Here is a 110,740-nt window from a genome sequence, read left to right on the forward strand (position 1 = left end):
CTCCCTCCCGCCCGACCGGATCGGCGACATCGTCGTCCTCGGCGAGGCCGGCACCGCCATCGGACGCTACGCCGCCTGGCACGACCTCACCGGCCTGGACGCCCCCTTGCGCTCCCACGGCGCACTCGGCGAGCTGCAGATCCCCTTCATCATCAACCGCGCCCTGCCCCGACCCGACCTCCTGGACGAGCCCTACGGCCAACCCGCCTACCTACACAACTACGACGCCTTCTGGGTAGGAACCACCCTCACCAGCCAGCACGAGCTCAGCTCGGCGAACTCTGACTCGATCGCCTAGCCATCCACACCACTCGCTAGACGCACTCATCATCGATCTCCTCAGGAGCCGCTGGCATGCGCATACACATCGCCTTAACACTGTCCCTCGTGGCGGCTCTCGCCCTGGCCACAGCTGGGATCGTGTCGCCGGGTCCGGCGGCTGCTAGGCCGCGGACGGTCTACGTGGACTGCTCGGGTGGTTCGCCGGGCCTCCATTCGCTGGCGGAGGTGAATGCCCTCACTCTGCGGCCGGGCACGCAGGTGTTGTTCAAGCGTGGGACTCGTTGTGTGGGGACGTTCGCGCCGAGGGGTGCGGGGGCGCCGGGTGCTCCGATCCGGATCGGGGCGTACGGCTCCGGAGCGCGGCCAGTGATCGATGGCAACGGTGCACCGGATGCGGTGCTGCTGCAGAACACTCAGTGGATCGAGGTGCGTGACCTGGAGGTCACCAACGCCGCGAACCCGGGTGGCAACCGACGCGGCGTGCACGTCCGGTTGAGTGACTACGGGACGGGTCGGCACTACGTGCTGCAGAACCTGTACATCCACGACATCTGGGGCGATGACACCAAGAGCACCTCGGGCAGCGACGGGATCTTGTTCTCCGTCGTCGGTGACGTCCGGGCGAGCGCGTTCGATGACGTACGCGTGACCGGCAACACAGTCAAGGGCGTGAACCGCGGCGGCATCCGGTTGGTGACCTCGGAGTGGGAGCAGCGTCCTGAGGTCGGCTCCACCGGGCCGGTCACCAAGCCGTGGACGGCCAATACCCGGATCGTGGTGAGCGGCAACCAGGTGTCCGACGTGGGCGGCGACGGCATCGTCATCCTGACCGCACGGAACGCTCTGGTCGAGCACAACCGGATCGATGGCTTCCAGCGCCGGTCCGCGGGCTACAACGCGGGGATGTGGCCGTGGAACTCCGACGGGACGACGTTCCGCTACAACGAGGTCTCCGGTGGTGAGACGACCCGTGACGGGATGGCGTTCGACGTCGACCAGGGCACGGACAGAACGGTTTTCGAGTACAACTACAGCCACGACAACGCCGGCGGCTTCGTGCTGCTGTGCAACGCGACCGGCCGTGTCGCGAACGCGGTGGTGCGCTACAACGTCAGCCAGAACGACGTGTTCCGTGGTGTCGAGATGTGCTCGGGTGGGATCGAGAGCGCGCACGTGTACAACAACACGATCTACGTCGGCCCGGGCCGCTCGATGACGGTGATCAACGAGAACACGACCGCACCGCACCATGTCCGGTTCGACAACAACATCGTGGTCAAGACCGGCGACGGGACCGCCAACCTGCGCCTGCAGCCCGGCACCGCGGTCAGTCCGACGCACAACACGTTCGTCAACGTCGCCGGTGTCGAGTCCAACCCGGGCGGCTCGACCGCTGACCCGCTGCTGGTCGCGCCAGGCATCGGCCCGGCCGGATACCGTCTGCGGGCCGGCTCACCGGCGACCGACGCCGGAACCGTCATCGCGGACAACGGCGGACGCGACTTCTACGGCAACCGCGTGCCCCGGGACCACGCGCCGAACATCGGCGCCTACGAAGGTCGTGGCGTCAGCTGAGGAGGCAGCCACACCAGACGCACGCCCATTGCGCGACGCAACGGAGGACCGCTATGGCTTCGCCCGCGACTCTCGACGGCCGGGCCGTCGCAGCGTTGGACGGGCTGCCGGTCGACTGGCGGCACAAGGCGATGCCCCCACGCACCTGGGGACAGCGGGCCGCCGATGTCGTCGCACTGGGCCTGCGGCTGTCCGATCTTCCGACGCCGTTGCTGACTCTCAGCCGCGACGCCATGGCGCACAACGAGCAGGTCATGACGTCCTGGCGTCGCGCCCACGCGCTGGACCTGGCTCCGCATGGCAAGACCACCATGGCGCCGCAGCTGTGGCGCACCCAGCTGGAGTCGGGCGCCTGGGCGATCACGCTGGCGAACACCGCCCAGCTGGCCGTTGCTCGAGCGTTCGGCTTGAGCAGGGCGATCGTCGCCAACGCGGTGATTTCCCCGCTGGCTCTTCGCTGGATCGCCGAACAGCTCGCTGCCGACCCCGACTTCGAGCTGTTCGTCTGGGGCTGACGACGTACGCACGGTCGAGCTCATGGGCGCCGCCCTGCGCGACACCCCGATCGCCGACGCGGGTCGTCTCCAGGTGCTCGTCGAGCTGGGTGCGCCCGGTGGTCGCACCGGTGCGCGCGATCTGGAGACGGGGCTGGCGGTCGCCGCAGCGGTGCGAAACACACGTTCGCTACGACTCGCGGGCGTCGCCGGATATGAAGGTGCGTTGTCCCACAGCCGTGAGCACGACGGCCTCCAGGTCGTGGCTCACTACCTGAGCGAGCTGGGCGCCCTGCACCACCTGATCCTCGAGCGCGGGTGGTACGACGAGCAGCAGCGCCCGATCGTCACGGCCGGTGGCAGCGCCTACTTCGACGTCGTCGCGGCCGTGCTCTCCTCTTGGGCGCCACGGGCCCGCGTGGTCCTGCGATCCGGCGCCTACCTCGTCCACGACGACGGGTTCTACCGGCACATCTCGCCGCTCGGCGAGCTCCGCCGTACAGACGCACCGACACTCCGGTCGGCCATGCACGGCTGGGTACGTGTCACCTCGGTGCCCGAGCGCGGCCTGGCACTGTTTGACGCCGGCAAGCGGGACCTGCCGTACGACGAGGGCCTGCCCGTCCCGCAGCTGCGGCGCGCACCGGTGGCCGGCCAGGCGTCGACGGCACTCGACGGGGCACGCATCACCGCTCTCAATGACCAGCACGGCTTCCTGTCCTTCGACCCCGAGGTCGACCCGGTCGTGGTGGGCGATGAGCTGAGGCTCGGACTCTCGCACCCGTGCACGGCGTTCGACAAGTGGTCCCTGATCCCGGTGGTGGACGACGCAGACGCCGCGGACCCTCTCGTCGTGGACCTCGTCCGGACCTGGTTCTGAGAGAGGGCATCTCTCATGCGTGCCGACCTCCTGATCCGCAACGCTTCGGTCATCGACGGCACCGGTGCGGCGGCCTATGACGCCCACGTGGCCGTCACGGGCGGGCGCATCACCGGGGTGCATCGCACCGCTGGTGACGTGCCCTCCGCACATCGCACGATCGATGCCGCCGGACGGGTGCTCTGCCCAGGCTTCATCGACATGCACGCGCACTCCGACCTGCAGATCTTGGTCAGCCCGGAGCACACCAGCAAGGTCAGCCAAGGAGTGACCCTCGAGATCCTCGGCCAGGACGGCCTGTCGTTCGCGCCGTGCGACGACGCCTCGCGCACCGTGCTGCGCCGACAGGTCGCCGGCTGGAACGGCGAACCCGACGACTTCGACTTCGACTGGGACAGCGTGGCAGGCTACCTCGACCGGCTGGACCGCGGAATCGCTTGCCACGCAGGCTATCTCGTCCCTCAGGGCACGCTACGACTCATGGTTGTCGGCACGGACGACAGGCGCGCCAGCCCAGCAGAGATCGACCTGATGGTCGGTCTGCTCGCCGACGGCCTGACCCAGGGCGCACTCGGGATGAGCAGTGGTCTCACCTATCCCCCGGGCATGTTCGCCGACAACGAGGAGCTCGTGCGTCTGTGCCGGACCGTGGCACAGCACCACGGCTACTACAGCCCACACCATCGTTCGTACGGAGCCGGGGCGATCGCGGCGTACGACGAGATGATCGACGTGGCGCGACGTTCGGGATGCGACCTGCACCTGACCCACGCCGTGATGAACTTCGCTCCGAACCGCGGTCGCGCCGACGAGCTGCTCGCTCACATCGACGCAGCGATCGAGGACGGCGTGAACGTCACGCTCGACACCTATCCCTACCTGCCGGGCTCGACCACGCTCAGCGCGCTGCAGCCGAGCTGGTCCCAGTCCGCAGGACCGGACGCGTTCCTCGCACGGCTGGACGACCCCGACCTACGAGCACAGATCGCCCATGAGCTGACCCAGGTCGGTACCGACGGGTGCCACGGGTGCGTCACCGAGTGGTCGACGATCCAGATCAGCGGCGTCCGCAACCCCTCGCTCGCGTCGTACGTCGGCCGCACGATCGAGGACATCGCGACCGAGCAGCGGCGTCCCGGGGCGGACGTGTTCTTCGACGTGCTCGGCGAGGACCAGCTGGCGACCACGATCCTGCAGCACGTCGGACACGAGGAGAACGTGCAGACGATCATGCAGCACCGGACCCACTGCGGCGGCTCGGACTCGATCCTCGTCGGCGACCGTCCGCACCCGCGAGCCTGGGGCACGTTCCCGCGCTACCTGGCGCGCTACGTGCGTGAGCTCGGGGTGCTGGACCTCGCCGACTGCGTTCACCACCTCACCGGCCGGCCGGCACGTCGCCTCCGGCTGACCGAGCGCGGGCTGGTGCGTGAGGGGTACGCCGCCGATCTGGTCGTCTTCGACCCCGAGACCGTGCAGGACACCGCGACGTTCGAGGAGCCGAAGCAGCAGGCGACCGGCATCGACTGGGTCCTGGTCGCCGGAGAGCCGGTCATCGACGGCGGACAGCGCACCGACGCGCTCCCCGGACGCGCGATCCGGCGCAACAGCACGGGCGCGGACGTCCGATGAGCCGCAACTCCGACCTACTCCACCATGAACGTCGACCGCCTCACCAAACTCGGCGGCACGGACCCGTCAACACGCCGTCGGCATCACGGACGCCTTCTTGACCTACACCCGAATACCGTTCGGACAGTGGGGCTTTCGCCGTCCGAGCGTCGCCAGTCACTGATGCGGGAGGCGGTCGAGGGCGCGAAGGTAACGGGACGTCACCAGCCGCTGAACACCATGCGTGATCGGTCCGCCGACGCGGGCAAGTATCGAGCTCGGCCGCGACGACGCGGCCACCGTGAAAGTGACGCCCCGCTCCGTCCGCTCCGGCAGGAAGAGCTCCTCACCCGATTCCGGATGACCGACAAGCGTGCCGCGATGGCTCGACGCGTAGCCCGGCCGCTTCGTGCACGCGCCACGACATCAGTGCCTCAGCCGCCGCCGTCAGGTCGCCGGACCCGATCGGACGTGGCCTGCGAAACGTGCGCCGATCAGGAAGGCCGGGCCACTCTCCGACCACACGTTCGTACGACAGAGGCAGCGACCTCAACCGGTCAGCATCAACAGAGGTCAGCGGGCGGATCACAGATGGGTGTAGTGCAGTCAGGCTTGAGCAGCCTTAGCCGCGGCCTTGGCGGCCTTCTTGAAGTTGCGGACCTTCTGCAACGACTCCTCATCGACCACATCAGCGACGGAGCGGAAGCTGCCGTCCTCGGCGTACGGCCCAATGGCCTCACGCCAGCCGTCGTGCTGCACACCCAGCTGCTTGGCCAGCAACGACGCGAAGATCTTCGCTTTCTGCTCACCAAAACCGGGCAGCGCCTTGAGCCGCTTGAGCAGCTCCGCTGTCGCGGAGGCGGTGGACCAGATCCGCGAGGCATCACCGTCGTACTCATCGCGCACGACCGTGGCTAGCTGCTGCACGCGGCCGCCCATCGACCGGCCATACCGGTGCACCGCAGGCGGCATCGCACACAGATCGGCGAACGCCTCCGGATCCGCCGCCGCGATCTTGCCCGGATCGATCGAGCCGAACCGTTCGACGATCTTGGCCGGACCACGGAACGCGTGCTCCATCGGGAACTGCTGGTCCAGCAGCATCCCGACGAGCAGCCCGAACGGGTCGGTCGAGAGGATGTCGTCTGCCGCGGGATCCTGGGCGATCTTCAACCTGGCCATGACGGCAGCGTACGACGGCCCGCGGGCGTAACGTCGGCAGATGAGCTTCGAGGTGCCGGCGGATGCGTACGGGCGGTTCATGGGTCGCTACTCCGAGCCGCTCGCGGTCGAGTTCGCGCGGTGGGCCGACATCCAGCCCGGCCAGACGGCGGTGGACGTCGGCGCCGGGACCGGTGCGTTGACGGCCGTGCTGGTCGATCGGCTCGGTGTCGATGCCGTGGCCGCGATCGATCCGTCTCCCCCGTTCCGAACCGCGCTCCAGGAGCGCTTTCCGGCTCTCGAGGTCCGAGAAGGCGGCGCCGAGCAGCTGCCCTTCGCGGACGATTCCTTCGACCATGCGGTCGCCCAGCTGGTCGTGCAGTTCATGGACGACCCGACGGCCGGTCTGACCGAGATGGCGCGCGTCACCCGCCCCGGCGGCTGGGTCACGACCTGTGTCTGGGACCTCGGCACTCCCCGCAGCCCGCTCACTGTGATCTGGCAGGCCGCGCACGACATCGACCCCAGCGCCTCGGACGAGACGGGCCGGGTGGGCGTGCACGACGGCGATCTCGTCACGGTGTCGGTCGCGGCCGGCCTGGCGGACGTCCAGCAGGCCGAGCTGTCGGTCACGGTCACGCACCCGGACTTCGAGGAGTGGTGGGAGCCCTACACATTCGGCGTCGGGCCGGCCGGCGCGTACGTCGCGTCGCTGTCTGCCGAGCACCGCGACGCGCTGCGCGACCGGTGCCGCGAGCTGCTGCCCTCGGGATCGTTCCCGATCACGGCGGTCGCCTGGTCGGCACGCGGCCGAGCCTGACGGACCAGACGAGTCATGGTCAGTGATGACCGGCGTACTCCTCGCGCCGCCAGAGCATCACCGCGAGCATCAGCGGGACCATCGCGATGTGTCCGACCATCATCAGGCCGTGACCGCTCAGGACACCCGCCCAGATCAACGGGAAGAGCAGCACAGGCGCGAACATCGCCGCGCACATCTCGGCCGTGCTGCGCCAGCTGTGGCCGCGCCACCGCATCAGCACTGCCATGCCGACGGACATGTCGAACGCCATGAGCAGGTACGCGAGCTCGGGCTGGGTGTCGTACGACGCACGCAGGCCGACTGCCGCCCGCGCCATCCCGAGCACCGCCATCCCGACGAACATCGCAACGACCATCTCGAGGAGGTGCCGGGCGAGATGACGCCACCCGGCGTGCAGGTGCGCCTGATCTGAAGAGGTGATGGTGGAAGTCATGTCTCGAGCGTCCAGCGTGGCCGCCCTCCCGCCAACGCTCCAGGACCATCAGGTCGGGAAACTTGGGATACGTGTCTGACGGACACGCGGCGCAAAGCCGCCGACGGTCGTACGTTGGGCTCATGAGCGAGATCAGGCAGGTCATCGTCGTCGGCTATCCCGCTGCCGAGCTGCTCGACATCGCCTGCATCACCTCCGCGTTGCAGATCGCCAACTGGCTGCACGGATCAGCGCTGTACGACATCAAGCTCGCCACCCGCGGCGGCCGCGCGATCGAGTGCGCCTCCGGCCTCACGGTGCAGGCGCAGGCCCGGCTGGAGAGCGTGCGCGGACCGCTGGACACCGTGATCATCTCCGGTGGCATCGGGCACGAGGACGCGGCGGACGACCGTCATCTCGTCGCGCACGTACGCCGCCTGGCCCGTGAGAGCCGGCGCGTCGCCTCGGTGTGCACGGGGGCGGCCGTGCTGGCGGCGACCGGTCTGGTGGACGGACGCCGCGTCGCGACGCACTGGCACCACGTGCCCACGATCGCGGCGGACTACCCCGCCGTGAACTTCGATCCCGGCCCGATCTACATCCGCGACGACCAGTTCGCCACGTCCGCGGGGGTCACGGCCGCGCTCGACCTGACCCTGGCGTTCATCGAGGAGGACGCCGGCGCCGATCTTGCCCGGAGCGTGGCGCGGCAGCTGGTCACCTATCTCCAGCGCCCCGGCAACCAGGCGCAGATGAGCATGTTCACCGCGCCTCCGGCAGCGCTGCACACGCTGGTGCAGCGGACCGTCGACCACATCGCCGCACACCTCGACGCGGACCTGTCAGCCGCGGCGCTCGCCGCCCGAGCGGGCATCAGCGAACGCCACCTGACGCGGCTGTTCTTGCGCGAGGTCGAACACACACCAGGCCGGTTCGTCCGTCGCGCGCGCACCGAGGCGGCCGCCCAGCTGCTGGTGACGACATCGCTGACGATGGGCGCGATCGCGAGCCGTTGTGGCTTCGGCACGGCAGAGACCCTGCGCCAGGCGTTCCTGGCGCACTACGGGGTCTCGCCCTCGCACTACCGCCTGACCCAGTCGCTGGCCGTCGGCTCAGGCGTCGATGCGCTCCCGGTCCAGGTCTCCGGCTGAGGAGATGATGAAGTCCTTGCGAGGCGCCACGTCACTGCCCATGAGCAGGTCGAAGACTCCCTCGGAGGCTTCCGCGTCGGCCATGGTGACCCGGCGCAGCGTGCGGTGCCGTGGATCCATCGTGGTCTCGGCCAGCTGGTGGGCATCCATCTCACCGAGGCCCTTGTAGCGCTGCATCGGCTGCTTGATCGTGCGCCCCTTCTTTTGCAGGGCCGTCACTGTCTTGCGCATCTCCTGCTCGGAGTAGGTGTAGATCCGCTCCCCCTTGGCCCGTCCGCTGGCGCTCGTCTCGATGCGGTGCAGCGGCGGGACAGCGGCGTAGACCCGCCCGGCCTCGACGAGCGGACGCATGTAGCGGAAGAACAGCGTGAGCAGGAGGGTGCGGATATGCGCGCCGTCGACATCGGCGTCCGTCATCAGGATGACCTTGCCGTAGCGGGCCATGTCGAGGTCGAACGACCGGCCCGAGCCGGCGCCGACGACCTGGATGATCGCGGCGCACTCGGCGTTCTTGAGCATGTCGCCGACGGAAGCCTTCTGGACATTGAGAATCTTGCCGCGAATCGGCAGCAGCGCCTGGAAGTCGGAGCTGCGGGCGTCCTTGGCCGTGCCGAGGGCGCTGTCGCCCTCGACGATGAACAGCTCGGTGCGGTCGGTCTCGGTGCTGCGGCAGTCCTTGAGCTTGCCCGGCAGCGAAGAGGACTCCAGCGCGGTCTTGCGGCGCTGCGTCTCCTTGTGCTGACGTGCCGAGATCCGCGACTTCATCTCGGCGACGACCTTTTCGAGCAGCTGGGCCGACTGCGCCTTGTCATCGCGCTTGGTCGAGGTCAGCCGCGTGTTGAGCTCGCCCTCGACCACTTTGGCGACGATCGCGCGTACGGCAGCGGTGCCGAGCACCTCCTTGGTCTGGCCCTCGAACTGAGGCTCCGCGAGCCGCACCGTTACGACCGCGGTCAGTCCGGCGAGGATGTCGTCCTTCTCGACCTTGTCACCGCCGACCTTGAGTCGCCGGGAGTTGACCTCCAGCTGCTTGCGGAAGACCTTCATCAGGGCCTGCTCGAAGCCGCTCAGGTGGGTGCCGCCCTTGGGCGTGGAGATGATGTTGACGAAGGACCGCACGTGGGTGTCGTAGCCGTTGCCCCAGCGCACGGCGATGTCGACGTCGCACTCCCGCTCGACATCCGTCGGCGTCATGTGCCCCTTGCTGTCCAGCACGGGCACCGTCTCGGTGAAGGTGCCGGAGCCCTGCAGCCGCCACACATCGGTCAGCGCCGGGTCGGCGGCCAGGAACTCGGCGAACTCGCTGATGCCGCCGTCGTGCTCGAAGACCTCTTCGTGGGGACCGTCGGCCGCCGGCGTGTCCGGCAGTCCGCGCTCATCACGGATGACCAGCGTCAGACCCGGGATCAAGAACGAGGTCTGGCGGGCGCGGCCAACGAGTCCTTCGTAGTCGAAGCCGGCGCCCTTGAGGAAGATCTGGTGGTCAGCCCAGTAACGGATCCGGGTGCCCGTGACACCGCGCTTCGCCTTGCCGACGACCCGCAGCTCGCTGGTGTTGGTGAACGGCTCGAACGGGTTGTCAGGACTCGGCTCACCCTTGCCGTCGTCGAAGAGGCCGGGCTCGCCACGCCGGAAGCTCATGGCGTAGGTCTTGCCGGCGCGGTCGACCTCGACGTCCAACCGCGAGGAGAGCGCGTTGACGACCGACGCGCCCACTCCATGCAGGCCGCCCGAGGCGGTGTAGGAGCCGCCGCCGAACTTGCCACCCGCGTGCAGCTTGGTGAAGACCACCTCGACGCCGGTCAGACCGGTGCGCGGCTCGATGTCGACCGGGATGCCGGCGCCACGGTCAGCCACCGCGACGGATCCGTCGGCGTGGAGCGTGACGCCCACATGGTCACCACGGCCCTGAAGTGCCTCATCGACCGCGTTGTCGATGATCTCCCAGACGCAGTGCATGAGACCGCGCGTGTCGGTCGTACCGATGTACATGCCCGGCCGCTTGCGGACCGCCTCCAGCCCTTCGAGGACCTGGAGATGCCGCGCGGTGTAGTCGGCCGGTCGCGTCGTGGTGGTGATGGCCACAGATGGTGCTCCTGCAGAGGGTGAGCCAGCGAGCTGGCCGGCGCGGGTACGCCGCTTCGCAGGCTATCTGCTGCCCACGACGGGCCGTCGCAGGCGCTCCGTACGCCCCCGTGGCGTTCCGCTGGCAGCGAACGTGACCCGCGGAGCAACGCCCAGATCTGCCCACCGGAAACAGGATGACGTACGCCACACCCTGAGAATGTCAAGCACGGGAATCCCGTGCCGTGCTTCACTGTTGGCACTTCCGAGACGACAAAGACCGGCTCGATGCAACGCATCGGACTTCTGATTCGTCTAGGAAGTACGGCCCCTCCGGGGGGCTTTGACCGCGTTGGTGCTTCGGCACCAGGACGAGAGGATGGCAGACATGACGACCGCTCTTGCCCCCACCACCCTGACCCTGACCGATCGCTGCGACCGTTGTGGCGCTCAGGCTTTCATTCGGGCACGCCTCACCGGTGGCAGCGAGCTGCTCTTCTGCGCCCATCACGGGCGTGAGCACCTCGACAAGCTGCGCGCCATCGCCGAAGAGGTCGTCGACGAGACTGACCGCCTGCACGAGACCCGTGAGGCTGCCCCTCAGGAGGCCTGACCCGCGGCCCGGTCCCCGCCATCGTCCAGAACCCCCACGCGCTTGTCGCGTGGGGGTTCTGTCATGGGTGCTGCTGACCGCTAGGTTTCGTGCCCATGGAGCTTGTCACCGTCGTCGCTGCCCTGATGATCGCGACCGGGATCGTCGGACTGGTCGTCCCCGTCCTCCCCGGACTGCTCGTCACGGTCGCCGGCGTCCTGCTGTGGACCCTCGACCGCGGCGACCGCACCGCTTGGATCGTCTTCGCGATCTGTGCCGTCATCGCCCTCGCGGGGTGGACGGTGCAGTACGTCGTGCCCTCACGGCGGATGCGAGCGGCAGGGGTGCCGACCACGACCTTGCTGTTCGGCGCGGTCTGCGGCATCGCAGGATTCTTCGTGATCCCGGTGGTCGGGTTGTTCGTCGGGTTCCCGCTCGGCGTCTATCTTGCGGAGCACCTGCGGCTGCGCAACGCGACCGCCGCATGGGGCGCCACCAAGGTGGCGCTCAAGGGGGTGCTGCTCAGCATCGGGATCGAGCTGGCCGCCGCGTGCCTGGTGGCCGCGACCTGGGTCGTCGGCCTGCTCATCACGCGCTGAGCCGAGCTGCTACCAGCCGTCCTGGCCGCGTCTGCGGTCCCAACGCTGCTCGATGCGCTCCATGAAGGTGCCGCTCGAGCTGCGCTTCTTGGGCTTGCTCTGCTCCTGGTGGAGGGTGACCTGACCGTCGTCACCCACTGAGCCGAGCGTCCGCTTGTGCCCTGGCGTCACGGCGTATCCCCCGCCCGCAACCATGACTGCGAAGCCGATGCCACCAAGCCAGATCTGCTGGCTGACGACGCCGAGCACCACCAGTCCGAGACCCACGACCAGCACCAGGCCGCCGATGATCATCCGACGTCGAGTGCGTTGCCGGGATGGATCACCCACCATGTGGGAGGCGAACTTGGGGTCCTCGTCGTAGAGGGCCTGCTCCATCTGGTCGAGCAAATGCTGCTCGTGCTCGGAGAGCGGCAACTTTGACACCTCCCACGGTCCGCGCGCTGTCGCGACGGTGTGCTCCTCTGGCCAGGCTCTGGCTGAAGGGCCTGGCCGCGTGATGGTCAGGATAGGTCTCCAGAATACGCCGCGGTAGCCAGCGGTGGGAAACACTCCGGTCTCTTCTGCAGATCGACATGTTTCTCCGGGTCGCTCACGTGCGGCATGAACACAGACCCGCCCTGTCAACGTGCGACGTGACGTGAAGGTGCCAATACTTCTCATGGACGCAGCAACGGCGTCATTCCGGTGGAAACCGGCGCCTGCACCGGGAGTCCGAGGATGGCCAGCACCAGTTCGAGGAAGGTCTCCGCCTGTCGGACGAGGTCATCGGCGTCTCGGCTGCTGACCTCGAGGCTGCCGCGTTCGATCGCCTGACGACGCCGCCCCGAGTCGGCGAAGAAGGCGGCCCACTCGGTCAGCTCGGGCGCCACGCGGGGCACGGTCTCCCAGACGCTGCGCGGCCGTGACCGGCTCCCGGCCTGGCCCCGTGCGGCGAGCAACGCCGCAGCAGCGCGCAGCGCACCGAGATGGGCCAGCATGAATCGTTCGCCGGCGCCCTGGGCGTGGCAGGCGGAGCGAAGACCGGTGCGGGCCCGGTCGACCAGGTCCAGAACGGCTCCGGCGACCGGCGCCGGCAAAGGCGCTGCAGAGTCGCGCTCGCGTCGGCGTGTCGTGGTGGTGCGGGTGGGCGAGGTGCTCATGAGTCCTCCGGGTGTCGCGGTCGAGGTGTCTAGTCGGCGACGCGGATGAGCGTCCAGGTCGGGCGCAGATGTCCGGCCAACGGCGGCGGCGGGACGCAAGCGAGGTCGTAGGTGGCCGTGCCGAGCGCCCGACCGGGGCTGGCCTCGACTCGCCACACCCGGTGGTCTCCCCGCTCCGGCACGGCCCCGACCGGCGGGTCCGGTTGAACGGTCGAACGCCACCAGGGCACGCGCTCGGACCAGCTGTTGAGCACTTGGCGGACCACATAGAGACGTCCGTGCCAGACGAACATCGACGGCGCTGCACGATCGCCGGTGCTCACGTCGCCTCGATCAGGAAGCCGCACCTCGATCTCGTCCTGACAGCACATCATCGCCAGTCCCCTCTCCGTCGTCGGAGCTCGTCATATTCGAACACGTGTTCGAACCATTGAAGAGTACCTCCCCCTGCTGACGCCACGTCAACCACAGAGGCCGCAAATCCCGACATCCAGGCGGTCCTGCCGCTACCGTCCTGCCATGTCAGAGCAGCCGCCCCTCGCGGCGGACCCTTCGTCTGGCCCGACCCTGCCGCCGACCACCGACAGCCGCCTGCTCACCCGGCACCCGGGCGTGCTCCGGGTCCGCGCCGCTCTGCAGGAACAAGGCGCGACGGGACGGATGCTGGCCTTCGACCAGCCCGTGCGGACCGCAGCCGCCGCAGCAGAGGCGCTCGGAGTCCAGGTCGGACAGATCGCGAGCTCGTTGTTGTTCGAGGCGCACCATCTGGACGGCACGTCCCGTCCTCTTCTCGTCCTCACCTCGGGCGCGCACCGTGTCGACCTGGTCAAGCTGAGTGAGGTGCTCGACCTCGACCACGTCGCACTGCTGGACGCCGAAGCTGTCCGCGCGTGCACCGGCTTCGCCATCGGCGGGGTCGCACCGGTCGGTCATGGGACGGTGCTCGACACGGTCGTCGACGTCGCGCTGAGTCGGTACGACGAGGTGTGGGCCGCCGGTGGCCATCCGCGCACGGTGTTCGCCACGACCTACGAGGAGCTGCTGCGGATCACGGCCGGGCAGGCCGCCGAGGTGGCCTGAGCCCAGGCTCAGTGCAGGTTGTCGAAGACCTCGAGCGTCGCCGTCGAGCGGTTCATGGTGATGAAGTGGATCCCCGGGGCACCCTCGTCGCGCAGCCGTGCCGCGTGCTCGGTCGCAATGGCGATGCCTTCCGCGCGGACAGCGTCCACGTCGTCCTTGACGGCCTCGAGCCGGCGGGTGACCTCATCCGCGAGCGGCTGACCGTTGAGCGCTGTCATCCGCTGCAGCTGGCCATAGCGGGTGACCGGCATCAGCCCCGGCACGATCGGCAGCTCACGTCCACGCGCCACGACCATGTCCCGCAACCGCAGGTAAGCGTCGACATCGGTGACCATCTGGGTGATGGCGAACTCCGCGCCGGCGTCCGCCTTGCGCACCAGGGCCTCCGCGTCCTCCTCCAGCGTCTTGGACTCGGGGTGCTTGTCCGGGAAGGCAGCCACGCCCACGGTGAAGCGGCCCAGCGATCGCACCAGCGACACCAGGGCATCGGCGTGGTCCAGGCCCTCGGGGTGGGCAACCCACTCCGCATCCAGTCCGCCTGCCGGGTCGCCCCGCAGGGCGAGGACGTTGGAGATGCCAGCAGCGGCGTACTCCCCGATGATCTGTCGCAGCTCGCTGACCGACGATCCGACGCAGGTGAGATGGGCCATCGGGACCAGAGTCGTCTCGCGGGCGATCCGGCCGGTGATCCGCACGGTCCGGTCGCGGGTCGAGCCGCCCGCACCGTAGGTCACCGACACGAAGGACGGCCGGATCCGCTCGATCCGTCGGATCGACTCCCAGAGCACCGCCTCGGAGGCGTCATCCTTGGGAGGGAAGAACTCGAAGCTGTACGCCGTGCCCTCATGAGCCAGCATCTGCGGGATCGAGGTGGCAGCAGACTGAACCTGGCGACCTGCACTAACAGACATGCCGAGATCGTAGACATAATTCGGGCACGTACGCTCGACTCGACACCTGACGGAAGGACCTTCGTTGCCCAGCCCCCTGGACGTCGACTCACTGCGCCCGCGCGTGCAGGCTGCCGTCGACACCCAGCTGAAGGCCCAGCAGCAGGTGCTGGCCCCTGTCGGCCCCGCCACCGACCATCTGCTGGCCGCGGCGATCGACCTGCTCAGCGGCGGCAAGCGGTTGCGCGCTGCCTTCTTCTACTGGGGATACCGCGCGGTCGGCGGCCCCGACAGCGAGGCGCTGGTCCGCGCCGCAGCGGCCATGGAGATGTTCCAGGCCGCCGCCCTCATCCATGACGACGTGATGGACGACAGTGACACCCGTCGCGGCCGTCCCGCCGTGCACCGCCGGATGGCGATGCTCCACGAGGAACGCGGCTGGCAGGGCAGCGCAGACCGTTTCGGTGCGGCCGGCGCGATCCTCGCCGGCGACCTGTGCCTGACCTGGACCGATGAGATGTACGCCACAAGTGGGCTCCCCGCCCACGAGCTGGCGCGCGGCCGGTCCACCTTCGACAGCATGCGCATCCAGCTGATGGGCGGCCAGTTCCTCGATGTTCTCGAGGCGGCCCTGGGCTGGGACGGCGCGACCACCCAGGAGCGCATCGAACGTGCCCGCCACGTTGCCCGCGTCAAGAGCGCCCGCTACACCGTCGAGCAGCCCCTGCTCATCGGTGCGCTCTGCGCAGGAGCCGAGGACGACGTCGTCGCAGCGCTGTCGGACTACGGCGTGGCGCTCGGTGAGGCGTTCCAGCTGCGCGACGACCTGCTCGGCGTCTTCGGCGATCCGGAGGCCACCGGCAAGCCCGCCGGCGACGACCTGCGCGAGGGCAAGCGGACCGTGCTGATCGCGTACGCGCTCGACGGGCTCTCGCCCGCGGACACCGACCGCTTCGAGGACGCCTTCGGGCAACCGGACCTGTCCGACCAGGACATCATCTGGCTGCGCGAGACGATCGTCGCTCAGGGCGCGGTCGACCAGGTCGAAGAGCTGATCACCGATCTCGCGGACTCCGCACGAGAGGCCCTGTCCCGGGCCCCTGGGCTCGACCCGCACGCCCGTGCCGTGCTCCAGGACCTCGTCGAGATCTCCACTGCCCGCTCCTCGTGAGCTCGGGACCGGCCGCACCGGTCGGCTCGGTCGCCGTGATCGGCGCTGGGCTGGCCGGGCTTTCGGCGGCCATGCACCTGCGCGCCGCAGGTGTCCACGTGACCGTGCTGGAAGCGGCTGCCGCGCCGGGCGGCCGGGCGGCGCGTACGAACCGGGCCGGGTTCTCCCTCGACGTCGGCCCGACCGTCATCACGCTGCCCGACGTCCTCGCTGACTGCTTCGCCGCGCTGGGCGAAGAGCTCTCCGACCACCTGCGGCTGCTGCCGGTCGACCCCGCCTACGTCGCACGGATGCACGACGGCTCAACTCTCGCGCTGACCACGGATGTCGAGGTGATGGCCGAGCGGGTTCGCGCGTTCTCCGGGCCACGCGACGCCGACGGCTACCTGCGCCTGGTGGCGCACCTGCGCGCGATCTACCGTGCCGAGCTCCCTCACTTCATCGACCGCAACCTCGACTCCCCGCTGTCACTCGTGAACCGACCGCTGCTGGACATCGTTCGGCTACGGGGGTTCTCGCGTCTCGCGAAGGTCATGGCGAGCTTCTTCGAGGACGAGCGGCTGCGGCGTGCGTTCGGCTTCCAAGCGATGTACGCCGGAGTCGCGCCCTCGTCCGCGCTGGGTCTGTTCGCCGTCATCACCGCGATGGATCTCATCGAGGGCGTGGTCTATCCGGTCGGTGGCATCAACGCGGTGCCGACGGCGATGGCCACCGCCCTCGAGAGTCATGGCGTCGAGATCCGTTATGGCACAACCGTTTCGTCGGTGCGCGAGGACACACGAGACGTGCTGGTGACCGACGCCGACGGCCGCTCCGACCGCTACGACTCGGTCGTGCTGACGTGCGAACCCGAAGCAGCAGCAACGCTTCTCGGCGACCACACCAGTCGGACGCTGAGGCGCCGACGACAGATGTCGCCCAGCTGCGTGGTGCTCGCCGCCGGCGTCGACCATCGCCTGCCGGTCGAGGCGCATCACACGATCCACCTCGGCCGCGCCTGGGACGAAGTGTTCGTCGATCTCGCCGAAGGTCGCCCGATGCGGGACCCTTCGTTCCTCGTCTCGGTGCCTACGCGTACGGACCCGTCGATCGCACCGGCCGGCGGAGATGTCCTCTATGCGCTGTTCCCCACGCCGCACCTGCGCCACCAGCACCCCCTCGACTGGCGACGGCTCCGCGCGCCTTATCGCGAGCACATGCTTCATCACCTGGCCGCAGCCGGCATGGGTGATCTGAGCGGGTCGTTCGAGGTCGAGGAGCTGATCACACCTGACGACTGGCGCCGTCGTGGATTCGCTGACGGGACACCGCTGTCCGCGGCTCACACGTTCATGCAGACCGGGCCGTTCCGCACCCCCAACCGCCTCAGCTCACGGCTCGTGCTGGCCGGCTCGGGCACGACTCCAGGCATCGGGGTGCCCATGGTGCTGATCAGTGGTCGCCTCGCGGCCGAGCGTCTCGTCGGCCGTGACCCTTCCTATCGCTCACGCGCCTGGCGCTGAACCCGACATGTCCGCACCAGGTCTCGAGGCGGCGTACGCCTGCTGCCGTGCGATCCATCGCCGATACGGCCGGACGTTCTACCTGGCGACCCGACTGCTGCCCCGCGACCGCCGACCGCATGTCCACGCGCTGTACGCCTTCGCGAGGGTCGCCGACGAGATGGTCGACTCCCCTGCCGCACAAAGGGATTCGGGTGCAACGTTCCTCGTGTGGAGTGCCACGGCAACCGAGACCTTGCGCGCGTCCAGCCCTCCGGATGCCGCTGACGAGCCCGTCCTCGCCGCCACGTGGCACACCCTGCGCACCTTCGATCTCGACCCGAGACTGATCGAGGAGTTCCTCCGCTCGATGGCGATGGACCTGAGCGTCGCGCGCTACGCCACGTGGGACGACCTGCGCGACTACATGCGCGGAAGTGCAGCCGTCATCGGCGAGATGATGGCGCCCGTCCTCGGCGCGCACACCGATGCGGCGCGTCTGCACGCCGGACTCCTCGGAGAGGCGTTCCAGCTCACCAACTTCGTGCGGGACGTGGCCGAGGATCACGAGCGGGGCCGGATCTACCTGCCCCAGGCCGACCTGACTCGACACGGCGTCACCGACCTCGACATCGCCGAAGCCGCGCGCACCACGGTGCCGAGCGACGGCGTACGACGTCTGATCGCCTTCGAGATCGCCCGCGCCCGGTCGCTCTACGAGCTGGCCTCCCCGGGTGTGGCTGAGGTCGACTGGTGGGCGCGACCGTGCCTGCGCGTCGCGACCCGGCTCTACGCCGGCATTCTCGACGAGGTCGAGGCTCTGGACCTCAACGTGTTCGCCGACCGCGCGGTCGTCCCTCGCTCGCGTCGCCTGCGGGCTGTGGCGACGGCGTGGCGTCACCTGCCCCACGAGAACGACCCAGCCGAACCCAGACCGCACAGCTGAGGAGTACGAGCGCGAAGCCGAAGCCGAGGTCCTCGACGGGTGCGTAGACGATGCGTCCATGACCGAGCAGCACCGGCGTGCTGTCGCCCACGATCCGGCCCGGGTCGTACTGCACGATGCGTCGCCCGGTCAGCCAGCCGTTGGTGAGCAGCTGAAAGACCACGATCACGGCGTAGGCGAGCCACCACGCCCTGCTCCTGACGAGCTGGGTGCGCAGAACCCAGAGGTCCACGGCCACGGCCACCGGTACGGCGATCGCGGCCAGCAGCGTGTAGGTCATAGCCGTCGGCGGTCCCGAGCCCGTACGAGCACCGTCTGCACGGCCTCGTAGGTGAGGATCGCGGCCAGCGGGATCACGACGAAGAACCCGACCTCCTCGAGAGGGATGCCGAGCACGCGCGCGGGCAACGTCTGAGCGGAGTCGAACCGCCAGTGTCCGGCGTGAGTCGCGAGCAGGTCCCAGACCAGGAACGGCCCGGCTGCGAGGACGAGGGTCAGGAGCAGCCGTCGCCACCGGCGCAGGACACCGAGGTGGAACCAGCGATCCAACGGCAGCGTTCCGAGCAGGCAGAACGCCAGCATCCCGGCGTAGGTCAGGTGGCGCACGTCAGAACGCCAGCTCCTGGGCGCGCTTGCGCACCTCGGCCCGACGGCCGGCGCGCAGCATGTCGACCGGCGAGCCGTCGATGGGAAGGGTGTCGTCCGGCGTGAACAGCCACGTCAACGACTCTTCCTTGGTCAGACCTGCGTCGCGCAGCACGGTGATCGTGCCCGGCAGCGTGGGCAGCACCGCCCCGTCCTGGACGAACGCCGCCGGCACCGCGATCACGAGCCGCTCGCCCACCCGATGCGCGAGTACCTGCCGGTCGTCGATCAGCTGCCGTGTCGCCTTCAGCGGCAGGCCGAGCGCCTCCGCCAGATCGGGTACGGGAAGCCAGTCCCCCACCAAGTTCTCAAGGGTCCGGTCCACAGGCTCGCTCGCGTCACTCACGCAGGTCAGCCTGCCAGAGATCCCAACACGCTCTGGGCGCGCCTGCGTGCTGGACGAACCGTTCCCCATTAGCGTTCACACAGGCCACACCTGTCACATCCGTACCACGGTACGACGGTCGGGCCCCCGCAGGCACGACTGACCCGGTCGCTCGAGATCACCCTCTCGAACCGATGGGAGCCCGTACCAGCGACGGCGAGCCGAGCACCGGCGAAAGGACGCGACCGATGGCACCCGTGGACTACACCCCTCCGGCCAACCCGCATGCCCTGCACAACCCGGCCCAGCAGGCTCAAGCCGACGGGCGCGCGTGGACGACCTATACCGTCCGTCCCGGCGATTCGCTCGCCAAGCTCGCCGTCAAGCACCAGACCTCCATCGCGGCGCTGGTCTCCAAGAACCAGATCACCAACCCCCGCCACATCGAGGTCGGCCGCACCCTCAAGGTGCCGGGTCCGCCGCCCAAGCGGTCGACGGCGACCAAGCCGCGACCCACGCCGGCGCCCTCCGCCCGCGGACCCAGGACCGGCGTCCCGGTGAAAGCTCCGGTCCGTCAGGTCCGGACCCACCGCGTCCAGCCGGGCGACAACCTGATCACCCTCGGCATCCGCTACGGGTGCGGCTGGTCGGCGTTGATGAAGGCCAACGGCATCAGCGATCCCAACCACATCGCGGTCGGTCGAGTCCTGCGCATCCCGGTCAAGCCGGGCATGGATGGCGGCGTCCCGACGCAACCGGTGAGTCGCTCGCGTCCGGCGCCCGAGCAGGCGAAGCCCACGCGGGCCACACCGAAGCAGGCGGCCCCCGTGCGTACGCACCGCATCCGCCCCGGACAGACCCTCACCCAGCTCGGGGTCTTGTACGGCTGTGGTTGGCGTGCCATCGCCAACGCGAACGGCATCAGCAACCCCGACCAGGTCGCTGCAGGAACCGTGCTGAGGCTTCCGGCGAACGCCAGGTACAACCCTGCCAAAGCCTCGCGCGGCTCCTCCCGTAAGGCCACCAAGGACAACACCTTCGCGGGCCGCACGTACTCCGACAAGGTCGTCGCGGCTGCCCGTGCGAACCGAGAGGCGCTGCGCCACGCCGACGTGCCGTCCCGCAGCCAGACCCGCGACCTCATCGTCAAGACCGCTCGTCGTTACGGCGTCAGCCCCAAGCTGGCGCTCGCCATCGGCTGGCAGGAGTCCGGCTGGAACCAGCGCGCCGTCTCCGTGGCCAACGCGGTCGGCGTCATGCAGGTGATGCCTGGCACCGGTCAGTGGTGCAGTGACATCGCTGGGCGCAAGCTCAACCTGCTGAACACCCGCGACAACGTCACGGCCGGCGTGGTGCTGCTGCGTTGGCTGACCACTCACGCGAGCAGCACCGACCAGGCGATCGCCGGCTACTACCAAGGTCTGGGCGGCGTTCGCGAGAAGGGCATGTACCCCGACACGAAGATCTATGTGCGCAGCGTGAAGGCGCACATGGCCCGGTTCTAGGCAGCGCCGGCCCGTACGCCGCTCGCGACTGTCTCGAACTGGTCGCGCCTGAGTGAGCGGACGGGCCGGTGTTCGTACACTCGGGTCGTGTCCAAGGTCGCTTCTACCTCCCTCGTCGGTCGCGTGATCGACGGGCGATACCGCGTTCAGTCCCACCTCGCTGATGGGGGTATGGGCACCGTCTTCATCGCCATGGACGAGCGGCTCGACCGCGAGGTCGCCCTCAAGGTCATGCGCCCGGACCTCGCGCGGGACGACGCGTTCGTCGCGCGCTTCCGCCGTGAGGCCCGATCGGCGGCTCGGCTGTCCCACCCGCACGTGGTCAGCGTCTTCGACCAGGGCCAGGACGACTCGTACGTCTTCCTCGCGATGGAGCTCGTGCGCGGCCGGACGCTGCGCGACGTCATCCGCGCCGAGGCACCCCTGACCACGCGCGCCGCGCTGGACATCTTCGAGGCGATCCTCCAGGCGCTGGCAGCCGCTCACCAGGCCGGCCTGATCCACCGCGACGTCAAGCCCGAGAACGTTCTCATCAGCGAGGACGGCCGCATCAAGGTCGCCGACTTCGGTCTGGCGCGCGCCGTCACGACGGACACGCTCACCACCAACAGTGATGTGCTCCTGGGCACAGCCGCCTACCTCGCGCCTGAGCAGGTCGAGCACGGTGCTGTCGATCAGCGCAGCGACGTCTACTCGGCCGGGCTGCTGCTGTTCGAGATGCTGACCGGCGAGAAGGCCTATCCCGGCGACAGCCCGATCCACGTGGCCTACCAGCACGTCCACGGGGCCGTCCCCATGCCGTCGGACGCGGTGCCAGGCATCGCGCCCGAGCTGGACGCCCTGATCGCTCTCGGGTCGGCGAAGGCTCCCGAGGACCGACCGGCCGACGCGGGCGCGATGCTCGTCGAGGTGCGTCGGGCGCGCGGCGCGCTCGGGCAGGACCAGCTGGACGGTCGTCCCCAGCCCGGTGCGAATGGCAGCGCCGCAACCGGCAGCTCCACGATGGCGCTGAGCGGCGACTCCACCAGCCAGCTCCGCCGGCCCCCGCCTCCCCAGCAGCACCGAGCAGGGCAGGTCGGCCCAGGTGGGCCGACCGGTGGACCGCCTGGTGGTCAGCCGCCCGGAGGCCCACTGCAAGGGCCCGCGAAGCCCCCGCACTCCGGTCCGCCGGCAGGCGCACGGCGCGCTGTCGCCACCGCACCCGACGAACGGCGTACAGGCTGGTGGATCGCGGCGGCCGTCGCGGTGCTGCTGGCGGTCTGCGGCGGAGGCGCCGCCTGGTGGTTCACCGCCGGACCTGGCGGCACGGTGACCGTGCCCAACGTGGCCGGTCAGGGCCGAGGTGTGGCGGTGCGCACCATCGACGACGCAGGACTGTCGGTGCAGGTGCGCGAGGTCTTCAACGAGAGCGTCGGTCGCAACACGGTCGTCCGTACGATCCCGGGCGGCGGAGCCGACCAGCGCAAGTCCGACGCGGTCGTCGTCGAGGTGTCCAAGGGACCCGAGCGGTTCATCGTGCCGCAGGTCGTCAACGTCGACCAGCAGGCGGCGCAGACCAGGATCACGCAGGCGCATCTCAAGGTGGCCGGCGTGACCGAGGCGTTCGACGAGACCGTCCCGGCCGGGCGCGTCGTCAGCGCCGACCCGACCGTCGGCAGCCAGCTCAAGAAGGACGCCGCGGTGCGTCTGGTGGTCAGCAAGGGCCGTCAGCCGATCACCGTGCCGGTGGTGACGGGCAAGCCCCAGGCTGAGGCCGAGTCCGCCGTGACCGGCGCCGGCCTCAAGGTCACGCTCGCGCCGCAGGCGTTCGACGACACGATCCCGGCCGGCTCGGTGATCAGCCAGACGCCGGCCAACGGCACGCTCTTCAAGGGTCAAGAGGTCACGCTGGTGATCTCCAAGGGACCGGAGATGGTGACCGTGCCGCGCGTCATCGACATGAACGCCAAAGACGCTCGGCGCACCCTCGAGGACGCCGGTCTGAAGGTGAAGGTCTCGCGAGTCTTCGGCGGCATCTTCGACACCGTGCGCGATCAGGATCCGCAGCCGGGCACGAGCACTCCGAAGGGCACCGAGGTCAAGATCTCCGTGGTCTGACCGAGCCGGAAGCTGACGAAGCCGAGCGGTCGCGGTTTGCGATCGCAAGGTGACTCGCTACCTCGCAGATGACTCCCCTCGACGCGAGGCATCTGCGAGTTGGGGAGTCACTTTGCAGCAGCGAACGCGCGTCACACAGTGCGGCAGTGAGTGAATGAGACCCGCGCGCTGCGACGCCGAACGGCCCGGTTCCCTTGCGGGACCGGGCCGTTCGCGTGTGCTGTGTCAGGCCAGGCGCTGACTGAGCATCTCGGCCACGAGGAACGACAGCTCCAGGCTCTGCTGGTGGTTGAGCCGCGGGTCGCACGCGGTCTCGTAGCGCTTCTCGAGGTCGGCGTCCAGGATCTTCTCCGACCCTCCGAGGCACTCGGTCACGTCGTTGCCCGTGAGCTCGACATGGATGCCGCCGGGGATCGTCCCCAGCGACTGGTGCACCTCGAAGAAGCCGCGCACCTCCTCGACCACGTCATCGAACTCGCGGGTCTTGTAACCCGTCGAGGACTCGAACGTGTTGCCGTGCATCGGGTCGCTCACCCAGACGACCTTGGCACCGCTCGCGGTGACCTTCTCGACCACCGGTGGCAGGGCGTCGCGGACCGTCTGCGCGCCCATGCGTGTGATGAACGTCAGGCGCCCCGGCTCGCGGTCGGGGTCGACCTTGTCGATGATGCGCAGCACCTCGTCGGGGTCGACGTTCGGGCCGAGCTTGACGCCCACCGGGTTGTGGATGCGCGAGACGTAGTCCAGGTGTGCGCCGTCGAGCTGACGCGTGCGCTCGCCGACCCACACGAAGTGGCCCGACGTGGCGTACGGGTTGCCCGTGCGCGAGTCGATCCTGGTCAGCGGCTGCTCGTAGTCCAGCAGCAAAGCCTCGTGGCTCGCGAAGAACTCGACCGTCCGCATCGCGTCGAAGTCAGCGCCACAGGCGTCCATGAAGCGCATCGCACGGTCGATGTCACGAGCAGTCGTCTCGTAGCGCGCGTAAGCGGAGTTGGCGATGAAGCCACGGTTCCACTCGTGCACGTGCCGCAGGTCGGCGAAGCCACCGGTGGTGAACGCGCGCACGAGGTTCAGCGTCGCCGAGGACGTGTGGTACGCCCGTGCCAGGCGGTCCGGGTCGGGGCGCCGAGCCTCGGGCGAGAACGCGAAGTCGTTGACCATGTCGCCGCGGTACGCCGGCAGGGTCACGTCTCCCCGCGTCTCGGTGTCCTTGCTGCGGGGCTTGGCGTACTGACCCGCGATCCGGCCCATCTTGATGACCGGGGTACTGGCGCCGTAGGTGAGGACGGCCGCCATCTGCAGGATCGTCTTGACCCGGTCGCGGATGTTGTCGGCCGTTGCCGAGTCGAACATCTCGGCGCAGTCGCCGCCCTGCAGGAGGAACGCCTCACCACGCGCCGCGTCGGCCAGTCGGCTGCGCAGCACGTCGCACTCCCCCGCGAACACCAACGGCGGATACGACGCCAGCGTCTCGCGGACACGCTCCAAGGAGCCGTCCTGCGGCCAGCTCGGACGCTGGGCGGTCGGCAGGTCCGGCCACTGCAGGCCGGGCGTGCTGGAGGGAACGACAGGGGCGGTCGGGGCCGTGGTGCTCACCGCCCCAGGGTAGTTGCCTCGCGCGCGAGTGTCCGTGCTGCCCAGGTCGCGGACTCGTCGCGCAGTTAGGTTGGCGGGATGACCTTCTCGATCGTCGCTCGCAGCGGCGCCGCCCATGGTGTGGCAGTCGCCAGCAAGTTCCTCGCAGTGGGGTCGGTCGTGCCCGCAGTCGACGCCCGTGGGGCGGTCGCAACACAAGCCTGGGCGCGGACGGCGTACAAGCAAGAGCTCCTCGAGCTCTTGGCCAAGGGCGTCGAGACGTCCACGGCTCTCGACCAGGCCACCAGTGCGGACGAGGGCCGCGAGGCCCGCCAGGTCGGCGTCGTCGGCCCGAGTGGTCCGGCCACGTTCACCGGGGCCGACGCGACCCCATGGTGCGGCGGGCGGACCGGTGAGGACGGAGCGGACGCGTACGCCATCCAGGGCAACATCCTGGTCGGCGAGGAGGTCGTCCTCGAGATGGAGCAGCAGTGGCTGCGCGGGGCGCACCTGCCGTTCGCGGACCGGCTGGCCCAGGTGCTGCTCGCCGGAGATCGTGCCGGCGGCGACCGTCGCGGTCGGCAGTCAGCGGCTCTGCTGGCCTACTCGCCCGGCACGGGTTACGACGACAGCGGTGTGCTGGCGGACCTGCGGGTCGACGACCACGACGACCCGGTGCCGGAGCTGATCCGGCTGCTGGACCTGCAGGACCTCTACCTCGGCCGCCCCACCACGGTGCTCCGCCTGCAGGGCAACCTGGCCGAGGAAGTGGCCGCGAGGCTGCAGGCGACCGGCCGGCGTACCGAGGACGTCAGCGCTGCTTTGGCCGACTGGGCAGGCGTCGAGAACCTCGAGATGCGCCTGACCGACGACGGGATCGATGCGCGGGTGCTGCAGGTCCTGCGCGAACGGACCGGCGAGCTGCCGACCTAGGCCGTCGCGCGGGTGCTGCCCCCGGTCGGGCTGCTGTCGCCCTGCTCCTGCTCGGTGGTCTCGACCGGTGCCTCGGCGCCATCGAGATCCGACTCGTCCGCCGGCTCGACCTCGCCGTCGGCGTTGGTACGACGCTGCTGCACCTGCTCGATGCGCGCGACTGCGCCCTCCTGGATCTGGTGGGCAATCGCTGCGGCGCCGCCGCCGATCTCCTTGGCCTTGGCCGTGACTCGGTCCTTGACGGACGACGCATAGACGTCGACGTATTCCTGGCCGGAGAGCAGCATCAGCTCGTACATGATCTCGTCGGTGATCGAGCGAAGCACGAACCGGTCGTCGTGCATGCCCTGGTAACGCGAGAAGTCCATCGGCCGGCCGATCCGGACGCCGATGCGCATGATGCGCGGGATGACCTTGCCGGTGGGCTGTGCCTTGTCCGTGTCGATCATCGCGACCGGCAGCACCGGGACGCGAGCCTCGAGGGCCATCCGGGCGACGCCGGTCTTGCCCTTGTAGAGGCGACCATCGGGAGAACGCGTGCCCTCGGGGTAGATGCCGAACAGCTCACCCTTGCCCAGGACCTTCAGGCCTGCCTGAATGGCACCCTCGCTGGCGCTGCCGCCGGCCCGGTCGATCGGGATCTGTCCGGCGCCGCGGAAGAACGCTGCCGTCAGTCGCCCTTTGATCCCCGTGCCCGTGAAGTACTCGATCTTCGCGGGAAAAGTGATGCGCCGCTCCAGCACGAGGGGTAGGAAGAAGGAGTCCGAGAAGGACAGGTGGTTGCTCGCGAGAATCGCCGCACCCTCCTCGGGCACGTGCTTGTCGCCCTCGACCCACGGTCGGAACAGCAGATTGAGAAGAGGACCGAGCACGATCTTCTTCAACACCCAGTAGAACACTGTGCCTCCCGTCTGATGAACGGCCTGAACTCTACGGCACCCTCGCGCACCGATGGCGTCGATGGAAGGATGCACCCATGCAGATCCTCCCCGGTGCCGAGCCGCTGTCCCACGACGGCTCGCAGGTAGGTGTCCTGGTCTGTCACGGATTCACCGGGACCACCCAGAGCATGCGTCCGATCGCCGAGCGCTGCGTCGCCGAGGGATGGACCGTACGCATGCCTCGGCTGCCCGGTCACGGCACGACCTGGCAGGACCTCAACAAGACGGTCTGGACCGACTGGTACGCCGAGGTCGAGGCGGCCTACGCCGAGCTGCAGGAGCGGTGCACGCACGTGGCCGTCGTCGGCCTGTCGCTGGGCGGCAGCCTCGTGACCCTCCTCGCGGAGGAGCACGATGACGTTGCCGGCCTCGTCCTGATCAACCCGGCCTATGAGCCCAAGGACCCGCGGCTGAAGGCGCTGCCGATCGTCAAGCGCTTGGTGCCCTCACTTGCGGCCATCGGCAACGACATCAAGAAGCCCGGCGTCACCGAGCTGGCCTACGACCGCACACCTCTCAAGGCGCTCCACTCGGCGGTGGCGATGTGGCGGCAGGTCACCCGAGACCTGCCCCAGATCACCCAGCCGATCCTGCTGATGCACTCGCCGGAGGATCACGTGGTGGAGCCGAGCAACTCCGAGCTCCTCCTGTCGCGGGTCTCCAGCGCTGATGTCACGGAGATCCTCCTCGAGGACTCCTTCCACGTGGCCACGCTCGACAACGACGCCGAACGCATCCTCGATGAGACCGTCGACTTCGTCCGCAAGGTGTGTGCCTGATGTCCACGGACCCACGCGACAACGAGCGCACTGATTTCGACGCGAGGTTCGCTGAGATCATCGCGCAGTTCGACGAGGACCCACTGGACTCATCGGACCTGGCCGACCAGCCGGACGAGGTGGACGACGAGCCCGATCGGCCGTCGGCCGAGGTTCTGCCTCCTGAGCCCACGGCGTCGATGGACCCTCTTGCCTCGCTGCCGGTCCAGTGGCGGATGCCGTCGACCGATGAGCCTCCGGCCCTCATGGAGGACGACGGCACCTACGAACCCCCGCCGCCGATGCCGCTGCCGACCGGCGACCTGCACTTCTGGGGCATCCTCGCCGCCATGATCGGCGGCCCGTTGTGGCTGCTCTACCTGTTCATGTTCGACCGCTACGCCCGGCCCATGTGGTGGGTGCTCGCCTGCGCGGTGAGTGCCCTCGGCGTCGTCCTGCTCATCCTGCGCCAGCCGGTCAACCGCGACGATCAGGATGAGGACGACGACGGCGCAGTGCTCTGAGTCTTCTGAACCTGCTGGGCTCATCTCCTCCTCCGGCCGAGGTCGCAGGCTCCCCCGGTCCGGCATCGTCGACGAGCCGAGTGCTTACACCTTGAGCGGTGTGAGATCCAGATCGAGGTAGAGCGGGCGGTGGTCGGTCGCCGCAACCAGATCAGCCTCGTCCAGCTCCAGGCTCGGTCGCACGGGCTTGAGCGTGGGCGAGGCGAAGATCGCGTCGATGCGCTTGACCGGCTTGCTGCTCGGGAACGTCAGCACATCCCCGTTCGCATCCTCCAGCTCGCGTGACAGCTCGGCCCACGCCTTGCCGTCGTGGGTCTCGTTGATGTCCCCGGCCACTACCAGCGGGACGTCGTCGCCCAGCTCGGCGGCCCGGCGCAGCAGTGCCGCGTGGGCCGGTCGCTCTGCCGACCGCAGGCTGAGGTGCACGCTCACCGCGGTCAACGGCCGATGGCCCGGCAGCTGCAGCTGGGCGAAGGCGTAGCCGCGCGGCTCGTCCGGCCGGCGTACGGGAAGGAGCCGATGACCGCTGGAGAGCACGTCCACCCGCAGCGCCGTGAACAGCGTCGTGCTCATCCGGCCCCGATGACCGCCCGCCCAGTAGAGCCCGCAGCTGGCCGCGAAGTCGGCGATCCGGTGACCCGAAAGCGGGTGTCGCGGGACCTCCTGCAGGCACAGCACGTCCGGATTGAGAGCTCGGACCACGCGCCGCAGCGCATCGGTGTCGTCCTTGAAGGCGCGCACGTTGTAGGACACCACCCGAAGCATGCTCGTGCCTGTGCCCGCTCCGAGAGCGTCCGGGACGTTGTCGCTGGCGTTCGCGTTCATGCGGGTACGACCGCCGCCCGGGCCAGGTCGGCGGCACCGACGAGGCCGGCCTCATTGCGGAGCTTGGCCGCCTTGATCCGCGCCTCAGGTCGATAACCGCGACCGGCGAGGTGGCGGCGGAACGACTCGCGGGCGGGGTTGAGGAGCAGGTCACCAGCCGCGCTCACGCCGCCGCCGATCACGAACGAGCCGGGGTCGAACGCGTTGGCGAGGTTGGCCAGGCCGATCCCGAGCCAGCCGCCGATCTCCGCCAGCAGCTCGGCGGCGATCGGATCACCCTGCTCGGCCGCCTCGGTGACGATCGGTCCGGTGATCGCCGAGATGTCTCCACCGACCCGTGCGATCAGATCGGCGGCCAGCGGCGACTGTGCCATGACCAGCGAACGCGCCTCGCGCACCAAGGCGTTGCCACTGGCGTACTGCTCCCAGCACCCTCGGTTGCCGCACTCGCAGCGGTGCCCGCCAGGCATCACCTGCATGTGACCGAACTCGCCGGCGATGCCGAAGCGTCCGCGCTGGATCCGTCCGTCGTTCATGACCGCACCGCCGATGCCGGTGCCCAGGTTGACCATCACCAGGTGGGTCTCGCCCTGGCCGGCGCCGAAGCGCCACTCTGCCCAGCAGGCCGCGTTGGCATCGTTGTCGACGAAGACCGGCAGCTCGACGCGCCGAGCGAGCGCCTCACGCAACGGTTCGTGCCGCCATGACAGGTGGGGTGCGAAGACCACGGTCGCACGGTCAGCGGCGACGAACCCGGCCGCTCCAATCCCGATCGCGACCACCGGGTCCTCCGTGCCGCCGAGCAGCTCCTCGACCACGTCGACGATGAGGTCCTCGACCACGCGCGGGGCGGTCGAGCGGTGCGGGGTGTCGCGCCGTGCGCGCAGGATCACCTGACCGTGCTCGTCGACCAGCCCACCGGCGACCTTGGTGCCACCGATGTCGATGCCGATCGCTCTCGGCGGCGTGCTCATGCGGATCCTTCCCTCGCCAGTGCAGCGGCCCCGATCATGCCAGCGTCATTGCCGAGCTGGGCCGCGACCATCCTGGCCACCGGCCGGTATCCGCGCCCGGTCAGATGCGTCTTGTACGCCGTCCGTGCCGGTCCGAGGACCAGGTCACCCGCTCCGCTGAGCCCGCCGCCGATCACGATGAAGCCTGGGTCGAGCACGGCGGCCACGGTCGCCATTCCCTCGCCGAGCCACATGCCGACCTCGGCGAGCAGCTCGACGGACGCGGCATCGCCGTCCTCGGCGAGCGCACTGACGTCCGTACCGCGCAACTGGTCCGGGTCTCCCCCACATCGTTCGATCAGCGCCGCCGCGGCCGGGCCTCCGGTGCGGACGACTTCTCGCGCCTGGACCAGCAAGGCGGTGCCGCTCGAGTAGGCCTCGAGACAGCCGAGATTGCCGCAGCCGCAACGACGCCCGTTGCGCTCGATGCGCACATGGCCGAGCTCGCCGCCGATCCCGAAGGCACCGCGGTGGATGCGTCGTTGGTGGACGACCGAGCCACCTACGCCGGTGCCGAGGGTCACCATGACGAGGTCTTCGGCGTCACGGCCCGCGCCGTGGACGAGCTCGCCGTACGCCGCCGCATCGGCATCGTTCTCGATGACGACCGGCAGCCCGGTCGCGTCGTGCAGCAAGGACCGCAGAGGGAAGTCGCGCCACGCGAGGTTGGGCGCGAACCGCATCATGCTCCGCTCGGCATCGAGGTAGCCCGCACACGCCGCGCCGACGCCGATCGGCTCGGCGGACGGACGCAGCTCCTCGACGAGGGCAGCGAGGGCGGCGACGATCGCCTCGGGGTCGGTCGCCGGCGACGGCACGGTCATCCGTCGGGTCACCGCGCCCGACGCGTCGACGAGCGCGCCCGCGATCTTCGTCCCGCCGACGTCGAGACCGATGGTTCCTGCGTCCACGCTCAGTCCAGGTCCGGGTCGGTCGTGGGGACGTCCTCGTCGACCACGTCGAGGACCTCGTCCCGGTGCTCGGGCGTACCCGGGCGCGCCGGCTCGCGGGTCGGAGGTGCCGACTCCCCTGACGCAGTGCGCCGGTCGGCCGCGACGGCCTGGAGCGATCCAGCCACCATGCCGAGCAGGTCAGCGATGCGGTCCATGGTCTCGGGTCGCACGTTGTGCAGCAGACCGGCGACTCGGCAGACGGGACACACCTGGCAGACCGCGGCGACCATGGCCGCGTCCTGGCAGGAGCACCCCGCCGGACGCGGCTCCTCGGACTCCTGGTGATCGTCGTCGCTCGACGACGTCGCGGCGGACGGTTCAGGGGTCGTGTCGTCCTCGGGGGTCTGCGGATCCGCGCCCGGAGCACCGGTGAGGCCGGCGAGAGCCTCGACCAGGCGTACGGCCTCGTCGGCGACGGAGGAAGCGCTGGTCGACCAGCTGGAGCTGTCGTCGGGAGGGCGTGTCACGGGCGGTGCTCCTGCTGGTCGGGGGTGAAGCGCACTTCGAGGGTGCCTTCGCGGACAACGGCGCTGCGCGCGTGACATCGTCTCAGGGACGACGGTAGGGGTGCGACACGTCGTACGCCGGCCGCCTCGATCACGAGGTCGTCGTCCAGGCGTCGCACGGCGACATCACGAGAACGCAATGATGGCAACGGTGTTCGCCAGATCCATCCGGTGCCGTCAGCCACGAGCGGCGCCGCGGACACCGGCCGGTCCTCCATGACGAGGTCGAGCACGGGCTCGACCGAGAAGCTGTCATCGGCGCGGGTGACGGTCGCGCAGACCGGGATGCCGTGCAGTGCCAGTCCCACGTCGGTGCGCAACGATCTCGGGTCGTCGTCACGCACCTGGGTCGTCACGGCCACCGCAGCGGAGAGCTCCTGCTGGATCTCGCCGGCGATGGCGTACGCCGCCCGAACCCGGGCGCTCGCGCGCTCACCCGGCCAACGACGTCCGAGGGTGGCAGCCAGCAGCGGTCGGCTCGTGGCCAGCCAGCCGCGTTGGGCGGGGAGCAACCTCTCCAGCACCCACGGCAACTGATGAGCGAGGCCGCACAGGTCCACGGCACGTGAACCGGCGTCGACGACGATGAGCTCGGCGCGGTCGGAGTGCTCATGTCCCACCACGAGGGCGCTCAGCAGCTCGGCGCCCGGCACGGTGACCAGCTCGTCCACGAGTCGCCCGTCGAGGCCCGCAAGATCGGTGAGCTCACGCGCCAGGAGAGCGCCCGGCCCGTCGGGACGGGCTCTCGTGTCGAGGATCTCGGGTGTCGGAGCGTCCGGTAGCAGCAACGACGACGCGCCCGCCACGGGATCGAGATCGATGAGTCCCACCGAGCGACCCTTGGCGGCCGCGCCAGCAGCCAGTGCTGCGGCGACGGTCGACGAGCCGGCCCCACCGGGGCCGGCCACCAGCACGATCCGAGCAGGCACCTCAGGCCTCGGCGCGCTTCTTCAGCTCCTTGAGCGCAGTGTCGATGATGATCTTCTCGGCCTTTCGCTTCAGGATGCCGAGCATCGGTAGGGCCACGTCGACCGCGAGCTGGTAGTCGACATGGGTGCCCGCCCCCTTAGGGGTCAGCGTGTAGGAGCCGTCCAGCCCCTTGAGCATGCCGGCCTTCACAAGCGTCCAGCTGATCGCACCCGTGCCGTCCTCGTCGACGTCCCATTCGTAGCCGAGGGTGTAGGTGTCCTTGACGACACCCGCGTCGAGCACGAACTCCACCTGCTCGGCCCAGCCGTCATCGTCCTCAGCCAGCACGGTGGCGCTCTTGACCTGGCCGGCCCACTCCGGATAGCTCTCGAAGTCGGCGATGATGTCGAGCACAGACTCCGGTGCTGCACTGACGTCGATGGATGACTGTGTTCGCTCGGCCATGCAGCGCACTGTAGTCCGGCACCTGCCGGCCACGGTCGTTGCCGACAGTTACGCTGCGCATGTCCGTGACTGCGGAGGAGGGCTGTGCTGTGAGGGAGTTCGACGTCCCGCCGCTCGTCGTCCCGACGACGTTCGGCAACCTGGCGCTTCTGCCGACGCGCAACGCCGAGGTCGACCCGCACGGGGCGGGCTACGCCCGCAGAGCCCCGGACGGGTCCTGGGAGGACGTCACCCACGCGGCCTTCGCCGCTGCGGTCGATGCGCTGGCCAAGGGGTTCATGGCGACCGGCATCCAGGTCGGCGACAAGGTCGGACTGCTCTCGCGCACCCGCTACGAGTGGACGCTCACCGACTTCGCGCTGTTGGCCGCAGGTGCCGTGGTCGTGCCGGTCTACGAGACATCCTCACCCGAGCAGGTCTCGTGGGTGCTCGCCGACTCCGGAGCGGTCGCTGTCGTGGTGGAGACGGCAGCCCACGCGGCGACCGTCGCCTCCGTGCGTGCCGACCTGCCGACCTTGCGGGACGTCTGGCAGATCGACGCGGGCGGCCTCGATGAGCTGATCGAGGGCGCCACCGAGATCACCGACGCCGAGCTGCGCGGCCGTCGTACTCTCGCCGATCGCGACACGGTCGCCACCATCATCTACACGTCGGGCACGACCGGCCGTCCCAAGGGCTGCGTCCTGACCCACGGCAACTTCCTCACCCTCACTGAGAACGCCGTCGAGCGGCTCAAGACGGTGGTCGAGGCGCCTGGTTCCTCGACCCTGCTCTTCCTGCCGCTCGCGCACGTGTTCGCCCGCCTGATCCAGTGCGTTGCCGTCTACTCACGGGCCCGGCTCGGGCACACTGCCAACATCTCCTCGATCGTGGATGACCTCGGCGAGTTCCGCCCGACGTTCGTCCTCGCCGTACCTCGGGTCTTCGAGAAGGTCTACAACTCCGCCGAGCAGCAGGCCGTGGCCTCCGGGCGTGGGCGCGCCTTCCGCATGGGGGTCGACACCGCGGTCGCCTGGAGCCACGCGCTGGACAGCCCGGGCAAGCCGCCGATGGCCCTGCGGATGCGCCGGGCGTCGTTCGACCGGCTCATCTACAAGCGGTTGCGCGAGGCGATGGGCGGCCGCCTGGAGTACGCCATCAGCGGCGGCGCTCCACTCGGCGAACGGCTCGGGCACTTCTTCCGCGGCGCCGGCCTCCCGGTGCTCGAGGGCTACGGACTGACCGAGACGACAGCGCCGGCCACCGTCAACACTCCGGAGCTGACCAAGGTCGGCACAGTGGGACCGCCACTGCCGGGCGTCTCTGTCCAGGTCGCTGAGGACGGCGAGGTGCTGGTGCAGGGCGTCGGCGTGTTCGGCGGTTACCTCAACAACGAGGACGCCACCGTGGCTGCTCTCCAGGACGGCTGGTTCCACACCGGCGACCTGGGCGAGCTGGACGCCGACGGGTTCCTGCGCATCACCGGCCGCAAGAAGGAGATCATCGTCACCGCCGCCGGCAAGAACGTCGCGCCGGCCGTGATCGAGGACCGGCTGCGCGCGCACCCTCTGATCTCGCAGTGTGTCGTGGTGGGTGACCAGCAGCCGTTCATCGCCGCTCTGGTCACGCTCGACGCCGAGATGCTGCCGCTGTGGGGTTCGAGCCATGGGCTGCCCGGTCTCGATCTCGAGCAGGCGCGCACCGAGCCCACGGTGCTGCAGGCGGTGCAGGAGGCTGTCGACGAGGCCAACCAAGCCGTCAGCCGCGCCGAGTCGATCCGCGAGTTCCGATTGCTGCCAAGTGATTTCACCGAGGACAACGGCTACCTCACACCCTCACTCAAGGTGCGGCGGTCGCTCGTCCAACGAGACTTCGCAGAGGAGATCCGGCAGATCTACGACCAGCCGCGCAGCCAGGCCTGATACGGCTTCGACAGCGCTGCGGGTGTCACGCCGTACGCCTTCTCGAAGGCTCCGCGATCACCGGCGTCCGCCCGTCGTACGAAGTCGGTGAAGACGCGAATCCCCTTGCGCTGCACCAGGAATGCGCACCACGCGTGGGCGTTCTGGTACGCACCCGGCTGAGTCTGGCCGCCGGTCACTCTCAGCTCGGCGTCGCTCGGCGGTCCCGTGGGCACCAGCCCGCGCCGGATCTGACTGCTCAGGGTGGGTGCGGCCTGCGCGGTGGACAATGACGAGGCCCGGTAGGCCGTCAGCTCCGCCGAGCCCTCGATCACCCAGAGCGGGACGCCTCGGAGCCGACCCTGGCCCAGCGCAACGTGGGTCAGCTCGTGCGTCAGGACCACCTGTCGGCCGGCCGCGGTGGTGCTGGTCCACAGCTTGGGGTGGAGCACGACTCGGCTGTCGGCCAGGGTGACCGCAGGGACGCCGCCGTCCGCAGGCCGACCGGTGATCTCGGCGAACTCCGTGCCCGAGCCCGCCACCACCAGACGGACCGGAATGGACGACCAGTCCGTGCCCCACACCTGGGTGACCTGGCGCATCGCGGTCACGAGCTGAGACTCATAGGCCGCGCGCTGGGCGGCCGGAGCTCCGCCGGAGACCTGGACTCCGGGTCGTGCTGACGTCGTGGTCGATGACGCGGGTGGATCGTCCGAGGTCGTCGTGGAGCAGCCGCTGACCAGCATCGTCGCGCTCAGGGCCGCGACGAGCACGAGAGACGATGGGCGCGGCACCCGTCCAGGCTACGAGGCTGCCCCGTCGGACCGGCCCGTGCCTCAGCCGACGGAAGCCAGGCCGGGCCACGCCTCGCGCCGAGCGGTCGCCTGATGCGCCTCCGTGGCGCTGACCAACCCGGAGCTCACCAGCATGGTGAGCGCCTCTCGCTCGGCGGGGTCCAGCGGGAGATCGTGCACCGAGATGGTCAGCATCGCCGTGACCATGCAGTCCTCGCAGCGAGTGCCTCGCACGGGGCAGGTCTGGCAGTCGACGATCATCGCCGTCCTCCTTCCGTCGTGTCCTGCTCCGCACGCTATGCGGCACCACCGACAGCCCCGATCTGATACGTCCTGGTACGCGCGACCGGCGTCATCCCGAGCGTTGAGTACAGGTGCCGCGGGACCGGATAGCCGTCGTCCCCGCGCGGGCACACGAGCGCGCGGGTCGCACCGGCCTCGGCCAAGGCGACCAGGAGCGCCGCGCAGGCGGCCCTGCCCAGGCCGCGAACGGCGTACGACGGGTCCGTGCCCACGGGCTCGATCAACCCGCTGCGCGACCTCGGGTCGAACCATCCCAACGCTGTGGCGACCAGTCGCCCGTCCGGCGCTTGGACGACCACGTCCAGGTCCCGCCAGTACAGCGTCGTCGCGATCACCCGGTCGTAGGCGGCCCGGTCGAACGACGACTCGGCATCACTGGTGACGGGCTGCCCGGCGAGCTCCTGAACCCGCGCGGGCGCCCACGAGCGGCGGTGCACTGCGACGCGCTCGTCCTCCTCGCCAGAGCGGACCGGTCGAACCCGGTAGCCCGCCGGCATCAACGGCTGCGGCAGCAAACCGCTCAGCGCGCGGCACTGGTGCACGAACCATGGTGCCGACGAATCCTCCTGCGCCCCAACGCCTTTCAGCGCTCGCAGGAGGTGGCGCTCACGGTCCAGCACCGGTACGACCGCGACACTCGCCTGGTCCCGACACCAGGCCATGACCTCATCCCCCAGCAACGGGTCGGCTGTCGGGTCGACATGCACCTCGACGTACGCCAACGCGGCGTCTCCCTCCGCGTACGCCCACGCGACGAGCCTCTCCCCCGACGTCCAGATCCGGCGTACGACACGGTCGGGCTCCGGAGCAGCGGCGGACCAGCTCACGTCGCCAGGATGAACGCGTTGGCTCGTCGACCAGGTGCGGCTCGCAGCCCGGACACGGGCCTCGCGCACGTCGGAGGGCTCGGGGCCCTCGGGCAGATCCGCTGCCGCCCAGGTCGCTGTCATTCATCGATCGTGATCCTTGGACAGCACTGTGCGCCAACGCTTTTCCGCAGCCCACCAAGGCGCCTCCGCGCGCCTGACGTGGTGTGTCGGTGGTCCCGCCTAGCGTTCGATCCATGCCAGCCAGCAAGGTCCAGCACGCGATCCAGGCGACGTTCGACGACCTGGGTACGCCGCTGCACGACGTCACCTTCGTGGTGGTCGACCTTGAGACCACAGGCGGCAGCCCGGTCGCCTCCGAGATCACCGAGGTCGGTGCGGTGAAGGTCCGCGCCGGAGAGGTGCTCGGGGAGTTCCAGACCCTCGTCAACCCCGGTCTGCCGATCCCCGCGTTCATCTCGGTGCTCACCGGCATCACCGACCGCATGGTGGCGTCCGCGCCTCGGATCGACTCGGTCCTGCCGTCCTTCCTCGAGTTCGCCAAGGGCTCGGTGCTGGTCGCCCACAACGCGCCCTTCGACATCACGTTCCTCAAGGCGGCGACGTCCCGTCTGGGTCTGGAGTGGCCCGGACATGCGGTCGTCGACACCGCTCATCTGGCCCGCCAGCTGGTCACCCGCGACGAGGCGCCCAACCGCAAGCTCGGCACGCTGGCCCAGCTGTTCGGCGCGGCGACGACTCCCGACCACCGGGCCCTGCACGACGCCCAGGCGACCGTGGACGTGCTGCACGCGCTCATGGGTCGGGTCGGCAACCTCGGCGTGACGACGCTGGAGGAGCTGCAGTCGTTCACGTCCCGGGTCAGCCCGCAGCAGCGCCGCAAGCGGTTCCTGGCCGACAACCTCCCGTCCGCGCCCGGTGTCTACATCTTCAAGGACGGTCAGCAACGACCGCTGTACGTCGGCACGTCGGTCGACATCCGCCGCCGGGTCCGCACCTACTTCACGTCCAGTGAGCAGCGCACCCGGATGGCCGAGATGGTCGGCATCGCCGAGAGCATCACGCCGATCGTGTGCGCCACCCCGCTCGAGGCGGAGGTGCGCGAGCTGCGGCTGATCGCCGAGCACAAGCCGCGCTACAACCGGCGATCGCGCTTCCCGGAGAAGGCCGTGTGGGTCAAGCTCACCGTCGAGCCCTTTCCGCGGCTGTCCGTGGTCAAGGAGGTGCGGGACGACGGTGCTCAGTACGTCGGTCCGTTCGGGTCACGCAACCAGGCGCAGGACGCGGTCGCCGCACTCCACGAGGTGGTCCCGCTGCGGCAGTGCACCGTGCGGATGTCGGTTCGGGGCACGGGCAGCGCCTGCGTCCTCGCCGAGATGGGGCGGTGTGGCGCCCCGTGCACGGGCGCCCAGTCCCCGGAGTCCTACGACGAGGTCGTGCAGCGAGCCGCCGACGCGCTGAGCGGCGACGTGCGGCACGTCGTGGAGGCGCTCGAGGAGCGGATGAGCGTGCTGGCCGGCAGAGAGCGCTTCGAGGATGCCGGCCACCTGCGCGACCGCCTGATGGCTCTGGTCCGAGCGGCGGCGCGGGCTCAACGGATTCGGCCGCTGGCGGCCAGCCCCGAAGTCGTCGCGGCACGGCGGGTCGAGCAGGGCGGCTGGGAGATCGTCTGCGTACGTTTCGGTCGCCTCGCGGCGACCACCACGACGGCTCCTGGGGCTGACCCCATGCCGGTCATCGAGGCGCTGCGCGTCGGTGCCGAAGACGTACTGCCGGGGATCGCTCCGGCGCCGGCGGCCCTCCCCGAGGAGACCGAGAAGGTCCTGCGCTGGTTGGAGTCGCCGGGCGTCCGCATGGTTCACGTCGACGGCGAGTGGACTTGCCCGATGCACGGCGCGGGCGGTGCACGCGACCGACTGGAGCCGATGCTGCGCGCTCGCGAGGAGGTCGCCGGCTTCGGTGAGGCACCTGGCCGCTCACTCCACCGCCCTCCGGGCGCGGTGGCGTCGGGCCGCTCCGGGCGGCTTGGCTAGGGTGGGCACGTGATCTCCGCCATCGTCCTGATCAATGCCGATGTCAACCGCATCCCCGAGGTCGCTCAGGCGATCGCCGAGATCGAGGGGGTCAGCGAGGTCTACTCCGTGACAGGCAACGTCGACCTGATCGCTGTGGCCAAGGTCGCGCGGCACGAAGACTTCGCCGACGTGATCGCCGACCGCCTCAACAAGGTCGAAGGCGTGCGCGACACGCAGACCCACATCGCGTTCCGCACCTACTCCGCCGACGACCTCGGCGCGGCCTTCAGCATCGGCAACGACTGAGTCGTCCGCGTCTCTGCGCAGTCAGCCGGCGGCTGCGACTGCCGCGCTGGCGCGTACCCAGCGGTCCAGGGCTTGCGCCGCGGCACCGCGATCGATGGTCTCCTGAGCGACCTGGATGCCGGCCCGCACCAATGAGGTGAGGTCGTCGTACCCGCCGAACTGCCCTTCCTTGCCGTCGAGCAAGGTCAGGCCGATCGCCATCCCGGCATTGAGCACCACCGCGTCCCGTACCGGCCCGGTCGACCCCGCGAACACCTCGCGGGCCACCTGAGCGTTGTGGGCAGCATCGCCACCGCGCAACGCGGACAGCGGCGCGCGGTCGAGACCGAGCGCCGACGGGTCGAGCTCGAGCTCACTGACGGAGCCGTCACGAACCCACCAGACCTGTGAGGTCGTGGACAGCGTCAGCTCATCCAGACCGTCATCGCCACGGAAGACGGCTGCGTCCCGACCACGGCCGGCGAAGACCTCGGCGATGAACGGCGCCATCCGGCCGTCGGCGACACCGGTTGCGGAGTAGCGAGGTTGTCCGGGGTTGGTGAGCGGCCCCAACACGTTGAAGGCCGTGGGGATGCCCAGAGCCCGACGGACGGTGCCGGCATGTCGGAACGACGGGTGGAAAGTCTGTGCGAAGCAGAACGTGATGCCTGCCTGCTCGACGACCTGACGTACCTGCTCGGGCGTGAGATCGAGTCGTACGCCGAGCGCTTCGAGCACGTCGGCGGCTCCCGATGACGAGGACGCCGCCCGGTTGCCGTGCTTGACCACCTTGGCGCCCGACCCAGCGGCGACGACAGCCGCCATGGTCGAGATGTTGACGGTGTGCGCCTGGTCGCCGCCGGTCCCGACGATGTCGAGCGTGGTGCCCGGCACATCGATACGGAGGGCGTGCCCGAGCATCCCGTCGGCGAGGCCACGCATCTCGGCTGCCGTCTCGCCCTTGGCGCGTAGGGCCACGAGGAAGCCGGCCAGCTGTGCCGGCTCCGCCCGCTCGCTGAGGACCTGATCCATGACCCACTGCGTGTCGTCGGCAGTCAGGTCGTGACCGGCGAGCAGGGCCGTCAGCACGCTGGGCCAGGTCCGCTCGGCCGGCTGCTGATCAGCCATCGTCAGGGAGTGGCGACGAGACGCCGCGCCACGTCGGCGATCGTCGCGCCCAGCGTGAGCGGGTCGATCGGGTGCGGCACAGCGGCATCGGCCAGCGACCACGAGGCCAGCCACGCATCCTGCGGTCGGCCGGTGAGCACGATGACGGGCGGGCAGTCGAAGATCTCGTTCTTGAGCTGACGGCACAGACCCATGCCACCCACCGGGGTGGCCTCACCGTCGAGCAGGAGGACGTCGTACCCGCCGGCCTCCACCGCCTCGATCACGGCAGGAGCCGTCGCGCACTCACGCCACCGCTCGATCTCGACGTCCTTAGCAGGTCGACGGCCGACCCCGACGCGGACAGCGTCTCGGGTCGCGATGTCGTCGCTGTAGAGGAGGACCGACAGGCTGCGTATGGTCGAGGGCACGGGAGCGGTCGAGGGCATGCCCGCGATGCTACCCACCCCGCTGCGGAACCTTCGCCTGACCCAAGGCGTTTCGGACGGCGAAGGGGTACTGCCCGACAGCCCGTCGTACTACGCTGTGTCGTATGCGATGTCGCACCGCAGGCCCGGCCTTCCGGGAATCCGCGTGCCCGGCGGGGGGTCGTGCGCACACGGCCGCAGGGATAGGGCCATAATGACCGACGTGGCGACCGCGACTGCTCAGACGAGCCAACATGGAATCCCTGCCGGACACGGACCAGTCACCCGACCGAACATGACGGCCGTCGGCACGATGGTCTGGCTCGCCAGCGAGCTCATGTTCTTCGCGGGACTGTTCGCGATGTACTTCACGATCCGGTCAGTGGCACCGGAGCTCTGGACCAAGAACACCGAGGTCCTCAACGTCCCGTACGCACTCGCCAACACCCTGATCCTGGTGATCTCCTCGATCTGGTGCCAGCTGGGCGTCTTCAAGGCTGAGCAGGGTGTGCCGTTCCGCACGGGCAAGCTGCGGCAGGTCAGCCAGTGGGGCATGCGTGAGTGGTACGTCCTGACCTACCTGTTCGGCGCGACATTCGTCGCCGGTCAGGTCATGGAGTACTCCGAGCTCGTCGGCGAGGGAGTCCGTCTCGACTCCGACGCGTACGGCTCGATGTTCTACCTCACCACCGGCTTCCACGGCCTGCACGTGACCGGCGGCCTCCTGGCCTTCCTGCTGATCATCGGACGCACCTTCACGTCCCGGAAGTACACCCACCACCAGGCGACCGGCGCCATCGTGACCAGCTACTACTGGCACTTCGTCGATGTGGTCTGGATCGCGCTGTTCGCGACCATCTACCTCCTGCAGTAGGCGCCATGACCAGCCGCCGACTCGCACTCCGTTCCGACGACGACAGGACAACGACGTGAGCTCCCTCGCCGCTCGCCGCCGACACCCAGCAGCCATCGTGGTGGTGCTGCTGCTGGGACTGGTCGTGACTGGTGGCCTTTACGCCGCGCTCGCACCCAAGGACGCCAAGGCGTCCACCGCGACCGCCGATGACGTGAACGCCGGCAAGCGTCTCTTCCTGGCCAACTGCGCCACCTGCCACGGCACCAACGCCAACGGCACCAACGCCGGCCCCTCGCTCGTGGGTGTCGGTGCGGCCGCGGTCGACTTCCAGGTCGGCACCGGTCGGATGCCGTTGACGCAGCCCGGTGTCCAGGCGGGCCGTAACAAGGTCACGATGGACGCCAACCAGACCAAGCAGCTCGCGGCCTACGTCGCCTCGCTCGGCCCCGGCCCGGCAGTGCCCGCGGAGGAATACACCAAGGGCGGCGGCAACATCGCCAAGGGCGGTGAGCTGTTCCGCGTCAACTGCGCGATGTGCCACAACTTCGCCGGCTCCGGTGGCGCGCTGACGCGCGGCAAGTACGCACCGGCCCTGCGCGGTATCGAGGGCAAGCACGTCTACGAGGCCATGCTGACCGGCCCGCAGTCGATGCCGGTCTTCAACGACAACAACCTCTCGCCAGAGGACAAGAACGACATCGTCAGCTACCTGCACAACGTCGACAGCGAGGCCAACGCCGGTGGTCACAACCTCGGCAACATGGGCCCGGTCTCCGAGGGCTTGTTCGCCTGGACGATCGGCATCGGCGTGCTCATCGGTGCGGCGATCTGGCTGGGACGGAAGGCTGCCTGATGAGTGAGCACGACCAGAACCTTCCTGCCGAGAGCCACGGCTCCTCGGTCGTCAACCTGGCCGACGGCCACGTGGAGGGCACCGGCCAGCTGCCCGCCCGGTTCGAAAACCCTGGCTTTCCACCGCACGTCCACCGGCACGGTGACGACGACGAGGCTGCTGCACGGCGCTCAGAGCGCCAGGTCGCAGGCCTGTTCGGCATGTCGATGCTGGCGACGGTGGCCTTCGCGGTCGCCTACTTCGCCATCGATGACAACGAGGTTGTCAGCCTGCCGATGATCGGCGAGACCAACGCGCTGCACGTCGCGCTCGGCGTCTCGCTCGGACTTTCGCTCCTGGGCATCGGCCTCGGCGCGGTGCACTGGGCCAAGACGCTGATGTCCGATGAGGAGATCGTCGAGGAGCGCCACGTGCTGCGCTCGGACGACGAGGCCCGACAGGGTGCGCTCGAGGTCGTCGACTACGGCGCCGAGACCTCACAGATCAAGCGTCGCCCGCTGATCAAGTACAGCCTGGGTGGTGCGCTCGGCCTGTTCGCGGTGCCGCTCGGCCTGCAGCTGGTCGGCTCGCTCGGTCCGCTCCCCCACAACGACCTCTCGACCACGCTGTGGAGCACCCGGATCGGCCAGCGGGACGGCAAGGGCGGCAAGAAGCGTCGCCTGATGCGCGATCCGGAGGGCACCGCGATCCGCCTGTCCGACGTGACGCTGGGCTCGGTCTTCCACGTGCTGCCCGAGGGCATCAACGAGACCAAGGAGCCGCTCAACGAGAAGGTCAAGGCCTCCGTGATCCTCGTGCGCCTCGAGGAGTCCCTGATCAAGAGCCAGCGACAGCGTGACTGGGGTGTCGACGGCGTCGTCGCCTACTCCAAGATCTGCACGCACGTCGGGTGCCCGGTCGGCCTCTACGAGCAGCAGACCCACCACCTGCTGTGCCCGTGCCACCAGTCGACGTTCGACATGACCGAGGACTGCAAGGTCATCTTCGGTCCGGCCAAGCGGCCCTTGCCGCAGCTGAAGATCTCCGTTGATACTGAGGGTTACCTCCAGGCCGACCAGGGCTTCGCCGAGCCCGTCGGTCCGAGTTTCTGGGAGCGTGGATGAGCACCGACAGCCCCGCACGCAGCGCCGACGCGTTGCGCAAGGACGACGACACGAAGGCTCCGGCCAAGGCAGGCGGCGGCGCGGTAGGCGCCCTGTCCAACTGGGTCGACGAGCGGACCGGCACGGCCAAGGGCTTCCGGTACCTCATGAAGAAGGTCTTCCCGGACCACTGGTCGTTCATGCTCGGCGAGATCGCCATGTACTCCCTGGTGATCCTGCTGCTGACCGGCACGTTCCTGACGTTCTGGTTCGTCCCGAGCGCCGGACACACGATCTACGACGGCAGCTACGAGCCGCTCAAGGGCATTCAGATGTCCGAGGCGTACGCCTCCACCGTGAACATCTCTTTCGATGTCAAGGGTGGGCTGATCATTCGGCAGATCCACCACTGGTCGGCGCTGCTGTTCATCGTCTCGATCATGCTGCACATGTTCCGCGTGTTCTTCACGGGCGCTTTCCGCAAGCCGCGTGAGATCAACTGGATCATCGGCCTCAACCTGCTGATGCTCGCGCTGGTCGAAGGCTTCGCCGGCTACTCGCTGCCGGACGACCTGCTCTCCGGCACCGGCCTACGAGCCGCACAGGGCTTCATGCTCTCCATCCCCGTGCTCGGCTCCTACATCTCCTACATGGTGTTCGGCGGCGGCTTCCCGGGCGAGGAGATCATCCCGCGCCTATTCACCGTCCACGTGCTGCTGCTGCCCGCGATCATCGTCGGGCTGTTCACCGCGCACATCATCCTGGTGATGGTGCACAAGCACACCCAGTACCCCGGCCCGGGCCGCTCCGAGAAGAACGTCGTCGGCTTCCCGATGATGCCGGTCTACCTGGCCAAGGCCGGTGGCTTCTTCTTCATCGTCTTCGGCATCACCTCGCTGATCGCGGGCCTGGTCACGATCAACCCGATCTGGGCGTACGGCCCCTACGAGCCGACGATGGTCACCGCCGGTGCGCAGCCGGACTGGTACATGGGCTTCGCCGACGGAGCCCTACGACTACTCCCAGGATTCCTGGAGTTCAGCATCTTCGGCACCACGTGGAGCTTCAACATCTTCCTCGGTGCGATCGCACTGATCCCGGTGCTGTTCACGATCGCCGGCGCATACCCGTTCCTCGAGGCGTGGGTCAAGGGAGACAAGCGCGAGCACCACCTGCTGGACCGCCCGCGCAACGCTCCGGTCCGGACGGCGCTGGGTATGGCGGCGATCAGCTTCTACAGCATCCTGTTCCTGGCTGCCGGCAACGACATCATCGCCATCAAGCTGCACCTGTCGATCAACGACATCACCAACGGCCTGCGTGTGGCCTGCGTGGTGGCGCCGCCGCTGGTGTTCTGGGTGACCAAGCGGATCTGTCTGAGCCTGCAGCGTCGCGACCGCGACCTCGTCCTGCACGGCCGGGAGACCGGACGTATTGTGCGGACCGCGGACGGCAAGTTCTTCGAGGCTCACGAGCCGCTGGATGCCTACGCCCGTTGGCAGCTGGTGTCGTTCGAGACCAACCGACCGCTCGAGCTGTCCGAGGCTGCGGACGGCCACGGCGTACGCCGGCTGGGCGCGGCCAAGGAAGACCTGCGGGTCAAGCTGTCCAACTTCTTCTTCAGCGACCGCATCGAGGCCGTCACACCGGCCGAGCTCGCCGCTGCGCACCATCACGGTGAGCACGAGGCGCTCGAGGCCACGGCCATCGAGGACAGTCACCCGGCGGAGTTCGGTGGACACCTGCACGGTGGCGCCGAGGAGATCACCGCCGGGCACGCGTACGGCCACGTCGGCGAGCACGCCGGCGATCGGGACTGACGCCAGCTTCAGCAACGAAGGGGCGGGACACCATGAGCTGGTGTCCCGCCCCTTCGTCGTCCCCCGTGCGGTCCCCTGTCCGGCCACGGGTGACAATGTGCGCGTGGCTGTGACGATGAGCGATGCAGAGTTCGACGACCTGGTCGGAGAGGCGTTGGACCATGTGCCGCCGCAGTTCCTGGACCGGATGGACAACGTGGCGATCCTCGTCGAGGACGAGTCACCGCCCGACGGCCCGACCCTCCTCGGTCTCTACCAAGGCACTCCCCTGCCCGAGCGCATCGGCGGCTACGGCTACGGCACGATGCCTGACCGCATCACGATCTTCCGAGGGCCGCTGAAGAGGATGTGCCGCGACGCGGAGCATCTACGCCAGCAGATCACGGTCACGGTCGTCCACGAGCTCGGTCACCACTTCGGGATTGACGACGACCGCCTGCACGAGCTCGGCTGGGGATAGCCGATGGAGCTGCGACAGCTGGAGTATGTCGTCGCCGTCGCCGAGCACCTCCACTTCGGCCGCGCTGCCGAGTCGCTGCACATCGGACAACCCGCCGTCAGCCAGCAGATCCGCCGCCTCGAGCGCGAGCTCGGCGCCGAGCTGTTCGACCGGTCCGCGCGGACGGTACGGCTCACGGAGACCGGTCAGCGGTTCCTCCCGGAAGCACGCGCCGTTCTGGCCGCGGTGTCACGTGCGACGGCGGTCGTGGCATCACGCGACGGGCGGCCGGTCCCGCTACGGCTCGGCACGAGCTCCGGGCTTGGTGGCCGGCTCGACTCGATCCTCAGTGAGCTGGAGAGCCAGTCGTCCCCAGTCGTGGTCGACCTCGTCAGCACGAGCACGCGCGCACGGCTGGAGCGAGTGCGCTCTGGGCAGCTCGACGCCGCGCTCGTACGCGGTCTGGATCGGGAGCGGCAACCTGACCTCGATGTTGAATCCGTCTGGAACGACTCGCTTCTCGCGGCACTTCCTGCTGATCACGTCACCGCCAACTTGCCTGAGCCGGTCGCCCTGGCCGACCTTGCGTCGCTCCCTCTACGGCTCGTTGATCGGCGGCACAATCCTGCTCTGGTCGACCTGGTGCTCACCGCATGTGGGGCGTCCGGTTTCGAGCCCGTCCGCCTGCCGCCCAGCGGCCACCTGACGGACACGCTCGCCGCGATCGGTGCCGGGTCGCCGTCGTGGACGGTCGTGTACGCCGCTCATGCACGTCTGCTGCGCGTCCCTCGGGTGGTCTTCCGGGAGGTCGATCCGCCGTTGGCGCTTCCGACTTCGGTGGTGACCAGGAGCGGTACGCCGTCCGGTCCAGTAGCCGCGCTGCTGCGCGCCTGCCATGCGGCGGCTCAGCTTGATCACCAGACGTGATCGCTGCGCGTCGTCAATGCGTCTTGGTCGGGCTACGACGCCGGTGTGCGATGGGTACTGCGGCAGAACGCCGCACATCCATTCGTCCGAGAAGGAGCATCATGCCCATCGTCACCGTCCTGCAGGGCCCCCGCGACATCGAGAAGAAGCGAGCCCTGGTGAAGGGCGTCACCGAGGCATTCGTCGACAGTCTCGGCGTACCCCCGGAGTCTGTTCAGGTCTGGATCCAGGAGACGCCGCCGGAGAACTGGGGAGCCGCCGGCACGCTCACTGCGGACCGTCCAGCCTGAGTCCGCACATGAGAAGACCCGGTCCTCTCGTCGTGACCCATTGATCATCGGGTCCGGACGAGAAGACCGGGTCTTCTCAGTGCGACAGAAGGGACTAAATCGCGTTTTCGCCGCGGAAGTACTCGAAGACCCAGCCGACGGCCGAGATCGCGAGCAGCGGCATCCCGAGGATGACCAGCCACCAACCGACCGCGAGTCCGAGGAAGACGATCGCACCGGACAGGCCGAGGAACAGCGGCCACCAGCTGTAGGGGCTGAAGAAGCCGTAGTCGCCCTCGATGTCGGAGATCAGCCCGTTCGGGTCGTCATCCGGTCGCGGTCCGAGCTTGCGCGCGGTCCAGGCGAGGAAGCCGCCGATCATGGCGCACAGGCCGGCGGTCAGGAAGAGGCCGACAGCACCGACCGGCTCCTTCCACTCCGTCCAGATGCCGTACCAGATCCCGACGCCCACGCAGAAGACGAACAGGATGGTGAAGAGCTTGTACTCGACCTTCATCGGGTCTCCTCCGTCTCGGTCCCGCCCAGCGTCTGCGAGCCATGGTCGGCCGGACCGATCGCCTTCGCGAGAGCATCAGGCGCCGGCTGCACCGAGGTGATCGCCGCCTCCGGGTGATGGAGGTCGAAGGCCGGACGCTCCGAGCGGATCCGCGGGATCGAGTCGAAGTTGTGGCGCGGCGGCGGGCAGGACGTCGCCCACTCCAGGGAGCCGCCGTAGCCCCACGGGTCATCGGACTCGACCATCGGCGCCGTACGCCAGGTCTTCCAGACGTTGTAGCTGAAGGGGATCATCGAGGCGCCCAGGAGGAACGCTCCCACGGTGGAGAGCTGGTTCATCCAGGTGAAGCCGTCCTCGGGCATGTAGTCGGCGTAGCGACGCGGCATACCGGCCACACCCAGCCAGTGCTGGATCAGGAAGGTCATGTGGAAGCCGATGAACAGCATCCAGAAGTGGATCTTGCCGAGCCGCTCATCCAGCATGCGGCCGGTCAGCTTGGGCCACCAGAAGTACCACCCGGCGAACATCGCGAACACCACCGTGCCGAACACGACGTAGTGGAAGTGCGCCACCACGAAGTAGGAGTCGGTCAGGTGGAAGTCCAGCGCAGGACTGGCCAGGATGACACCGGTCAAGCCACCGAACAGGAAGGTGACGATGAAGCCAAGAGCCCACAGCATGGGTGTCTCGAACGTCAACGACCCCTGCCACATCGTGCCGATCCAGTTGAAGAACTTCATACCGGTCGGGACGGCGATCAGCATCGTCATCACCGCGAAGAAGGGCAGGAGCACCTGACCCGTCGCGTACATGTGGTGCGCCCACACGCTGACGGACAACGCGGCGATACCGATGAGGGCGAACACCATGGTCTTGTAGCCGAACAGTGGCTTACGTGAGAAGACCGGGATGACCTCGGAGATGATGCCGAAGAACGGCAGCGCGATGATGTAGACCTCGGGGTGACCGAAGAACCAGAACATGTGCTGCCACAGCATCGCTCCGCCGGTGGAGGCGTCGAACACATGCGCATTCATCACGCGGTCGGCACCAAGGCCGAACAGCGCCGCAGCCAGCACCGGGAAGACGATGATCGCAAGCAGTGCCGTGACCAGCACCGTCCAGGTGAACAGCGGCATCCGGAACATCGTCATGCCGGGTGCGCGCATGCAGATGATGGTCGTGATGAAGTTGACCGAGCCGAGGATCGTGCCGAAGCCGGCCAGGGCCAGACCGAAGACCCAGAGATTGCCGCCGAGCCCTGGACTGTAGGTCGTATCGGACAGCGGTGAGTAGGCGAACCAGCCGAACGCGGCCGCACCCTGCGGCGTGATGAAGCCGGCCGAGGCGATCAGGCCGCCGAAGAGGTAGAGCCAGTACGCGAACATGTTCAGCCGCGGGAACGCCACGTCGGGCGCACCGATCTGCAGCGGCATGATCGCGTTGGCGAATCCGGCGAACAGCGGTGTCGCGAACAGCAGCAGCATGATCGTGCCGTGCATCGTGAACAGCTGGTTGAACTGTTCCTTGTCATCGACCACCTGCAGACCGGGGTCGAACAGCTCGGCGCGGATCAGCAGCGCGAGCACACCACCGAACAGGAAGAACAGGAACGAGGTGATGAAGTAGAGGTTGCCGATGACCTTGTGGTCGGTGGTGGTCATCCACTTGACGACCGTCTGGCCAGGGCGACGAACGGGCTGCGGCCGCGCCGGGAGGTCACCGGGAGTGCCGGGCCTCGGGGTGACGATGGTGGCCATTACTTCTTGCCCTCCTCGACGATGCTGGACTGGTCGACACCCGGCGGCAGGAACTGCTGCTCACCCGGAACCAGCTCGGAGCGGTTCAGGCGGTTGCTCAGGAAGCCCGTCTGACCACGCGCCTTGAGCGAGGCGACGTGCTGCTGATATTCCGCCTGCGGCACGACCTTGACCTGGAACAGCATCTCGCTGTGGTACGCACCGCACAGCTCGGCGCACTTGCCCTGGAAGGTGCCTGTCTCGGTCGGGACGACCTGGAACTTGTTGACCCGGCCCGGCATCATGTCGAGCTTCTGGAGGAACTGCGGCACCCAGAACGAGTGGATGACATCGCGTGCGGTCAGCACGAACTCCACGCGCTGGTTGACCGGCAGGTAGAGCGTGATCAGCCCCTTCTCGGCGCCGCGCTTGCCCGTCAGGTGGGCCTGCGTGCCGCTGTCGTAGACGCCGGCCTCGACGTAGTTGAAGTCCCAGCTCCATTGCTTACCAACGACATTGATCGTGACGTCGGGCTTCTTGGAGGTGTCAAGCAGAGTGTTGTCGAGCTCGACCGTCTTGCCGAACAGCACCGCGACCATGAAGACCGGCACCACGGTGTAGAGGATCTCGATCGGCACGTTGTACTGCATCTGCGGCGGCAGACCGACATCGGTCTTGCGGCGGCGGTAGCGCACGACGCACCAGAACGTCAGACCCCACACGAACACGCCCACGCCGAGGGCCCACAGCCAGGTGGTGTTCCAGAAAGTCGTGAACTCTTCCGAGTGAGACGTCACGCCCTTGGGGAGGAAACCTCGTTCTACGAGATCACTGCACCCAGTGAGCGACATCATCAGCAGTCCAGCGAGACCAGCCGCGGCCAATCGGCGACGGCGCGCCGAAGCGGGTGGATCAAGGGGCCGGCGCACGTGACCTACCTTCCGCAGTTCCGTTGAGGGCACAGGGGAACCCTACCGGAGGTAGTAGTCGTTACGCGGTTGGGCTCGACCTACGCCCCGAACGCGTCGGGCGGCCCCAGTTCGAGGGCCTCCGAGAGCGCCGTGAGGTACGCCGTTCTGCTGATCTCGCGGACGCCCAGGGTGGCCAGATGTGGGGTCCGCCACTGCACGTCGATGACCCTTCGAGGGTCTCCGTCGGCGTACACGAGGCGGTCCAGCGCGAGCACCGCAGCCTTCGAGGCATCGGTCGCGTGGTGGAACATCGACTCCCCCGCGAACAGGCCCCCGACCGCCATCCCGTAGAGCCCGCCGACCAGGTCCTCGCCCTCCCAGACCTCGATGGAGTGTGCCCAGCCCAGGTCGTGCAGGCGGCGGTATGCCGTCCGGATGTCATCGGTGATCCAGCGTCCGCTGCGCGAGGGGTCGGCGCAGCCGTCGAGAACCGCATCGAACTCGGCGTCCACGGTGACGTGGAACCGCCGCATGGACCGCCGCAGCGACCGACTCACGTGCAGGTCGCCGTGGAGCAGCACGCCGCGGCGTACGGGACCCCACCAGCCGATCGGCGCCCGACCGTGGGTGCCCAGACCCATCGGGAAAAGACCCAGCCGGTACGCCGACAGGATGGTGCCGGGCTCCAGGTCGGCGCCGACCGCGACCAAGTCGTCAGCGACGTCCATCCGCGCCGAAGCCAGGTCCCAGGACGTGGCCGGTGGCTCGATCGGCATGGCGGTGGACGGACGGCCCTGGCGTCAGGGGTTCAGGTGCGCCGCGACGTCGGTGGCGCTGTCCTCGCCGTACGCCGCCTTGAGCCGGTCGACGAAGTGCGCGGCACGCAGGTCGTACTCCTGGGTGCCGACCGTCTCCACGACGTACGCCGCCAGGGTCGAGCCGACCTGCGCGCAGCGCTCGGGCTCCAGCCCCCAGGACAGCGCGGCGAGGAACCCGGCGCGGAAGGCGTCACCGACACCCGTGGGCTCGACAGCCGTGACCTGTCCCGCGACCGGGACCTCGATCGGCTTCTCGCCCTTGCGGAGGATGACGGCTCCGTCCTTGCCCTTGGTGATGACTCGGGTGCCGACACGGTCGAGGATCTCCTCGCCGCTCCAGCCGGTCTTCTGCTCGGTGAGGTGCGCCTCGTACTCGTTGGTGAACAGCCACTCCGCGCCCTCGATGAGGTCGCGGATGAACGGCCCGTCCGCGAACGCCAGCTGCTGCGACGGGTCGGCGATGAACGGGATCTTGCGGGTGCGGCACTCCTGGGTGTGCCGGCGCATGCCTTCGGGGTCGTTGGCGCCGACCAGGACGAGGTCGAGCGAGCCGACGCGCTGGACGATCGGCGCGAGCTCGATCTCGCGGGCCTCCGCCATCGCACCGGCGTAGAACGTGGCGATCTGGGCCTGGTCATCGTCGGTCGTGCAGACGAAACGCGCGGTGTGCTTGGTCTCGGACACGTGCACGGAGTCGCAGTCGACCCCGTGCCGCTCCAGCCAGGACCGGTAGTCGACGAAGTCCTCGCCGACCGCACCGACCAGGACGGGGCGCAGGCCGAGGTTGGCCATGCCGAACGCGATGTTGGCGGCCACTCCCCCTCGGCGTACCTGCAGCTCGTCGGCCAGGAAGGACAGTGAGATCTTGTCCAGCTGCTCGACGACCAGGGAGTCGGCGAACCGCCCCGAGAAGGTCATCAGGTGGTCGGTCGCGATAGATCCGGTGATGGCGATATTCACGCGGCGACCCTACCTTCGTCCGTGGGCCGAGAATGACGAACCGCCGGTCCCCTGTGGGAACCGGCGGTCATCGGAAGACTCGGGACCGCTCAGCCGCTGTGACTTCCCGGGCTGAACTCCTCCTCCGCGCCGATCCACTTCGTGTCTCGGCTCGGCATCGTCTTTCAGCCGAAGCTGTCACCACACGCGCAGCTGCTGCCCGCGTTGGGGTTGTCGATGGTGAAGCCCTGCTTCTCGATCGTGTCGGCGAAGTCGATCGTCGCGCCCTCGAGGTAGGGCGAGCTCATCCGGTCGACGACGACCTCGACACCGCCGAAGTCACGGACCAGGTCACCGTCGAGCGAGCGCTCGTCGAAGTAGAGCTGATAGACCAGGCCGGAGCAGCCACCGGGCTGCACACCGACGCGCAGGCGCAGGTCATCGCGGCCTTCCTGCTCCAGCAGGCTCTTGACCTTGCCAGCGGCGACCTCGGTCAGCTCGACGCCGTGAGTCTTCTCCGCCGTGTCAGCGGTCGTGGTCTCCACGCTCATCGTGTTAGCCCTTCGTTCGTGCATCGTGGCCCGGAGGCTCCCGTCTCAGGGTCCAACCAGGCAGGCCCGGGACATGTTCCCGATGTATTCAATGTACCTGGCCAAACCTCCTGGCCTAGGCAGGCGTCCAGGTGCCCGCGACACGCCGCACCAGCGAGGCCAGCCGGACCTCGGGTTCCTGGCCGGTGCGCCGGTCCGGACCTCGGCGGCCCGGGTCGATGACGCTGTATGTCCCCGCGATCCCCAGGGACATGGCCTCCCGCCGACCGACCTGCTGCTCGTGAGCCAGCACGACGACCGGTTTGGCGGCCGCCGCGGCGCTCCTGCTCACCCGTGCCAGCACGCTGTGCTCCAGGCTGCGCCAGTCGAAGACCGTCTCGCCGGTGACCACCAGGTCGGCGGCGGCGATCGCCTCCTCGAGCCCGTTGACCTCGGCGACCACGTCAGGCGCCTCGCGGAGCCGGCCGCCGAGCAGGAGCAGGCCGTACGCGAGTCCACCGCCCGCGCCGGCGCCCGGCTCGCGATCGAGCCGGCGCTCGTTGCCGGTCAGCAGGTCCCGGGCTGCGGGGACCACGCGACGCGCACGGTCGACGTACGCACCCATCGCCTGCTCGCGGGCCTGCGCCTCCTGCGCGTCGAGGCCCGCCGAGGCCGCGGCTCCGTGGAAGCCGAGCAGTGGCAGGTTGTCGTCGACGGCGGCCGTGATGCGGACGTCGCGAAGTCGATCGCGCAGCTCGTCGAGCCAGGTCAGGTCGTCGGCCGGCGCGTCCCCATCGACCAGCGCCTGGAGCATTCCGAGGCCCCCGTCGAGGCAGGTCACGTCGCCGACGCCGACGACGAGATCGGTGACGCCGTCCGCAACGAGGCCGGCGAGCACCTGGCCGAGGGCGTACGACGACCGGTCCTCTCGGCGTACGGCGAGCACCTGAGCGGCTTCGACGTAGACCCGGCCGTCGGCGTCGCGGACGACGGTGACGGGTTCGTCGTCGTGGACCACGAGTCGCTGCTCCGCGGAGGGCACCGCGCCGACTGCTGACACGAAGCCGCCGCCACCGGCCGACATCGGCCGCGTGGTCAACGTCACGTGCGGTGACCTGTCCGTCCATGCGCCCCCGATCACCTGGGTGGCGCGAACCGGGTCGAGATCGCCGATCGACGTGGTGGCGACAAGGACCTTCATGCGCGAGAGTCACCCATCAGGTCAGCCGCCCGAGCATCATCAGCGCGCCGAGCACGAGGCAGCCGAGCGTCACGGTCATGAAGAGGATGACCCAACCCATGCCGGGAAGGAAGGTCAGCCGGCCGAGCTGGTCGGCGTCGGAGTCGTAACCCAGGCCGCGTCGGCGCGAGCGCTGCAGGTCGACAACGGCCCACGGTGAAGCCAGCAGAAGGAACCACATCAGCAGGTAGCCGAACGCGGTCTGGCCCTCACCCGGCATCCACCACGTCACGCCGAACAGGAGGGCGCCGGCCACCAGCATCACGCCGAGCCCGAACCAGTTGCGGATCTGCAGCAGGAGCAGCACCAGGATCACCAGCAGGATCCAGAGCAGGGCGACGGAGTATCCGCGGCCGAGCACGAAGGCTCCGAGCAGACCGAGCAGCGCCGGACCGACGTAGCCCGCCGCCAGCGTTGCCACGAGACCACGCCCGCGGGCCAGACCACGCGTCACGGTGAGGCCCGAGGTGTCCCGGTGCAGGCGTACGCCGTGCAGCGACCGACCGCACAACAGGGCGACGAAGGCGTGGGAGCCCTCGTGCGCGATGGTCACCGCTTGGCGGGTGTATCGCCAGGCGGCGGGCCACGCGACCAGTCCGATGGCGAGCACGCCCATGAGCTCGATCACCCCGCGCGCCGGCAGCGGTTGCACTGTCGTGATGCGGTCCCAGATCTCGCCCATGGCGCCGGATCGTTGCACGCCACCCTGTGCCGTGGCTCGGCGGCATGCCGGAGACCTCCCAGGGTGGGTCTGGGCACCTCCCAGGAACAGCACGCATGCTGTGCGATGTGATCGACCTCCTTCTCCTCCTCGCCGTGGGTCTGAGCGCCTTCGGCGGCTGGCACCGCGGCTTCGTGACGAGCGCGCTGTCGGCGACCGGTTGGCTCGCCGGGCTGTTCTTCGGCCTCTGGGCCGTGCCGGGCCTGATCGACGCACTCAGTCTGCGTCCGGACTCCGACGTGACCGCGGCGCTGGTGGTGATCCTCGTGGCCCTGGTCATCGCGAGCATCTGCGCGGCGCTGCTCGGTCTCGTGGGCCGCCTCGTCGTCGGTGCGACGGACTGGCATCCCATCCGGATGGTCGACGCCAGCCTCGGTGCCGTGGCCATGGCTCTGGTCGCGATGGTCGCCGGCTGGGCGATCCTCTCCTCGGCCCGGCCGCTGCTCTCGGCGGACGCCAGCGAGCGGATCGACAGCTCGCACGGTTGGCGGTGGCTCGACCGCTCGATGCCGGACGGCGCCCGTTCGGCAGTGGGCCAGCTGAACGACCAGCTCCAGACCGCACAGTTCCCGGAGGTGTTCCATGCGGACACGTCCAGTGCGCCTGTGCCCGTGCCCGGCGACAGCGTGACGAAGTCCCCCGCCATCACCGCGGCCCGCGACAGCATCTTCAAGATCCGCAGCACCTCCGACAGCTGCCGCAACATCACGCTCGGCAGCGGTTGGGTGGTCAGCAAGAACCGCATCGTGACCAACGCGCACGTGGTGGCGGGCGGCGAGCAGATCACCGTCCAGGCGGGCGGCGAGGGGCCGCGTCTGCGGGCGAGAGTCGTGGCGTTCGACCCCGACCTGGACCTCGCCATCCTGCGGGTGCCCGGACTCGACGCCGATTCGCTTCCTCGTGTTGCGAACCTGGCCAGGGGCGCGACCGCCGTGGCCGCAGGCTTCCCCAACGGAGGCGACTACCACCTGGCCCCGGCCGCCGTCCGTGACGAGGGCGTCATGGGTGGACGTGACATCTACGGTTCCAAGATCGTCAACCGCGACATCTTCACGCTGAGCGCCACTGTCATTCAAGGCAACTCGGGCGGCCCGCTCATCACGCCGGACGGCCACGTGGCTGGCACGATCTTCGCCAAGGCGGAGGCCAACAAGCCCATCGGATTCGCGCTCACGGACAAGGCGACCGATGCACTGCTGGACAGCGCACCGTCGCTGGTCGACAAGGTCCCGACCGGAGCGTGCCGGGAGTAAGGCTTACGACCGCCGCAGGTGGGCCTGCCACAGCTGAACGCTCGGATTGGCCGGGTGCGTACGCTGCTCGAGGTCGACCATCTTGAGGCCGGTGCCGTCGGCGAAGGCGTCGATCTGCGCTCGCGTCAGCGGGAAGGGTGGGCCGTCGTCGTCGCCGTCCTCATGGACGGCCTGGATCGCGACCAGCGTGCCCCCGGGCGCCACCAGGTCGGTCACGGCTCGAGTCATGGCTTCGCGCATGGACACCGGTACCGCCTGCACCGTGTAGATCTCGACCACGAGGTCGAAGGCTTGATGCCACGCCGTTGGCGGGTCGAGGAGATCAGCCACGACGTAGTCGACTTGCGACCCAGGGTTGCGCGCGACGGCTGTGGCCACCGCTGACTCCGACAGGTCGAACGCGGTCGTGCCATAGCCGAGCTGGGCCAGACGTTCGGCGTCCGCGCCGAGGCCGCAGCCGATCACAACAGCACGTGCGCCGGTCGCCGGACTGTCCTGTCCTGCAAGCCAGTCCGCGAGCAGAGGGTGGGCATCGTCACGGTCCCAGGGCATCGTGACCGTGCCGTCCCGTCCGGCCGCATAGAGCCGCTCGAACCATGCCGTCGGCTCGCCCGCCGCGATCGCCTCGCCGGCCCATACATCGGCCTGCTGCTGCCACTCGCGGGGAGGCTGCTCCGCCGTCATGACACACCGTGCCCAGGCGGCACGAGCTCGTCCTGCGCGACCGGACCGGGCGGCGTACCGTCGCCAAAAGGCTTGCCTCCCAAGGCTTCTCGACCATGCATAGTCAGCCAGTCCGACAGGTCTGGGCCCTTGGGGACGATGCCAGTGGGGTTCACATCCCGGTGGACCTCGTAGTAGTGCGACTTGATGTCTGCGAAGTCGACCGTGTCGCCGAAGCCAGGCGTCTGGAACAGGTCGCGGGCGTAGGCCCACAGCACCGGCATCTCGGTCAGCTTGGAGCGGTTGCACTTGAAGTGCCCGTGGTAGACCGGGTCGAACCGGACGAGCGTCGTGAACAGCCGGACGTCGGCCTCGGTGATCGACTCCCCCATGAGGTAGCGCCGGTCGGCGAGGCGCTCGGACAGCCAGTCGAGAGCGGCGAAGAGCCGGTCGTACGCCGCGTCGTACGCCGTCTGGTCGCCGGCGAAGCCCGCGCGGTAGACGCCGTTGTTGACCTCGGTGTAGACGCGGTGCATCACCTCGTCCATCTCCTCGCGCAGCGCCTCCGGATAGAGGTCCGGTGCACCCTCGCGATGGTGCTCACCCCACTGCGTCGACAGGTCGAGCGTGATCTGGTTGAACTCGTTGGTGACGACTCCGCCACTCGGGACGTCGACGATCGCCGGCACCGTGATGCCGCGCGGATAATCGGGGAAACGCTTGAGGTAGGCGTCCTTGATGCGCGGGATCTGCAGCACCGGGTCCAGACCGCCTGGGTCGAGGTCGAACGTCCAGCTGTTGACGTCGTGCGTCGGCCCGCACACGCCCATCGACAGGACCCGCTCCAACCCGAGCAAGCGTCGCACGATGATCGCCCGGTTGGCCCACGGACAGGCCCGCGCGACCACCAACCGATATCGCCCGGGTTCGACGGGCCAGCCGTCGGCTCCATCGGTGGTGATCCGATCGGAGATGTAGTTGGTGTCGCGGGTGAACGTCTTCGCGCCGTCAGTGCCCAGAGCCATGCTCCGACCGTACGCGGCTGGCACCCGGCGCGGTCGGCCTTCAGCTGCCGAGTCGGCCCAGGCGCTCCAGGAGCACCGCCTCAGCGACGCAGACCTTGGCGAACTCCTCGAGGTGCAGGCTCTCGTTGGCGCCGTGGGCCCGGGTGTCGGGGTCCTCGACGCCGGTCACCAGGATCGCCGCGTCCGGGAAGCGCTCGGCGAACGCCGCGACGAAAGGGATCGACCCGCCGACACCGATGTCCACCGGCTCGGTCCCCCAGGCATCAGCGAACGCCGCCCGTGCCTCGTCGTAGATCGGGCCCTGCGCGTCAGCGCTGAAGCCGCCGCCCTCGTCGTCCAGGGTGACCTCGACCTTGGCGCCCCAAGGGGCGTGGTCACGCACGTGCTGGGCCACCAGGTCGTACGCCGCCCTCGGGTCCTCGTCGGGCGCGAGGCGCACCGAGACCTTGGCCCGGGCGCTGGGCACCAGGGTGTTGGAGGAGGTGTCGACGGCAGGCGCATCGATGCCGATCGTGGTGATGGCCGGCTTGGTCCAGAGCCGCGACAGGATCGACCCTTCGCCAATCGTGGCGACGCCCTCCTGCAGGCTGCTCTCGGCCCGGAGGCGTGCCTCGTCGTAGTCGAGATCGGCGGCCTCCCCGCTCGAAAGTCCTTGCACTGCAACGTTGCCCGCGTCGTCGTGCAGGCTGGCGAGGACGCGAACCAGAGCGGTGATCGCATCGGGGACGGGGCCGCCGAACATGCCGGAGTGCACCGAGTGACCGAGTGTCTGCACAGAGACGACAACCCGGATCATGCCGCGCAGCGTGGTGGTGAGCGCCGGCGTACCGATGTCCCAGTTGGTCGAGTCGGCCAGCACGATGGCGTCGGCGCGCAGCTTGTCGCCGTGCTTCTCGAGGATCGTCGCGAGTGAGTCGGAGCCGATCTCTTCCTCGCCCTCGACGAAGATCGTGACGCCGACAGGCGGCTGCTGCCCGTGCGCACGCAGGGCGGCGACGTGGGCCATGACGCCGGCCTTGTCGTCGGCCGCACCTCGACCGTAGAGACGACCGTCGCGCTCAGTGGGCACGAAAGGCTTGCTGTCCCAGTCCTTCTCGTCGCCGGGCGGCTGCACGTCATGGTGTGCGTACAGCAGGACGGTGGGCGCGCCGTCCGGCGCCGGTCGGTGGCCGATGACAGCCGGACGCCCGCCCTCGCGGACGATCTCCACCTCGAGACCCTCTGCGCGCAGCAGCTCGGCGACCGCTTCGGCGCTGCGGTCGACCTCGGCCTGGTCGAAGGAGTCGAGCGAGACACTGGGGATGCGGGTGAGCGCCTCCAGGTCGGCCCGGACTCCGGGCATCAGGTCCGTCACCGTGGTGCGGAGCGTCTCCAACCGGTCAGCAGCGATGTCTTGGCTCACCGGGCCACCGTAGCTGCGGCATCTCTGCACTCGGCCTCGGCCGTCGGTGCACGACTTTGGCCTTCTGGCGCTTAGGGTGTGCTTCGTGTTCCGCCGCAAGAACGATGACCAGGAGCCGGCCGTCAGCCCCGACGCCGAGCGCACCGAACGTCCCGGGGCCAAGAATCGACCGACCCCGAAGCGGCGTGAGCAGGAGGCTGCGCGACGCAAGCCTCTTGTGCCGACCGACCGCAAGGCGGCCGCCAAGGCGTCCAAGGAGTCGGCCCGCGAGAAGCGCATCAAGCAGCGCGAGGCGATGAATCGCGGCGAGGAGAACGCTCTCCCGCCCCGCGACCGTGGCCCGGTGAAGCGCTTCATCCGCAACACCGTGGACTCGCGCTGGAACATCGGCGAGATCCTGCTGCCGCTGATGCTGATCGTGCTGGTCCTGATGTTCGCGGGCTCTCGTGTAGCAGCGATCCAGCTGGCCTCGATCCTGGCGGTCTGGGCCATCGTGATGCTCGGCGTGATCGACGCGTTCTTCCTGTGGCGCCGCACCAAGAAGGCGATCACCGAGAAGTTCGGTGACGAGCCGCCGCGCGGGTCTGCCTCTTACACGATCATGCGGTCGTTCCAGATGCGCGTCTCCCGGATGCCCAAGCCCCAGGTCGCGCGCGGCGACAAGTCCTGGGAGTAGCCCGCTCGTCCCCGGGCCGCAGGGTCCTGCGCACCGGGGACGTTCAGTGCTCACCGTCGAACCGGAGCATGACCTCTCCCGCATCAGACTTCCAGATGTGACCGACCCACTGAAGGTCACGAGGACTGGGCCGCGCACCGGTCACCAGCAATGGAGCGATCTCGGCCCACGCGGAGCGCGCATCAGGACCTTCGTGCCACACGAGGCCCTCGGGATACACGTCAGTGACGACCGGAGCACCGGCCTCGATGAGCTGCTTGCCTACGGCCCGGCGACGAAGACGTTGCGGCGTACGGTGAAACACCACGCCGTCAGGACTCCGCAACGAGCCGTCCGGAAGCTGATGGAAAACCCCGTCGTCACCACTCATGACCAGACCGTACGGGGCGTTGTGAGAGGCCGCCTGCGGTTCGATGGAGCCATGGATGTCAGGCCGTCGATCGGCACGGTGAAGTTCTGGAAGGCCGACAAGGGCTGGGGAGCAATCAGCCCGGCTGACCTCCCGGAAGGCCAGGACGCCTTCGCCCACTTCTCGTCCGTCGAGATGGATGGCTTCCGCAGCCTGGAGGAAGGCGTATCAGTCGAGTTCACCTGGTACGCCGCCGAACAGGACAGCTTCGAATTCGTCGCCGACTGGGTCAAACCCATCGGCTGATCGAGCGTGCCCGAGCTCGGCGCACAACGTGAGGCGGACGTACTCACTTAGCGGGTCAGGATGCAGAACGGGTGACCGGCGGGGTCAGCGAGGACGTAGAGCGCCTCGGACTCCTCGGTCCGGTCGAGCAGGACGGTCGCCCCGAGCTCGATGGCCCGCTCCTTCTGGCGCTCGAGCTCTTCGGGCGAGCTGACCGAGAAGTCCAGGTGCAGCTGCATCGGCACCTCGTGGCTCGGCCAGGTCGAGTGAGGCAGCGGGTCGTCCACGCGCTGCACGGCGACCTTGCGCCGACCGTCAGCATCAACGAGCACGAGCCAGCTGTCGTCGTCCTCGGACCCGTCGGTCGGCGGCTCGTCGCCCGGCCGGTATTGAAGGCCGAGGAACTCGCGATAGAACTCGGCGAGGCTACGGCCATCGTTCGTATCGATGGCCGTGTGCATCAGATGTGGGAACTCCGGCATATGACCGTTCTACTCCGACGCCGCGTCAGCTGCCGTCGGAGAGGCTCATGGGGCCGTAGACCACGGTGTCGTCCTCATAAAGCGTGACGGCGCTGACACTGTGCTCCGCGAGGTCGCGCCACTGCTCCCCCAGCCAGGACTCGGCATCACTCTGCGTCGGGAAGCCCGTCGTCACCAGGGTGTCCCCGGTGACCGGCTGACCGGCCTCGTCCTCGTAGGTCCAGCGCCATGCACCTGTCATGGCCCCACCCTAGGCAGCAGAGGGGACACCGAAGGCCGGTGGGCTCCCCCGAGGTGCCCACCGGCCTTCTTCTCATGCCGCCCCCGCGTAGGAGAGTCAGGAGGTCACTTGACCTCGCTGCGCCGCAGCCGCCACATCCCCGCGAGCAGCGGTAGCAAGACCCACACCGCTGCGGCCACGGCGAGCTTGGCCCATTGGGCGCCATGGATGTTGGCGTCGTACAGCGGCTGGAGCGCCTGGCTGGTGTCCAACCACTTCGCAGCGTCCTTCAGCCAGCTGATGCTGTCTCCGAGGACCGTCCACAGGGTCGGCAGCACGAAGTAGGTCACGATGGCTGCCGGCGTGTTCTGCAGGATCATGCCGAAGGCCACGCCCTGACTGAGCCCGAAGGCCTGCGCCAGCAGGATGCCGCCGATCGTTTTGACATTGATGCCCCAGACCGGGTCGCTGCCTCGGATCACCTGGCAGAGCCCGGTGGCCAGCGCGGCCAGCACGAAGGCCAGGGCGACGACGGCAAGTCCGAGCAAGAGCGTGGCCACCAGCTTGGACCAGCCCGACCGCGCGCGGTGCGGCTCCAACGTGAAGGTGACTAGCCCGGTCCGCTGCGACCACTCGGATGTCACGGCCATGATCCCCAGGATCGGCAGGAGCAGGCTCTGTGGGATGACCGTGGCCTGGACGAAGTCTTCGAAGTTCTTGCTGTCGTTGGCGTTGCCAGCGAAGATCACGATGCCCACGACCAGCGCCGTAATGGCAGCGATCCCGATCAGCAGCCACCGTCCGGCTCGCGTATCGACCAGCTTGCGCAGCTCGACCGCGACCAGCCGGGTGAACGGGATCCCGGTGGGCTCGGGCAGGTTGAGTCGTGAGGGCAGGCGTGCTCCGCCACCCCGCTGCTGTGTCTCGACGGTGCTCATGCCGCCACCTCCTCGCGTGCGTCGTCAGCGGTGAGCTCGAGGAACATGTCCTCCAGGCCGGCCGATCCGGCCGTCCGCAGCTCGATCAGGACGACCTGGTGCCGTGCGGCGAGCTCACCGATCTGCTGCGGCTCTGCCTGCACGGTCAGGCCGGTTGATGCGGCCTTGACCTCGAGGCCTGCCCCCTCCAGCAGGCCCGCGAACGCCGCATCGTCCGTCGTACGGACCGTGGTGCCGGTTGCAGCCATCAGCTCGGCCTTGGTGCCCTGGGCGACGATCCGCCCGCGCCCGATGACCACCAGCTCGTCGGCGACGACCTCGACCTCGTGCAGCAGGTGCGAGGAGAGCAAGACCGTGCCGCCCTCATCGGCGTAGCCACGCAGAAGGCCGCGCATCCACCGGATACCAGCCGGGTCGAGACCGTTGGCCGGCTCGTCCAGGATCAGCACCTGGGGGTCCCCGAGCAGGGCGTGGGCGATGCCAAGACGCTGGCGCATACCGAGTGAGTAGTTGCGGACCCGACGCGTCGCCTCGGACTCCGACAGGCCGACCAGGTCGAGCATCTCATCGACGCGGCTCCGGTCGATGCCCATCACCATGGCGCCGAGTGTCAGGATCTCCCGACCCGTACGCCCGGCGTGCTGAGCCGAGGCGTCGAGCAGGACGCCGACATGCCGGCCGGGGTTCGGCAGTGAGGAGTACGGCCGGTCGAGGACCGTAGCCGTACCCGAGGTGGGTGGCGTGAGGCTGCACATCATGCGCATGCAGGTGGATTTCCCGGCGCCGTTCGGGCCGAGGAATCCGGTGACGGCACCTGGGCGGACGTTGAACGAGACATCGTCCACGGCCGTATAGGCGCCATAGCGTTTGGTGAGGTTCTGCACCGAGATCATGCCCTCAAGGCTGCCGGTCGACGCCGATCTCCACATCCGTCCCCGGTCTGGACTCTCCCGCAACTTTGGTAGGTGAGCGGTCGCACGTTGGTCTCGACCTGCTCCGCCGACAGTGGCATCGGCGAGTTCTCGCCGTAGCCTCGTCGCTGTGTCCATCCCCGTTCCGAGCCGTCGGCGCCGCCTCTGGGGCGAGTCCTGGCGGATCCTGGCGGCAGCCCTCGTCGGGCTGCTGGTCTGGCTGGGTGTCGCCGGACCGGACAACAATGTCGGCTACCAGCGCGAAGACCTGTGGCCTCTGATCGACCTGGGCATCGGCGTCGTGACGCTGGCCGCGCTGCCGTTCCGACGACGCTGGCCGATGTTCATCGCGATAGCGTTCGCGATCCTCACTGCCTTCACCGCCTCGACCGTGGCGAGTGCCGGCATCGCCATGATCTCGCTGTGCGCCCATCGACGTTGGCGGCAGATCCTGCCGGCCACGATCATCTGGGTCGCAAGCGGCGTCATGTTCGGCGTGATCCACCCGTCCACGAACGACACCCAGGCCGACCGCATCAGCAACATCGTCATCTCGCTGCTGGCGACGGGCTTCTGCGTCGCCATAGGCCTGTTCATCGGCGCACGTCGTGAGCTGATCCGCAACCTGCACGAACGCGCGGAGACGGCCGAGCGCGAGCAGTCGCAGCGCGTCGCCCAGGCCCGCGTTGGCGAACGCGCTCGTATCGCGCGCGAGATGCACGACGTCCTCGCCCACCGAATCTCCTTGGTAGCCATGCATTCTGGCGCACTGACCTATCGCAAGGACTTGTCCCAGGACGAAGTTCAGAGCGCGGCCGCGATCATCCAGCAGAACGCCCACAAAGCCCTGACCGAGCTGCGCGAAGTCCTTGGGGTGCTTCGAGAGACCACGCCTGCTGGTGCCTCTCCGGAGGCACCCCAGCCCGTCCTCTCCGACGTCGTGGAGCTGGTGGAGGCGTACAAGCACGTCGACGGTGGGGTCGCACTCGCGCTGCGAGTCGATGTCGACGATGTCCCAGAGCTGGTCTCTCGCAACGCTTTTCGCATCGTCCAGGAGAGCCTGACGAACGCCAGCAAGCACGCGCCGGGTCAGCCGGTGCGCGTCACCATCGCCGGCGATCCCGGCGAGCGGCTGCTCCTCGAGGTGCGCAACCCTGTCGACAAGGCGGAGGCCGGTACGACCTCGCCGGTGGGCCTGCCGTCCTCGGGTCTCGGCCTCATCGGGCTGACCGAACGCGCGGTGCTCTCCGGCGGAGAGCTGCACTACGGGCTCGACCGGCGACACGAGTTCGTCGTCGCGGCATGGCTACCGTGGGACCGTGCCGAGTCCTGATGCCACGCCGATGATTCGAGTCCTCCTCGTCGACGACGACGCGCTGGTGCGCGCCGGTCTGCGAATGATCCTGGGCGGTGCGCCCGACGTCGAGGTCATCGGCGAGGCCGGTGACGGCCAGGACGCCGTCGACCAGGCCCGGGCAGCGACACCCGACGTCGTCCTCATGGACATCCGGATGCCGCGAATGGACGGCATTGCCGCGACCGAGCAGCTCGTGACGACCTACGGCGACCAGGTGCGGGTCATCGTGCTGACGACCTTCGACGCCGACGACATGGTCGTACGGGCGGTGCGGGTCGGCGCCAGCGGCTTCCTGCTCAAGGACACGCCGCCCGAACGTCTTGTAGCGGCCGTACGCGCGGTGGCCGACGGCGAGCCCATCCTGTCTCCCAGCATCACCGCCTCACTGATGGCGCGACTCGGATCGGCCGGTGACGACGGACGGGCCACTCGAGCACGCGAGCGACTCACCGTGCTGACCGACCGCGAGCACGAGGTGGCCCTGGCCGTGGGGCGTGGGCTGTCCAACGCCGAGATCAGCAAGACGCTCTACATGAGCGTGCCGACCGTCAAAGCACATGTGTCGCGGCTGCTCACCAAGCTGGATGCGTCCAACCGCGTGCAGATCGCCATCACGGTGCACGACGCGGACCTGCTCTGACCCGCCGCCACGACCCTAAGTCGCGGAAGAATCCCCGGCCCGGCACGGTGACCGGCGACACGTTGCTCCCTACTGTGGGCATCCACGGTCGGCATGGGGCCGGCCCAGTGGATTGAGGATTCACATGAGTGCTGTCGACGACATTCTCGCGCAGGTCCCGATCGACCAGCTCGCCCAGCAGATCGGCGCTGACGAGGCGACAACTCGGGGCGCCGTCGAGCAGGCCGTACCCGCTCTGCTGAGCGGTATGCAGGCCAATGCTCAGGACCCCGGCGGCGCGGCGTCGCTGACCGAGGCGCTCGGCCAGCACCAGGGCGACATCCCTGGCCCGGGCGACGTCGACCCGGCCGAAGGCGACTCGATCGTCAGCCACATCTTCGGTGGCAACAAGGACGCCGTCGTCAACCAGCTCGGTGGCGTCGGTGGGGCGGGCGGCAACGACCTGATCAAGAAGCTCCTGCCGATCCTGGCACCCATCGTGCTGTCCTACATCTCCAACAAGATCCTGAAGGGTGGCGGCGCCCAAGCCCAGCCGGCTCCGCAGGGTGATGGCCAGACCGCTCCGGCACCCCAGGGTCAGCCGGCGCCGGCTCCGCAGCAGGACTCAGGCGGCGGCCTCGGCGACATCCTCGGCAGCATCCTTGGTGGCGGTGCCGCTGGAGGCGGCCAGCAGGGCGGCGGGGGCCTCACCGACATCCTGGGCGGCCTCCTGGGAGCCGGTCGCAAGGGCTGACCGGACGCCAACGCAAGAGCAGTGCCGTACGCCGGTGACCGGCGTACGGCACTGCTCTTTTCCTGCGTTGGCGCGGCCCTCAGGCCAGCTCGGCCACCGCCGCGGCCACGGCCGGCGCGACCCGCTCGTCGAACACCGACGGGATGACCTCGCCCGCGGTCGGGTGCTCGACCAGCGCAGCGATGGCGGCGGCGGTCGCGAGCTTCATCGCCTCGGTGATCGCCGGGGCGCCCGAGTCGAGCACGCCTCGGAAGAGTCCGGGGAAGGCGAGCACGTTGTTGATCTGGTTGGGGAAGTCCGAGCGACCGGTCGCCACGACGGCAGCGTGACGGGCCGCGACGTCGGGGTGCACCTCCGGGTCAGGGTTGGCCAGCGCGAAGACGATCGAGCGGTCGGCCATCTGCGCGATGAGGTCCTCGCTGACCGTGCCACCCGACACCCCGACGAAGACGTCCGCGTCCTGCAACGCCTCGCCCAGGCCGCCGGACAGACCGCGCGGGTTGGTCGTCGCGGCCAGCCGGCGCTTGTGCTCGACCAGGTCATCGCGACCCGGCTCGACGATGCCGCGTGAGTCACACACCACAACGTCCTGCACACCGCGGCGACGCAGCAGCCCGGCGATCGCCACACCGGCGGCACCGGCACCGGAGATCGCGACCCGCAGCGACTCCAGGGGCTTGTCGACCACCGTTGCAGCGTTGATCAGCGCGGCCAGCACGACGATCGCGGTGCCGTGCTGGTCGTCATGGAACACCGGGATGTCCAGCCGCTCCTGCAGCCGACGCTCGATCTCGAAGCAGCGCGGGGCCGAGATGTCCTCAAGGTTGATGCCGCCGTACGTCGGTGCCAGGCGGGCGATGGCGTCGACCAGCTCTTCGACCGTGCCCGACTCCAGACACACCGGCACGCTGTCGACGTCACCGAAGTGCTTGAACAGCACCGACTTGCCCTCCATGACCGGAAGCGCGGCGACCGGGCCGATGTCACCAAGGCCGAGGACAGCGGTGCCGTCGGTGATGACAGCGACGGTGTTGCGTCGGGTCGTGTAGCGGTGCGAGAGGTCAGGGTCCTGGGCGATGGCTCGGCACACGTCGGCGACGCCGGGTGTGTAGAGCAGTGCGAGGTCCTTGCGGTCGCGCAACGGTTTGGTGGGGACGGACTCCAGCTTGCCGCCCTCATGGGCAGCGAAGACTGGTCCGCTGGTGTCCGGGCCGGGCTCGGAGGCCAGTGCGGTGGTCATGCGGGGATCACCTCGGGATGAACGAATCGGAACGGGCTGCAGGTGCTTGTGGTCCGACAGATGTTGCTGGACCTGCTGCCGGGTACGGCGATCGGTCGACGCGAGGGTGATGCGCTGCCCGCCACCATGACACAGCAGCGGAAAGATCTCTACAACTTTCTGCCCGCTGTCATGTTTGCCCGACCGACATTCTGCAAGATCAGTCAAGAATGTCGGTTCTTCACCGAAACGACCCACCTTTGACAAGCTCAGGCGTGCGATGGGACTGTTCAGCCACCGAACACCTGTCGGACAGGGGAAGCCGGTGAGATCCCGGCGCTGTCCCGCAACCGTGTGCGTCCTCGGACGCGAGCCGGAGCACCTCCCGCCAGGTTCGGCTCTATTACTGATCCGTCGCGGAGTGCGGACGAGCCGGCCACGAGACCTTGTCTCTCCTGCCGATCTCGATCCAGCAGGAGGTCCTCATGAGTCATCGTCAGTCCCGTTCGTACGCCCGGCCCTGGATCCTGGTCGCCCTGGGAGTCCTGCTCGCCCTCACGTTCGGCACCGCCACCGCGCCTCGTGCGTCTGCGGCCGCGTTCCGGTTCTGGGGCTACTACCAGCTCAAGGGCACGTCCTGGACGTTCGCTCCCAAGGGACCGGCGCAGGTCACACCGGCTGATGGCGCCGTGGAGGGCTGGCGGTGGGCCGTCGGTTCCGAGACCGACACCCGGATGCCGCGCGGCGTCGTGACCTTCGCGCAGGTCTGCGCCGATACGCCTGCCAAGTCCGGCACCAAGCGAGTCGGCGTCGTCATCGACTTCGGCCGCGCGGCCGACGCGGAGTCCGGCACCCCGCCCACGCCACGCTCCGCCTGCGCACAGGTACCGACCAAGGCGACTGGCGCCGACGTACTCGCCGCTGTCGCGGCAGTCCGCACTGAGAAGGGCATGGTCTGCGCGGTCGGCAGCTGGCCGGCCACCGGTTGCGGCGGTCCGGTCAAGACGGTCAGCGCGGCCGCCAAGGCCGTCGACGACAAGGTCACGATCGCCGTGGCCAAGCCGGCGGAGGACAAGGCGTCCAGCAGCAACACGATGACCATCGTCCTGGTCGCGGGCGTCGTCGTCCTGCTGCTGCTCGGTGCGCTCCTCACCCTGCTGCGTCGCCGTCGTACCGAGACGGCCTGACGAGCCGGTGCCTCTCACGCAGTGACCAGCCTGGCCGACCGCCTCTCTCCCCCGCGCCTGCTCCATCCCGTGGCGTGGTGGCTGTGGGGACTCCTGCTCGCCGCCGCTGCATCCCGTACGACGAACCCGGCCTACCTGATCGTGCTCATGGCTGTGGTCGGCTGGGTCGTGCTGCTGCGCCGCGAGACTGGGGCGAGCACGACGCTGGCGATCTTCATGGGCATCGCGCTCGTCGCGGTCGCCATCCGGGTGACCATGACCGTGCTGCTCGGCAGTGGCGTCGGCGGTCGCACGGAGATGCTGTCCCTGCCGCAGGTGCCCCTGCCGGACTGGATGGCCGGGGTGCAGCTCGGCGGTCCGGTCATGCTCGAGAGTTTCCTGGACGCCGTCTACCACGGTCTCCAGCTCGCCGCGATCCTCATCTGTGTCGGCGCCTGCAACGTGCTTGCCGACCCGCGCCGGCTGCTGCGCTACGTCCCCGCGACGTTGTACGACGTCGGCACCGCCGTCGTGGTCGCGCTCACCTATGTGCCTCAGCTGGCGGACGACGCCCGGCGCATTCGTACGGCACGTCGCCTGCGCGGACACTCCGGCCGTGGGCTCGGCGAGCTGGCCCGGCTGGTGGTCCCTGTGCTGGAGAGCTCGTTGGACCGGTCGCTCACTCTGGCCGCGTCGATGGAGTCGCGCGGCTACGGCCGCGTCACCCTCGAGCCACGGGTCCGTAGGCGAGCGACCTTGCTGACGATGATCGGTCTCGGTGGCGTGCTGATCGGCCTCTACGGACTGCTCGACTCCTCGACGCCGCAGCTGCTGGGACTGCCGATGCTGCTGCTCGGGTGCGGTTGTGCGGTCGCAGCCCTCATGTCTGGCGCACGTCGCGACCGGCGTACGCCCTACCGCCGCGACCCGTGGGGCATCCCGGAGAGCCTCGTGGTCGCGACCGCCTGCCTCGCCCCTGTGGTGATGTCCGTCGCAGCCTCGCGGGGTGACGCCGGAGTCGTACCCCCGCAGGTGCCGGCGGCCTGGCCGACCGTGTCCCTGCTGCTTGTCGGTGCACTCGTACTGCCGATCGCAGCCGGCGCTCTGGCTCCGCGGCCGCCGCGCCGAGCGGCGCTCGAGGACGCCTACCGGCACCGCGCCGACGAGCTGGAGGTGGCGGCATGATCGATCTGTACGACGTCCGCGTCACCTATGACGGCGCACCCGAGCCGCACCTGAGCACCGGCCGGATCCACGTGCCCGAGGGCGATCTGGTCCTCGTGGTCGGAGCGACAGGCAGTGGCAAGTCGACGCTGTTGAAGTCGCTCAACGGACTTGTCCCCCACTTCACCGGTGGTCTGCTTGAGGGTCGCGTCGTCGTCGACGGCCGGGACACGCGCGACCACCGACCGCGCGACCTGGCCGACGTCGTCGGGTTCGTGGGTCAGGACCCGCTGTCGGGGTTCGTCACCGAGACGGTCGAGGAGGAGATCGCTTACGGGATGGAGACGCTCGCCCTCAGCAGCTCGGCCATGCGCCGCCGTGTCGAGGAGAGCCTGGACGTCCTCGGCGTCGCCGACCTGCGCGGCCGACCGCTCCGTGAGCTCAGCGGCGGTCAGCAGCAGCGGGTCGCCGTCGCCTCCGTCCTTGCCACTGGGCCGCGGGTCCTCGTGCTCGACGAACCCACCTCCTCGCTCGACCCGGTGTCGGCGGAGGACGTCCTGGCCGCGGTGCACCGGCTCGTGCACGACCTCGGCGTCACCGTCGTCCTCGCCGAGCACCGCCTCGAGCGCGTCGTGCACCACGCCGACAGCGTGCTGCTCGTGGAGGACGGCGTCGTCTCCGATCTCCTCGACCCCGGGGAGGCCATGGTGCGCTCGCCCATCGCGCCCCCCGTCGTACGCCTCGGGCAGCGGCTCGGGTGGGACCCGCTTCCGTTGTCCATCCGCGACGCACGTCGACGCGCGGCCGATCTTCGTGCGGTCGACCCAGGCCCGGCGGCCGAATCTCCCTCAACCGCAACGCCCGTCGCGGTCGCCGTCCGTCGCCTGCATGTCCGGCGTCGGGGTGTCATCGTGCTCGGCGAGGTCGACCTCGACCTCCACTCCGGACGGGTGACGGCGCTCATGGGCCGCAACGGAGCAGGCAAGTCCACCCTTCTCTCCACGCTCGCCGGACTCCTGACTCCGACGTCCGGCTCAGTGCGGCTGGCCGGCGATGTCGATCCCTCGGCGACCAAGCCGCGCGACCTCGTACGCACCGTGGGCCTCGTCCCGCAGGATGCGGCCTCCTTGCTCTACCACGACAGCGTTGAGCGCGAATGTGCTGCCGCAGACGCCGATTTCGACCGACCGGGCGGCACATGCGCCGCTCTCTTGAAGCGCATCGCACCCCACCTGCTCGCCGACGCGCATCCGCGCGACCTGTCCGAGGGCGGTCGGGTGCTGCTGGCGCTCGCTGTCGTCCTGACCGGCTCGCCGCCGGTCGTCCTCCTAGACGAACCGACGCGCGGACTCGACTACACCGCCAAGGCTCGGCTGGGCGAGGTGCTCCAGGAGCTCGCCCACGACGGACACTGCGTCCTGATGGCGACTCACGACGTGGAGATGGCCGCAGACGTGGCCGACGACGTCGTACTCCTGGCTGACGGGGACATCATCGGTCAGGGTCCTGCGCGCGAAATCCTTTGCGAGTCACCAGCATTCGCGCCTCAGGTCGCGAAGGTGATGCACCCACTCCCCTACCTCACCGTGCCCGAGGTGCCGATCCGTCTGGCGGCTCCGTGATGGATCGGCGCACCGACCTGCTGCCCTGGTCGTGGGCCTCCACCGCGGCGATGACTCTGGTGACCGTCGTCGGCGTGCTGTCCTTCACGTGGCCCTTCCTGGTCGACTCCGAGGCCGCGCTGGCTCGGGGCAACAACGCCCCCTGGCTGTTTCCGGCGTTGGTCGGACTCCTCGGAGCGGTCCTGCTGGCCGAGCTCTCTCGCGGCGGCATGGACGCAAAGGTCGTGGCGACCCTCGGTGTCCTGGCCGCGATGGGCGGGGCACTTCGCGTGCTGTCGGCCGGGACCGCAGGGCTGGAACCGATGTTCTTCCTGGTGGTCCTCGGAGGTCGGGTGCTCGGTCGTACGGCCGGCTTCCTGCTGGGTGCGCTGGCGATCATCACCGGCGCCTTTCTCACCGGCGGCGTCGGGCCATGGACGCCGTTCCAGATGATCGCCACGGGCTGGGTCGGGCTCGGAGCCGCGCTGCTGCCCGACTGGAGGGGGCGCGCCGAGCGCTGGCTGCTGGCGGCGTACGGACTGGTCACGGGCCTGGCGTACGGCGCGGTGATGAACCTGTGGTTCTGGCCGTTCCTCGGCAGCTCGGCGCCGTCAGGAGCCGGCTTCGACCCCGATGCATCGCTCGCCACTCAGTTGGGGCACTACGGCGTGTTCTACGGCCTGACGTCTCTCGGATGGGACCTGCCGCGCGGCGTCCTGACGGCCGCTCTGGTGCTCATCGCGGCGCGTCCCGTGCTGCAGGCGCTGCGGCGTGCCGTCCGCCGAGCCGCCTTCGGCCTACCACAGACACCCTGACCTCGCAGAACCGGGCAGCCTTGATTGCCCGGCTACAGTGACTGAAGGGGTCCGTTACAGGACAGGAGGAAGAATGACGACAACATTGGTCCTAGGTGGAACCCGTAGCGGCAAGAGCAGGTATGCCGAGAGCCTGCTCGACCACGAGGCTGAGGTTACCTACGTCGCGACGGGCCCGCAGCCAGATGAGGATGATCGCGACTGGCAGGCGCGTGTCGATGAGCACCGCAGCCGGCGACCTCAGACCTGGACGACCGTCGAGAGCAGCGATGTCACCCGCGCCATCATCGGCGCCCGCAGTCCCGTGCTGGTCGACTGCCTCGGCAACTGGGTGACCGGGACTTTCGACGACGCCAAGGTCTGGGAAGACCGCGACAAGGCGCTCAGGATCATGGCCGAACGGACCGCAGAGCTCAGCGCCCTGTGGATGAACGCGCCGTACGACGTCGTCGCCGTGACCAATGAGGTCGGCATGTCCGTCGTCCCCGACACGGCGTCGGGCCGGCTGTTCCAGGAGGCGCTCGGACGGGTCAACGCGACCATCAGCGCCGTCACCGACCAGGTCCACCTGGTGCTCGCGGGTCGTGTCATGGATCTGTCCACGCTGCCGACCGTGCCCATCTCGGTTGTCTGACGCCCTTCGGCTCGCGGTCGGCACGCTGACCGCGATGCGCGTCCCCGCGCCCCGCTCGATCACTCGCAGCACAGCGGGCATCGCCATGCTGCTCGCACCCCTCACCGCCCTGCTGCTCCTCCTCCCGGCTGCCGCGTGCATCGCCCTCGGACGACTGCTCGATGTCCCATCAACGGTCCAGGCCGTGCTCGTCGTGATGGTCCTTGCCGCTGGCACCCGAGCCCTGCACCTCGACGGGCTGGCCGACACGGCCGACGGCCTCGCCGCGTCCTACGACCGCGAGCGCGCCCTGGCGGTGATGCGCACCGGCGACGTCGGACCGGCCGGCGCGGCCACCCTCCTGCTCGTGCTGGCGCTGCAGATCACCTGCGCGGCCTCACTGCTCACCACCACCGTCGGTACGACGCTCGCGGCCGTCTCCCTGCTCGCAAGCCGATCCGCCCTCACGGTCGCGTGCACCCGCGGCGTCCCGTCCGCGCGTCCGGAAGGTCTGGGCGCGACCGTGGCCGGCTCGGTCGCGCGGCCGGCCACGATCGTCGCCCTGCTCGTTCTCGCCGGAGCCGCCGCAGCCGTCGTGGCTGCCGCTGACGGGTCCTGGTGGACCGCCCCGGCCGTGGTGGCCGGGGCCGTCCTCGGAGCCGCTGTCCTACTGCGTCGGTGCACGACTCGCCTCGGCGGGATCACCGGTGACGTGCTGGGTGCTGCCCTCGAGATCGCTTTGGCCGCAAGCCTGCTCGTCGCCACCGCCGTCGTCTGAGCTGCGTCAGGCGGTCTCGACCTGGACGAACGGCGGCTTGACCACCGTCACCGCCAGATCGCGACCGCGGACGTCGACGACGAGCTCGTCGCCCTCGGTGGCACCGCGGTCGAGCAGCGCCAGCGCAATGCCTTGCTTCAGGGTCGGCGACATCGTGCCCGAGGTGACGACACCGACGACGTCACCAGCCGGCGTACGGACCTCGCAGTCGGCACGCGGGATGCCGCGGCCCGTGGCGAGCAGGCCCCACGCGAGACGACAGGTCTTCTCGGCGCGCTGCGCCTCCAGCACGGCCTTGCCCCAGAACGCGTCCTTCTTCCAGCCGACCGCCCAGCCAGCACGAGCCATGTTGGGCGTGATGTCCATCGACAGCTCGTGACCGTGCAATGCATAGCCCATCTCGGTACGCAGCGTGTCCCGCGCGCCCAAGCCACAGGCGAGGCCGTCGTACGGCTGCATCGCCTCGACCAACGCGTCCCACAGGGCAGGTGTGTCGTCCCAGCGCGGCACCAGCTCGAAGCCTTTCTCGCCGGTGTAGCCGGAGCGCAGCACGATGACGTCGTGGCCCTCCCACTGCGCGGTCGTGAAGGACATGTACTCGAGGTCGGTCGGCAGCCCGAGCGCGGCAACCACCTCGGGAGCCTTGGGTCCCTGCACCGCGATGATGCCGAACTCCGTGTGCTGGTCGGTGATCTCGAGCTCCGCGGGTGCCTTGGCCTGCATCCGCCGGACGACCTCGGCGGTGTTGGCCGCGTTGGGGACGAGGAACAGCTCGTCCTCGCTCTTGAAGTACTGGATGAGGTCGTCGACGACGCCGCCGGTCTCCTCGTCGCAGCACATCGTGTACTGGGCCTTCGGCGGCTCGACCTTGCGCAGGTCGTTGGTGAAGCAGGAGTTGACGAAGTCGGCCGCGCCGGCGCCCTTGACCAGCGCCTTGCCGAGGTGACTCACGTCGAACAGTCCGACCCGCTCGCGGACCGCGGTGTGCTCGCGCAGCACGCCGCCGCCGGGGTACTCGATGGGCATCTCCCATCCGCCGAAGTCGGCCATCTTGGCGCCGAGGGCGACGTGGCGCTCGTGCAGTGGGGAGGTCTTCAAGGTGTCACCGGTCATGCGCGCACGGTATCGCCGCCGCTGCTGACTATCCTCGCGTGGTACTGGGCAACGTGGCCCACCCGCGAACGACCGGAGGCAATCCACTGTGACGACGTTGACACTGACGGACCAGACAGCCAGCGACGTGAAGGCAGATGTGCTGGTTCTGCTGTCCGTCAAGAGCGACGCCGGCGCGAGCCTGGTGCCCGCCCACGGACTTGTGACCGAGTCGGTCGATCACATCACGGCGACGCTCAAGGCGATCGGCGCCAAGGGTGCCGAGGACGAGGCCATCAAGCTCACCGGCGTACCCGGACTCACCACTCCCCTGGTCGTCGTCTCCGGCACCGGCCTGGACCACCAGCCGACCGCGGACGACCACGAGCCCGTACGCCGTGCCGCAGGTGCCGCCACGCGCGGACTCAGCGACACCGCCCACATCGCGCTCGCCGCGCCGGACGACGCGACGCTCGCGGGTGCGGCCGCCGAGGGGGCGCTCTATGGCGGCTACCGCTTCGTGACCTACCGCAGCTCGGCCAGCAGCACCAAGCGGCTCGAGAAGGTCACCCTCCTCTCCGCATCAGCGGGCGACGACGCGGTCAAGTCGGCCGCGACGCGTGCAGAGGTGCTCGCCGACACTCAGGCCTGGGCTCGCGACCTGGTCAACACACCGCCCAACGATCTCTACCCGGACTCCTTCGCCGAGTTGGCCAAGAAGCGGTTCCAGGGCGGCAAGGTCAAGGTCGAGGTCATGGACGAGAAGGCGCTGGCCAAGGCCAGCTGCGGTGGGATCGTCGGCGTCGGTCAGGGCTCCTCGCGCCCTCCGCGCCTGGTGACGCTGACCTACAAGCCCTCCAAGGCCAAGGCGCACATCGCCCTCGTCGGCAAGGGCATCACGTTCGACTCCGGCGGCCTGTGCCTGAAGCCGCCGACCGGCATGATCACGATGAAGTGCGACATGGCCGGTGCGGCTGCCACCGCCGCAGCCGTTGATGCCATCGCACGGCTCGGTCTGCCCGTGACGATCACGGCCTACCTCTGCCTCGCCGAGAACATGACCGGCTCGGACGCCCAGCGTCCCGGCGACGTCGTCACGATGCGCAACGGCAAGACCGTCGAGATCATCAACACCGACGCCGAGGGTCGCCTCGTCATGGCGGACGGTCTCTCGTACGCCTCGGAGCAGCACCCCGACCTCGTGATCGACATCGCGACCCTGACCGGCGCAGCCGTGATGGCCTTCGGCGGCCGCGTCATGGCGGTGCTCTCCAACGACGACGCCACGCGTGACCAGGTCGTCGCGGCCGCCGACCGCGTCGGTGAGGACAGCTGGCCCGTGCCGCTGCGACCCGAGCTGCGCAAGCCGATGGACTCCGACGTGGCCGACCTCAAGCACACCGGCCAGAAGGAAGGCGGGATGATCACCGCCGCGCTCTTCCTGCGCGAGTTCGTCGGCACGGCCAAGGACGGCTCGGACCTGCCGTGGGCCCACCTCGACATCGCCGGTCCTGCGTTCCACGAGGGCGGTCCCTTCGGATACGTCGCCAAGGGCGCCACCGGTTTCGGCATCCGTACGCTCGTCGGCCTCGTCGAGGACCGCGCCTGACCTCTGCTCGGCAACGACAAAGGGCGGCACCCCGGTGGGGTGCCGCCCTTGCGTCGTGTCCGGTGGGATCAGCCGCCGGACTTGCGCCGGAACATCTGCTGGGCGCCGCTGGTCTCCGGACCGTGCGTGCCGTGCACCTTGTTGTGCACGGACCCGTCGGAGACGTCCTTGCCGCCGTGTGCACGCTTCTTGTCCAGGGCCTCCCGGAACTTGCGCTTCGTGTCCTCGTCCGGACCGACCTGCTCCTGCGGTGCACCGTCCGCCATGGTGTTCTCCCTCGTTCGTGGGCCGTGGACGACCTCGTCGGCCCAGTATGGCTGGCCGTCGACACCGTCGTGGGTCCGGCAACTGTGGCACGGACGCCGCACCGGCCACCAGACAATTGATCGGCCACCGGACGAGGTGGCGCACGCCACAGCACCGGGCTGACCGGCGTACCTCCCTGAAGTCGTTCCTCCGGTCAGTGCCAAGATGGCTCCATCGCGCGCTCGCGGGGGCACCCGACCGGCGTGTGATGAGAAGTCCGCATCGACGCAAGGGAGCGTTGGCACCATGACGGCTGAGGCCGCACCGACCTACGACATCGTCATTCTCGGCGGCGGCAGCGGGGGCTACGCCTGCGCGCTGCGGGCCGCCGAGCTGGGGCTGTCCGTGGCTCTCGTCGAGAAGAACAAGCTGGGTGGCACCTGTCTCCACCAAGGCTGCATCCCCACCAAGGCCCTGCTGCACGCAGCCGAGGTCGCCGACTCCGCTCGTGAGGGCGCCTCCTTCGGCGTCAAGACGACGTTCGAGTCGGTCGACATGTCCGGGGTGCACGCCTACAAGGACGGTGTCGTCTCACGTCTCCACAAGGGCCTGCAGGGGCTCGTGTCGTCCAAGACGATCGACTACATCGAGGGTGAGGGGCGGCTGACCAACCCCACCACCGTCACCGTGGGCGACCGCTCTGTCGTCGGCAAGCACGTCGTGCTGGCCACCGGCTCCTACGCCAAGACGCTGCCCGGCCTGGACATCGGCGGACGCATCGTCACGAGCGAGCAGGCGCTGACCCTCGACCACGTGCCCAGCCGGGTCGTGGTCCTGGGTGGTGGTGTCATCGGCGTCGAATTCGCTTCTGTCTTCAAGTCATTCGGCGCTGACGTGACGATCATCGAGGCGCTCCCCCGCCTCGTCGCGGCCGAGGACGAGGCCATCTCCAAGACGCTCGAGCGCGCCTTCCGCAAGCGCAAGATCGCCTTCAAGACCGGCGTGAAGTTCGCCGGCGCCGAGCAGAAGGGTGACGTCGTCACCGTCTCGCTCGAGTCCGGCGACACCATCGAGACGGACCTTCTGCTCGTCGCCGTCGGTCGCGGACCGGTCACCGACGGCCTGGGTTACGCCGAGGCCGGCGTGGCCATGGACCGCGGCTTCGTGCTCGCCGATGAGCGCTGCCGCACCAACGTGGACGGTGTCTACGCCGTGGGCGACATCGTTCCCGGACTCCAGCTGGCGCACCGCGGATTCGCCCAAGGGATCTTCGTGGCCGAGCAGATCGCCGGCCAGCAGCCGACGCCGATCGACGAGTCCGGCATCCCGCGGGTCACCTACTGCGACCCTGAGATCGCCTCCGTCGGCCTGACCGAGGCGCAGGCGAAGGACAAGCACGGCGAGGTCGAGACCATCGAGTACAACCTCGGCGGCAACGGCAAGAGCCAGATCCTGCGCACCCAGGGCTTCGTCAAGCTCGTGCGCGTGAAGGACGGTCCCGTGGTCGGCGTCCACATGGTCGGTGCACGGATGGGCGAGCAGGTCGGCGAGGCCCAGCTCATCGTCGGCTGGGAAGCACTGCCCGACGACGTCGCTGCGCTGATCCACGCTCACCCCACCCAGAACGAAGCCCTCGGCGAGGCGCACCTCGCACTCGCAGGCAAACCACTGCACGCCCACGCATGAGCACCATGACGTCCGCGACACCTCTGTCGACAACACTGCACATCCGTCACCAGATCCAGGAGACTGTCACCCATGTCTGAACGTGTGACCATGCCCGCCCTCGGAGAGTCCGTCACCGAGGGCACCGTGACCAGGTGGCTGAAGAACGTCGGCGACGAGGTGGCGGTGGATGAGCCGCTGCTGGAGGTCTCGACCGACAAGGTCGACACCGAGATCCCGTCTCCGGTCGCCGGCACCCTCCAGGAGGTGCTGGTCGAGGAGGACGAGACGGTCCCGGTCGGCGCCGACCTTGCCGTGATCGGTGACGGCGCAGCAAGTGACGCTGGTGGTGGCGCGCCCGAGCAGGCCGCTGCTCCCGCGGCCGAGAAGCCGGCCGAGACTCCTGCTCCTGCCGCGGCACCCGAGACCAAGGCCGAGCCGGAGGCCACGCCTGCTCCGGAGGAGAAGGCCGAGAAGCCCGCTGAGGCGCCCGCAGCCGCGCCGGCCTCCGGTGGCGAGGTCACCGGCGGCGAGAAGATCACGATGCCCGCGCTCGGTGAGTCGGTCACTGAGGGCACCATCACCCGCTGGCTCAAGGCCGAGGGCGATGACGTCGCCGTGGACGAGCCGCTGCTCGAGGTCTCGACCGACAAGGTCGACACCGAGGTGCCGTCCCCGGTCGCCGGCAAGCTGACCAAGATCCTGGTGCAGGAGGACGAGACCGTTCCCGTCGGCGCCGACCTCGCGATCGTCGGCGGTGAGGGCGGCGCGGCCGCTCCGGCCGAGCAGGCCGCACCCGAGAAGCCCGCCGAGCCAGCAGCAGGCGCTGCGCCTGAGCCGACCCCCGAGCCCGCGAAGCCGGCCGAGCCAGAGCCGGCCGCCGAGCCTGCTAAGCCCGCAGCCGAGGCCGCACCGGCACCTGCCGCCGCACCTGCTCCGCAGGCAGCCCCGGCCGCGCCGCCGTCACCGGAGCCGACTCCGCAACCTGCCGCCACCCCGGCTTCGGCAGGCTCCAGCGCGCCGGCCGCCGAGGGCGACTCCAACGATGGCCGTGACCCCGCAAGCTACGTCACGCCCCTGGTCCGCAAGCTGGCTGCTGAGAAGGGCATCGAGCTCGCGAGCGTGACGGGCACCGGTGTCGGTGGACGTATCCGCAAGCAGGACGTCCTCGCGGCTGCCGAGGCCGCCGCCCCGGCCGCAGCTGAGGCTCCCGCGGCAGCAGCACCGGCTGCGTCCGCACCAGCCAAGAGCGGTACGCCCGTGTCGCCCAAGCGCGGCACCACCGAGAAGATGAGCCGGATGCGCAAGCTCATCGCGACACGCATGGTCGAGTCGTTGCAGGTCTCGGCACAGCTCACCACGGTGCTCGAGGTCGATGTCACCAAGGTGGCCAGGCTGCGGGCCAAGTCCAAGGTCGACTTCGAGCAGCGCGAGGGCGTCAAGCTCAGCTTCCTGCCGTTCTTCGCCCTCGCGGCTGTCGAGGCACTCAAGGCCTACCCCCAGGTCAACGCCAGTGTCGACGGCGACTCCATCGTCTACCACGCGAGCGAGAACCTCGGGATTGCGGTCGACACCGAGAAGGGCCTGTTCGTCCCCGTCGTCCAGAACGCCGGCGAGCTCAACATCGCCGGCCTGGCTCGCAAGATCGCGGACCTGGCGGAGCGCACGCGCAGCAACAAGGTCAAGCCGGACGAGCTCGGCGGTGGCACGTTCACGCTGACCAACACCGGCAGCCGAGGTGCGTTGTTCGACACCCCGATCATCAACCAGCCGCAGGTCGGCATCCTCGGCACCGGCTCGGTCGTCAAGCGGCCCATCGTGGTCACCGATGCTGACGGTGGCGAGACCATCGCCATCCGCTCGATGGTCTACCTCGCGCTCTCCTACGACCACCGGATCGTGGATGGGGCGGATGCTGCCCGCTTCCTCACCGCGATCAAGGAGCGCCTCGAGGAAGGCGCGTTCGAGGTCTGAGGGACGTCATGACACAGCGCGTCGCCATCACCGGCTCATCCGGCCTGATCGGCGGCGCGCTGTCGTCGTACCTGCGGGACCGCGGGGACGAGGTCGTCCATCTCGTACGCCGCTCGGCTGAGGCGGCCCACGAGGTCACCTGGGACCCGGCGCGCCAGCAGCTGGACCCGGCAGCCCTTGACGGGGTGACTGCGGTGGTCAACCTGGCGGGTGCCGGGGTCGGTGACCATCGGTGGACGACGTCGTACAAGCGCACCCTGGTCCAGTCACGAATCGACTGCACCACCACAGTCGCTCGCGCTCTCGCGGAGGTCGGGCGGCCCGTCCGCCTGGTCAGCGGATCGGCGATGGGGTTCTACGGCAACCGCGGTGAGGAAGTCCTCGACGAGACCAGCAGCCGCGGCGACGGGTTCCTGTCCGATCTCGTACGCGACTGGGAGGCCGCCGCTGCTCCTGCCGCCGACGCCGGCTGCCCCACGGCGTTCACCCGGTCCAGCCTCGTGCTCTCCGCTCGTGGTGGAGCGCTCGGTCGCATGCTGCCCCTCGCGCGGTTCGCCCTCGGTGGCCCGCTGGGCAACGGTCGTCAGTGGTGGTCCTGGATCTCGCTCGAGGACGAGGTGCGAGCCATCACCCACCTCATCGATCATCCCGACATCGTCGGGCCGGTCAATATGGCGGCGCCCCAGCCCGAGCGGCAGAAGGACTTCGCGGCACAGCTTGGCCGCCTGGTCCATCGCCCGGCGATCGTGCCGGCGCCGTCGCCGGCTCTCCGCGTCGTGATCGGCGAGATGGTCCAGGACATCCTCGGCAGCCAGCGTCTGGAGCCGGCGGCGCTGAGCGCGTCCGGATTCACTTGGAACCATGAGTCGTTGGAGGACGGCCTGGCCTGGGCCATCACCCACTAGCGGCCGGCGTCCAGCTCGAGATACGCCAGCCGCGGTCGGTCCACTCCATCGTGAGCGTGGCGCGCTCCCCCACGCTGCCGGGCATCCGCTGCTCGCCGGCGGGCGAGACCAACGCGTACGCCGACCGGTCCACCACGGCATCGACCTTGACCGTGTCGGACGCCGAGAAGTCCAGCTCGGCGCGACGGACCCGAAAGCCCAGGCCCTTGTAGCGCACGGATGCTCGAGCCGCCTGCTGCAGGTCTGCCTGATCACGCCGCCACCCGCTCGACCCAGCGACGAACGCGCCGCCCAGATCGGCCTCGCGGCCAGTGGTCCACGCGCTCGCCCTCGCCGTCACCACGCGCTGCAGGACGCTGACCGGGTTGGCGCCGAGCGTTTCAGCGCCGGTCGCGTCGTCGGTCGGTCGGGTGGACGGCCGTCGCGCCGATGGCGAGGGCGACGGCCGGGCTTTCGTGGCGGATGCCTTCGCTGCGGCAGGGCGAGAGGTGGGCGCAGCCATGGGATCCGAACCGGCGCCGGTGGCGGTCGGGCCGAGAGCGGCATAACCCGCGCAGGCGACGCCGACCAGCCCACCCAGCACCGCCGTACGACGCACCACGCGCTGCCGCCACCAGGGCACCGCGAGATGCTCCGGCGCCGGCTCCGCCGCCTCGCGGATGCGTTGGGTCAGGCCCGAGGCCGAGTCACCGGCGGCTGGTGCCGTACGACGACCGCTCGACCCGGCGAGCGGGGCCGGCGCGGGCCGGGCAAGGTCCCAGAGGCGCAGCGCCAGGTCTCCCGGCTCGGGCCGCGCCTCCGGAGTGTGCGACAGGCAGCTGACGACCAGGTCGCGGACCTCGGCCGGCACCTGCGGAGCAACGTCCTCCAGGTGGGGCCGCAACGCGGGTGGCTCCGGGCGCTCACCCACCAGCGCCGTCCAGGCCAGCGCACCCAATGCATAGACATCGGCGGCCGGCGTCGGCAACGCGCCGCCCAGCACCTCGGGCGCGACGAACCCATCACTCCCCCACACCTGCGCATCCGGGACACCCGCCAGCCGCGCGACACCGAGGTCGGCGATGAGCGGCTTGCCCTCGTCGGTCAGCAGCACGTTGGCCGGGGACAGGTCGCCATGCACGAGGCCCAGCGCATGCAGGTCATGCAGCGCTCTGGCCACGGGGCAGAGCACGGTCACCAGCTCGCCAACCGTGAAGTGACCTCGGCCTTCGACGGCGGCCGCGAGTGAGCCGCCTTCGGCCAACTCGGTGATCAGCGCGATCCTCGGATGCGCGCCCGAGTCCTCGAGGACGGTGTCGATCAGGCGCAGCACGTGGTCGTGCTCGATCCGCTGGAGGACGGTCAGCTCCAGCCCGACGTCCTCCGGCCGCTCGGTCAGCACCTTGGCCGCGAGCCTCGCGCCGTCGGACGCGCGCGTGACGGTCCAGACCTGGCCGGAGCTCCCGGCGCCGAGGAACGGGCCGACGCGAAAGCCTGGCAGCTGCGGACGAGTGGGCTCGGCCGGGTCGGCGGTGTCGGGGTCGGGCTGCATGACGGTCAGAGTGCCACCGCGCAGGGGTCTCAAAACGTTGTCCACAAGCAGTGGTTACCGTGCGGGTATGACCGGGTCCGAGCTGATCTCCGCCGCAGCCGCGGCCGACCTGCTCGGCGTACGACGCCAGACGCTCTACGCCTACGTCAGCCGCGGGGTCCTCGCCCGGGTGCCCGGCACGGACAGCAACGGCCACCGGGTCTCGATGTTCGACCGAGCCGCAGTCCAGGCGCTCGTTGAGCGTCATCGGCGCCCTCGCAGCGGCGTCTTCGAGCTGCACATCGACACCGCCGTCACCGATCTCGACCCGGCCGGTCGGCTGCTCTACCGCGGGCGCGATGCCTGCGACCTCGCGACGACACACTCGTTCGAGGACGTCGCCGAGATCCTTTGGCAGTCAGGCCTGTCCGGCCCTTGGCCCACCACGGCGGACGGCATCGCTCCACGGGTGGCGCAGGTGTGCCCGGAGTCCACGTCCCCGGCCGGTCGCGTCCGCGTCGCGCTCGCCCTGCTCGCCGCGGACGAGGACGACGACGGACGTGGCGCCCCGCTCCCGGACCAGGTCTGCGCCGCAGCCCGTACGGCTATCCTCGCCGCCGCGAACAGCCTCACCTCAGGCGCGACACCAGCTCCGGAGCAGTCCGTGGCCGAGATCGTCGCAACTGCGCTCGTACCTGACCCGAAGCCCGAGGACGTCACCCTGATCAACGCCGCGCTCGTGCTGCTGGCGGATCACGAGCTCGCGACCTCGACCGTGGCTGCGCGAGCGGCCGCGAGCACTCACGCCGGCCCCTATGTCACCCTCCTCACCGGCGCGGCCGCGATGGGCGGACAGCTCCATGGGCGGGCCGCGGCGCAGGCCGTGCCGCTCGTGGAGGCGACGCTCGAGGTCGGTGCCGCGGCGGCACTGGACCAGTGCGACGGCGTACCACCCGGATTCGGCCACACCGTCTACACGGACGCCGACCCGCGTGCCGACTGCCTGTTCGACCTGCTCGGTCAGGTCCGGCCTGACCTGACCGAGCCGATCGATGATCTGTGCTTGCAGGTACGACGCCGGCACAGCCTCGCCCCCAACGTCGACCTCGCGATGGCAGCCTTGACGATCGGCCTTCCGCTCCGGCTCGGCGGAGCGGAAGCGATCTTCGTGCTTGCCCGGCTCGCGGGGATGACGGCGCACGCTCTGGAGGAGCTGCAGCACCGTCTGCGTTTCCGTCCCCGAGCGGTGTACACCGGGCCGGCCGAGCAGCCCTCCCACGGGGACTGAGGCTCATCGGCCACGTGATCGGCGCTTACCTTCGCCCTCGCCCCTACGCTCCGGGCTATGAATCCTGGCGTGCTCCGCGCAGGTCTCACCTCCTTGGTCGATGGCCCGCGCCACCCGCTTGTAGATGCTCTTGAGGTCGTGCCGAACGATCCTGGCCTCTGCCGTCTACGGCGACGAGCAAAGCCCTCGAGCAGCTCGCAGCCGGCGACCCCGACCGGCCGCTCTACGTGGGCAAGGCCGAACGCAGCCTGGCGGGCCGCAACACCTGCGCCTTGCCGTTTGGGTCAGGTCCGAAGCCGGGGTAGTGCTCGATGAAGTCGGGACCGCGGTGCTCGATGAGCTTCTGCCACCTCTCAACCTGGCCAAGATGGGCAAGAGGGGTGATGACAGGGTCAAGGCTGCACGTGCAGCACTGGCCAGTGAGGCGAGGGCATGGCGTCGCGGAGGACATCCATCAGGCTGCTGCCACCTTTGCACGGGCAAAGTGCCTCGCTTCCTCGAAGGTGCCTCCCATCGAGGCGAGGCCTCTGCGAGTTGGCGAGGCACGTTGCGATCGCAAACGAGCGTGGCTCGGCAGATCTCCCTACCTCGCGTCGATCTCCGGAACCTGTTGCGGCGCAACGGGACCCGCGTACGCAGAGCTCGGCCGATAGATCTTGCGGCCCCGGCTCTGCTCGAGGATGTGCGCCGTCCAGCCGATCACCCGGCTGACCGCAAAGGTCGGCGTGAACATCTCGCGCGGCACACCGCAGGACTGCATGACCACGCCCGCGTAGTACTCGACGTTGGCCCGCAGGGGGCGGTCCGGCTTCGCCTCGTCGAGCACCCGCACCACCTCCTTCTCCACCTGCACCGCGAGCTCTGCGGTGGCGCCGCCCAGCCCGACGGCGGTCTCCCGCAACAGCTCTGAGCGCGGGTCGAGCCCTCGGTAAACCGCGTGCCCGAAACCCATCACGCGCTGTCCCGCAGCGAGCTGCGCCCGGGCCCACGGCGCCGCGTTCTCGACCGTGCCGATCTCGTCCAGCGCGTCGAGCGCGCGCGAGGGCGCCCCACCGTGCAGCGGACCTGACAGTGCACCGATCCCGGCCACCACGCACGCAGACAAGTCAGCACCAGTCGAGGCAACCACCCGGGCTGTGAAGGTCGATGCGTTGAAACCGTGGTCGATCGTCAGGCACAGGTAGCGACTCAGCGCGTCCTGATGATCCTGCGTCGCTTCTTCGCCCGTCAGCATCCACAGATAGCTGCCGACGACACCGAGCTCGGGACGCGGGTCTCGTACGGCCTCGCCACGACGCACTCGATAGGCCGCAGAGACCAGCCATGGCACCACGGCAGCCGTACGAATCGCTGCCGTCTCCTTCTCCTCAGCATCGAGGTCCCACAGCGGACGGTCACCGCGCAGCGCCCCGAGAGCCGACACCGTCGTACGCAGGGCAACCAACGGGTCATCCCTGGCGCTGCGCCGCATGACCTCCACGAGGTCGTCGGCCAGTTCCTTTGGTAGCACTGCGTTCTCGGCAATCAGCGACTGCCACCGAGCGAGCTCATCGCGCGTCGGCAGGTGTCCGCGGACCATCAGGTGCCAGACCTCCTCGAACGAGACCTGCCGCGCCAGCTCCGTCGCGTCGTACTGCCGGTAGTGGAAGAAGCCTTCGGTGCCGCGGACGTCACCGATATCGGTCTCAGCAACCACCACCCCTGAGAGGCCGGCGGGTGCGATCTGGGGTTCGGGCTGCGCGGTGGTCGTCATACCTGCCACGGTCCGCCGCGCCCGGCGCGACGGTCAACGTTGATCAGATCAACGTGGGTCGCGATCGTCCTGCCCGTGCTCGGCGAGAAAGGCGTCGACCTCGGCGCGTGTCGGCGCGGTAGCGGGCCCCTTGCGCGTCACCTTGATCGCACCGGCCGCGTTGGCTCGCACCGCAGCCGTGGCCCAGTCCGCCCCGCCCGCACGCTCGGCAACCAGGACGCCGGTGTGCGCATCGCCCGCACCGTTGGTATCGACCGGCTTCTGGGGATAGCCCTGGACGTACGACGTGTGCCCGGCTTCGCGGAGGAAGCAGCCTTCCGGGCCATCCCTCACGATCACCACCGCCCGGGGCGCGAGGCGTCCGGCGACAGCCTCGGTGGAGCCCTCGACGTCGTCCACACCCGTCAGATCGCGAGCCTCCTCGGCGTTGCTGGTCCACACGTCGGTGACCCTGAGCATGCGCTGCTGCAGGTCCGGCTCGAGCTCGGCGAACGGAGCGCTCGGATCGAGCACGACCACGACACCGTCGACGAGCGACTCCAGCCACGTCATCAACGGCTCGCACGTCTCGCCGAGCAGCGTGTAGCCGGTGACGCAGACGATGTCGTCCGCGACCGGGCGTGACTGCGACAGCAGGTCGGCGCTGATCTTTCGCTCGGCACCTTGCGTCGTGACGAAGGTCCGCTCGGCGCTCGGCTCGATCATGACGAAGCAGATCCCGGTGTCGGCGTCAGGCACGAGATCGGTTGCCAGCTCTACGTTCTCGGCAGCCATCGCCTCACGGATCAGGTCTCCGTTAGGTCCGGTGCCGACAGCGCCGGCGTGGACGGCACGGGCGCCCGTGCGCGCCGCGGCGACGAGCACGTTGACGGAACCACCGGCGTACCGGCCGTAGCTCGTGGCCATCGCGTTGCCGCCCCGACGCGGCAGGCCGGGCACGTCGACGACCTCATCGACGAGGGCCTGGCCGGTGTGGATGACTCTGCTCATCAGCTCACCTCTCGAAGGGACAGCAGCCGACCGGCGACAGCGGCCAGGTCCAGTCCGTTGACTCGCTCGACGGTCTCGCACCAGTCCTGCGGGAGCCCGGAACGGCCGAGCCTCGCACCCGTGATCGCCCCGAGGATGGCAGCGATCGTGTCCGTGTCACCACCCAGACTCGCCGCTCGCGACAAGCCCGCACGTGGATCAGAAAGCGCGTCCTCAAGCAGGGCGAACGCGGTCGGCACCGACTCGGTGGTCGCGACCGTGGTGCCGACGACGTCGTACAGCCAGTCGTCGAGCGCGTCGCCGGACCTCTCGGTGCGCGAGCCGAGCACCCACTCGAGCCGGCCCGCGACCGACGGGCCGGGCACGGACGTACCGCACCTCTCCCCCAGCCGAGCCGCGGCCAGCGCCGCAGCGACGAGGTCGTCGTACGCTCCCCCGTCCAGCGCGCACGAGATCGCCGCCGCCACCGCCGCGGCCCCAGCGATGGCGACACCGGTGTGGTGCGTGGGCAGGCAGGTCTGCGCGACGCGCTCGACGAACGCGAGGTGCTGCGCGGACGACTCACCCCAGGCCAGGGCGAGGCCGAGCGGTGCGATGCGCATGGCAGCGCCGTTCGTCGTGCCGCTGGCACCTGCCTCGGCCGGATCGATGCCGGCCCGGATCAGGTCGATGGCCCGGCGCGTGGACGGCCCGAGCAGGTCGCGCGAGCCCCGCGCGGTCATGTCCTGCTCCCAGGCGTCGAGGGCGCCCGCCCAGCGTGCCGGATCTGCGTGACCATGGCCCTCCACGAGCTCGGCGGCCAACAGCAGCATCTGCTCGGTGTCGTCGGTCACCTGCCCGGCGGGCACATCCGGGGCGATGGGTTGATCGGGTGGTGCGTCGACAAGCGTCGTCAACCGGCCGAATCGCGCCTGGATCTCGGCGCGGGTGAACGACTGGGTCGGCATCCCGAGCGCGTCACCGACCGCAAGACCGGCCAGGGCGCCGTACGCCCGGTCCGGCACGTCCCCGTCAGGCACCTGGTCAGCGTAGGGCGCGGGCGGCGTACGGTGAAGTCATGCGTATCGAGCACCTTGGCTTCGCTCCTGACCTCGTGGACTACGAGTCGGCCTGGGCGACCCAGCGCGACGTACACGCCAAGGTCGTCTCCGGCGAGCAGGACGACACGACGCTGCTGCTGGAGCACCGCGCGGTCTACACCGCCGGCAAGCGGACCGAGCCGCACGAGCGGCCGTTCGACGGCACACCGGTCATCGACGTCGACCGTGGCGGCAAGATCACCTGGCATGGTCCGGGTCAGCTCACGGGCTACCCGATCGTGCGGCTTCCCAACCCCATTGACGTCGTCGGCCACGTCCGCCGCCTGGAGCAGCTGATGATCGACACCTGCGGCGACCTCGGGCTCGAGACCGCTCGCGTGGAGGGCCGCAGCGGCGTCTGGCTGCCGGCCGACGCCACCCGCTCGGAGCGCAAGATCGGCGCGATCGGCATCCGCGTCAGCCAGGACGTGACGATGCACGGCTTTGCCCTGAACTGCGACTGCGACCTGTCCTGGGCGACAACGATCGTCCCGTGCGGCATCCCGGACGCAGGGGTGACGTCCTTGTCCGCCGAGCTCGGGCGTGACGTGACCGTCGCCGAGGTCGTCCCGTTCATCGAGAAGCGGCTGCCGGACATCCTCATCTGAGGCAGCAGAACCCCCGGCGTACGCTGGTGGGACTGGCCCGCGACGTCTCCGCCGCGGGCTGAACAACGTGGCAAGGGAGCCGGAAACCGTGACCGTCGCACCCGAGGGCCGTCGCATGCTGCGCGTCGAGGCGCGCAACGCCGAGACCCCGATCGAGCGCAAGCCGAGCTGGATCCGTACGACAGCCAAGATGGGCCCCGAATACACCGCGATGCAGGCGCGCGTGAAGGGCAGCGGCCTGCACACGGTCTGCCAGGAAGCCGGCTGTCCCAACATCTTCGAGTGCTGGGAGGACCGCGAGGCGACGTTCCTCATCGGCGGCGACGTGTGCACCCGCCGCTGCGACTTCTGCGACATCGCGACGGGCCGCCCGACCGCGCTCGACCTGGACGAGCCCCGCCGCGTCGCGGAGTCCGTCCGCGAGATGGGTCTGCGCTACGCGACGGTGACCGGTGTCGCCCGCGACGACCAGCCCGACGGTGCGGCCGGCCTCTACGCCGAGACGATCCGTCAGATCCACGCGCTCAATCCGACGACGGGTGTCGAGATCCTGCCGCCCGACTTCGGTGCGGTGCCCGAGCTGGTCGGCCAGGTCTTCGATGCCCGGCCGGAGGTCTTCGCGCACAACCTGGAGACGGTCCCGCGGATCTTCAAGAGCATCCGTCCAGCGTTCACCTACGAGAAGTCCCTCAAGGTGCTCACCATGGCCCGCGAGCAGGAGCTGGTCACCAAGTCCAACCTCATCCTCGGGATGGGCGAGGAGGACCACGAGATCGAGCAGGCGATCGTCGACCTGCACGAGGCGGGCTGCGACATCCTCACGATCACTCAATACCTGCGCCCCTCCAAGCTGCACCACCCGATTGACCGGTGGGTCAAGCCGGAGGAGTTCGTGCACTGGTCCGAGCGTGCCGAGGAGATCGGCTTCAAGGGCGTCATGGCGGGTCCGTTGGTCCGTTCGTCCTACCGCGCGGGGCGCCTCTACACCCAGGCGATGAAGGCGTACGGTCGTCCGCTGCCCGAGCACCTGAGCCACCTGGCCGCGGCCGCGACCGACCCGGCTCGGCAGGAGGCGGCGTCGCTCGTGGAGAAGCGTCTGAGCGACGTATCCTGAACCCCATGGCCTCCACCGACAACGCGAACGACGCGACGCCCAAGAAGTCGCGCTTCGCCCGCAAGCCCAAGGCACCCAAAGCACCCAAAGACCCCAGCAAGCCGGGTCGGATCGCCCAGTTCAGGCAGGTCTTCACCCAGTCCAGGGCGCAGGACCCGGCCATCGCCTGGTGGATGGCCCTCGCCTTCCTGGTCGTCTTCGGTGTCTTCCTGCTCATCGGTCTGCTGATCGGGCACCCGATCTACGTGGGCATCATGGGTGTGCTCTTCGGCCTGGTTGCGGCGCTGTTCGTCATGGGGCGTCGCGCCGAGCGTGCGGCCTACAAGTCCATCTCCGGTACGCCGGGAGCCACCGGGGCAGCCCTCGGCGCCTTGCGTCGTGGCTGGTTCTACGAGCAGGAGCCGGTCGCCGCGGAGGCTGGTCGGGCACGCAGCGTGAAGGACATGTCTGGCGCGGCGATGGTGTTCCGTGCCGTCGGCAAGCCGGGTGTGGTGCTGATCGGCGAAGGCCCCAAGGGCTCGTCCGTCAAGCTGCTGGAGTCCGAGCGCAAGCGCGTCGCCCGCGTCACCGGCCCGGAGGTCCCGGTCCACGTGCTGCGCGTCGGCCAGGGCGGCGACGACACCGTCGAGGTCAACGAGCTCGCCAAGTCGATGCGCAAGCTCCCGGACAAGCTCACCAAGGACGAGGTCGACGCGGTCAACAAGCGGCTGCGGGCCCTCGGTTCCGCCAAGCCTCCCGTGCCCCAGGGCATGGACCCGCGTAAGGCGCGGATGGACCGTAAGGCGATGCGCGGCCGCTGACGCTGACGCACCTTTCGTACGACCCCGGCAGAGCACTTCTGCCGGGGTCGACGCATACCAAAGAGTGCACAGGCGTGGACTTTTCGTCGATGCCGCGCGTCCCGCCGACTCCCCAGACTGAGGAAAGACATCAGGAGGGGAAACAGATGCACACAGCTCAGCTCACCCGCGCGCAATTCCTACGAGGTGCGGCCGCCGCGGGAGTCCTCGGCCCGCTCGCTCTGCCGGCCAGGGCCAGCGCAGCGACACCGAAGGGACTGAAGTACCGCGGCGTGGTCTACCAGGCGACCGATGGCGAGTTCCCCGAGACCACCTGGAATGCGCACCGGATGCGTACGGACCTGTGGGCGATCAAGACGCAGCTGCACGCGAACTCCGTCCTGATCGAGGGCGACGGCGTGGATCGACTGGCCGCCACTGCCACCGAGGCCGCCGAGCGCGGTCTGCACGTCTGGCTTCGGCCCACCCTGGGCGACCGGCCCGCGGCCGAGATCCTCGATCACCTCGCCGAGACCGGCCGGCACGCCGAGGAGCTGCGCCGACACGGGGCCGCGGTCCACCTCAGCGTCGGCTGCGAGTTCGTGCTCTACGTCCCCGGCATCGTGCCGGGCAAGGACGCGCTCGAACGGATCAAGAACCTCCAGAGCGGCAACTTCGACCCGGTGCAGATGGCGCGCCGGCTGCACGCCTTCACCTCGCGTGCCGCGGCGACCGGTCGCTCGGTGTTCCGCGGCAAGCTCACCTACTCGGCCGCGCAGGACGAGGACGTCGACTGGCGCCTCTTCGACATCGTCGGGATCGACTACTACTCCTTCTTCCCGCACCGCTCTGACTACATTCGCGAGCTGCGGCAGTTCCAGCGCTGGGGCAAGCCGGTCGCGATTCTTGAGTTCGGTGCCTGCACTTATCACGGTGCGCCGCAGGACGGCGGCATGGGCTGGAGCCTTGTCGACTACGACAAGACACCGCCAGAGATCATCGGCGACCTCAAGCGCGATGAACGGCAGCAGGCCGACTACCTGACCGACGTGCTCGCGGCGTTCGAGTCGATGGGCCTCTACGCCGCCATGGCGTACAACTTCGTGACTCCGGACGCTCCGCATCGCCGCACGCCGCGGTACGACCTGGACCTCACGAGCTACGGACTCGTCAAACCGGTCTGGAACTCCTTCGACCGACCGGGGCACTGGCACTGGGAGCCGAAGCTCGCGTTTCACGCACTCGCCCGTCAGTACCGTCGAGCCGGCCTGCCCCTCAACCCGGGGTGAGCAGTCCGACGAGTGCCGCGATCCGGGCCGTACGCGCGCGCGGCCGCAACCGACCGTCTCGAGTCAGCATCGCGATCCCGTGCATGGCGCTCCACGCCACCTCGGTGAGGGTCTCGGCGTCGACTCCGTCGACGTGAGCGGATGAGAGGCCGTCCCTGAGCGAGGCGAACCCGCTCTGCAGCTCGGGCGGCGCCGATTTCTCGCCGAACGCCAGCCCGAGCGGCATCATGAACATCGCCTCATAGACGGCCGGACGGCGCTTGGCGAAGTCGAGGTACGCCGTCACGACCGCCTTCGCCTGCTCGCCCTCGCCAGCCTTCGCGCGCACGGTGTCCACGACGTCCGCCATGTCCCGAAAGCCTTGCAGCGCAACGGCTCTCACGATCCCGACCTTGCCGTCCGGAAAGTGTCCGTAGAGCACTGGCTGGCTACGTCCGATCTCGTCGGCGAGTCGCCGCGTTGTCACTGCCGACCACCCCTCCGCCTCGGCGAGGGCGCGGGCGGCATCGACGATGCGCTGCTCGCGTTCTTGTCGCTCCAGGGCCCGCCGTTCTCGCGCTTCCATGCCGAGACTCTAGCAGCGCTAGCGCGGATGATCTAGCAGTGCTAGTTTTTCTAGCACTGCTAGATCACACCTTGAGGAGCTCACTGTGGCCCACACCATCGGCCTGGCCATCACCTGGATCGCCTGCATCGGGATCATCGGGATCGGGATCGCCTACTGGCTGCGCAACGAGAAGAACGCCGAGGGCTTCGGTCTCCCCGTCCTGCCCGCCCCCGAGGCCCGAGGTTGGTGGCAGGTCAAGGGCATCCGCGACATCGCGTCCGGCCTCGTCGGGATCGTGATGATCTTTGCCGAGCCGGACGCCGTCGCCTGGGTCATCCTGGTGGAGGCGTTGATCCCCATCGGCGACATGACGCTGATCCTGGGCAATCACGGGCGCAAGAGTGCAGCGTACGGCATCCACGGCGTCACGGCCGCGTTCATGGTGCTCGCCGCGATCCTCCTGCTGGTGTGAGCCGCGGTCAGCGAGTTCGGGTGATGACCGTCCCGGCCGCGCGGTCGTGCAGGCCGCGCTGGTCGCGGTCCCATACGACGGCCGGAATCACCAGGCACAGCAGCACCGTTCGGATCGCGCCGGCCACCGGGCCGGCCACTCCCCCGTCGAGCCGTGTCACCTGCACGCCCATCACGCGGTGGCCGATGGTGTAGCCGACGGTGCCGACCAGGAGCAGGTTCTCGACCGCAAAGACGAGGAGCGGCGCAAAGCTGGTCGGGCCCGTGCCCCCGAGCCGGTAGCCGAGGAAGGCCGCGGCGATCAGCGAGCTGAGCACCCAGTCGATGAGCAGCGCCGGTACCCGCCGGGACAACCCGGCCAGGGACCCGGGACCGTCCTCGGGAAGGCCGAGGCGCGCTCCGGCGTACGACGTCTGCGAGCTGTCGGCTCCTTCGAGCCAGGACCCAAGGTCCTTGCGATCGACCACCCGCCAAGCCTACGAGGTCGGGCGTCAACCCCCGTCTCGTGGGGCGTAACACGGGTGAAACACACGAGTCATGGGCGAGAAACTGCTCCGCTATAGGGTCAAGGGCGACCTGTTGCGTGCCGGTTCGACGGCGCGCACCCAACCAGGAGGTTTCATGTTCACCAGCGCTGATGAGGTCCTGAAGTTCATCAAGGACGAAGGCGTGAAGTTCGTCGATGTCCGCTTCTGCGACCTGCCGGGCGTGATGCAGCACTTCAACGTCCCCGCCGAGACGTTCGACGCAGACGCCTTCGAGAACGGCGCGATGTTCGACGGCTCATCGATTCGCGGATTCCAGGCCATTCACGAGTCGGACATGAAGCTCATCCCGGACCCGACGACGGCGTACCTCGACCCGTTCCGCAAGCACAAGACGCTGATCATCAACTTCTCCATCGTCGACCCGTTCACGGGCGAGGCCTACAGCCGCGACCCGCGCAACATCGCGGCCAAGGCCGAGGCCTACCTCAAGTCCACGGGCATCGCTGACACCGCCTACTTCGGTGCCGAGGCGGAGTTCTACGTCTTTGACGACGTGCGGTTCGAGACGAAGCAGAACGCGAGCTACTACTACATCGACTCCGTCGAGGCTGCGTGGAACACCGGCCGCGAGGAGGAGGGTGGCAACCAGGGCTACAAGACCCGCTACAAGGGTGGCTACTTCCCTGTCCCGCCGGTCGACCACTTCGCCGACATCCGCGACGAGATGGTCCTGAAGCTGGCCGAGGTCGGCCTCCAGGTCGAGCGCGCGCACCACGAGGTGGGCACCGCGGGCCAGCAGGAGATCAACTACAAGTTCGACACCCTGCTCGCCTCGGGCGACGACGTCATGAAGTTCAAGTACGTCATCAAGAACCAGGCGTTCGCGGAGGGCAAGTCGGCGACCTTCATGCCGAAGCCGCTCTTCGGTGACAACGGCTCGGGTATGCACACCCACCAGTCGCTCTGGAAGGACGGCGAGCCCCTCTTCTATGACGAGAAGGGTTACGGCGGTCTCTCGGACATCGCCCGCTGGTACATCGGTGGTCTGCTGAAGCACGCCCCGTCGCTGCTGGCGTTCACCAACCCGACGATGAACTCCTACCACCGGCTGGTGCCGGGCTACGAGGCGCCGGTCAACCTGGTCTACTCGGCCCGCAACCGCTCGGCGTGCGTGCGCATCCCGATCACGGGCTCCTCGCCGAAGGCCAAGCGCGTCGAGTTCCGCGTGCCGGACCCGTCGTCCAACCCGTACCTGTGCTTCGCGGCTCAGCTGATGGCCGGCCTGGACGGCATCAAGAACCGCATCGAGCCCCCGGAGCCGGTCGACAAGGACCTCTACGAGCTGCCGCCGGAGGAGCACGAGTCCATCGCGCAGGTCCCGGGCTCGCTGCCCGCAGTGCTGGACGCGCTCGAGGCCGACCACGACTACCTCACCGAGGGCGACGTGTTCACCGAGGACCTGATCTCGACGTGGATCGACTACAAGCGGACCAACGAGGTCGACCCGCTGCGCTTCCGTCCGCACCCGCACGAGTTCGAGATGTACTACGACATCTGAGGAGTGAGGCGGAGGTTGGCGGCGCCGCGACGAAGGAGCAGCCGCCGGCCGAAGCCGAGCCCCGCAAGATGTCGTCGTCAGATACGACATCTGAGTTCTGACTGACCAGATGCCTCGCATCTTCGTAGGTGACTCTCCTCCACGGGAGACATCCTCGAAGAAGCGAGGCATCTGTCGTTGGCAGGACGACGGACTGGGACCTCGTTGTCGCAGGCCGAGGCGTAGCGGTGCCGCGGATCATGCAAACGGTTCCCGGGCTCTCGGCCGATGTCATTCGGGGCGTGTCAGGACGTCCAGGAACTCGTGGTTGACGAAGAGACGCTCGCGACCGATCTTGACGTCGTTCAGCAGACCCGCGTCGACCAGCGCATGTAGCCAGCTCGAGGCGGTCTGTCGCGAGACTCCGCAACGCTCGACGACCGTGCTGATCCGGCTGTATGGCTGCTCGAAGAGCACTGCGAGGAACTGCGCATCACGGCCGCCTATGGTTGCGGCCCGAGCGCGCTCTGCGATGTCGTCCTGGCAGGTACGAATCGAGTCGATCTTGCGAGTTGTCGATGTAGCAGACTCGCGAACAACCTCAAGCATGTACAGGACCCACTCGATCCAGGCTCCCTCGGCCGTCACGGCGCGCAGGAGGCGGTAGTAGTCGTTCTTGCGGGCAATGATCGCTCTCGATAGGTAAAGAATCGGGTCGTCCAGAAGACGCGCCTCGATCAGCATCAGGATGTTGATGACGCGTCCGGTGCGACCGTTGCCGTCGTGGAACGGGTGGATGGCTTCGAACTGGTAGTGAGCCAGGGCCATCCTCACGAGAGGGTCGAGATCGTCCTCGGCGTGCACGAAACGCTCCCAGTCCGAGAGCTTCTCCCGAATGAGGCCGACCCCTTCCGGCGGCGCGTAGACAGTCTCACGCGTCGCAGGGTTCGCGATGCGAGTGCCCGGCACTGCTCGCACTGTCATCTCCCTGCCCTGGAGCTGGGAGCAGATCATCGCCGCGGTCTCGGCGGTAAGGGGGCGACGCCGGATCGAATCGACCCCTGCGAGCAGAGCGCCTCGGTAGCGCAGCGCTTCCTTCGTCGCATGATCTCCGCCACCCAGGTCGGCGCGCTTGAACAGCTCGTCCGCGGTGGTGACGATGTTCTCGATCTCCGAGCTCGCCTGAGCTTCGAGTAACGGAAGGGCCTGGATGAGGACGTTTGCGTTGGGTAGGAACTGCCCAGCTTGAGCCAACGTGGCTAGCGCGGTTCGTGCTTCGATCGTGGCCTTCAGCACAACCTTGGGTTCGAGCTCGAAGTCAGCAGGCGGCAAGGGCGGCAGGTCGTTGAACGGAATGTCGGGGCTTCTGGTCACGTGTCAGGTCCTTTGACCCTTCGGAACAACATGTTAATTTATTGCAGAAAACTTAACACATTGCCCGTGATGCGATGCAGTCCTTAGACGTCGTCGGTCGAGCGGGGGAACGTGGTCGGCGTGAAGCTGATGGCGCCGGCCGGCAGCATCCAGGGCATCGCGACCAGCTCGAAGACACCGGCTTGTACGGCCGGGTCCTCACCCTTGAGCCGCAGCGCCTCCTCGGGCTCGCAGCGCAGGATCGACAGGCCTCGGTAGTACCGCTGTGCGCTCGAGTCGGTCAGCGGGCCGGCGGCAAGCAGTACGCCTTGGTCGTGCAGCGCGGCGAGGTGAGCCAGGTGTGCGTCCTGCAGACGGCCGGCCTCGTCATCTGAGAGCTGCGGCGGGTTGTCGGGAGTCACCAGCAGCACGACGGTGTACCGGTCGAAGTCCATGCCCGCGATCGTACGCAGTCACCCCAGCCGCCCTGCCTCGTCGAGCGGAGCATCAAGGACAGCCCGCACGTGGGCGCACTGCGATGGATCGTCATGCGTGCAGCCGGCGGCACACCGCAGCAGCGCGGCCGACTTCGTCAGCTCCCGGATCTGTGCCTCCTGCATCGCGATCTGCCGACGTAGCACCTCGCTGCGCTCGGCCACCCGGCCGGCCTGGGTCAACGCGCGGATCGCAGGTAGTCCAAGCCCAGTGGCCTTGCCCCGCTGGATCAGCGCGATGCGCACGAGATCCGCATCCTGGTAGACCCGCCGTCCACCGGCATCGCGGTCGGGCGCGAGCAGGCCGACAGACTCCCAGTGCCGCAGCACGTGCGCCTGGACTCCCGCGCGCGCTGCGACGATCCCGATGGAGAGACTCCCGGTCCTTGACCTCATGTCGACATTAAGGCGCACCGTATGAGCCATGTCGACCCTCCTGGACCGCCTCGATGCCCTTGACCGTCAGCCGGCGGCGACCCGCTTGCGCCAACGGTCGTACGACGCGCTCGCCTTGACGAGCGGCGACCGAGTCATCGACGTGGGCTCTGGCGCGGGTCGGGCGGTGGCCGAGCTGGCATCTCGGGGCCACGCCGCGGTTGGCGTCGACCCCGACCCGACGATGCTGTCCGCTGCACGGCAACGGTTCCCGGGAGCGACATTCGTCACGGGGTACGCCGAGGACCTGCCGTTCGAGGACCAGAGCGTCGATGGTGTGCGCATCGACAAGGTGCTGCACAACCTGGTCGATCCGGCGCGGGCCATGACCGAGATGCATCGGGTCCTGCGGCGTGGCCGACGCGCCGTAGCGGTCGGCCAGGACTGGGAGTCGATGATTATCGATGCTGAGGACCCGGACCTGACCCGTGCCTTGGTGCTGTCTCGAGCACGCTCAGTTCCTTCGCCGCGGTCGGCGCGAGCTCTGCGCGACCTCTTCAGCCGTCATGGCTTCGTGGACATCGAGCTGGAGGTCTTCACCCACCTGCTCGACAACGCGACCGCCCTCTCAGTGCTCGCCGGCCTCGCTTCGACCACATCCCGACCAAGCGCCATCACTGGCGAGGCAGTCGACGCATGGCTGGCCGACCAGCATGCTCGCGCATCCACGGGCACTCTGATGGTCGCGGTGCCGATCTTCATGTCGAGCGCACGCCGCCAATAACGTTGTGCTCTAACGAGACTCGCGGGCGATGGTCTGCTCGAGCCCGTCCACGAGTGCTGCCTGGGCAGCGGTGTAGGAGACGAGCACGAACGCCTCGGCAACGGCCCGCGTACGGCGTCCGTGCAGCAGGTGCTCGCGGATCATGATCGTGGCGTCGGATGCGAAGAACGCAGCGCCGCCGGCGGAGATCCGATGACGCATGCCACGGGCGCCTGGCCGACCGCCCGTCGCGAAGGCGGTCATCGTGCCGAGCAGCAGCCCGTAGGCCGTCACGATCGGATCAGGTTGTCGCGTCTCCGCGGAGTCGAGCACCGCCAGACCGGCCAGACCTGCCGCCACCGGCAGCACCGTCCGCCGGGTCGGCCGGTAGCCCGCTCGAGCCAGCAACGCGATGTAGCCCGCCTGCTGCACCCCGAACGCCGACGCTCCGATCCGCAGCAGCCGACGCTGCTCGCCGGCATCGGCTGCCCGGCCGGACTCCAGCATGAACCAGTCGCCGACCGCCGCCCCGGTCGTCGCCACCAGCAGCGCCGCAAGTCCCGCTGGTTGTGCGGCACCGGCCCGGCGCAGCAGGCCGACCTGCAGCATCGGTACCAGCGGCGTCTTCACGAAAGCCTGCCAGCGATGGTTCTCCAACGCTCCGGTCACGGTGGTCGCGGCGGCGAGAGCGACGTACGCCGCCCGCTCCGGTCGCGCGCGTACGGCCTGGTTCAGTCTGCTCAGCACTGCCGCATCATTGCGTAGTGGCACGCTGAGCGCATGACTGTCCTCATCGATCCACCGATCTGGCCGGGCTACGGCACCGTCTGGTCCCACTTGGTCAGCGATGAGTCGCTCGATGAGCTGCACGGTGTCGCCGAGGTCATCGGGCTCCCCCGCCGGCTGTTCGACGAGGATCACTACGACGTGCCCCAGCGGCTGTACGACACCGCGCTCGCCTCGGGTGCCGTCGCCGTCACCGGCCGTGAGCTGATCCGTAGGCTGATGGCGAGCGGGTTGCGCCGCACTGCGCGCGACCGCGAGTCCTCATGAGCCGGAAGGCCTTTCACGCGTGACCACCTGCATCTTCTGCGACATCGTCGCTGCGACGATCCCCGCCGAGATCGTGCACGAGACCGAGACGACCGTCGCCTTCCTCGACACCCGGCCGGTCTTCAAGGGCCACGTCCTGGTGGTCCCGCGGGAGCACATCGTCACGCTGGCCGACCTGCCACCAGAGCAGGTCCAGCCCTACTTCATCGAGGTCCAGCGCATCAGTGCACGCATGCCTGCGGCCCTGGAGTCACAGGGCACCTTCGTCGCGATGAACAACGTGGTCTCCCAGAGCGTGGCGCACCTGCATTGCCACGTCGTGCCCCGCACGAAGGGTGACGGGCTGCGCGGGTTCTTCTGGCCGCGGCACAAGTACGCCGAGGGCGAGCAGGCGTCGTACGCCGCCCGCCTGCGTGAGGCGCTCGCCTCCCCCTGACCAGAGCCCGAGATTTTCACGACACGTGCAGTCGATGGTCAGTGACTTTTCAGCGTGCAGTTCTACGATCAGAGGATCAGGTCACACGGACCTGAGACGACGGTCGACGCCGAGCGCTCGACGTCCCCCGCCGCCATGAGACCGCTAGGAAGGTCACCATGGAAGGCACCGTTCACCCGGGCAGCATCGTGGTCGGCATCGACTCCTCAGGCGCGAGTCTGGCCGCCCTCGACTGGGCGACTGCACAGGCTCAGAACCTCCACGCACCACTGCACCTCATCACCGCATACAGCCCCGACCTGGCAGACGTCGAGTGGGGCATGGGCTCCACGTACGACTCCGCCCGACATGCCGGCGAGCAGCTGCTCGGCAGGGCACGTGCTCGAGTTCAGCTGCGCGACAAGGCTATTCACGTCAGCACATCCCATCCGGAGTCGTTCCCGGCCGCACCCCTGATTCGGGCCTCAGAGCAAGCCCAGCTCGTAGTCATGGGCTCCCACGGCGAGAGTCTGGCTCACTTCGGCAGCCTCGGAGCCACTGCTGTCCAGGTCGCATCGCATGCCGCATCACCGGTGGCCGTGATCCGTCAGGACGCCCATGCGACGGGATCGTTCGGACGAGTGACCGTGGGCGTCGACGTGGTCGACAACCCGACCCTGGCGTGGGCGTTCGACCAGGCCGACCGGCTCGATGCCGAGCTCGTTGTCGTGCACGCCTGGCAGCCACGTGATGCCAAGGATCCCGGGCTGGCTCGTGACGCGAGCTGGACGGACTACGCGACCCGGTGCACCGACATCATCAGTCAGCGCGTTGCCGCGCAGCAGCGGCGCTACCCGGACGTCAAGGTCCGCACCGAGGTCACCCGCGGCAACCCGGCCAAGATCCTGGTCAACGAGTCACACAGCAGTGACGTCCTCGTGGTCGGCGCCCGTGGCTCCGGAGGGTTCCCCGGACTGTGTCTCGGCCGAGTCGCCTACAGCGCCCTGGCGCACTCCGAGTGTCCGGTGATCATCGCTCGCTGAGACGCAGACCTTGGGGGTACCGCATGACCGCCGACGTCCTGATCATCCAACACGCGGAGAAGTGCGCTGAGTCCGGTGACCCCGACCTCACCGAGCGCGGCTGCCAGCAGGCGGATGCCCTCGCCGAACGGCTGGTCAGTGCTCGTCCCGTGCTCCTGCTGACCTCACCGCGCCTCCGGGCGGTCCGGACGGCCGACGTGATCGGAGCGGCCACCGGCTTGGACGCCACCGTCGTCGACGAGCTGCGAGAGCGCAGCAGCTGGCCCGGTCCCGACGAGCTGCCCGAGGAGGAGTTCCTCTCCGACTGGAGGCAGTCGTGCCGCGACCGGGCGTTCCGGCCGCGGATCGGCGACTCCTCCCTGGCGACGGCGGAGCGGATGATCCGGGTGATGCGCAGCGCGGCACGTCGTGCGGAGCATGGCCCGGCCGTGCTGGTGACCCACAGCGGGGCCACGGTCGACCTGCTGCGAGATCTCGTCGGAGACCGCCAGCTCGAGCACCGCTACCCGGGCGCCGTCGAGAGCGGTCTGCCCGGCACGGCGGTCACCCATGTCGCGGTCACCCCGACCGACGATGTACGCGTCGTCTCGATCGGGGACGTCGGTCACCTGACCGAAGCTCTCGTGTCCGGACACCTGCCGGACGAGGTGGCTATCGGTCGGCTCCCCTGACGGGCAGGTCAGGCCCCGCCCAACGGCTCCGTAGCGTCGACCGCGTCCAGCAGGAAAGCCGTCTCGAACGCCGCCTGGCGCCACGCGTCGTACCTCCCGCTCTGTCCGCCGTGTCCGGCCGCCATCTCGGTGCGCAGCAGGACCGGACGCTCGTCCTGATCGGTGACGGTCGAGCGCAGCACCTGCACCCACTTCGCCGGCTCGACGAAGAACACGCGCGTGTCATTGAGACTCGTGGTCGCGAGGACCGCCGGATAGCGCGCCGGGCGAACGTTCTCGTACGGCGTGTAGGACTTCATGTACGCGTAGACCTCAGGGTCCTTGAGCGGGTTGCCCCACTCCTCCCACTCCCCCACAGTCAACGGCAGCGACGGGTCGAGGATCGTGGTGAGCGCATCGACGAACGGCACCGCCGCGTGGACCGCTCGGTAGAGCTCGGGCGCGTCGTTGATGACGGCGCCGATCAGCAGCCCGCCGGCCGAACCGCCTTCTGCCACAAGGCGATCCGGCGCCACCCAACCGGTCTCGACTAGGGCCTTGGAGCAGTCGATGAAGTCCGTGAACGTGGCCTTCTTGGCGAGCAGCTTGCCCTCGTCGTACCAGCCGCGCCCCATCTCACCTCCACCACGGACATGCGCAATGGCATAGACGAGGCCCCGATCGAGCATGGACAGCCGCAGTGCTGAGAAGTAGGGGTCGATCGAGACCTCGTAGGAGCCGTACCCGTAGATGAAGCCGGCGGCGGTCCCATCAGCCACGACGGAGCGGTGGTGCACCAAGGACATCGGCACCTTGGCGCCGTCCCGCGCCGTCACCCAGAGCCGCTCCTCGACGTAGTTCTCAGGCTGGTAGCCGGGCACCTCACGCTGCTTCAACAGGGTCCGCTCCTGCGTGACCGGGTCGAGGTCGTAGACCGCCCAAGGCGTCAGGAGCGACTCGATGACGACCTGCAGGACGTCGGTGTCGTACGCCGGGTTGGACCCGACCGCGACGCGGCTCAGCTCGCCGTCGGTCGCGACATCCACCGGCTCCCCATAGGCGCCCTGGTCCTTGGACAGGACCCGAACGACAGGGAGCCCGCCATGGCGCATCGAGACCGCGATGTAGGTCTCGAACGTGTGCGCCGCGATGATCCGATCGCCGTCGGCACCCGTCAGGAGTGGCTGCCAGTGCTCACGGCCGGGAGCGCTGATATCGGCCCAAGCGAGGTCGAAGTCGACGCGAGAAGCGTTGTGGGTCACCAGAACTCGGTCACCATCGGCCTCGATGCTGTAGTCCAGACCGGGCGTCCGGGGCTCCACGACTCGCAAGGCGCCGGTCGGGTCGTCCAGGTCGAGCAAGGAAGCCTCAGTGGTCGTCCGTGACTCGGCGTGCACGACCAGCCAACGCTCGTCCCGTGAGGTCTCGACGACGAGCGAGAAGAGCTCGTCGTCCTCCTGCAGCACGAGCTCGTCCTCGGCCGTGGGCGTGCCGAGGCGGTGCCGCCAGACCTGATGAGCCCGCCAGGCGTCGTCACGCCGCGTGTAGAAGAGGTGATCGCCGGACCGCGACCACACCAGACCGCCGCCGATCTCGCGGACGGCATCGTCGACGACCTCGCCAGTGGCGATGTCGCGCACCTCGAGGTCGTAGCGCTCGTCGCCACGGACGTCGTACGACAGAGCCAGCCGGGTGCTGTCGACACTCACCTCCAGGTCGCCCAGCTCGTAGAACTCCTGCCCGCGCGCCTCGGCGTTGGTGTCGAGCAAGACCTGCTCGCCGACGACCGACTCCTCGGGCGCCGGCATCGGCCGAGGCTGAGCGGCGTCGTACGGAGCCCGGCAGTGGATCTCGTACTGCTCGCCCTCCCTGGTGCGACTGTAGTACCACCACCCCCCCATGCGTACTGGCACGCTCAGGTCGGTCTCGCGGATCCGTGAGCGCATCTCGGTGTAGACCCGCTCGGTGAGCGGCTTCAGGTGCTCGGTCTGCGCCTCGGTGAAGGCATTCTCCGCCTCCAGGTGCGCAATGACTTCCGGGTCCTCGCCGTCCCGGAGCCACTCGTACGGATCGACGAACCGGTCGCCGTGGTGCTCCCGGACAACCGGAACCTGCTTGGCCTGTGGGGGCGCGACCGAGGAGTTGCTCACCCCGATGACGCTATGCGTTGTCCGTCGCCGACTCCACACCGGCGCGCGAGCTCACCGCGGAGTCTCGAACTCGGCCAGCCAGTCGGTCAGCAGTGCCTCGAGCTGGACGGCCTGCCCGTCGCTGAGACCGGCGAGCAGCCGACGCTCATTGGCCATGTGCTCGGCGAACGCCGTGTCGATCAGCCTCCGGCCCGCAGCCGTGAGGGCCACCACGCGTCCACGTCCATCCGCAGTGCTGCGGCGGCGCGTCACCAGACCACCGCGTTCGAGCCGGTCGATGCGCTTGGTCATGGCTCCCGTGGTGACCATCGTGAACTGGGCCAGCTCGCCGGGCGCGCGTTCGTAGGGCGCACCCGCACGGCGCAGCGCGGCCAGCACATCGAACTCTCCCTCGGCCAGGCCGTGCCGCCGGTAGACCACGCACAGCTGCTCGGTCAGGTGCCCGGACAACCGGTGCAGCCGCCCGATCACGCCCTGTGGGGAGACATCCACATCAGGACGTTCGCGGGCCCACTCGGCCTGGATACGGGCGACATGGTCGAGGCTCTCGCTCATGGTCGCAGAATACCTTCCTGGGAAGGTATTCTGCCTGATGTGGAAGCAACCTGGCGATGGGGACTCGTGACTGCCGTCGCTCCAGTCGCCTGGGGCTCCAACTACTACGTCACCCATGAGTTCCTGCCTGCGGATCAGCCGCTGTACGGCGCCGCGATCCGAGCCCTTCCCGCCGGCCTGCTGCTGCTCGCCGTGCGGCCGGCGCTCCCCCACGGTTCGTGGTGGTGGCGGTCGCTGGTCCTCGGCACGCTCAACATGGGCGCGTTCTTCGCGCTGATCTATGTGTCGGCCCAGCTGCTGCCCACCAGCCTGGCGTCGACCATCATGGCCACCTCACCGGTCGTGATGATGCTGTTCGCGTGGCTGCTGCTCTCGGTACGCCCTCAGCTCCGCCAGCTGCTCGGCGCAGGCGTCGGGATCGCCGGAGTCTGCCTGCTGCTCTCAGCCGGTACGACGTCGGTCGACTTGCGTGGCGTCCTCGCCTCGGTCGCGGCGATGGTCATGTCCTCGTTCGGCTACGTGCTGGCCAAGCGGTGGAGCGACGGCATCGACCTCTTGTCCCTGACCGCCTGGCAGCTGGTGGCCGGCGGTCTGATGCTGCTGCCCGTCGCCGTCATGGTGGAAGGCGCGCCTCCTGCCCTCGACGCACCCGCGGTCGCCGGCTTCGGCTACGTGATCGTGGTCGCGACCGCGCTGGCCTTCGTCGCGTGGTTCGCCGGGTTGCGTCATCTCGACGCGGGCACGGTCGGTCTCATCGGGCTCCTCAACCCGGTGACCGGCGTACTGCTCGGGACCGCGATCGCCGCCGAGTCACTCAGCCTCCTGCAGGTCATCGGTCTCGTGCTGGTCCTGGCCGGGATCACCGTCGGGCGACCTATTCGTTGATGCCGGTCTGCTCGACGCCTGCCACGATCCAGCGCTGCAGGAACAAGAACATCAGCAGCAGCGGCACCATCGAGACGATGGCCGCCATGAACATGCCGTGCAGGTTGACCGACTGCGCCGTGACGTAGGTCGACAGCGCGATCTGCACGGTCCACGACGACTGGTCCTGGCCGATCACCAGGGGCCAGAGGAAGGCGTTCCACGAGCCGATGAACGTGATGGTGGCGACCGCGGCCGCGAAGCCCCACGAGTTCGGGACCACGATGCGCCAGAACGTCTTCCACGGACCGGCCCCGTCGATCTGCGCGGCCTCCTCCAGCTCCTTGGGGAACCCGAGGAAGTACTGCCGGAACAAGAACGTCGCCAGTGCCTGGAACAGACCCGGCACGATCAGCCCGCGCAGCGTGGAGACCCAGCCGAGCGAGGACACCATCACGAAGGTCGGCACGAACGTCACGGCCGCCGGGATGAGCAGCGTCGCGAGGACGATGTAGAACACGGCGTTCGCGTAGCGCACCGTGCTGCGCGCCAGGCCGTAGCCCGCCATCCCCGAGACGATGAGCACGCCGACCGTCTGGGTCACCGCGATGAGCAGCGAGTTGACCATGCTGCGCGCCAGCGGCACCGAGGTGCTGTCGAAGACCTCGGACAGGTTGCCCCACTGCGGGGACGACGGGAACCAGGTCCACCCATCGATGCGGGTGATCTCCTGCTCGGTCGAGAGGGCATTGCGCACGAGCAGGTAGAACGGCACCAGGAAGATCAGCGCGAGAGCCGCGAGAACGGCGTACCGAACCACTGAACCCGGTCGTACGCCGCGTCGCCGGCGCCGCGGCCCTGTCACCGTCGTGGCCATCAGGCCTCACGCCTTCCGAGACCGGTCAGCCGACCCTGCAGCAGCGCGAACGCCGCGATGATCAGCGTGAGGATGACAGCGCCCGCGCTGCCGTTGCCGAAGTCCTGCACGTCGCCGAGAGCGGTGTAGTAGAGGTAGACCAGCGGCGGGCGGGCGTACGGCGGGTAGCCGCCCGTGGTCGACATCAGGTTGTAGAACTCGTCGAACGCCTGAAAAGCGTTGACCAGCAACAACATCAGCACCGCGGTCGAGGTTGCCTTGAGCTGGGGGAAGGTGATGTAGCGGAAGGCCTTCCACCCGGTCGCACCGTCCAGCGCGGCCGCTTCGTAGAGGCCCTTGGGGATGCGCTGCAGCGCCGCGAGGAAGAGCACCATGAAGAAGCCGACCTGCAGCCACAGCCGCGCCGTCGTGATCACCAGCCAGTACCACGGCGGCTGCACCACCGACAGCCACGCGATCGGCTCCGCACCGAACCAGCCGAGCACCGTGTTGACCAGGCCCGAGCTGACGCCCGAGAACATCGAGTCACGCCAGATCATGGCCGCGACGACGTACGAGCATGCCGTCGGCAGGAAGAACACCGACCGGAAGAAGCTCTTGCCCCGGCGCGCGGTGTTGACCAGGACGGCAAGGCCGAGCGCCATCGCGAAGGTCACCGGGACGATGAACGCGGCGAACACCACGAACGTCTTGAGGCTCGACCGGAACGCCGAGTCCCCGAGCATGTGCCGGTAGTTGTCCAGCCCGACGAACCTCGTTGGCGTCACCGTGTTGCGCGCCTCGTAGAAGCTCAGCCACACGCTCCACCCGATCGGGATCAGCACGAAGACCAGCAGGCCCAGCACGAAAGGGCCGACGAAGATCCAGAACCACAGATGTGGGTTCTCCGTCCAGCGCCGCCGGCTCGCCGGCGCGCGTGACGCGGCGGTCATCGGTGTACGCCGGTCACGCGGCGAAGCGCTTCAGCTCGCCCTCGACCGTCTTCTGTACGCCCGCAAGCGCCTTCGTCGGGTCCGCTCCGGACCGGATGACCTTGTCGACGGCGTCCTGGAAGGCGGTTGCGGATGCTGGGGTCCACAGCAGAGGAGTCTGCGGGTGGCCGTAGTCGGCAACGAACTTCGCGGCGTCGGCGGCCGGTCCGGACTTCAGCTTGTCCGCCTTGGCGACCAAGCTCGTACGGGCCGGCACGTGGAAGCCGTAGCCCTGAGCCCAGTCCAGCTGGTCGGCGGTCTGGTCGACCCAGAGCCACTTGACGAACTTCTTGGCCGCCTCGACGTCCTTGGCCTTGGCACTGACACAGGCGGAGTATGCGCCGACCGGCACGGACGGCTTACCCGAACCGATCGCGGGGAACGGCAGCACGCCGAAGTCGTCCTTCAGAGCCGCTTGGAGCTTGGGCAGGGTCCACAACCCGGTCCACTGGATCGCGGTCAGCCCCTGACTGATCGCGGCCGGCTCCGACCAGTCGGCCGGCGCACCCAGCAGGAGGCTGCCGGAGGTGAACAGCCCCCGCAGCTTGGTCAGGGCAGCCGCGACGTCAGGGTTGCTGAAATCGGGCTTGTTGTCGGAGGTCAGGTAGTCGTGGCCGGTCGACCAGAGGACGGGACCGCCCAGGACGTCGGCACCGCCCTTGTTGCCGAGGTAGAGACCCTTCACCTTGCCGGTCGTGAGCTTCTTGGCTGCGGCGATGAGTCCGTCGAGCGTGGTCGGCGGCTCGACGCCGGCGTTGTCGAGCATGCTCTTGCGATAGACGAACAGCTGCATGTCGACGACCTGCGGGATGCCGTAGAGCTTGCCCTGATAGGTCATCCGCTCCAGAAGCGCGGGCGTGAAGTCGGCCTTGGCGCTGCCCAGCAGGTCCGTGAGGTCGACCACCTGCTTGCCGGTGATCATGTCGACGGTCGGGCCATTGGCGTACTCGAAGACGTCCGGACCCGAGGAGGTGAGCAACGACGCCGGCGCCTTCTTGTCGTAGTCGCCGGGCACCCACTGGACCGAGACCTTCGCGTCCTTGTAGGCGGAGGCGTACTTCTTGACCGCCTGCTCGGTGCCGTCCTCGCCGTACTGGTGGTACCACTGCGAGATCGTGCCCCCGCCGCCACTCTCCGACGGACGTCCGTTGTTGTCACCGCATGCCGCCAGAGCGGCACTGACCATCGCGGCACCGGTCAGACCGAGTGCTGTCCGACGGGTCGGTTGGAAGGTGTGGTGCGAGGACCGGCGTGACATGAGCGAACCTCCTGCGAGAGTAGGGCTCTCGCAGACTACGACCGTTGCGGGCGGAGCTCCCTCACAACGCGCCCGCCGTTTCGATCCATGGGCAGGCGATGAAGTCGCTCAGCCCGCCGGGGCCAGCAGTCTGAACCACAGGGCGGCGTCGACGACCCCGTCCTCGAGCATGCCCAGTCGCCGCTGCGCGTCGCGTACGACCATGTATGTGCCGGTCCCGAAGACGCCGTCCATGTCCAGTCGCGAACCGCGAGTCTGGTGGTTGAGCAGCCACTGGCAGGCCTGGACGCCGTAGCCCGTGCAGCCGATGGACAGCGTGTTGCGGGTGCACAGGATGCGCCAGTCGTCCTCCGCGAGAGCACCGGTGGCCGGCCGCTCGTGGTTGCGCTGGAAGTTCAAGATGGCGGCGCGTGTCTGCGGACCGAGCACACCGTCGGCCTCGAGTGAGCCGTTGTACTCGCGCAGCATCAGCTGAGCGGTCGAGATGATCGGCAGCACCTGGGACAGATCGGTGCTCCCCGGGCCGACGGGGGGCACAGTCCGCGCCGATCGAACGGTACGTGGCTGCACGTGCAGCTGGCGTAGGTCCGTGCGCCGCGGGCTGTCGGGCTGAGGGGCGGCCTGACGCTGCGACGGCGGCTGGTAGACGGCCACCGCTGGTGCGGCCGCAGCGGTCCGCGCCGCCCACTGCGAGGCGAGTGCGGTCTGAGCGCGCGGCTCCGGGACCGGTTCGAGCACGGTCGAGCCGGTGCCGCGGGGCGCGGGTGGCGTGAGTCGAGGGAGGGCGAACTGTCCGGATCCGCCTGGACGCAGCATCTTGGCGGCGACCGAGAGCGGGGTCGACCCGCCACTGGTCACCCGTGGGGTCGACTCACGTGCGATCTGACCGAAGACGCTCGCTCCTGCGACAACGACGCTCATGTCTGGCCCCTCTGCGGTACGGCGACCGAGCCCGGTGCCGGCTGTGCGCCGACTGGCGTCCCTGAGCGGGGTCTCCGGTCGGACGGCACTCCAGAGGAGTGGGTTCCCGGATCCACGCGCTCAATCACGCGGACCCGGGTCGGTGCCCGACTAGCTCAAGCAGGCCGGTCCCAGAAGCGCTTTGAGATCGCCGAAGAGGGCCGGTGAGGCGGTGACGCGGTGCGCGTCGTCGAGCTTGACCGTCACCGAACGACCGGGCTGGGTGAGCTTGAGGTGCACCTCGGTGACGCCGGGGTGCTCACCGAGCACGCCCTTGAGCCGCTCGGCCAGGCCGTTGGTCGCGCGAGCCAGCGGCATCGTCAGCTGCACCGGACCCCGAGGCCCTTCCTTCAGCTCGGGCAGAGTCAGCTCCATGGCGTTGATGGCGACCTGCTCATCGCGCCGGTTGACCCGTCCCTTGACCACGCAGACGACGTCCTGGCTGAGCATCGTCGACACGGTCATGTAGGTCGAGGGGAAGAACAAGCACTCCACCGCACCGTCGAGGTCCTCAACGGTCGCAATCGCCCACAGATCGCCCTTCTTGGTGCGCTTGATCTGCAGACCCGTGATCAGCCCGGCGATCGTCACCGGCGTCCCGTCAGGCGGACCCTCGTCACCTGAGAGCCGGGCGATCGAGGTGTCGGCGTGCTGTGCCAGCACGTGCTCGATGCCGTAGAGAGGATGGTCGGAGACGTACAGCCCGAGCATCTCCCGCTCGAAAGCCAGCAGCGTCTGCTTGTCCCACTCGATGTCCGGGATGGGTGGCAGCGCGGCGAGCTGAACAGCGCCCTCGTCGCTGGCCAAGTCACTGAACAGGCTGTCCTGACCCATCGCCTCGTGCTTCTTCTCCTCGGCGAGAGAGTCGACGTAGGGCTCGTGGATGTGCACGAGCCCCTGTCGCGGGTGCTGCAGATCGTCGAACGCCCCTGCCTTGACGAGGGATTCGATGGTGCGCTTGTTACAGACCACCGCGGGCACCTTGCGCAAGAAGTCCTCGAAGGAGCTGAACCGACCCTTCTCCTCGCGCGCGGCCACGATGCCGTCGACGACGTTGCGACCGACGTTGCGCACTGCGGCCATGCCGAACCGGATGTCGGTGCCGACAGCGGTGAAGTCCGCGAACGACTCGTTGACGTCGGGCGGCAGCACCTTGATGCCGAGCTTGCGCGCGTCGGCCAGATAGATGCCCATCTTGTCCTTGGTGTCCTGCACCGAGGTGAGCAGCGCGGCGGTGTACTCGGCCGGGTAGTTGGCCTTGAGGTAGGCCGTCCAGTACGACACCAGCCCGTAGCCGGCGGTGTGGGATTTGTTGAACGCGTAGCCCGAGAACGGCAGCATGACGTCCCACAACGCCTGAATCGCCTTGTCGGAGTAGCCATTGCCCTTCATACCGGCCTGGAAGTTGGCGTACTCCTTCTCCAGGATCTCGGCCTTCTTCTTACCCATTGCACGACGCAGCAGGTCTGCGCCGCCGAGGGTGTAGCCCGCGAGCTCGCGGGCGATCGCCATGATCTGCTCCTGGTAGACGAGCAGGTGGTAGGTCGTCCCGAGGATGGGCTCGAGAGCCTCCTTCAGCTCCTCGTGGATGGGCGCGATCGGCTGCCGGTTGTTCTTGCGCGCGGCGTAGTTGAGGTGCGCGTTCGCGGCCATCGGACCGGGGCGGTAGAGCGCGAGCACCGCGGCGATGTCCTCGAACCGGGTCGGCACCATCAGCCGCAGCAGGTTGCGCATCGGGCCGCCGTCGAGCTGAAAGACACCCAGGGTGTCACCGCGTGCCAGCAGCTCGAACGTCGTCGTGTCGTCCAGCGGGATCGTCTCGGTCGAGAGCTTCTGGTCGCGGTTGGACTCGATGATGGAGATCGCGTGATCGATGATGCCCAGGTTGCGCAGACCCAGGAAGTCCATCTTGATCAGGCCCATCTCCTCGCACTGCGGGTAGGAGAAGCCGGTGATGATCGTGCCGTCCTTGTCCCGACGGTGCATCGGGATGAGATCCAGCAGCGGGGTCGAGGACAGGATGACGGCGGCCGCGTGCACGCCCGTGCCGCGGGTCAGACCCTCCAGGCCAAGGCCTGTGTCGATGACCTGCTTGACCTCGGGATCTGCCTCGTAGAGCGCCCTGATCTCCGCGCCCTCGCCGTAACGACTGTGCTCGGGGTTGAACAGCTCCTTGAGCGGGACACCCTTGCCCATGACATCGGGCGGCATGGTCTTGCTGATCTTGTCGCCGACCGAGAACGGCTTGCCGAGGATCCGGCTCGCGTCCTTGACGGCAGCCTTGGCCTTGATGGTGCCGAAGGTGTTGACCTGCGCGGTGTAGTCGGCGCCGTACTTGTCGGTGACGTAGCGGACCATCTGGTCGCGCTTGCGGTCATCGAAGTCGAGGTCGACATCGGGCGGGTTGATGCGCTCGGGGTTGAGGAACCGCTCGAACAGCAGCCCGTGCTCCAGCGGGTCCAGCTCGGTGATCCGGGTCGCGTACGCCACGATCGAGCCGGTCGCCGAGCCTCGGCCCGGGCCGACCGGGATGCCGTTGTCGCGGGCGTACTTGCAGATGTCGGCGACGACGAGGAAGTAGGAGGAGAAGCCCATCGGCTCGATGACCTTGAACTCGGTCTCGACCCGCTCCAGGACCTCGGGGCTGGGGTTGTCGCCGTAGCGCAGGTGGATCCCGCGCTCGACCTCCTTGCGCAGCCAGGAACCCTGCGACTCGCCCTCCGGCACGGTGAACGACGGCATCCGGTCGACGAAGGTGAAGACGTCGTCGTACGACTCCACCATCTCGGCCACTCGAAGCGTGTTGTCGCACGCCTGCGGCAGCTCGCGGAAGAGCTCGCGCATGTCCGCAGCGGACTTGAGGTAGTAGCCCGAGCCGTTGAACTTGAAGCGGTTGGGGTCGTCCTTGTTCTTGCCGACGCCGATGCAGAGCAGGTTGTCGTGGGTGTCGGCGTCGGCCTCGGTGACGTAGTGGCTGTCGTTGGTCGCCAGCAGCGGGATGCTCAGCTGGCGGGCGATCTTGACCAGGTCGTGGCGCACGTTGCGCTCGATGTCCAGACCGTGATCCATCAGCTCGAGGAAGTAATTGTCCTTGCCGAAGATGTCCTGGTACGCCGCCGCTGCGGCCAGCGCCTCGTCGTACTGACCCAGGCGCAGCCGCGTCTGCACCTCGCCCGAGGGACAGCCCGTCGTCGCGATGATGCCGCTGGAGTGCTCGGAGATGATCTCGCGGTCCATCCGGGGCTTCATGTAGTAGCCCTCGAAGCTGGCCAACGAGGACAACCGGAACAGGTTGCGCAGCCCCTGAGCGTTCTGCGCCCACATCGTCATGTGGGTGTAGCGACCACCACCGGAGATGTCCTTGCCACCCTCGCCGTCGGCGTCGCCACCAGCAGTACGCTGCCCGCCCGTTGCCCAGTACTCCTGCTTGCGCAGCTTGCGGTCGCTCGGTGCGACATACGCCTCGATGCCGATGATCGGCTTGACCGAGGTGTCCTTGGCGATCTCCTGGAACTCGTAGGCACCGAACATGTTGCCGTGGTCGGACATCGCCAGCGCCGGCATCTGGAGGCGTTCGGCCTCGGCGAACAGCGCCTTGTTCTTGGCCGCCCCATCCAGCATGGAGTACTCGGTGTGCACGTGCAGGTGCACAAAGCTGTCGCTGGACGGGGAGGGTGCCTGGTCGCTCATCGCGAGCGAGTCTACGTCCGCGTACCGACAGCCCAGACCAGCCACGCGGGGTTGTGATGGGAGTGACGAATGCGCTTGCCAGAGCGCGGGATCAGAGCTCGCGGATGCGGTCCAGCGCGCGCTGCAGATCCTCCGGGTAGTCACTGGTGTAGGTGACCCACTCGCCGCTGCCGGGATGCTCGAAGGACAGCTCGACGGCGTGCAGCCACTGCCGGTCCAGCCCGAGCTTCTTGGCCACCGTGGGATCCGATCCGTAGAGCGGGTCGCCGACGCACGGATGGTGCAGCGCGGAGAAGTGCACCCGGATCTGGTGCGTACGCCCGGTCTCCAGGTGGATCTTGAGCATGGACGCGGAACGGAAGGCCTCGATGACCTCGTAGTGGGTGACGCTCGGGCGCCCGGACGTC

The 110,740-nt window shown here is 68.8% G+C and carries 118 protein-coding genes, 1 pseudogene and 1 riboswitch (2 of these 120 cut by a window edge); of the genes and pseudogenes, 58 read left to right on the forward strand and 61 right to left on the reverse strand.

Annotated features, from left to right (window positions below; genetic code table 11):
• The 5 genes in view from phnA to VV02_RS16670 are tightly spaced (at most 56 nt apart) and all read left to right on the forward strand, a layout consistent with a single transcriptional unit that may run on beyond the window.
• On the forward strand, positions 1-298 hold the final stretch of the coding sequence (gene phnA, locus VV02_RS16655; RefSeq protein ID WP_052593263.1) for a phosphonoacetate hydrolase. The gene continues 1,067 nt to the left of window position 1, outside the view; only the last 298 of its 1,365 coding nucleotides appear in the window; the start codon falls outside the window, past its left edge; the stop codon is at positions 296-298.
• A 56-nt stretch (positions 299-354) separates the two neighbouring features.
• Positions 355-1,857, forward strand: coding sequence for a right-handed parallel beta-helix repeat-containing protein (locus VV02_RS16660; protein ID WP_083450234.1), 1,503 nt, complete (start codon positions 355-357; stop codon positions 1,855-1,857).
• Positions 1,858-1,910: 53 nt separating this feature from the next.
• Positions 1,911-2,372, forward strand: coding sequence for a type III PLP-dependent enzyme domain-containing protein (locus tag VV02_RS27180; RefSeq protein ID WP_245633112.1), 462 nt, complete (start codon positions 1,911-1,913; stop codon positions 2,370-2,372).
• A 22-nt stretch (positions 2,373-2,394) separates the two neighbouring features.
• Positions 2,395-3,231 (forward strand): type III PLP-dependent enzyme domain-containing protein, encoded by an 837-nt coding sequence (locus VV02_RS27185; protein ID WP_245633113.1) that lies wholly within the window; start codon positions 2,395-2,397, stop codon positions 3,229-3,231.
• Positions 3,232-3,246: 15 nt separating this feature from the next.
• Entirely contained in the window at positions 3,247-4,863 is a 1,617-nt protein-coding gene (locus tag VV02_RS16670) for an N-acyl-D-amino-acid deacylase family protein (protein WP_052593267.1), read from the forward strand.
• A gap of 156 nt (positions 4,864-5,019) precedes the next feature.
• Here VV02_RS16670 and VV02_RS27455 read toward each other — a convergent pair.
• A pseudogene (locus tag VV02_RS27455) lies at positions 5,020-5,211 on the reverse strand (DUF1990 family protein); the annotation flags it as partial.
• 237 nt (positions 5,212-5,448) lie between these two features.
• The gene (locus VV02_RS16675) at positions 5,449-6,024 is read right to left on the reverse strand and encodes an HhH-GPD-type base excision DNA repair protein (protein ID WP_052597146.1); all 576 of its coding nucleotides are present in this window, start codon (positions 6,022-6,024) and stop codon (positions 5,449-5,451) included.
• 40 nt (positions 6,025-6,064) lie between these two features.
• Here VV02_RS16675 and VV02_RS16680 point away from each other — a divergent pair, with 40 nt between their 5' ends.
• Positions 6,065-6,823 carry a class I SAM-dependent methyltransferase gene (locus VV02_RS16680; protein ID WP_052593269.1) on the forward strand — a complete coding sequence of 253 codons (759 nt, stop codon included), beginning with the start codon at positions 6,065-6,067 and terminating at the stop codon, positions 6,821-6,823.
• 19 nt (positions 6,824-6,842) lie between these two features.
• On the opposite strand, the gene VV02_RS16685 is transcribed toward VV02_RS16680, so the two are convergent.
• Positions 6,843-7,259, reverse strand: coding sequence for a hypothetical protein (locus VV02_RS16685; protein ID WP_052593271.1), 417 nt, complete (start codon positions 7,257-7,259; stop codon positions 6,843-6,845).
• 122 nt (positions 7,260-7,381) lie between these two features.
• Between VV02_RS16685 and VV02_RS16690 the strand changes: the two genes are divergently transcribed.
• Positions 7,382-8,389 carry a GlxA family transcriptional regulator gene (locus tag VV02_RS16690; protein WP_052593273.1) on the forward strand — a complete coding sequence of 336 codons (1,008 nt, stop codon included), beginning with the start codon at positions 7,382-7,384 and terminating at the stop codon, positions 8,387-8,389.
• Here VV02_RS16690 and VV02_RS16695 read toward each other — a convergent pair.
• The gene (locus VV02_RS16695; protein ID WP_157063431.1) at positions 8,351-10,474 is read right to left on the reverse strand and encodes a DNA gyrase/topoisomerase IV subunit B; all 2,124 of its coding nucleotides are present in this window, start codon (positions 10,472-10,474) and stop codon (positions 8,351-8,353) included. The two genes, VV02_RS16690 and VV02_RS16695, sit on opposite strands and share 39 nt — an antisense overlap.
• 367 nt (positions 10,475-10,841) lie before the next feature.
• Here VV02_RS16695 and VV02_RS16700 point away from each other — a divergent pair, with 367 nt between their 5' ends.
• A complete protein-coding gene (locus tag VV02_RS16700) occupies positions 10,842-11,066 on the forward strand; it encodes a DUF7455 domain-containing protein (RefSeq protein ID WP_052597150.1) in 225 nt (74 codons plus the stop codon).
• A gap of 95 nt (positions 11,067-11,161) precedes the next feature.
• Entirely contained in the window at positions 11,162-11,644 is a 483-nt protein-coding gene (locus VV02_RS16705; RefSeq protein ID WP_052593275.1) for a DUF456 domain-containing protein, read from the forward strand.
• A gap of 9 nt (positions 11,645-11,653) precedes the next feature.
• Here VV02_RS16705 and VV02_RS16710 read toward each other — a convergent pair whose 3' ends face one another.
• The 3 genes from VV02_RS16710 to VV02_RS16720 form a co-directional block, all read right to left on the reverse strand.
• Positions 11,654-12,070: a DUF3040 domain-containing protein gene (locus VV02_RS16710; RefSeq protein ID WP_245633114.1), complete on the reverse strand. Its 417-nt coding sequence runs from the start codon at positions 12,068-12,070 to the stop codon at positions 11,654-11,656.
• A 233-nt stretch (positions 12,071-12,303) separates the two neighbouring features.
• On the reverse strand, positions 12,304-12,786 hold the full coding sequence (locus VV02_RS16715; protein WP_169787710.1) for an SAV_6107 family HEPN domain-containing protein: 483 nt from the start codon (positions 12,784-12,786) through the stop codon (positions 12,304-12,306).
• Positions 12,787-12,815: 29 nt separating this feature from the next.
• Positions 12,816-13,160 carry a DUF6504 family protein gene (locus tag VV02_RS16720; protein ID WP_052593277.1) on the reverse strand — a complete coding sequence of 115 codons (345 nt, stop codon included), beginning with the start codon at positions 13,158-13,160 and terminating at the stop codon, positions 12,816-12,818.
• Between the two features lie 145 nt (positions 13,161-13,305).
• Here VV02_RS16720 and VV02_RS16725 point away from each other — a divergent pair, with 145 nt between their 5' ends.
• On the forward strand, positions 13,306-13,866 hold the full coding sequence (locus VV02_RS16725; RefSeq protein WP_083450236.1) for a YbaK/EbsC family protein: 561 nt from the start codon (positions 13,306-13,308) through the stop codon (positions 13,864-13,866).
• Positions 13,867-13,874: 8 nt separating this feature from the next.
• Here the strand turns inward: VV02_RS16725 and VV02_RS16730 are convergent, their stop codons facing one another.
• The gene (locus VV02_RS16730) at positions 13,875-14,777 is read right to left on the reverse strand and encodes a methylenetetrahydrofolate reductase (protein WP_052593279.1); all 903 of its coding nucleotides are present in this window, start codon (positions 14,775-14,777) and stop codon (positions 13,875-13,877) included.
• Positions 14,778-14,841: 64 nt separating this feature from the next.
• Here VV02_RS16730 and VV02_RS16735 point away from each other — a divergent pair, with 64 nt between their 5' ends.
• Genes VV02_RS16735 through VV02_RS16745 form a run of 3 tightly spaced genes read left to right on the forward strand, consistent with a single transcriptional unit; the run spans position 14,842 to position 18,354 of the window.
• Positions 14,842-15,927 carry a polyprenyl synthetase family protein gene (locus tag VV02_RS16735; RefSeq protein ID WP_052593282.1) on the forward strand — a complete coding sequence of 362 codons (1,086 nt, stop codon included), beginning with the start codon at positions 14,842-14,844 and terminating at the stop codon, positions 15,925-15,927.
• The gene (locus tag VV02_RS16740) at positions 15,924-17,429 is read left to right on the forward strand and encodes a phytoene desaturase family protein (protein ID WP_052593284.1); all 1,506 of its coding nucleotides are present in this window, start codon (positions 15,924-15,926) and stop codon (positions 17,427-17,429) included. The genes VV02_RS16735 and VV02_RS16740 overlap by 4 nt, the downstream gene beginning before the upstream one ends.
• 7 nt (positions 17,430-17,436) lie before the next feature.
• Complete coding sequence (locus tag VV02_RS16745; RefSeq protein ID WP_083450568.1) at positions 17,437-18,354, forward strand: phytoene/squalene synthase family protein; 918 nt, start codon at positions 17,437-17,439, stop codon at positions 18,352-18,354.
• On the opposite strand, the gene VV02_RS16750 is transcribed toward VV02_RS16745, so the two are convergent.
• Genes VV02_RS16750 through VV02_RS16760 form a run of 3 tightly spaced genes read right to left on the reverse strand, consistent with a single transcriptional unit; the run spans position 18,236 to position 19,345 of the window.
• Positions 18,236-18,634, reverse strand: a complete 399-nt coding sequence (locus tag VV02_RS16750; RefSeq protein WP_052593286.1) for a lycopene cyclase domain-containing protein — start codon at positions 18,632-18,634, stop codon at positions 18,236-18,238. The two genes, VV02_RS16745 and VV02_RS16750, sit on opposite strands and share 119 nt — an antisense overlap.
• Positions 18,631-18,960: a lycopene cyclase domain-containing protein gene (locus tag VV02_RS16755; protein WP_052593288.1), complete on the reverse strand. Its 330-nt coding sequence runs from the start codon at positions 18,958-18,960 to the stop codon at positions 18,631-18,633. The genes VV02_RS16750 and VV02_RS16755 overlap by 4 nt, the downstream gene beginning before the upstream one ends.
• A gap of 1 nt (position 18,961) precedes the next feature.
• A complete protein-coding gene (locus tag VV02_RS16760) occupies positions 18,962-19,345 on the reverse strand; it encodes an Rv2175c family DNA-binding protein (protein WP_083450237.1) in 384 nt (127 codons plus the stop codon).
• 227 nt (positions 19,346-19,572) lie between these two features.
• On the opposite strand from VV02_RS16760, the gene VV02_RS16765 reads away from it, so the two are divergent.
• Both VV02_RS16765 and pknB read left to right on the forward strand, forming a co-directional pair.
• Positions 19,573-20,829 (forward strand): lytic transglycosylase, encoded by a 1,257-nt coding sequence (locus VV02_RS16765; protein ID WP_052593292.1) that lies wholly within the window; start codon positions 19,573-19,575, stop codon positions 20,827-20,829.
• Between the two features lie 87 nt (positions 20,830-20,916).
• Positions 20,917-22,926, forward strand: a complete 2,010-nt coding sequence (gene pknB, locus VV02_RS16770) for a Stk1 family PASTA domain-containing Ser/Thr kinase (RefSeq protein WP_245633115.1) — start codon at positions 20,917-20,919, stop codon at positions 22,924-22,926.
• Positions 22,927-23,151: 225 nt separating this feature from the next.
• Here pknB and VV02_RS16775 read toward each other — a convergent pair whose 3' ends face one another.
• Entirely contained in the window at positions 23,152-24,522 is a 1,371-nt protein-coding gene (locus tag VV02_RS16775) for a class II 3-deoxy-7-phosphoheptulonate synthase (RefSeq protein WP_245633116.1), read from the reverse strand.
• 78 nt (positions 24,523-24,600) lie between these two features.
• Here VV02_RS16775 and VV02_RS16780 point away from each other — a divergent pair, with 78 nt between their 5' ends.
• On the forward strand, positions 24,601-25,434 hold the full coding sequence (locus tag VV02_RS16780; RefSeq protein WP_052593297.1) for a DUF1028 domain-containing protein: 834 nt from the start codon (positions 24,601-24,603) through the stop codon (positions 25,432-25,434).
• Here the strand turns inward: VV02_RS16780 and VV02_RS16785 are convergent.
• The gene (locus tag VV02_RS16785; protein ID WP_083450239.1) at positions 25,431-26,333 is read right to left on the reverse strand and encodes a lysophospholipid acyltransferase family protein; all 903 of its coding nucleotides are present in this window, start codon (positions 26,331-26,333) and stop codon (positions 25,431-25,433) included. The genes VV02_RS16780 and VV02_RS16785 overlap by 4 nt on opposite strands.
• 77 nt (positions 26,334-26,410) lie before the next feature.
• Here VV02_RS16785 and VV02_RS16790 point away from each other — a divergent pair, with 77 nt between their 5' ends.
• Positions 26,411-27,154, forward strand: coding sequence for an alpha/beta hydrolase (locus VV02_RS16790; protein WP_052593299.1), 744 nt, complete (start codon positions 26,411-26,413; stop codon positions 27,152-27,154).
• Positions 27,154-27,657, forward strand: a complete 504-nt coding sequence (locus VV02_RS16795; protein ID WP_052593301.1) for a hypothetical protein — start codon at positions 27,154-27,156, stop codon at positions 27,655-27,657. The genes VV02_RS16790 and VV02_RS16795 overlap by 1 nt, the downstream gene beginning before the upstream one ends.
• Positions 27,658-27,741: 84 nt before the next feature.
• Here the strand turns inward: VV02_RS16795 and VV02_RS16800 are convergent, their stop codons facing one another.
• From VV02_RS16800 to VV02_RS16825, 6 genes are read right to left on the reverse strand one after another with little or no spacing between them, the layout of a single operon-like run.
• Entirely contained in the window at positions 27,742-28,482 is a 741-nt protein-coding gene (locus VV02_RS16800; RefSeq protein ID WP_245633117.1) for an endonuclease/exonuclease/phosphatase family protein, read from the reverse strand.
• Entirely contained in the window at positions 28,479-29,456 is a 978-nt protein-coding gene (locus VV02_RS16805) for an ROK family glucokinase (protein ID WP_052593303.1), read from the reverse strand. Before VV02_RS16805 ends, VV02_RS16800 begins: the two co-directional genes overlap by 4 nt.
• Entirely contained in the window at positions 29,453-30,406 is a 954-nt protein-coding gene (locus tag VV02_RS16810; RefSeq protein ID WP_342667832.1) for an ROK family glucokinase, read from the reverse strand. The genes VV02_RS16805 and VV02_RS16810 overlap by 4 nt, the downstream gene beginning before the upstream one ends.
• 2 nt (positions 30,407-30,408) lie before the next feature.
• Positions 30,409-30,915, reverse strand: a complete 507-nt coding sequence (locus tag VV02_RS16815) for a hypothetical protein (protein ID WP_052593306.1) — start codon at positions 30,913-30,915, stop codon at positions 30,409-30,411.
• A complete protein-coding gene (locus VV02_RS16820) occupies positions 30,912-31,883 on the reverse strand; it encodes an ArsA family ATPase (protein ID WP_052593308.1) in 972 nt (323 codons plus the stop codon). Before VV02_RS16820 ends, VV02_RS16815 begins: the two co-directional genes overlap by 4 nt.
• Before the next feature lies 1 nt (position 31,884).
• Positions 31,885-32,328: an SRPBCC family protein gene (locus VV02_RS16825; RefSeq protein ID WP_052593310.1), complete on the reverse strand. Its 444-nt coding sequence runs from the start codon at positions 32,326-32,328 to the stop codon at positions 31,885-31,887.
• 59 nt (positions 32,329-32,387) lie between these two features.
• Between VV02_RS16825 and VV02_RS16830 the strand changes: the two genes are divergently transcribed.
• Entirely contained in the window at positions 32,388-34,229 is a 1,842-nt protein-coding gene (locus tag VV02_RS16830) for an AMP-dependent synthetase/ligase (RefSeq protein ID WP_083450240.1), read from the forward strand.
• Here the strand turns inward: VV02_RS16830 and VV02_RS16835 are convergent.
• The 3 genes from VV02_RS16835 to VV02_RS16845 are packed head-to-tail and all read right to left on the reverse strand — an operon-like array spanning position 34,202 to position 36,255.
• Positions 34,202-35,002: a hypothetical protein gene (locus tag VV02_RS16835; protein ID WP_157063433.1), complete on the reverse strand. Its 801-nt coding sequence runs from the start codon at positions 35,000-35,002 to the stop codon at positions 34,202-34,204. The two genes, VV02_RS16830 and VV02_RS16835, sit on opposite strands and share 28 nt — an antisense overlap.
• A gap of 42 nt (positions 35,003-35,044) precedes the next feature.
• Entirely contained in the window at positions 35,045-35,263 is a 219-nt protein-coding gene (locus VV02_RS16840) for a hypothetical protein (RefSeq protein ID WP_052593315.1), read from the reverse strand.
• Between the two features lie 35 nt (positions 35,264-35,298).
• On the reverse strand, positions 35,299-36,255 hold the full coding sequence (locus tag VV02_RS16845; RefSeq protein ID WP_052593317.1) for a GNAT family N-acetyltransferase: 957 nt from the start codon (positions 36,253-36,255) through the stop codon (positions 35,299-35,301).
• A 113-nt stretch (positions 36,256-36,368) separates the two neighbouring features.
• On the opposite strand from VV02_RS16845, the gene VV02_RS16850 reads away from it, so the two are divergent.
• Together VV02_RS16850 and VV02_RS16855 are read left to right on the forward strand one after the other, a co-directional pair.
• On the forward strand, positions 36,369-38,165 hold the full coding sequence (locus VV02_RS16850; RefSeq protein WP_052593319.1) for a DEDD exonuclease domain-containing protein: 1,797 nt from the start codon (positions 36,369-36,371) through the stop codon (positions 38,163-38,165).
• Between the two features lie 9 nt (positions 38,166-38,174).
• A complete protein-coding gene (locus VV02_RS16855; RefSeq protein ID WP_052593320.1) occupies positions 38,175-38,453 on the forward strand; it encodes an Lrp/AsnC family transcriptional regulator in 279 nt (92 codons plus the stop codon).
• A gap of 21 nt (positions 38,454-38,474) precedes the next feature.
• On the opposite strand, the gene trpD is transcribed toward VV02_RS16855, so the two are convergent.
• Positions 38,475-39,560, reverse strand: coding sequence for an anthranilate phosphoribosyltransferase (gene trpD, locus VV02_RS16860; protein ID WP_052593322.1), 1,086 nt, complete (start codon positions 39,558-39,560; stop codon positions 38,475-38,477).
• 2 nt (positions 39,561-39,562) lie between these two features.
• A complete protein-coding gene (locus VV02_RS16865; protein ID WP_052597161.1) occupies positions 39,563-39,988 on the reverse strand; it encodes a response regulator transcription factor in 426 nt (141 codons plus the stop codon).
• Between the two features lie 193 nt (positions 39,989-40,181).
• Here VV02_RS16865 and ctaE point away from each other — a divergent pair, with 193 nt between their 5' ends.
• The 7 genes from ctaE to dmpI all read left to right on the forward strand — a co-directional run bounded on the left by ctaE (position 40,182) and on the right by dmpI (position 46,234).
• Positions 40,182-40,841 carry an aa3-type cytochrome oxidase subunit III gene (gene ctaE / locus VV02_RS16870; protein ID WP_083450241.1) on the forward strand — a complete coding sequence of 220 codons (660 nt, stop codon included), beginning with the start codon at positions 40,182-40,184 and terminating at the stop codon, positions 40,839-40,841.
• A 55-nt stretch (positions 40,842-40,896) separates the two neighbouring features.
• Entirely contained in the window at positions 40,897-41,676 is a 780-nt protein-coding gene (gene qcrC / locus VV02_RS16875) for a cytochrome bc1 complex diheme cytochrome c subunit (protein ID WP_052593324.1), read from the forward strand.
• Positions 41,676-42,779, forward strand: a complete 1,104-nt coding sequence (qcrA, locus tag VV02_RS16880) for a cytochrome bc1 complex Rieske iron-sulfur subunit (protein ID WP_052593326.1) — start codon at positions 41,676-41,678, stop codon at positions 42,777-42,779. The genes qcrC and qcrA overlap by 1 nt, the downstream gene beginning before the upstream one ends.
• Positions 42,776-44,578 (forward strand): cytochrome bc1 complex cytochrome b subunit, encoded by a 1,803-nt coding sequence (gene qcrB / locus VV02_RS16885; RefSeq protein WP_052593328.1) that lies wholly within the window; start codon positions 42,776-42,778, stop codon positions 44,576-44,578. Before qcrA ends, qcrB begins: the two co-directional genes overlap by 4 nt.
• Positions 44,579-44,681: 103 nt before the next feature.
• On the forward strand, positions 44,682-45,038 hold the full coding sequence (locus VV02_RS16890) for a metallopeptidase family protein (RefSeq protein WP_425412276.1): 357 nt from the start codon (positions 44,682-44,684) through the stop codon (positions 45,036-45,038).
• Between the two features lie 3 nt (positions 45,039-45,041).
• The gene (locus VV02_RS16895; RefSeq protein WP_052593330.1) at positions 45,042-45,944 is read left to right on the forward strand and encodes a LysR family transcriptional regulator; all 903 of its coding nucleotides are present in this window, start codon (positions 45,042-45,044) and stop codon (positions 45,942-45,944) included.
• Positions 45,945-46,045: 101 nt separating this feature from the next.
• Positions 46,046-46,234, forward strand: a complete 189-nt coding sequence (dmpI, locus tag VV02_RS16900; protein WP_052593332.1) for a 4-oxalocrotonate tautomerase DmpI — start codon at positions 46,046-46,048, stop codon at positions 46,232-46,234.
• Positions 46,235-46,328: 94 nt separating this feature from the next.
• Here the strand turns inward: dmpI and VV02_RS16905 are convergent, their stop codons facing one another.
• From VV02_RS16905 to VV02_RS16940, 8 genes are all read right to left on the reverse strand, one after another.
• On the reverse strand, positions 46,329-46,730 hold the full coding sequence (locus VV02_RS16905) for a cytochrome c oxidase subunit 4 (protein ID WP_052593335.1): 402 nt from the start codon (positions 46,728-46,730) through the stop codon (positions 46,329-46,331).
• Positions 46,727-48,490 (reverse strand): aa3-type cytochrome oxidase subunit I, encoded by a 1,764-nt coding sequence (gene ctaD, locus VV02_RS16910; protein WP_052593337.1) that lies wholly within the window; start codon positions 48,488-48,490, stop codon positions 46,727-46,729. The genes VV02_RS16905 and ctaD overlap by 4 nt, the downstream gene beginning before the upstream one ends.
• Positions 48,490-49,431 carry an aa3-type cytochrome oxidase subunit II gene (gene ctaC / locus VV02_RS16915; RefSeq protein WP_483806978.1) on the reverse strand — a complete coding sequence of 314 codons (942 nt, stop codon included), beginning with the start codon at positions 49,429-49,431 and terminating at the stop codon, positions 48,490-48,492. Before ctaC ends, ctaD begins: the two co-directional genes overlap by 1 nt.
• A 47-nt stretch (positions 49,432-49,478) precedes the next feature.
• Positions 49,479-50,156: a leucyl/phenylalanyl-tRNA--protein transferase gene (gene aat, locus VV02_RS16920; protein WP_052593341.1), complete on the reverse strand. Its 678-nt coding sequence runs from the start codon at positions 50,154-50,156 to the stop codon at positions 49,479-49,481.
• A 24-nt stretch (positions 50,157-50,180) separates the two neighbouring features.
• The gene (locus VV02_RS16925) at positions 50,181-51,158 is read right to left on the reverse strand and encodes a carbohydrate kinase family protein (protein WP_052593343.1); all 978 of its coding nucleotides are present in this window, start codon (positions 51,156-51,158) and stop codon (positions 50,181-50,183) included.
• A 164-nt stretch (positions 51,159-51,322) separates the two neighbouring features.
• On the reverse strand, positions 51,323-51,688 hold the full coding sequence (locus VV02_RS16930; RefSeq protein ID WP_052593345.1) for a HesB/IscA family protein: 366 nt from the start codon (positions 51,686-51,688) through the stop codon (positions 51,323-51,325).
• 115 nt (positions 51,689-51,803) lie between these two features.
• Complete coding sequence (locus VV02_RS16935; protein WP_052593347.1) at positions 51,804-52,868, reverse strand: glycerate kinase; 1,065 nt, start codon at positions 52,866-52,868, stop codon at positions 51,804-51,806.
• 16 nt (positions 52,869-52,884) lie between these two features.
• A complete protein-coding gene (locus tag VV02_RS16940; protein ID WP_052593349.1) occupies positions 52,885-53,589 on the reverse strand; it encodes a M50 family metallopeptidase in 705 nt (234 codons plus the stop codon).
• Between the two features lie 107 nt (positions 53,590-53,696).
• On the opposite strand from VV02_RS16940, the gene VV02_RS16945 reads away from it, so the two are divergent.
• Positions 53,697-54,881, forward strand: coding sequence for a MarP family serine protease (locus VV02_RS16945; RefSeq protein WP_169787712.1), 1,185 nt, complete (start codon positions 53,697-53,699; stop codon positions 54,879-54,881).
• 3 nt (positions 54,882-54,884) lie between these two features.
• Here the strand turns inward: VV02_RS16945 and VV02_RS16950 are convergent, their stop codons facing one another.
• From VV02_RS16950 to VV02_RS16960, 3 genes are read right to left on the reverse strand one after another with little or no spacing between them, the layout of a single operon-like run.
• The gene (locus tag VV02_RS16950) at positions 54,885-55,565 is read right to left on the reverse strand and encodes a class I SAM-dependent methyltransferase (protein ID WP_083450244.1); all 681 of its coding nucleotides are present in this window, start codon (positions 55,563-55,565) and stop codon (positions 54,885-54,887) included.
• Positions 55,562-56,569 (reverse strand): glutathione S-transferase family protein, encoded by a 1,008-nt coding sequence (locus VV02_RS16955; protein ID WP_052593353.1) that lies wholly within the window; start codon positions 56,567-56,569, stop codon positions 55,562-55,564. The genes VV02_RS16950 and VV02_RS16955 overlap by 4 nt, the downstream gene beginning before the upstream one ends.
• 40 nt (positions 56,570-56,609) lie before the next feature.
• Positions 56,610-57,911 carry a dipeptidase gene (locus VV02_RS16960; RefSeq protein ID WP_425412297.1) on the reverse strand — a complete coding sequence of 434 codons (1,302 nt, stop codon included), beginning with the start codon at positions 57,909-57,911 and terminating at the stop codon, positions 56,610-56,612.
• 145 nt (positions 57,912-58,056) lie between these two features.
• Between VV02_RS16960 and VV02_RS16965 the strand changes: the two genes are divergently transcribed.
• Positions 58,057-58,647, forward strand: a complete 591-nt coding sequence (locus VV02_RS16965) for a DUF3043 domain-containing protein (RefSeq protein WP_052597168.1) — start codon at positions 58,057-58,059, stop codon at positions 58,645-58,647.
• 43 nt (positions 58,648-58,690) lie between these two features.
• On the opposite strand, the gene VV02_RS16970 is transcribed toward VV02_RS16965, so the two are convergent.
• Positions 58,691-59,017 carry a hypothetical protein gene (locus tag VV02_RS16970; RefSeq protein ID WP_157063435.1) on the reverse strand — a complete coding sequence of 109 codons (327 nt, stop codon included), beginning with the start codon at positions 59,015-59,017 and terminating at the stop codon, positions 58,691-58,693.
• Between the two features lie 51 nt (positions 59,018-59,068).
• Here VV02_RS16970 and VV02_RS16975 point away from each other — a divergent pair, with 51 nt between their 5' ends.
• Positions 59,069-59,302 (forward strand): cold-shock protein, encoded by a 234-nt coding sequence (locus VV02_RS16975; RefSeq protein WP_052597171.1) that lies wholly within the window; start codon positions 59,069-59,071, stop codon positions 59,300-59,302.
• 47 nt (positions 59,303-59,349) lie between these two features.
• On the opposite strand, the gene VV02_RS16980 is transcribed toward VV02_RS16975, so the two are convergent.
• The 4 genes from VV02_RS16980 to VV02_RS16995 form a co-directional block, all read right to left on the reverse strand.
• Entirely contained in the window at positions 59,350-59,763 is a 414-nt protein-coding gene (locus VV02_RS16980; protein WP_052593359.1) for a VOC family protein, read from the reverse strand.
• A 25-nt stretch (positions 59,764-59,788) separates the two neighbouring features.
• Positions 59,789-60,004: a hypothetical protein gene (locus VV02_RS16985; protein WP_052593361.1), complete on the reverse strand. Its 216-nt coding sequence runs from the start codon at positions 60,002-60,004 to the stop codon at positions 59,789-59,791.
• Positions 60,005-60,108: 104 nt separating this feature from the next.
• On the reverse strand, positions 60,109-60,921 hold the full coding sequence (locus tag VV02_RS16990; protein WP_052593363.1) for an ABC transporter permease: 813 nt from the start codon (positions 60,919-60,921) through the stop codon (positions 60,109-60,111).
• Positions 60,918-61,814 carry an ABC transporter ATP-binding protein gene (locus VV02_RS16995; RefSeq protein ID WP_052593365.1) on the reverse strand — a complete coding sequence of 299 codons (897 nt, stop codon included), beginning with the start codon at positions 61,812-61,814 and terminating at the stop codon, positions 60,918-60,920. Before VV02_RS16995 ends, VV02_RS16990 begins: the two co-directional genes overlap by 4 nt.
• A 148-nt stretch (positions 61,815-61,962) precedes the next feature.
• On the opposite strand from VV02_RS16995, the gene VV02_RS17000 reads away from it, so the two are divergent.
• The 3 genes from VV02_RS17000 to VV02_RS17010 all read left to right on the forward strand — a co-directional run bounded on the left by VV02_RS17000 (position 61,963) and on the right by VV02_RS17010 (position 64,562).
• Positions 61,963-63,165, forward strand: a complete 1,203-nt coding sequence (locus VV02_RS17000) for a sensor histidine kinase (protein ID WP_052593367.1) — start codon at positions 61,963-61,965, stop codon at positions 63,163-63,165.
• Between the two features lie 10 nt (positions 63,166-63,175).
• Complete coding sequence (locus tag VV02_RS17005; protein ID WP_052597172.1) at positions 63,176-63,829, forward strand: response regulator transcription factor; 654 nt, start codon at positions 63,176-63,178, stop codon at positions 63,827-63,829.
• Between the two features lie 124 nt (positions 63,830-63,953).
• Positions 63,954-64,562 (forward strand): DUF937 domain-containing protein, encoded by a 609-nt coding sequence (locus VV02_RS17010; RefSeq protein WP_052593369.1) that lies wholly within the window; start codon positions 63,954-63,956, stop codon positions 64,560-64,562.
• Positions 64,563-64,641: 79 nt separating this feature from the next.
• On the opposite strand, the gene VV02_RS17015 is transcribed toward VV02_RS17010, so the two are convergent.
• Entirely contained in the window at positions 64,642-65,802 is a 1,161-nt protein-coding gene (locus VV02_RS17015; RefSeq protein ID WP_052593371.1) for an NAD(P)-dependent malic enzyme, read from the reverse strand.
• Between the two features lie 60 nt (positions 65,803-65,862).
• On the opposite strand from VV02_RS17015, the gene VV02_RS17020 reads away from it, so the two are divergent.
• The 7 genes from VV02_RS17020 to VV02_RS17050 all read left to right on the forward strand — a co-directional run bounded on the left by VV02_RS17020 (position 65,863) and on the right by VV02_RS17050 (position 71,918).
• Entirely contained in the window at positions 65,863-66,045 is a 183-nt protein-coding gene (locus tag VV02_RS17020) for a hypothetical protein (protein WP_157063436.1), read from the forward strand.
• A riboswitch (cobalamin riboswitch) is annotated at positions 66,046-66,185 on the forward strand.
• Positions 66,186-66,266: 81 nt separating this feature from the next.
• On the forward strand, positions 66,267-66,968 hold the full coding sequence (locus VV02_RS17025; protein ID WP_052597174.1) for an SCO2322 family protein: 702 nt from the start codon (positions 66,267-66,269) through the stop codon (positions 66,966-66,968).
• Between the two features lie 21 nt (positions 66,969-66,989).
• A complete protein-coding gene (locus tag VV02_RS17030) occupies positions 66,990-68,132 on the forward strand; it encodes an energy-coupling factor transporter transmembrane component T (RefSeq protein ID WP_052593375.1) in 1,143 nt (380 codons plus the stop codon).
• Complete coding sequence (locus VV02_RS17035) at positions 68,129-69,733, forward strand: ABC transporter ATP-binding protein (RefSeq protein ID WP_052593377.1); 1,605 nt, start codon at positions 68,129-68,131, stop codon at positions 69,731-69,733. The genes VV02_RS17030 and VV02_RS17035 overlap by 4 nt, the downstream gene beginning before the upstream one ends.
• Complete coding sequence (locus VV02_RS17040) at positions 69,733-70,527, forward strand: ECF transporter S component (protein WP_052593380.1); 795 nt, start codon at positions 69,733-69,735, stop codon at positions 70,525-70,527. Before VV02_RS17035 ends, VV02_RS17040 begins: the two co-directional genes overlap by 1 nt.
• Before the next feature lie 73 nt (positions 70,528-70,600).
• A complete protein-coding gene (locus VV02_RS26960) occupies positions 70,601-71,161 on the forward strand; it encodes a bifunctional adenosylcobinamide kinase/adenosylcobinamide-phosphate guanylyltransferase (RefSeq protein WP_052593382.1) in 561 nt (186 codons plus the stop codon).
• Positions 71,154-71,918, forward strand: a complete 765-nt coding sequence (locus VV02_RS17050) for an adenosylcobinamide-GDP ribazoletransferase (protein ID WP_218917434.1) — start codon at positions 71,154-71,156, stop codon at positions 71,916-71,918. The genes VV02_RS26960 and VV02_RS17050 overlap by 8 nt, the downstream gene beginning before the upstream one ends.
• A 6-nt stretch (positions 71,919-71,924) precedes the next feature.
• Here VV02_RS17050 and gcvT read toward each other — a convergent pair whose 3' ends face one another.
• A complete protein-coding gene (gcvT, locus tag VV02_RS17055) occupies positions 71,925-73,031 on the reverse strand; it encodes a glycine cleavage system aminomethyltransferase GcvT (RefSeq protein ID WP_052593385.1) in 1,107 nt (368 codons plus the stop codon).
• Positions 73,032-73,119: 88 nt separating this feature from the next.
• Here gcvT and VV02_RS17060 point away from each other — a divergent pair, with 88 nt between their 5' ends.
• Entirely contained in the window at positions 73,120-74,619 is a 1,500-nt protein-coding gene (locus tag VV02_RS17060; protein ID WP_052593387.1) for a leucyl aminopeptidase, read from the forward strand.
• Between the two features lie 68 nt (positions 74,620-74,687).
• Here the strand turns inward: VV02_RS17060 and VV02_RS17065 are convergent, their stop codons facing one another.
• On the reverse strand, positions 74,688-74,885 hold the full coding sequence (locus VV02_RS17065) for a DUF5302 domain-containing protein (protein ID WP_052593389.1): 198 nt from the start codon (positions 74,883-74,885) through the stop codon (positions 74,688-74,690).
• 286 nt (positions 74,886-75,171) lie between these two features.
• On the opposite strand from VV02_RS17065, the gene lpdA reads away from it, so the two are divergent.
• From lpdA to VV02_RS17080, 3 genes are all read left to right on the forward strand, one after another.
• Positions 75,172-76,551: a dihydrolipoyl dehydrogenase gene (lpdA, locus tag VV02_RS17070; protein ID WP_052593391.1), complete on the forward strand. Its 1,380-nt coding sequence runs from the start codon at positions 75,172-75,174 to the stop codon at positions 76,549-76,551.
• A gap of 72 nt (positions 76,552-76,623) precedes the next feature.
• Positions 76,624-78,504, forward strand: coding sequence for a 2-oxoglutarate dehydrogenase, E2 component, dihydrolipoamide succinyltransferase (gene sucB / locus VV02_RS17075; protein WP_052593393.1), 1,881 nt, complete (start codon positions 76,624-76,626; stop codon positions 78,502-78,504).
• Positions 78,505-78,512: 8 nt separating this feature from the next.
• On the forward strand, positions 78,513-79,409 hold the full coding sequence (locus tag VV02_RS17080; protein ID WP_052593395.1) for a TIGR01777 family oxidoreductase: 897 nt from the start codon (positions 78,513-78,515) through the stop codon (positions 79,407-79,409).
• On the opposite strand, the gene VV02_RS17085 is transcribed toward VV02_RS17080, so the two are convergent.
• Entirely contained in the window at positions 79,399-80,940 is a 1,542-nt protein-coding gene (locus tag VV02_RS17085; protein WP_052593397.1) for a serine/threonine protein kinase, read from the reverse strand. The two genes, VV02_RS17080 and VV02_RS17085, sit on opposite strands and share 11 nt — an antisense overlap.
• Before the next feature lie 67 nt (positions 80,941-81,007).
• Here VV02_RS17085 and VV02_RS17090 point away from each other — a divergent pair, with 67 nt between their 5' ends.
• Positions 81,008-82,207, forward strand: a complete 1,200-nt coding sequence (locus VV02_RS17090; RefSeq protein WP_052593399.1) for a citrate synthase — start codon at positions 81,008-81,010, stop codon at positions 82,205-82,207.
• 583 nt (positions 82,208-82,790) lie between these two features.
• On the opposite strand, the gene VV02_RS17100 is transcribed toward VV02_RS17090, so the two are convergent.
• The 3 genes from VV02_RS17100 to VV02_RS17110 are packed head-to-tail and all read right to left on the reverse strand — an operon-like array spanning position 82,791 to position 85,969.
• Positions 82,791-83,960 carry a citrate/2-methylcitrate synthase gene (locus tag VV02_RS17100; protein ID WP_052593403.1) on the reverse strand — a complete coding sequence of 390 codons (1,170 nt, stop codon included), beginning with the start codon at positions 83,958-83,960 and terminating at the stop codon, positions 82,791-82,793.
• A 48-nt stretch (positions 83,961-84,008) separates the two neighbouring features.
• Positions 84,009-84,950 carry a PfkB family carbohydrate kinase gene (locus VV02_RS17105; protein WP_052593405.1) on the reverse strand — a complete coding sequence of 314 codons (942 nt, stop codon included), beginning with the start codon at positions 84,948-84,950 and terminating at the stop codon, positions 84,009-84,011.
• Complete coding sequence (locus VV02_RS17110; RefSeq protein WP_083450247.1) at positions 84,950-85,969, reverse strand: ADP-ribosylglycohydrolase family protein; 1,020 nt, start codon at positions 85,967-85,969, stop codon at positions 84,950-84,952. Before VV02_RS17110 ends, VV02_RS17105 begins: the two co-directional genes overlap by 1 nt.
• Before the next feature lie 38 nt (positions 85,970-86,007).
• Between VV02_RS17110 and lipB the strand changes: the two genes are divergently transcribed.
• From lipB to VV02_RS17130, 4 genes are all read left to right on the forward strand, one after another.
• Positions 86,008-86,637 (forward strand): lipoyl(octanoyl) transferase LipB, encoded by a 630-nt coding sequence (gene lipB, locus VV02_RS17115; protein WP_052593409.1) that lies wholly within the window; start codon positions 86,008-86,010, stop codon positions 86,635-86,637.
• Between the two features lie 88 nt (positions 86,638-86,725).
• Positions 86,726-87,751, forward strand: coding sequence for a lipoyl synthase (lipA, locus tag VV02_RS17120; protein ID WP_052593410.1), 1,026 nt, complete (start codon positions 86,726-86,728; stop codon positions 87,749-87,751).
• A 5-nt stretch (positions 87,752-87,756) separates the two neighbouring features.
• Positions 87,757-88,551, forward strand: coding sequence for a DUF4191 domain-containing protein (locus VV02_RS17125; RefSeq protein WP_052593412.1), 795 nt, complete (start codon positions 87,757-87,759; stop codon positions 88,549-88,551).
• Between the two features lie 146 nt (positions 88,552-88,697).
• Positions 88,698-89,819, forward strand: a complete 1,122-nt coding sequence (locus VV02_RS17130) for a glycoside hydrolase family 113 protein (protein WP_052593415.1) — start codon at positions 88,698-88,700, stop codon at positions 89,817-89,819.
• Here VV02_RS17130 and VV02_RS17135 read toward each other — a convergent pair.
• Complete coding sequence (locus tag VV02_RS17135) at positions 89,806-90,384, reverse strand: TetR/AcrR family transcriptional regulator (RefSeq protein WP_052593417.1); 579 nt, start codon at positions 90,382-90,384, stop codon at positions 89,806-89,808. The two genes, VV02_RS17130 and VV02_RS17135, sit on opposite strands and share 14 nt — an antisense overlap.
• Positions 90,385-90,469: 85 nt before the next feature.
• On the opposite strand from VV02_RS17135, the gene VV02_RS17140 reads away from it, so the two are divergent.
• On the forward strand, positions 90,470-90,838 hold the full coding sequence (locus VV02_RS17140) for a DUF4267 domain-containing protein (protein ID WP_052593418.1): 369 nt from the start codon (positions 90,470-90,472) through the stop codon (positions 90,836-90,838).
• A gap of 7 nt (positions 90,839-90,845) precedes the next feature.
• Here the strand turns inward: VV02_RS17140 and VV02_RS17145 are convergent, their stop codons facing one another.
• Positions 90,846-91,304, reverse strand: coding sequence for an RDD family protein (locus VV02_RS17145; RefSeq protein ID WP_052593420.1), 459 nt, complete (start codon positions 91,302-91,304; stop codon positions 90,846-90,848).
• Positions 91,305-91,458: 154 nt separating this feature from the next.
• On the opposite strand from VV02_RS17145, the gene glnA reads away from it, so the two are divergent.
• A complete protein-coding gene (gene glnA / locus VV02_RS17150; RefSeq protein WP_052593422.1) occupies positions 91,459-92,883 on the forward strand; it encodes a type I glutamate--ammonia ligase in 1,425 nt (474 codons plus the stop codon).
• A 270-nt stretch (positions 92,884-93,153) separates the two neighbouring features.
• On the opposite strand, the gene VV02_RS17155 is transcribed toward glnA, so the two are convergent.
• From VV02_RS17155 to VV02_RS17165, 3 genes are all read right to left on the reverse strand, one after another.
• Positions 93,154-94,236 (reverse strand): Fic family protein, encoded by a 1,083-nt coding sequence (locus tag VV02_RS17155; RefSeq protein WP_052593424.1) that lies wholly within the window; start codon positions 94,234-94,236, stop codon positions 93,154-93,156.
• 83 nt (positions 94,237-94,319) lie between these two features.
• Positions 94,320-94,670, reverse strand: a complete 351-nt coding sequence (locus tag VV02_RS17160; protein ID WP_052593427.1) for a YciI family protein — start codon at positions 94,668-94,670, stop codon at positions 94,320-94,322.
• 18 nt (positions 94,671-94,688) lie between these two features.
• Positions 94,689-95,105, reverse strand: a complete 417-nt coding sequence (locus VV02_RS17165; protein ID WP_052597178.1) for a MerR family transcriptional regulator — start codon at positions 95,103-95,105, stop codon at positions 94,689-94,691.
• A 28-nt stretch (positions 95,106-95,133) separates the two neighbouring features.
• Here VV02_RS17165 and VV02_RS17170 point away from each other — a divergent pair, with 28 nt between their 5' ends.
• On the forward strand, positions 95,134-95,868 hold the full coding sequence (locus tag VV02_RS17170) for a methyltransferase domain-containing protein (protein WP_052593429.1): 735 nt from the start codon (positions 95,134-95,136) through the stop codon (positions 95,866-95,868).
• A 9-nt stretch (positions 95,869-95,877) separates the two neighbouring features.
• Here VV02_RS17170 and VV02_RS17175 read toward each other — a convergent pair whose 3' ends face one another.
• On the reverse strand, positions 95,878-96,594 hold the full coding sequence (locus VV02_RS17175) for a lysoplasmalogenase family protein (RefSeq protein WP_052593430.1): 717 nt from the start codon (positions 96,592-96,594) through the stop codon (positions 95,878-95,880).
• Positions 96,595-96,627: 33 nt separating this feature from the next.
• Between VV02_RS17175 and VV02_RS17180 the strand changes: the two genes are divergently transcribed.
• The 4 genes from VV02_RS17180 to VV02_RS17195 all read left to right on the forward strand — a co-directional run bounded on the left by VV02_RS17180 (position 96,628) and on the right by VV02_RS17195 (position 99,029).
• A complete protein-coding gene (locus tag VV02_RS17180) occupies positions 96,628-96,900 on the forward strand; it encodes a DUF4031 domain-containing protein (protein WP_052593432.1) in 273 nt (90 codons plus the stop codon).
• A gap of 19 nt (positions 96,901-96,919) precedes the next feature.
• Positions 96,920-97,336 (forward strand): HIT family protein, encoded by a 417-nt coding sequence (locus VV02_RS17185; protein ID WP_052593434.1) that lies wholly within the window; start codon positions 96,920-96,922, stop codon positions 97,334-97,336.
• Between the two features lie 158 nt (positions 97,337-97,494).
• On the forward strand, positions 97,495-98,358 hold the full coding sequence (locus tag VV02_RS17190; protein WP_052593436.1) for a universal stress protein: 864 nt from the start codon (positions 97,495-97,497) through the stop codon (positions 98,356-98,358).
• Positions 98,359-98,381: 23 nt separating this feature from the next.
• On the forward strand, positions 98,382-99,029 hold the full coding sequence (locus VV02_RS17195) for a histidine phosphatase family protein (protein ID WP_052593437.1): 648 nt from the start codon (positions 98,382-98,384) through the stop codon (positions 99,027-99,029).
• 8 nt (positions 99,030-99,037) lie between these two features.
• Here VV02_RS17195 and VV02_RS17200 read toward each other — a convergent pair whose 3' ends face one another.
• Positions 99,038-101,158 (reverse strand): S9 family peptidase, encoded by a 2,121-nt coding sequence (locus VV02_RS17200; RefSeq protein ID WP_157063437.1) that lies wholly within the window; start codon positions 101,156-101,158, stop codon positions 99,038-99,040.
• A gap of 51 nt (positions 101,159-101,209) precedes the next feature.
• Positions 101,210-101,713: a MarR family winged helix-turn-helix transcriptional regulator gene (locus VV02_RS17205; protein WP_052593439.1), complete on the reverse strand. Its 504-nt coding sequence runs from the start codon at positions 101,711-101,713 to the stop codon at positions 101,210-101,212.
• Between the two features lie 39 nt (positions 101,714-101,752).
• On the opposite strand from VV02_RS17205, the gene VV02_RS17210 reads away from it, so the two are divergent.
• Positions 101,753-102,598, forward strand: a complete 846-nt coding sequence (locus tag VV02_RS17210; protein ID WP_052593441.1) for an EamA family transporter — start codon at positions 101,753-101,755, stop codon at positions 102,596-102,598.
• Here the strand turns inward: VV02_RS17210 and VV02_RS17215 are convergent.
• The 6 genes from VV02_RS17215 to VV02_RS17240 all read right to left on the reverse strand — a co-directional run.
• Complete coding sequence (locus tag VV02_RS17215; RefSeq protein ID WP_052593443.1) at positions 102,588-103,454, reverse strand: carbohydrate ABC transporter permease; 867 nt, start codon at positions 103,452-103,454, stop codon at positions 102,588-102,590. The genes VV02_RS17210 and VV02_RS17215 overlap by 11 nt on opposite strands.
• On the reverse strand, positions 103,454-104,386 hold the full coding sequence (locus VV02_RS17220; RefSeq protein ID WP_052593445.1) for a carbohydrate ABC transporter permease: 933 nt from the start codon (positions 104,384-104,386) through the stop codon (positions 103,454-103,456). The genes VV02_RS17215 and VV02_RS17220 overlap by 1 nt, the downstream gene beginning before the upstream one ends.
• 13 nt (positions 104,387-104,399) lie before the next feature.
• Positions 104,400-105,683, reverse strand: coding sequence for an ABC transporter substrate-binding protein (locus VV02_RS17225; protein ID WP_179945364.1), 1,284 nt, complete (start codon positions 105,681-105,683; stop codon positions 104,400-104,402).
• 108 nt (positions 105,684-105,791) lie between these two features.
• Positions 105,792-106,604 (reverse strand): peptidoglycan-binding domain-containing protein, encoded by an 813-nt coding sequence (locus tag VV02_RS17230; protein WP_052593447.1) that lies wholly within the window; start codon positions 106,602-106,604, stop codon positions 105,792-105,794.
• A gap of 150 nt (positions 106,605-106,754) precedes the next feature.
• The gene (dnaE, locus tag VV02_RS17235; RefSeq protein ID WP_052593449.1) at positions 106,755-110,333 is read right to left on the reverse strand and encodes a DNA polymerase III subunit alpha; all 3,579 of its coding nucleotides are present in this window, start codon (positions 110,331-110,333) and stop codon (positions 106,755-106,757) included.
• A gap of 91 nt (positions 110,334-110,424) precedes the next feature.
• Positions 110,425-110,740 carry the 3' portion of an RluA family pseudouridine synthase gene (locus VV02_RS17240; protein ID WP_052593450.1) on the reverse strand. It continues 617 nt past the right edge of the window, so 316 of the gene's 933 nt are visible here — the last part of the coding sequence; the start codon falls outside the window, past its right edge; its stop codon occupies positions 110,425-110,427.

Origin of the sequence: Luteipulveratus mongoliensis (assembly GCF_001190945.1) — a bacterium.
In the GTDB taxonomy this organism is placed as follows: domain Bacteria; phylum Actinomycetota; class Actinomycetes; order Actinomycetales; family Dermatophilaceae; genus Luteipulveratus; species Luteipulveratus mongoliensis.

Excerpts from the sequence above, each read along its gene's own strand:
- VV02_RS16660 (WP_083450234.1), top strand. The coding sequence starts at position 355 with ATGCGCATACACATCGCCTTAACACTGTCCCTCGTGGCGGCTCTCGCC.
- VV02_RS27180 (WP_245633112.1), top strand. The coding sequence starts at position 1,911 with ATGGCTTCGCCCGCGACTCTCGACGGCCGGGCCGTCGCAGCGTTGGAC.
- VV02_RS27185 (WP_245633113.1), top strand. The coding sequence starts at position 2,395 with ATGGGCGCCGCCCTGCGCGACACCCCGATCGCCGACGCGGGTCGTCTC.
- VV02_RS16670 (WP_052593267.1), top strand. The coding sequence starts at position 3,247 with ATGCGTGCCGACCTCCTGATCCGCAACGCTTCGGTCATCGACGGCACC.
- VV02_RS16675 (WP_052597146.1), bottom strand. The coding sequence starts at position 6,024 with ATGGCCAGGTTGAAGATCGCCCAGGATCCCGCGGCAGACGACATCCTC.
- VV02_RS16680 (WP_052593269.1), top strand. The coding sequence starts at position 6,065 with ATGAGCTTCGAGGTGCCGGCGGATGCGTACGGGCGGTTCATGGGTCGC.
- VV02_RS16685 (WP_052593271.1), bottom strand. The coding sequence starts at position 7,259 with ATGACTTCCACCATCACCTCTTCAGATCAGGCGCACCTGCACGCCGGG.
- VV02_RS16690 (WP_052593273.1), top strand. The coding sequence starts at position 7,382 with ATGAGCGAGATCAGGCAGGTCATCGTCGTCGGCTATCCCGCTGCCGAG.
- VV02_RS16700 (WP_052597150.1), top strand. The coding sequence starts at position 10,842 with ATGACGACCGCTCTTGCCCCCACCACCCTGACCCTGACCGATCGCTGC.
- VV02_RS16705 (WP_052593275.1), top strand. The coding sequence starts at position 11,162 with ATGGAGCTTGTCACCGTCGTCGCTGCCCTGATGATCGCGACCGGGATC.
- VV02_RS16715 (WP_169787710.1), bottom strand. The coding sequence starts at position 12,786 with ATGAGCACCTCGCCCACCCGCACCACCACGACACGCCGACGCGAGCGC.
- VV02_RS16720 (WP_052593277.1), bottom strand. The coding sequence starts at position 13,160 with ATGATGTGCTGTCAGGACGAGATCGAGGTGCGGCTTCCTGATCGAGGC.
- VV02_RS16725 (WP_083450236.1), top strand. The coding sequence starts at position 13,306 with ATGTCAGAGCAGCCGCCCCTCGCGGCGGACCCTTCGTCTGGCCCGACC.
- VV02_RS16730 (WP_052593279.1), bottom strand. The coding sequence starts at position 14,777 with ATGTCTGTTAGTGCAGGTCGCCAGGTTCAGTCTGCTGCCACCTCGATC.
- VV02_RS16745 (WP_083450568.1), top strand. The coding sequence starts at position 17,437 with ATGTCCGCACCAGGTCTCGAGGCGGCGTACGCCTGCTGCCGTGCGATC.
- VV02_RS16750 (WP_052593286.1), bottom strand. The coding sequence starts at position 18,634 with ATGACCTACACGCTGCTGGCCGCGATCGCCGTACCGGTGGCCGTGGCC.
- VV02_RS16765 (WP_052593292.1), top strand. The coding sequence starts at position 19,573 with ATGGCACCCGTGGACTACACCCCTCCGGCCAACCCGCATGCCCTGCAC.
- VV02_RS16780 (WP_052593297.1), top strand. The coding sequence starts at position 24,601 with ATGACCTTCTCGATCGTCGCTCGCAGCGGCGCCGCCCATGGTGTGGCA.
- VV02_RS16790 (WP_052593299.1), top strand. The coding sequence starts at position 26,411 with ATGCAGATCCTCCCCGGTGCCGAGCCGCTGTCCCACGACGGCTCGCAG.
- VV02_RS16795 (WP_052593301.1), top strand. The coding sequence starts at position 27,154 with ATGTCCACGGACCCACGCGACAACGAGCGCACTGATTTCGACGCGAGG.
- VV02_RS16800 (WP_245633117.1), bottom strand. The coding sequence starts at position 28,482 with ATGAACGCGAACGCCAGCGACAACGTCCCGGACGCTCTCGGAGCGGGC.
- VV02_RS16805 (WP_052593303.1), bottom strand. The coding sequence starts at position 29,456 with ATGAGCACGCCGCCGAGAGCGATCGGCATCGACATCGGTGGCACCAAG.
- VV02_RS16825 (WP_052593310.1), bottom strand. The coding sequence starts at position 32,328 with ATGGCCGAGCGAACACAGTCATCCATCGACGTCAGTGCAGCACCGGAG.
- VV02_RS16830 (WP_083450240.1), top strand. The coding sequence starts at position 32,388 with ATGTCCGTGACTGCGGAGGAGGGCTGTGCTGTGAGGGAGTTCGACGTC.
- VV02_RS16840 (WP_052593315.1), bottom strand. The coding sequence starts at position 35,263 with ATGATCGTCGACTGCCAGACCTGCCCCGTGCGAGGCACTCGCTGCGAG.
- VV02_RS16845 (WP_052593317.1), bottom strand. The coding sequence starts at position 36,255 with ATGACAGCGACCTGGGCGGCAGCGGATCTGCCCGAGGGCCCCGAGCCC.
- VV02_RS16850 (WP_052593319.1), top strand. The coding sequence starts at position 36,369 with ATGCCAGCCAGCAAGGTCCAGCACGCGATCCAGGCGACGTTCGACGAC.
- trpD (WP_052593322.1), bottom strand. The coding sequence starts at position 39,560 with ATGGCTGATCAGCAGCCGGCCGAGCGGACCTGGCCCAGCGTGCTGACG.
- VV02_RS16865 (WP_052597161.1), bottom strand. The coding sequence starts at position 39,988 with ATGCCCTCGACCGCTCCCGTGCCCTCGACCATACGCAGCCTGTCGGTC.
- ctaE (WP_083450241.1), top strand. The coding sequence starts at position 40,182 with ATGACCGACGTGGCGACCGCGACTGCTCAGACGAGCCAACATGGAATC.
- qcrA (WP_052593326.1), top strand. The coding sequence starts at position 41,676 with ATGAGTGAGCACGACCAGAACCTTCCTGCCGAGAGCCACGGCTCCTCG.
- qcrB (WP_052593328.1), top strand. The coding sequence starts at position 42,776 with ATGAGCACCGACAGCCCCGCACGCAGCGCCGACGCGTTGCGCAAGGAC.
- VV02_RS16895 (WP_052593330.1), top strand. The coding sequence starts at position 45,042 with ATGGAGCTGCGACAGCTGGAGTATGTCGTCGCCGTCGCCGAGCACCTC.
- dmpI (WP_052593332.1), top strand. The coding sequence starts at position 46,046 with ATGCCCATCGTCACCGTCCTGCAGGGCCCCCGCGACATCGAGAAGAAG.
- VV02_RS16905 (WP_052593335.1), bottom strand. The coding sequence starts at position 46,730 with ATGAAGGTCGAGTACAAGCTCTTCACCATCCTGTTCGTCTTCTGCGTG.
- ctaD (WP_052593337.1), bottom strand. The coding sequence starts at position 48,490 with ATGGCCACCATCGTCACCCCGAGGCCCGGCACTCCCGGTGACCTCCCG.
- aat (WP_052593341.1), bottom strand. The coding sequence starts at position 50,156 with ATGCCGATCGAGCCACCGGCCACGTCCTGGGACCTGGCTTCGGCGCGG.
- VV02_RS16930 (WP_052593345.1), bottom strand. The coding sequence starts at position 51,688 with ATGAGCGTGGAGACCACGACCGCTGACACGGCGGAGAAGACTCACGGC.
- VV02_RS16935 (WP_052593347.1), bottom strand. The coding sequence starts at position 52,868 with ATGAAGGTCCTTGTCGCCACCACGTCGATCGGCGATCTCGACCCGGTT.
- VV02_RS16940 (WP_052593349.1), bottom strand. The coding sequence starts at position 53,589 with ATGGGCGAGATCTGGGACCGCATCACGACAGTGCAACCGCTGCCGGCG.
- VV02_RS16950 (WP_083450244.1), bottom strand. The coding sequence starts at position 55,565 with ATGACGGCGGAGCAGCCTCCCCGCGAGTGGCAGCAGCAGGCCGATGTA.
- VV02_RS16955 (WP_052593353.1), bottom strand. The coding sequence starts at position 56,569 with ATGGCTCTGGGCACTGACGGCGCGAAGACGTTCACCCGCGACACCAAC.
- VV02_RS16960 (WP_425412297.1), bottom strand. The coding sequence starts at position 57,911 with ATGCCCGGAGTCCGGGCCGACCTGGAGGCGCTCACCCGCATCCCCAGT.
- VV02_RS16970 (WP_157063435.1), bottom strand. The coding sequence starts at position 59,017 with ATGAGTGGTGACGACGGGGTTTTCCATCAGCTTCCGGACGGCTCGTTG.
- VV02_RS16975 (WP_052597171.1), top strand. The coding sequence starts at position 59,069 with ATGGATGTCAGGCCGTCGATCGGCACGGTGAAGTTCTGGAAGGCCGAC.
- VV02_RS16980 (WP_052593359.1), bottom strand. The coding sequence starts at position 59,763 with ATGCCGGAGTTCCCACATCTGATGCACACGGCCATCGATACGAACGAT.
- VV02_RS16985 (WP_052593361.1), bottom strand. The coding sequence starts at position 60,004 with ATGACAGGTGCATGGCGCTGGACCTACGAGGACGAGGCCGGTCAGCCG.
- VV02_RS16990 (WP_052593363.1), bottom strand. The coding sequence starts at position 60,921 with ATGAGCACCGTCGAGACACAGCAGCGGGGTGGCGGAGCACGCCTGCCC.
- VV02_RS16995 (WP_052593365.1), bottom strand. The coding sequence starts at position 61,814 with ATGATCTCGGTGCAGAACCTCACCAAACGCTATGGCGCCTATACGGCC.
- VV02_RS17005 (WP_052597172.1), top strand. The coding sequence starts at position 63,176 with ATGATTCGAGTCCTCCTCGTCGACGACGACGCGCTGGTGCGCGCCGGT.
- VV02_RS17010 (WP_052593369.1), top strand. The coding sequence starts at position 63,954 with ATGAGTGCTGTCGACGACATTCTCGCGCAGGTCCCGATCGACCAGCTC.
- VV02_RS17015 (WP_052593371.1), bottom strand. The coding sequence starts at position 65,802 with ATGACCACCGCACTGGCCTCCGAGCCCGGCCCGGACACCAGCGGACCA.
- VV02_RS17020 (WP_157063436.1), top strand. The coding sequence starts at position 65,863 with ATGTTGCTGGACCTGCTGCCGGGTACGGCGATCGGTCGACGCGAGGGT.
- VV02_RS17025 (WP_052597174.1), top strand. The coding sequence starts at position 66,267 with ATGAGTCATCGTCAGTCCCGTTCGTACGCCCGGCCCTGGATCCTGGTC.
- VV02_RS17035 (WP_052593377.1), top strand. The coding sequence starts at position 68,129 with ATGATCGATCTGTACGACGTCCGCGTCACCTATGACGGCGCACCCGAG.
- VV02_RS17040 (WP_052593380.1), top strand. The coding sequence starts at position 69,733 with ATGGATCGGCGCACCGACCTGCTGCCCTGGTCGTGGGCCTCCACCGCG.
- VV02_RS26960 (WP_052593382.1), top strand. The coding sequence starts at position 70,601 with ATGACGACAACATTGGTCCTAGGTGGAACCCGTAGCGGCAAGAGCAGG.
- gcvT (WP_052593385.1), bottom strand. The coding sequence starts at position 73,031 with ATGACCGGTGACACCTTGAAGACCTCCCCACTGCACGAGCGCCACGTC.
- VV02_RS17065 (WP_052593389.1), bottom strand. The coding sequence starts at position 74,885 with ATGGCGGACGGTGCACCGCAGGAGCAGGTCGGTCCGGACGAGGACACG.
- lpdA (WP_052593391.1), top strand. The coding sequence starts at position 75,172 with ATGACGGCTGAGGCCGCACCGACCTACGACATCGTCATTCTCGGCGGC.
- sucB (WP_052593393.1), top strand. The coding sequence starts at position 76,624 with ATGTCTGAACGTGTGACCATGCCCGCCCTCGGAGAGTCCGTCACCGAG.
- VV02_RS17080 (WP_052593395.1), top strand. The coding sequence starts at position 78,513 with ATGACACAGCGCGTCGCCATCACCGGCTCATCCGGCCTGATCGGCGGC.
- VV02_RS17085 (WP_052593397.1), bottom strand. The coding sequence starts at position 80,940 with ATGCAGCCCGACCCCGACACCGCCGACCCGGCCGAGCCCACTCGTCCG.
- VV02_RS17090 (WP_052593399.1), top strand. The coding sequence starts at position 81,008 with ATGACCGGGTCCGAGCTGATCTCCGCCGCAGCCGCGGCCGACCTGCTC.
- VV02_RS17100 (WP_052593403.1), bottom strand. The coding sequence starts at position 83,960 with ATGACGACCACCGCGCAGCCCGAACCCCAGATCGCACCCGCCGGCCTC.
- VV02_RS17105 (WP_052593405.1), bottom strand. The coding sequence starts at position 84,950 with ATGAGCAGAGTCATCCACACCGGCCAGGCCCTCGTCGATGAGGTCGTC.
- lipB (WP_052593409.1), top strand. The coding sequence starts at position 86,008 with ATGCGTATCGAGCACCTTGGCTTCGCTCCTGACCTCGTGGACTACGAG.
- VV02_RS17125 (WP_052593412.1), top strand. The coding sequence starts at position 87,757 with ATGGCCTCCACCGACAACGCGAACGACGCGACGCCCAAGAAGTCGCGC.
- VV02_RS17130 (WP_052593415.1), top strand. The coding sequence starts at position 88,698 with ATGCACACAGCTCAGCTCACCCGCGCGCAATTCCTACGAGGTGCGGCC.
- VV02_RS17135 (WP_052593417.1), bottom strand. The coding sequence starts at position 90,384 with ATGGAAGCGCGAGAACGGCGGGCCCTGGAGCGACAAGAACGCGAGCAG.
- glnA (WP_052593422.1), top strand. The coding sequence starts at position 91,459 with ATGTTCACCAGCGCTGATGAGGTCCTGAAGTTCATCAAGGACGAAGGC.
- VV02_RS17160 (WP_052593427.1), bottom strand. The coding sequence starts at position 94,670 with ATGGACTTCGACCGGTACACCGTCGTGCTGCTGGTGACTCCCGACAAC.
- VV02_RS17165 (WP_052597178.1), bottom strand. The coding sequence starts at position 95,105 with ATGAGGTCAAGGACCGGGAGTCTCTCCATCGGGATCGTCGCAGCGCGC.
- VV02_RS17170 (WP_052593429.1), top strand. The coding sequence starts at position 95,134 with ATGTCGACCCTCCTGGACCGCCTCGATGCCCTTGACCGTCAGCCGGCG.
- VV02_RS17180 (WP_052593432.1), top strand. The coding sequence starts at position 96,628 with ATGACTGTCCTCATCGATCCACCGATCTGGCCGGGCTACGGCACCGTC.
- VV02_RS17190 (WP_052593436.1), top strand. The coding sequence starts at position 97,495 with ATGGAAGGCACCGTTCACCCGGGCAGCATCGTGGTCGGCATCGACTCC.
- VV02_RS17195 (WP_052593437.1), top strand. The coding sequence starts at position 98,382 with ATGACCGCCGACGTCCTGATCATCCAACACGCGGAGAAGTGCGCTGAG.
- VV02_RS17205 (WP_052593439.1), bottom strand. The coding sequence starts at position 101,713 with ATGAGCGAGAGCCTCGACCATGTCGCCCGTATCCAGGCCGAGTGGGCC.
- VV02_RS17215 (WP_052593443.1), bottom strand. The coding sequence starts at position 103,454 with ATGGCCACGACGGTGACAGGGCCGCGGCGCCGGCGACGCGGCGTACGA.
- VV02_RS17220 (WP_052593445.1), bottom strand. The coding sequence starts at position 104,386 with ATGACCGCCGCGTCACGCGCGCCGGCGAGCCGGCGGCGCTGGACGGAG.
- VV02_RS17225 (WP_179945364.1), bottom strand. The coding sequence starts at position 105,683 with ATGTCACGCCGGTCCTCGCACCACACCTTCCAACCGACCCGTCGGACA.
- VV02_RS17230 (WP_052593447.1), bottom strand. The coding sequence starts at position 106,604 with ATGAGCGTCGTTGTCGCAGGAGCGAGCGTCTTCGGTCAGATCGCACGT.
- dnaE (WP_052593449.1), bottom strand. The coding sequence starts at position 110,333 with ATGAGCGACCAGGCACCCTCCCCGTCCAGCGACAGCTTTGTGCACCTG.